A 115,343-nucleotide genomic window follows, 5' to 3' on the forward strand; every position below is an offset into this window, starting at 1 on the left:
ACTTAATAATAATCATCTCAAATTGCCAATATTTCCTCAATAAGTTATTCAAGAATCTGGCCCTTTTGTAGAAGAACTTCAGAATCCACTTACTCCGTTAAACTGCCCTTTAATTCAATAAGAAAGGCGACACTTTGTTAAGCGATCGCCCCCGATTGTAGAATAGCGTTTATTTTAATTGCTTTATAAAAAACAGTGAAAACAGGGTCCTATTTATCCCTGTTTTCACTGTTCTTTATAGCTTCCACTTTATCTTCAAGGCTCTTAATACGTGCCTTTGTTTTATTGTTGGTTCGGAAAAACCAAACAAGTATTAAGACTATAATTAAAAGATAAGCATAACTTAAAAATTGAAAAATTAAGTCACCAATATTCAAAATAATCACCTTCTCATTCATTTATTATGTATAACTTATATACGATTGTTTAGCATTTATGTTTCATTCTAAAGTAAAGTTCTACAGTTTTATTAATGCCATTAATGCCCCCTTTAATTGAATAAGGCCTGTATTTTATCAGCAACTTCTTTAGGTTTAACATTAATGTAAAAAAGTTCTTTAATGTCTATCCACATAGGTATATAGGAACCCTTAGCTCTTTCGTTATCTGTGAACTCTAGACCTTGTCCGGTGCCGAAAGTGCCACCAACAATTTCTCCTAAGAAGAAAAACTGCTTTCCATTAAACTCAATTTCTGCAATACATTCATTCACGCATATCTCGATTCCTAACTCTTCAAACGCTTCTCTTTTTGTTGCTTTCTCAGGCGTTTCGCCTATTTCTATTCCTCCACCTGGAAAGACATAATAAGTTATTCCATTTCTTATTCGTTTTATTAAAGCAACTTTGTTATTTTCTATAAGAACAGCAGAAGCTCTATCTCTCATAACAACCTCTCTTTCTTAGATAATTTCTGACAAAACCATTGATAAGTAAAGGGCGTTCAAAAAGCCCCTGTTTAGCTTAATAAAAGAGAGGAGTAAAATACTCTCCCCTCTTGCCAAAAATTATATGTTATTCTTTCTCAACTGTTGTCTAAACAAATCCTTACTCTTTAAAGCCATAATGCTAACTACCGCCAGTAAACCCCCAGAAAGAATAAAAATACTACGGACGCCGAAATAATCAGAAAGAATACCCATTATTAGCGAGGCAACTCCGAATGTACCTGTTCCAATTGTACCAAGGGAAGTATACACAGTTGCCAATTGTTCTTTTGGTACGGATGTCTGAACGACTGTTTGTTGAGGAATATTTTTTAATTGCCCAAAAAGACCAATTAAGGTGGACAAAATCAATGCGATTACAGGGAAACTCGTCAATCCAAATACAATCGTAAAAACGCACGACATAAAGGCTCCTGTAATTATAAAAACATTACGATTTTTATCTACAAATATGGAAAATTTAATACATAATAAACTTCCTACTACTAACCCTATAAAAAAAGAACCGTTGATAAAACCCCACCAATATTCTTGTGCCTTTAATGCCTGCTCGACATAAACCAATAATATTGCTGCTATCCAAACGGAGCCAGCGATAGTTTCAAAAAACTCCATACGAACCACTGTTTTTAACAGGGGTGTACTACTAATCGTTTGCCATCCTTGTGTTAATAGTGTCCACTTTTTTTCTTGCGTTTCATCTTTGTTTTCCACATTTTTCAATACACCTAATATGATGCTCGAAAAAACAAATAGCACAATAACTATCCAAATCAGCTGGTTTGGATTGAATACAATTAATAGCATACTTCCAAAAAACCAAGTCCCTATTTGAATAGACTGGGTAATTGTTTCTGCTATTCCGTTTGCTTTGACTAAGCTATCCTCTTCCACATAATATGGAATTAAAGTCTGTCTAATTGGATTTGCACAACCATCAAGGAGAGCAATCAAAGCAATCACTAAAAATATTAATGTAAAGTTACTTGAATCTACACCTACAGTCAAAAAAATGCCTAATCCAAATAAAAAAACCGTTTTTCCTATTTGCGAACCAGTTAATAAATGTTTCAAGTTAAACTTACCTATTAGCAGTGGTGTTAAAATGCTTGAAATAAACATAGAAAAAGTAATGGTAAACGGAACGAAAGCAGATGCGGTAGCTGATTCGGTTAAACTATAAATTATGCTAATAACACCGACAATGTATAGCACATCACCTATATTAGCTAGTGATTGACCGAGCATTAAAAAAAGAAAGTTTCGATTTGATTTCAAATTTATCCCCCATTTCTAAATTGTCTTTAAAAACAGGGAAGTTAAATTGGAATATTTCGCATAAACTTTTCTCCTTTTATATATGCAATATGATAAAAACCTCAGGGGGATAACAAGACTTATCACTTTTGCATCTGAATTTTATAATTTATATGATTACTTGAATTTTTAAAGTATTGTTAAACTCCCTCTGCTAGATGAGTATTTCTCTCGAATGCTCGCTTATTCGCAGGATTTCAATCCACTTGATAGAATATGAATGAATGAATAAAAGGGGTTATGACCGTTTTGACAATGTGAAGGCAGATGGAAACAGAGGATTCAATATAAATCCTATAATATTCCATATGCTGCACGCATACTCCACGATGCCCCTGGAGGCTTTCCCTCCCATGTCTCAACGGGTCATGTTGACATGCCCTTTCATTCCTTCGTCATGCCTATCCAAGGGGTGGAGGCTGGTTTTGCTAACCTAACGGGTCATTGCCCTTTTGTTTAACACATCCAGTACTCCATGCTTTCTTTGAAATCCTACGAATAAGCCAATACTCGCGAACATCTACTCAAATGGCTATTTTTATGCTGCTTCTTGAGTGATTGGGAATACTCTCTCTGGTACATATTCAGAACCACTTCTAGCCATTCCTACCAAAACTCTAGCGAGTTTACCGCATAACTTCATGACGGATTTTATTTTCTTCATTTTTTTCACCTTCACATTTTTAGAATGAATCGCTTGAAATTCAGGATTATTCATGATGAGGCTCATCGTCGCAATAAACAGGAACCGTCTCAGTCGGGACCTTCCTCGTTTGGACAAAATAATTTGTCCTTTCCATTTACCAGAGCTCGCTTCGGAGAGATGCAGCCCAACATGGCGAAGTAGAGCATTACCGTGAGCGAATCCACTTAAATCACCTGATTCACCGAGAATTCCAGCTAATGTGATGGTGTGAATCCCTTTAATGGCAAGCATCTTTTCAGCAAAAGGTACCTGCATAAGCACATTTGTTACCTCTTGTTCAACGGCTTCAAGTTGGACAGTCGCAAGATCGTATTCCTCTAGTAACTGCTTCAATGGAACTTATGGGCGTTAAGAGCTGATTGAGTGCCGACAGATCGGTTTGCAAGAGTGATCAATGAATGAGCCTTGGCAGTTCCGGCATGTCTCTTCATAACTGTTTTCCATCCTTTCACGATATCATCGGCCTGTAATGAACGAAGTTCAAGTGGAGTAGGAAACAAGCGAAGCGTTGCGATGGCGCCTTTACTAGTCACGTCTTTAAATACGTCTCGAAACTCAGGAAAGACAATGTCGACCCATCGGTTAATCTGGTTGATTGAACTCACACGTCGTTTGTTTACCACGTCCCGATTTGACATGAGGACACGAAGTTTTTCAAATGATTCTGGCGTGTAATAAACGATTGTATAGTAACCATTCTTCACCATATCAGCAATCACAAGTGCATCTTTTTTATCGCTTTTTGATTGAGTATTATCTCTGTTTTCTTTGTTTCTTTTTACGCGATAAGGGTTTACAGTGACAACCTCTATACGTTTTTCAGATAACCATTTTGATAGATTCATCCAGTAATGACCGGTAGGTTCCATCCCGACGGTGGTTTTTCCTAGTTTATATATACGTTTAAGGGAATCAATCCACTGAAGAAATTTTGTAAATCCGCCTTCACTGTTTTCGAATGTCAAAGGATCACCTATTATAATACCCCGGTAGTTTACAGCTCTGGCAACGTGGAAGTGTTGAGCAATATCTACACCCACAACAAGATGGTGATCTGTAATTTTTTCAATCAGTTGATTTTGTTTGTTTTGCATTTTAAAATTCATAGTAGAGCTTCCTCCTTAAGATGGTTTAGATTGGTGTCTATTTCATCTTACTGAGGGGGCCTCTTTTTTTCAAAGTTGAAATTAACTCACTACAGGAATGCTAAACTGTCTCGATTGCTTAAAATCAATTACAGATAAGCGCCCGATTATAAAAGTTTGTCCTGGAACATTCACGCTGCATAGATATCGTGAAAGACCAGCCTAATTACACCGTAATAAGAATTCTTAGAAACCTGTAAACCCCCTAAATACATAACTTGATAAGAAATTTGTTATTTTAGTCATCCAACCAAAATATAAAAACACGCCCATAAAAATCATTGCATACCCACCAAATTGGTTTATATTTCTATTGTATTTTTTAATCCATTTAGAATTTCCAATGAAAAATGACATTAAAAAAAATGGTATTGAAAAACCAAATGTATAAGCAATCATATAAATTAAACCCTGCCCGGTATATAAACCTAAAGTGATAACGGCACCTAATATTGGTCCAACACAAGGTGTCCAACCAGCAGCATATCCTATTCCAATTAAAACGGAACCTAAATACCCTGAAGGACGATTTTTAAATGTGATTTTTCTATCCATCATTAAGAACTTTGGTTTCAAAATGCCAACAACAACCAAACCAAAAAACACTATTAAAATTGCTCCTATCTTTTGAATTAGATCTTTGTATTGAGAAAAAAGACTACCGATAATTGATGTTGATAATCCTAGAACAACAAAAATAATAGAAAACCCAAGCAAGAAGAAAAAGGTATGAAGCATTGCACTACGATTTAGTATGGAATTATCTCTTAACTCCCCCACCGACATTCCTGTAATATAAGATAAAAATGCAGGATAAAGAGGTAAACAACACGGAGATATAAATGAGAAAAACCCTGCACCAAAAGCCAAAAAAATATTTAAGTCCACATATTCATCTCCTACCACCGTCTAATTTCTATCCATCACAAACTTACACAGTCACATATTCCATTAAACTGTACATTTCTGGAATAACATACCATTCAAGGTGAATCACTTAATTTCCTTCCTTACTCCACAATCCTGCCCTTTACTTTAATAAGAAGAAGCGACACTTTGTTAAGTAATCGCCCCCGTTTGCCGAAGATTAATTTGCGATGTTTTTACGTCTTATATAAAAGGTAATTGGGTTAACAAATCCAAGGATTAAAATTACCAAGAACATATAGGTAGTAACTACATCTCCTCCTAAACCAAGTTCATCTACAATTATTGCATCGTAGTATAGCAATTGTGCAGATGCAATTACCGACACTATTGATAATCCCACCACAGAAAGACCACTCACCATTTTTAGCCTTATTTTAGGAAAAATGATAATAAAAAACATAAGCAAAGCTGTAATAATAAACGTGACAAAAATAGGTCTTAATAATGTGAATGCTCCTAAGGTTTCGAATGAATCGTATGTATACATAAGCACCTCCAAAATCTTCTTATTCAACAATCCTCCCTCTATAAAGAAAGGAATAACTCTGGATTTCTAGCTTTTTCTTAAGATTTCATCATGGTTTATTTTAATTAGACATCAAAGCTATGGATGTAAGTTGAAAATAAGGATATTTTTGGAGTGTCAGAGAAAAAAAGTCCTTAACTGCCTAACCACTCCTATCCAAAAAGTGGTTACCTAGTAAAAGTATGGTTGCACTGGTGGATGTCCACATGTCTCATGGAGGTCAACCCTCCCATGTCTCACAGAGTCTATGCTCCAAAATTCCTTCGTCCAACCTTTCCATGAGGTGGATGTCAGTGATGCTGCCCGACAGGATCAAAGTCCGTAGTATTGTTGTTTTACTGACTAATCCGTGCTTCAAATGTCTAAAATAATAAACCTAATAAAACTAAATAAATAACCAACTAAATGAATTCTAAGCTGCTTTCTGTAATGGTGCCATATGGGGAATATCCTTCAACATTCTATCTTCACTAAATTCACATTGTTTTGTACCAATCGTAAAAAGAATTCGTATCAGCTTATTACATATCGCTATAAGAGACTGCATTTTCTTTAGAGGATTTGTTTTACGTGTTGTAAAATACTCATGTAAAGCTTTAAAAGCAGTGTTCTTAGCTACCAAAGGCATCGCTACTCGGAAGAGGAGAGCCCTCAGTGTCTTCCTTCCTCTCTTTGTAATCTTCGTTTGCCCTTTGTGCTTTCCAGAGGTATTCTCCTTTAAGCTTAATCCAGCTAACTTGATGATTTGTCGAGGGTGAGAATAGTAACTTAAATTCCCTACTTCTGAAAAGAAGCCAGCTACAGTGTCCTTGCCGATTCCTGTGATGGCCAACATTTGTTGAACACCTGGTATCCGTTCAAGGAGTCCATCAATATCAGATTCTAGTTCTTCGAACTTTTCATTTATTAATTCATACTTGTCTAGTAAAGTGCGAAGCTCTAATTTAGCCATCCTTGAACCTTCACGAATACCAATAGAGTCTTTGGCTACTCGTTTAAGTTCTTGAATTTTACTGAGTCCAACCGCACGTTTTACAGCTTTTCTGAGATGAATGAGGATCTCTTGTTCCGAGACTATCTCTAACTCATGTGGTAATACATTTAACTTTAATAATTGTAGTGCTGATTTTCCTTCCCAATCTTTAAACACTGTTAAGAATTCAGGGAAATATCGATCTAACCAGTTATGAATTTGCCCCTGCACAGCTTGTAAGTCAACAAATAAGAGATCGCGTATTTTCCTTGCCACACGAAGTTCTGCATAAACTCCTTGTGGAATATTAGGTTCGGCATATCTTCCATCTTTGACTAGCTGTGCAATGACTTTTGCGTCCTTCACATCATTTTTGGTTGGAGAATTATCATCTAATTCTTTAGACTTCTTCACATGCATAGGATTTACCACGACAAACTTAATCTCCTCTTCTTTCAGAAAATGAGCGAGGTTGAGCCAATAATGACCTGTCGGCTCCATTCCAATAATCACCTTATCCATGCCTTGTTGTTCCATCAAATGTTTTATCCAGCCTAAAAAAAGATCAAAATGTGATTTGGTATTTTCAAAGTGACATGGTGCACCAAACTCTAGGCCTCTAAAGTCTTGAGCACGAGCTACATGCTTGTACTTCGCAATATCTACACCTATAATCAGTGTTTCAGAAGTAATTTGAGCAATCTTTTCATTTTGGTTATAATTCATATTGATGGCCTCCTGGTATATATGTTTTGTCCTTTTCGCAGCCCGCTTCAGGACACTCATATCATACCAAGAGGTTATTTTTTTGTTCAAACCTCATTTTTCTTCATTACAGGAATGCTGCCCAATTGCTTAGTAACAATTATTTCAAAATTTGTAAATGTTAACAATTGTTTTATCGAGAATAAATAGAAAAAACACACTCTCTAAGAATGTGTTTTTTGATGCCTTTAAAATCTAAAAGTATTTACTATATAAATCCTGTCTTAGCTTTCCACTTAGCTGAGCATAAATTTTAGTTGTTTCACTCTTTTCGTGTCCAAGTAAACTTTGTATGACTTCAATAGGGGCTCCATTATTGATCATATGTGTTGCATAACTATGTCTTAATTGGTGGGGATGGATATTCTTCTTTATCGCAGCTCGACTAGAAATCCGTTTAATTATATATCTTATTTGATCTATGCTCATTCTTCTGTGAGGACGCCTTTCAGTAACAAACAAGCATTCATCTTGATCGTCTCTATCATCAAGGTATCTCTTTAACCATAGAGAGCATCTTGTATTAAAGTATACTTCTCTTTCTTTATCTCCTTTTCCGTGTACAATAACTGAGTTTGTAGAAAAATTGATGTCTTCTCGATTTAATTTTACTACTTCTCCAATCCTGCAGCCGGTAGAATAAATAAATTCAAATAAGGCATTTTCCATAGAATTGTGGCAAGCTTCACGGAGATATTCTATTTCGAGTTCTGATAGAAACTTTGGTATTCTCTTGCCCAATTTTGGTTCTTTTAACTTGGCAGCAGGATTCTTTTTAATATACCCTTCCTCATATGTCCACTTAAACAGAGAGCGTATACATCGAACTCTATGTCCTAAACTAGAAGGTTTTAAATGTTCTCCTGCATTAATTAGGTAACTTTTAAGCTTATTAGTTGTTATTTGATTCACATCAATGTTTCCAAAGTATCGCAATAAAAGTTTAAATTGAAAACAATACGTTTTTATTGTCTGTATTGAGTAACCTTCAATCTTTTTATCGAGATGATATTTCTCCCAAACATCAGATAATAGCATAAAATCACACTCCTACACTATAAACCAATTAATCTTATTTATATTTTGAACAAAAATAACAAGCTTCATACTTTTCTTATTCAACAATCTAAAAATATAAATCTAATTGCCATTACTGAATCTCCTGTGGGAATGAAAAAGGAGCGTATACCTTGTCCAAGTAATCATTTACAGAATATAACTTACCTCTTCAGATTTTGCTAGTTCTGCTATCCTTAGTAGTTTTGTTTCCATTCATTATTCCTACCTCTATGTGTAGTAAATGTGTCCCTAGTAAGGGTGATTACTGGTAGCAGCCTTTCCTCCATCGGCATTACCCAACTTCATTGGTACTACGCTGCTATCCGACTCCCTACATCGGCATTTGGTTTCCTTGCTTTTTATCGCTTGTGCACCATACTCTTCTAAAAAAAAGAAAAGACCGGTAGGGTCTCCCGAGTTGCCGTATCATATCAATGTATAACGTGCCAAGGTCTATGACTCCAGAGAGGTTTTACCCTTCTTGCCTTTAACGAAAGATAAAATGTAGCTTTCTGCAGCGCGTAAAGCATCAGCCCTCTCGATTTACAATCATTATGGAGCTCAATCCCTTCAACCAGTTGGCTTTCGGCCCGCCACCTCACTGTCTACGCTTAAAGACTAAAGTTACCTTTAGTCCTCCAAGACTCGCTACGAGCGAATGGCTAGTTCTTACTCGACGGGAATCCCACCCGTTATATGATACGACCTAGGCTCAGCCGCACAAGCGCCCTATTGTTGAAGATCATTGCTTAAACCTTATTCAAGATAAGCACCCGTTACTTTAAGTACATATCATTTTTCGTTGCTCTGAGTATCACTCGTTTTTCCGCTGGGTCCAGTGCTCTTCTCTCCGTTCTGAGTATCAGTCGTTTTCTCGCTGGGTCCAGTGCTCTTCTCTCCGTAAAGTGAGGAAAAGTTCTCGCGGTCCTTAGTGCCAGCCTCGTTTTTTGCTTCGTTTCCGCTTCCACCCTGCTCGGCTGGCCGTGTATCTCTGTCTCTCTCGCTGAGCTCTTTGTTGATTTCTTCCTTTTTCTCTGTCATTTTCCCATCTCCTTGTGCAAGGGTATTGTCCTTGTCATTTATTGGAACGTGAATCTAAACTGGCAGTGGTGGCGGATATGGGCTCCAGACCGGATAGTTCCATGGATAGTTGTACCAGGGGCGCTTTCTCAGTTCTAGCGCCTTCAATTCAAGTCTGTGAGGAGCGCCGTGATTCCAGTATCCTTGTGCGATAGTTCCTTTCCATTGAATTTGCACCGGAATCATGAGACCCGGTTGGAAATTGAGTTCCCAGCATCCCACGCGCAGATCACATTCACGCGGCCAGTGCGAGCTTGGCTGGTTATCTGTCAGCCTGCCTTCCATGATGCCTCCATCTTGAGGGCCGAAGGAATGGGCTACCGGTGCATCTTTGGTGAGTGCAAAAGCACCACGGAAGGTGTAGCGATGATTGTCTGTTGTGCCCACAACATTGAGCCAGTTGTCTGCGCCTTTCGAAAAGTTTAAGTTCAGTATGCCCCAAGCATACGCTACACCATCAACAGTAATTTGGTATTTGCCGTTAAATAACCTGCACCAATCCTCTGCGTCGGGAGGACAAACCTGCAGCATACTCACGCAATCATTGTTCTTGCGTCGGTTGATCAAAAAATCGTAGATGTCATTCCATTTTGTGAGGTCAGTTACGGTAAGGCAACCCGCAGAAACTGTTCCAGGATGAAGATAGCGTGCTCCTTCCAAACCGATTGGAAACCAGGAAAATTGATACGGACCGGCTTCAGGATAATTGTTTTTATGATCAGTATCCACGACCTGTATACAATGATTCCCTTCAGGAATAGGATTATATGGATCGGTTTCCGCTTCATACTCGACCTGGTGCGGGATGCGGAGCAAATTTTTCGCTGGGTGGAATTTCAAAACTTCTGAGGGTTTATAGCTAGTCACAGGGCCGAGCGCTTTAGCCTGAGAATCGACGCTGTATTTTTGATCCTTTGCCCGTCCTTCAAGCACAGTGAAATAATCTCTTCCGTTAGTTGTACCTGTGTGATCGACTTTCAGATATTGTGGCAGCTTTGTCTCTTTTCCGGCTGCATCGAGGACCTTTAGAAAGCCGTTCCCATCCCACTTTACGATCATCTTAACCGTCATAACTATTGCCCCCTTGCACGATAATTGGCGCTGGTTGGGGATAGTTTGCCTTATTCTAACGGCGCTTATGCATGCGCGGCAGAGGAGCCTAAAGCCGATCTCTCCAAGAAGCAGATCCTGGCCAACATATTAGAACTTCTTGATATGTATTTCCAATTTATTACAGACGTTTACCATGGTGTCACGGACGCTGGTATTACCCCATTGCCATCAAGTTAAAGTTTTGTAGTACCCCCAGAACGAAATTTTGGACTTTCTTTTAACTTATAAGCTCAATTTATCGTTTTGGGGGTGACCTATTTTCTTGGCTTGATGGGCATGTGGCGAGTTCAATAAAATTATCCTCGACGCAGAAAAATAGGTCTATAGAACAGGGATTTCAATTATGAATCTTTGTAAATGGTGACACACATAAGGAGTTTTTTTATAAAAAGTATTATCTTTCGTGCATATGCGAAATATATATAATCGCAATTGTAACAGTAACAGCAACAGCTACGACAATAACGGCAGCAGGACTCCTAAAATAAAGATTTGCTCCAAGTAGTGCGATAAGCTCTTCTATAATATTTTTACCTTCTTTTGAGTTGTATAGTTTTTGATTCATTTCACTAATTGTAGAACCAATATATGATAAATATTCAATATCACTTTCTAAAACAGGTAAGGTCCGACCTTCTAATTCCTCCATAACAAAAGTGGAAATTTTTACCTTTATTTGATCGGGAATTAGAGATAAGTACCAGTTTTATTCATCACTGTTTCTAGATATCCAAGGTCCCTTCGGAGGCCAAGGAAACCAAGGTTCAGGTTTACACCATGGTGGAATCCAAGGAACCATAGTCGAAGGACCTCCTAATTCCCTGATACTATCATACCGAGCTGGTGGTCTACACCATGGGGGATCCCCCCACGGAAAAGTGGCAAAAGTAGGCGGACATGACAAACGCATGCCTTCAGTGTTGTACGTATTGTACATTTTTCTCCTCCTTTTGTTACATATTATGGGTTATCGCGGACTGTCACTTTTGAGGAGAAGGGCACATGCTACTGCGATGACAGGGGTAGCGTTAGGAAAACAGCCTTAGCGTTGTAAATCCGCATTTTCCTGACGGTACCCCTAGCTGTACCGAATACAGCTGCCAGCCATGCATCTTGTTCAACCACTTGAGCAAGGCTTCCAGGAATCACCAAGATGGTAGTGCCAATAGTAAATAAAATAACTAGTATTGCAAATTGCCGCGCACTAATTTTATGATTTTTCTCCATAGTCCAACTTCCTATCAATGGTTATAATCTCTATTCTTGACCTTGTTTTGTTAGAATAAACTCCGGACAATATTAAAAGCGTTGAGTAAATCAGATGTTTATTATCCAATCATTCTATGTTATTTACATAAAATTCCCATTTCGCCAGAACCTATTTATGTTTAAATCATGGTAAATTGGTAAAAAATGATTATTAAATGGAGCGATAAAGAAGAGTCAGATACGTTTATTATTTGCTCAAATGAATGATGTTAAGGACCGATTCCCCAAAAATCAAGCAAACCATAAATGAGAGGGGATTATATGTGTGAGTTTTTTTAAGAAAAAAACAAAAAAAGTATAAACCAATCTTCATTAGATCATAAAGACGAACGTAATGTGATAAACGAAGACCTGTTAAGAACAGACCTGAATGTAAACATTCAACATGTCAAGCAACTGCTTGGGAACAGCATCGACCTCGTGATTCGTGAAATACAAATTGGCAAAGGGAGACTTATTAAAGCTTGTATTTTCTATACAGATGGATTGGTGGATACCAATTCCATTCAGAACTATATCATGAAATCGCTCATGTTAGACGATCAGGATCTATTGCTATCATCACAACAGAATATTGTACAAGTTTTGAAAGATAGAATTCTGGCAGTTGGAGATATACAAGATGTAACTGAATTCAGCTCTTTAATGACTTCCCTGTTATCAGGGGATGTTATCCTTTTATTGGATGGGTATTCACAAGGTTTCAAAATCTCTATGCGGGGCGGGAAGGACCGCGGTGTAATGGAATCCACTACGGAAACCGTAGTTCGGGGACCGAAGGAGGGTTTTACGGAGAATTTGCGTACTAATTCGGCTTTAATACGCCGGAAAATAAAAACTCCTCACCTTTGGCTGGAAACAAAAAAAATCGGGAGAGAGACAGTCACAGATGTAGGGATCATGTATATCGATGGAATTGCGAATGATAAGGTCATTAAAGAAGTTCATAGGCGTCTGGATCGGATCGAAATCGATGGAATCCTGGAAAGCGGCTATATTGAGGAATTGATTCAGGATGAAGCTTTGAGTCCTTTTCCGACTGTCTATTATTCGGAACGGCCTGATAAGATTGCTGCCGAGCTTTTGGAAGGAAAAGTTGCCATTTTAGTGGATGGAACACCAATTGTTCTGGTTGTTCCTGCTCTTTTCGTATCCTTTATACAGGCTGCCGAAGATTATTATCAGGGTGCTGATATCAGCACCCTGATTCGTTTGCTTCGTTTTTTTAGTCTTTTTATAGCTTTACTGGGGCCATCTCTATATATCGCCATCACCACCTTTCATCAGGAAATGCTGCCAACAGGTCATTCCTTATATGAGTCCATTTGGTCCATTTATTAAGGAAGACATTAACGATACAATTGTTCGCGTTCCAAGAGGACGAATGTTTTTTCGTCCCCGTTTAATCAGTCAGAAAAACATTAGACGTGAACAAACTTTGAAACGAAATCGGCAGGGGAACGATGATTAATTGTTAAGTTTTTAAAGCGGCATATTAAAAAACACTATGGGTATTTTTCATCCTTCTGCTAATCGGAACATCATTAAGCATAGCTCAGGCTTTACAAATCAAGATTCCCAATCCGGTAGATGGGATTACGCGGTTGCCTTTTAGGCACACTTATGATGAAAAAGTTCGATAGGAGATTAATCTATGAAATGGAGTTTTAAAATACTTATCATACTGATAATCGTTCTTTTATTCACAACAGGCTGCTGGAACCGTCGTGAGATGAACGAACTGGCCATTACTCTGGCCATTGGATTAGACAAGACTATGGATGGTCAATATCTTGTAACCGCTCAAGTAGTCAACCCAGAAGAAGTAGCCGCAAAAGGAGGCAGCGGTAGTTCAACAGTAGTCATCTATCAGGCGACAGGTGAAACCATATTTGAGGCTTTCCGAAAAACGACAAGGGAATCACCAAGAAGAATTTATCCTTCACACCTTCGAATTCTAGTGATTGGAGAGTCATTGGCAAAAGAAGGAATTGGTAAGTCGTTAGATTTTCTTTTCAGAAACTGGCAACTGCGTTCAGATTTTTATATTGCCGTAGCAAAGGGAATGAATGCAGAAGGTATCCTAAAGGTGCCAACTGTTTTAGAAAAGATACCTGCCAATAATTTGTTTAATTCTCTTAAAGTATCAGAAAAGGCATGGTCAGAGACAAGTTCTGTTACATTAGACGACCTGATTGCGGATATGGTAAGCGATGGTAAGCAACCTGTGTTAACAGGTATAGAGGCACGTATAAAAGGTAATGAAGAGGTCGCTTTAAGCAAAACAAATGTAGAATTGATCGATTCCCCGGGACGATTGCTTTTTGACCGTTTAGCGGTATTTGATAAGGATAAATTAATAGGCTGGCTTGATGATAAACAGAGCAGAACTTATAACGCCGTTACAAATAAAGTCAAAAGTACGGTTGTGAATATATCATGTCCTAAAGAGGGGAAAGCCGTTTTACAGCTCCTTCAGTCAAAAGCGAAAGTAAAAGGCAAAGTAAAAAATGGCAAACCTGAAATAGATATAGAATTACACACAGAATATAATGTCGGGGAAGTAGAATGTAATATTGATCTAACGAAACCGGAAATTATTAAAAAAATAGAGAAGATAGAGGAACAAAGAGCCACAAAAATGTTCGAACAGTCTATCAAACAAGTGCAGGAAGAGTTTGAAGTAGATATTTTTGGTTTTGGTGAAGCCGTTCATCGGGCAGAACCGAAAGCTTGGAAAAAACTAAAAAAAAATTGGGAAAAGGAATTTGAAGAATTACCTGTGAATATAAAGGTTGACGTGAAAATACGGCGTATAGGAACGGTTGGTAATTCATTTCTGAAAGACATAAAATAATGGCTAGGTTAAACCGAAGCGAAATATGGAATGGAAGATCACTCAGGTCCAATAGTAGAATAAATACATGATAATACCTGCCAACGGCTTAACCGTTATAGACTGCATCAGGTTTAAAAAAGTTCCAATAATTGATTATTATTGGAACTTTTTTGTTAATCAAAATTATTGCTTAATCGTTTGTGTGGTTGGTTTACTTAATTCATTTTTTTAACATTACAGAAGTCAGAACGATCTATTATTTTTATTCTTAAATTATTAATTTGTTCTAGACCACAATTGGATGAAGGACAAATTGAAGACCTAGAACGACTTCTATCTGAAAGCTTAAAAGAAAATATCTTATTAGAAATCATTACATGGAAGTTATATTTAGGTCATTTCCTACAAACCCTTAATAATAAACGGTGATTACATATTATATATGTCCAATATGTGATTGTCGTTTTATTGGTTGGTTAATATAAAGTTTGATCATTTTCTACCTATGTTGTTCCACAATCGCCCCCGATTGTTGAATAAGTATTTTAGTCATACGTAAAAATGCCATACACTTCTAAAATAACCAGCCAATAATCCTTTTCCTTGAAATCTATCTTTTAAGACAGCTTGAACCTGTTGAAATCCAGCTTTAGACCCCAAGTAGGAGTATTTATACACTGGATCATCTGATGATAAATCATAAGCTCGTTTTAACATAGACTTTCCTTTTCTTTCCCACTGTTCATAGTCTTCAATTTCTCCAAAGTATTCAGGGAACAGTGCGATCATATAGCCAAAAGCCCATAAAAAATCCTCGTTCTCAATAAAATGTTCCATTCCAAACTGTGAAACTTTATGTAAAGTTGTCTCTAAATCATCAAAATCCACATCATTAATGTTCAAAGGTCCAGATTCAGCCAGGATATACCAACAGAAAAAGCCAAGGCGAATTAGGGATTTTAGGTCTTTGGGATTTTGAGTCCAATTTTCTATAAGGAGTGACTTTGCTTCATTCCATCTGCATTGACTTTCTAATTCATCAACTTCAGGCCATCGCCAATCTATCATTGCGGTCAAACTCCCCGATCATTATTTTGGTTAAGTTGTATTCATTAAACATAATTGAAATGCAGTATTCATCATACATATTTAGATTTCAGCTAATAATAAGCTGAATACTTCAATTAAAAAATAGTGAAGGAAGTGATCACTTATCAGAATTGCAGTGCTAATATGTTTAATCTTTATTGGTCCTTTTATTAAAGCAGCAAATGCAAACATTACTATTGATGAGACCTCAAATATGTATTTACAAAGTGGATATGGGGATGTATATGAGGAACTACAAGAAAGCAAAGAGCATTTCCGAAAGAATATCGTATTACCTCATAGGCTTCCTCCAGTTGCATTTACTCATAGTTTTGGCAGGTTTAATGATTTAGATGGACATCTCAATGATGAGTTTGAAATTGAATATATAAATGAAGATAAACCGTACCATCATTATAAGATATTAGTTAGACCGGTTGAATGCGGGATAAAATTTGAGGACAAACACATAACCCAAACCGTTAAATTAAGGGATGGTAGCAAAGCTATTTATTCCACAGCTACAGATGGATTTAATTTTCTTGCCTTTGAAAAGTATGGCTTTCAATACATTCTGAGCATTAGTAAAGATGTGACAACAGTCTCAAAAGAAGTATTAGCTGAAATCGCGGACTCAATAAGAAACAACTGATATCATTAGGGGTGAGGATCTTCGGCAATCGCCCCCGATTGTTGAATATCATTTATGTTGTCTTATCGAAGAAAAGCGCCCGATTGCGGAATATTGAAAAATGTGAAAGTGCTGCAAAAATGGCTCCTCAAATACCGCGTAAGTTTAAAAATTAACATTCTGTTTAAGTTATTATTTATTAAAAATTCACTTCCCAACGAAGAAGTTTACAACTGCTCCATCTACTTGAGACCAGATTTCTGTAATACTCTTTTCTCTTAAATCGTAGAAGTTTACAGTTACTGTATTATCGTTCTTATCATTTATTTCTATCTGTTTATTTTTGTTAGCTAAAAAATAAAATCCACTTTTATCTTTGCTATACTCAGGTTCCCGCATACTTATTTTTGAATCTTGTAAGAGTAAGGTTTTGTTCTGACTCTCCATATCAATTGTTGCTACATTGTAAATTTGTTCTTCTAGATTATTAAAGTAACTAATTAAAACATCTTTCCCATCTGAAGATAACGAGGCACCTGTTAAGAAAGTTTCCAAAGAAGTTATATCTTTTACTTTTTGTCCATCTTTATTATAGATAGATAGAGTATAAACTGGTGGTTCAGGAGGAATCCCTTTCTTATTCGCTTGATCAATTTTTTCATACTCTTTTTTTACTGAATTCGTTACTACTAATAACTGTTCTTTATCAGGATTGTAATTAATCATCTTTACTGATGTGTCTTTATCTTGATTATCCCATTTATGAATTTCTTTGTTCTTTAAATCATAAATAGCGAATTGAAAGTTACGATCGCTCCCACTCATCAAAACCCTCATAATTAGAAGTTGATTTTTCTCATCTAATTCTAATAAATCAACATGATTAAATTCATTGGTAAGTTGTGCAGTTTGACTATTATTAAGATTCTTTTTAAAAAGTTGAGATGTTTTATTTTTTGTTTTATATGTAAAATATACTTCATTATTTGATTTAGAATATGTTGCAGTAGGATACTCTGTTATCTCTTTTTTTAAGAGTATTTTATTCGTTTTTGTGTACAAATCATACTGAAAAAATATTTGATTCAATTTCCTATCTACAAAATTCACATATAGATAATTCCCTTTAATACCTACAGTATTAGTTTGTTCAGCATAAACCAACATGTTTGTATTGTAGAAAACAGAGATCAACAAAAAGATAATTACTGGAAATTTATTCAATTGAATCATACTCCTTTGATATTGCATCAAAGGTTATGTTCCCCAAAATTCTCAATTAAATTTAATGTGTAAGATCTTTAAAGCAAATAGCCCCCGTTTGTTGAATAGGATCTTCAACAAAAAGTGCATTTACCCTTCTTGGATCAACGCACTGTAAGATAAGTCATTTTAACCAATTGCATTATTATGTACTCAAATTTTTTAATGCTTTTATTTGATATTTATCACGAATTTTAATAATAAGATTATAAATAAGGTATCCAAAATTGACACCCAATACATTACAAATTACATCATCGATATCTGTAACGCGTCCCCATCCGCCAGCAAAGTTTTCTAAAAGCTGTAATAGCTCAATGGTTATTGATACTGCCAAGCCTAATAAGGTAACTTCTTTCAAACCTCCAAATTTATTCCATAAAATTGGTACCAAAAAACCTAAAGGCATTAATAATAAAATATTGCCGCCTACATTTTTAAGAATAAGTGAAATCATAAATAGGACATCGCCATCATAAGAAGTTCCTATTTGACTAATATTTTCAATAATAGTTACAAGAGGTACAACATTTATAGAACGGAAAACATTCACGTATTGATAATCAAATCCTATTGGGAGAGGAAATAAAGTCACAGCAGCAACCATACATATGTATATTATAAAAAATAAATTAATTATTTCCTTGAACCAGTGTAAGTGTATTTGATTTCTTGTGTTTCCTTACGATTAAAATACCTCGAGCAATAAGATAACATATAAACCCTAATAAAATTATTGAACTTCCATTAATCAAAAACAATCCATCAACATCTCCCTTTTTCTTACTCCTAACTTATCCTGATTTTACCATAAATCTCTTAAACGGACCTGTCCCGTTTGGCAATAAAAAAGCCCTACTTCTTATTGAAGTAAAGCCCCCGTTTGTTGAAGATGCTCACCTTACGCCAACCGTTTGTAAAGTAAAACTTTTACGAAAGATCAACTTTTTGAAAGTGTTCAACTGTCGGGAATGGTTCATAAAAATGATGGAGTTGATTTTTCCATTCTTGATATTCGTCTGATTGTCTAAATCCAACTGTATGATCTTCTAAAGTTTCCCACCTTACTAATAACAAATATTTCCCCTCAGCTTCCATACAACGCTGTAGTTCGTGGGATATATAGCCCTTCATTGCTGAAATAATTTTAGATGCCTTACGAAAAGCTTCTTCATATTCCTGTTCCATACCTTTTTTAACTTGAAGCATAACAGCTTCTAATATCATCAAAGCTCCCCCTCTGTGTCCAATTATAGAATGAATATTTTCACTCTATATCTTCTTTTTATGATTAATAATCCCTTCAAAAAGAGCCCTTCTCTATTCAAGAAAGGCGCCCGATTGTTGAAGATCGTTCTGGAACATCCACGTTGCAAGGTTATTCAAGAAAAGCCCCCGATTGTTGAATAAGGTTATTTAGCTGTTCTGCTCTGCATCGTCATAGTTTTGTAATAAAAAAAGACGGATTCCCCGTCCTTTTTATGACACAGCTTCTAAGAATTTATTAAATGTCCAGAACATTACCTCTGGTTCCCATTCTCCTTCACCGTGCATAGCTGTCATTACAGGATATTTTTTATTACTTATATCAATGAAAATTGGGTCACCTACAAGCTCATCGTAACCAATGACATACCAACTTTCCTTCCAATCTCCTTCATCATTACCAGCTAAAGAATTTCCATCTTCATCAATACTGTAACCTAGCTGACCTTCTTCAATTTCTTCTCTTGTGAACAGGTGAATTGATATGGTCTCGCCTTCAATATCATCTATTTTCACATCGATACTCTCAAGTTCCTCAATTTTACTCAATATGAATTCCAAATCTTCGTTTAACACAATATATCCCTCCGATTAAAAGCAGATCTTATTTAAAATAGATTATACCATCAAACATAAAAAACCTTTTAAAAGTTATCAAACAACGATTACACTTTGCAGCAATCGCCCCCGATTGTTGAATAACTCCTTTGCCTCATCAATTAGTTTCTAATGGAATTTTACTAATATCAGAAACATCTTTATGGTCGTATTTTATTACCTGAAAACTTGGTATGCGTAATGTGATTGTGTCAAAACCATAAGGCGGCATTCCAGCTCTCTCATAGGTAACAATCTGGATTGTGATATCGTATTTATCATCAAATTCATCTCGATCAATATTTATAATTCTTTGTGAATGAAACAGCTTTGATTCCCCATAAATAGTTTTTGTTGCATCAAGAATTTCTTTCCCAATAGCCCTTAAAAATGCCTGCTCAAGCATTACTTCACTTCCAACCGTAGGTACCTTTTTCTTCTCAATCTTCACAGTTTTCCAAGTACTGTCCACATTATTTAGTGTATATAAAAGATTTAATCCATCTAGTTTGACTGCGTGAACGTATGCAATGTTTTCTTTCACATAAATCCTTGGTTCTCTAACCCAATTCCAAATATCCCTTTGAAGTACTAATAAGACTTCCTTACCTAAAGGTGAAATTTGCTCTTTTTCATTATAAAAGGGAAATTCCCTGAAGAAGTAAATATCTTTTATGCCTTTTAAATCAACATCAAAATAATACTTCTCAATAAATTCTTTATTTGGCGTTTCCTGTTTTGCTGCTAAAACAGCATTAGTATTTATAAAGAATAAAAAACAAAGAATCATACACATCTTTCTCTTCATTTGATCCCACCTATTTTTAAGTTGTATGTATCTTGCTCAGTACATTTTTAATCCATCCTATGGTACACAAAAAAGACGATTACATTGTTCTGTAATCGCGCCCGATTGTGGAAGATAGTCATGAAGTACAACCCCTTTGATAACGACATACGTAGAAAAAGTACCCTTTACTTTATAAATAAACATTCATCATCCCTAAGTGTTTCATCAGAATATTTAGTCATACTTTCTAAAGCTTTTAATCTGTCTTCAATAGACCAACATGATTTGTCTAGAAATAAATCCTCTCTCAACTCAAGCATCCTCTGAATTAAGAACCATATCTATGATTTTTCCTTTAAACAAATTATTTTAAGACCAACCGTTATTAACTTTACGATCTAATTATAATTAAACTCCATTCATCCTGATCATATTTATTTCTCCCACGTCTAAAGTGTATTAAGTTATTTCCATTACGAGCTATGACTCCCGGTTGCTCTAAGTTAGATTGGTTATAATTTTGATTATAACTATAAAGTTTCACGTCTTCGAATGTACCTAAGTTGGAGCCGATAATATCAGGGCGATCCCAATAATGTCCTGGAAACTCATTGGGTCTTCCAAAAGCATAAGCTATCCCCCCTGTAGATAAAGGAACAGCTACTCCGATTTCTCCATCTTCTTTAGCCATTATTGAAGGGTTTCCGGATACATTTGTAACTATGATTTTTTCGGGACTCCATTCATCCTGATCATATTTATTTCTCCCACGTATAAAGTGTATTAAGTTATTTCCATTACGAGCTATGACTCCCGGTTGCTCCAAGTTAGATTGGTTATAATTTTGATTATAACTATAAAGTTTCACGTCTTCGAATGTACCTAAGCTGGAGCCGATAATATCAGGACGATCCCAATAATGTCCTGGAAACTCATTGGGTCTTCCAAAAGCATAAGCTATCCCCCCTGTAGATAAAGGAACAGCTACTCCGATTTCTCCATCTTGTTTCGTGTATATTGAAGGATCTCCAGATATTTTTAAGCCAACAATTTTCTGCAAAATAAGAGATTTCTCAATCAAATAAGAAATTCGCACCCCAAAATTATAACCAGTGGAATCAGTTTTGCAACCGCCATTTGTATGTACACCAACTAATGTACCATTTGGTGAAAGAAGAATTCCTGAACCAGATGTTCCTCCATCTGTATCTATGTCATTATATTCGATGCGGTAACTACTTATAGCAGTCGCAGGTCCTGCTTCTATCATCTTACGATCCCCATTAGGATGCTGGATAATACAAAGCATATCTCCTACTGCAGCATCTACATTAGCAACTTGAGCAACCCCAAATATTTGTCCTGGATTTCCTTGAAGTCTGAGAATAGCATAGTCTAATCCACCTTCTCTATATTCAACTAATCCTATAACATTAAAAGATTGTTCTGGTTTTGGATTACCGATTGAGTCTAACTGATAGTCAAAGTTCACATGCATATTTGTTGCAATCTCTGTAGAAGGAATTGGATCATTAGTTCCATTTATTCTTGGAACAATCCATCCTCCAGGGGATTGATCAAAACAATGTCCAGCTGTTAAAAATAAATCATCAGAAATAAGCGTTCCGGAACACCATCTAACGCCAGATACATTTCCTGGGTTGGTGTATATACTTGCTAAGTTATTGTTCCATTGAACTTGTCCCACGGGAGCTTGGTGAGCACTCACAAAAGCACTTGTTACGCCTAAGTTTCCGTTATACTGTTCAACATGTTGTAAGTCATTTACAGGTCCACAAGGTGAAATTTCACCCGGTGGGTCTACATATACAATAGGTGGAAGATCTTCAGTTTCCTTAAGTTGTATTTTTGAATTTTTCATGGTTATCTCCTTTATATAACTAAAAGTATTAATATTAATTTTAACGAGATTCATTTAATTAATACTGATAAATTAAATATAAGATTACCGACATTAAACCAATATTATTTGTTCAACAATCTGGCCCGATTGTTGCAAAGAAACAAATACTCACTATTCCACAATCCTGCCCTTTAATGGAATAACTTACAAATTCAAGATGCACTATCTAATTTCCTTTCTTACTTCAGAATCTGGCCCGATTGCTGAACAAAATTAAAAAAGCACACATTTCATAAATAAGTTATTATTTGTTCCAAAACTCGTCCTTTTCTGAACACGTTTCTTTTTGATTTGATCATCCCCTCTAAAGTGATTTTGGTATGTCAACACTAAACTAGACAGTTTTTTTAAGGTGTAAATTTTTGTATTCTCTTGGACTTAAATAACCCAATGTACCATGTATTCTTGTTCCATTAAACCAGTTCACATAATCAAATAGTTTTCTATTTAAGTCGGATAATGATTCGAAGTGGCGTTTTTTCACAAACTCTGTCTTGATAATTTTAAATGTTGCCTCCGCCACCGCATTATCATATGGACAGCCTTTCATACTCAAAGAACGCTTGATTTTAAATGTTGCTAGGGCTTCGTCAATCAATTTATTCTTGAATTCACTTCCTCGATCCGTGTGAAATAGCTTGATCTTGCTTAGATCGATTTCAATTGAAGAAATGGCTCGGTACACAAGCTGTACGTCCTTCTGCGGACCAGCACTGTACCCGATAATTTCCCGATTGTAAAGATCAACAAATACACATATGTAATGCCATTTTTTCTCGACTCTCACATACGTTAAATCACTGACAACCACGTTGTAAGCTGCTTTTTGTCTGAACTCACGGTTAAGCTCATTCTTTTGTTTCGATTCGTTACACGTTGATGCATGGGGCTTGAACTGGGCAATGGTATAAGTGGACACTAGACCTTGCTCTTTCATCACTCTGCCAATCCGTCTTCTTGAAACCTGGTATCCACATTTCTGGAGTTCCACTTTAATTTTCCGCGTCCCATAGTTTTGGCGGCTGGCATGAAAGATTTCAATCACCTTGAGGGTTACCTCATCTGTTTGAGGGTGAATTTTTTCTTCGTAATAATACGTGCTTCTTGGAATCTCGAGGACGTTACACATTGCTGATACCGAGTATTTGTGGGTGTTGTTTCGAATCACATTTACTTTCGTCCCATGATCAGCGCGGCTTGCTTTAAAATATCATTCTCCATTTCTAGCTGTTTATTTCTCTTCATTACCTCAGCTAATTTCACTTGATCAGGCGTTAAATTATCTTTTTCTTTAAACGAACCTGAGTTGCGTTGTTGACTGATCCATTTATCCAGCGAGGAAGGCGTCAAATCGTACTCTCTTATAATTTCTTTACGTGGCTTTCCAGTTAGGTATAGTTGTACGATTTGTTCTTTAAATTCTTGTGTGAATGTTCGGCGCTCTCGTTTAGTCATAGTAGAATCTCCTTTTTTCATTGTTTCCGTTAGTCTACTTGACCTTAAAATAATTGTCTAACTTAGTGTAGCCGATTCATTTCAAATCAATATATGTTTTAGGCGGATATACAGTTCCTTACTTTAATTAAGGTAGGTTATATATCTAACACAGGGTGAGTTAAGGTGCATAAAAATAATATTATCCTGTATTTAGGAAAGGAATTGTATATATGGTTTTTTCAGATAAAAACAATATTTTTAATAGTAAAGCCGCAATATTACTTGCAGCAATGAGCTATCAGACATATCCATTCTTTTTAGAAGGGAAACTTATCTTACCAAAAGGCTTTAAACTTCGATATACCATTCGTGCTTTTGCTAACGTAGAGGATCCTACGGAATTAGTATTCGGTTTTATTGCCGAGTCACAAGATCAAATCATTATAGCGTTTAGAGGATATGCTGCATATCCTGCAGATCTTTTAGCATCCTATGACATATTTCAAGTTCCCTATCCTTTTGTTAGAAATGGGGGGAAAACCTCACGTGGATTTACATGTCTTTATCAATCAACAAGAAACAATTTAATCAGACAATTAAACAAACTTTCTACATCAAAAAAGCTGTTTGTTACCGGACACAACTACGGAGGAGCTTTGGCAACGTTAGCTGCTTTAGATATTGCAGTGAACACCGGGTTTAAAAATCCTTTCGTGTATACGTATGGCAGTCCGCGTATCGGAGACCCTGTCTTTGCTTCCCGATTCAACCAAGTGGTAAAAAATAGTATACGAATTGTAAATATTCATGACTCTTTTCCAACTTTCCCAGCAAAAAAGTATCCACCTCCTTTTACGGAGGAAGGATTATACTATCAACATGTAAAAACAAAGTATCCAATCTCTTTTCAGTTAAATAATACGCCGCGCAATGATGCGATTGCCTGTTATTTTAAATACCTCAGCAAAATGAATCCTGATTTTTCCAAAGCGTTATGCGATAAAAATCCGGGATTTTGTCCCGATACCGAAATGTGTATTCCGTTTCGAGGAACATGCTAGCGTCTAATGCCTTGAATATAAGAAAGGAGCTGCATAGATGAATAACTCAAGCATATACCATATTTTTAACCGTGAAGATGCGATATTGCTTTCGGCCATGATCTATCAGTCATACCAACTCTTTGAAAAGGAACCACTTGTCTTGCCAAAAGGATATAGCCTTCGATATACCATACGAGCTCTTGCTGGTGTTGAGGAGCCGGAAGCAGAAGTATTTGGTTTTATTGCAGAGTCACAAGATAAAATCATTGTAACTTTTAGAGGAACCCGAACATTTAAGGACAATGAGTCGGACCAAGATTTATATCAAGTACAATATCCTTTTGTTAGAAATGCAGGAAAAACCCATCGCGGATTTACATGTATTTATCAATCGACAAGAAATGAATTGATCAGAGAATTAACCAAGCTTTCTACAACAAAAAGACTATTTGTCGCAGGCCACAGTTTAGGAGGAGCTTTGGCCGTGTTAGCTGCTTTTGATATTGCGGTGAACACCCGATTTAAAAATCCTTTCGTGTATACGTATGGCAGTCCTCGTGTCGCAGACCCTGTCTTTGCTTCCCAGTTCAACCAAACGGTAAAGAATAGTATTCGTATTTTCAATGTCCATGACATTATTCCTACTTTGCCGGATCAAGCGTATCCGCCTCCGTTTACAAAGAACGGATTATTCTATCGGCATGTAGACAAGAAGGTTTCGCTCTCTTTCCAGCTGAACAGTTTACCTGTTCGCAATCATGAGATTGTCTGTTATTTTAAAAACCTCAGCCAACAGAATCCATCTTTTACCAAATCATTATGTGATGAAAACCCGGGATTTTGTCCCGATACGGAATTATGTGTTCCGTTTATAGGAATATGTGGTGAGAAGACATCCACAAACAATGACAAGAAGTAATGGGATTGAGTAATTCATTGAATATTATTTTATGAAATATTTTAATATCAAATATTTTAATAGGTTTAATTGTAGCTTTATCGACCTTCTTTATCTAATAGCTTGCATTAAAGTAGCAGCATAAAAGGATCTTCGTTTGGAGATCCTTTCTTTAATGCCTATAATCTTTCATTATGTTAACTAGTTTTGTATAGAGTATTCATGTGATACTTTGGAAATCTCGAGAGTTTAGTTTAAAAAAACACCTATATAGTGGTTTTATTTTGCCCTCCTGTGAAGTCTGGGAGTGCTTTATTTATTCATGTCTTGGAATAGTCTTTTGAATGTATTGAATGTTTCCATATCCCATTCACAAAGCCATTTAATATATCTGGCTTCCTCCTCTGACAATTCCCTTCCAGTTCCTGCCTTGATTATGTTTTCCAATTACTTATACTTCACTTCATCACTAAGCCTAATAATCATCTCTAACAGTCCTTTCTCCTTGAATACTTTCCTCAATTTTAACAATTAAAAAGGAGGCAGAGCAGGATTTATTAAAAAAGAATGGGTACCTATTAGATACCCATTCCTTTTTTGTTTGCCGATAATTGACTTTATGTCAACTAAAAATGTATAGAATATACATTTCAGGTCATCTGATTGTACACCTTATTTAAATAGAATAGATATCGATCAAATGAAATCGAACTTTCGTTATGGTGAACGACGATATGCTGGTATTTATAAATCGAATAATCTCGTTGCGACATCGAAAATTTCGCCAGGTGTTTAAAAGACGGTCTTGTAACTAAATTTGTCAGATAGGCTGATTGATTTGCTCCCGGCTTTCTCCTTTTATTCAAAGCATGAATCATTTGTTCAGCTGTCTTTATTGCTAATCCATGTCCAAAATACGTACCATCTCCTAAAACAACAGCATTTTCTCCTCTCCACTGAGGGGTTCGCGGATTAAAGTCCGGATTGTTGAAATATACAACATCTCCAGGCAAAAAACGGTGAGAATAAATTGATCTTAATCCGAGGTCAGGATCAGCATGCCAGCTGTATAAATAGATGTTTTGAAATAATTGATTAAACAAGTATTCGCCAATAAGACTTAGGACCGCATGGTAATAAATAATGACCTTTCCCGTTGCACATTCAAACGCATACTGTGAACTGTTAATGTAAATATCTTGAATTGCGTCAGAAGGTTTTACACCTTGCCACAGCTGGAATCCACCGGTACTCGTTAAATGCCAGTATTGAGGATTACAACGGGATCTTGCAAATACTTCAAACCCCACATTACTTTGATTCATGGCTCTTGCGCTTACTATGATGTTTTTTCTTAACTTGCGTTCAAACGATGATATATACATCCTCCTCCGTTACCACATTATTTTTAATAAAATAAATATATGGTTAACACTAGAGGTTCATGAGTAGATACTGTTGATCAATCCCTTTGCTTCTTATAACATCGCTTATGTTAATTAAAAACAAGGCTTTCATGCAGGACATTTAATAAACTAGCATGAATATATGAACGTAAAAGTAAAATGAAAGTAGGTGGCTTTTACGTATGCTAGTAAGTGAAATCATTCATAAAATTATGACGAAAGAAATGACCATTAAAGAACTAGCCGTATTGTAGGCTTGATGACAGGGTTCTTGCTGTAGACCGCAAAGTAAAGTAGCCAAGAGCACTTTTATCTGGAGAAAATCCAATTAATTATTCGTTTAAATTTGGATTCACTAGATTCATTCACTTGAACCCTTGCTAGCATCTTTTGTGCCTCTAGCAGAAACACTTCTACCTCCTGTAAGTTTTCAAACGTTTTAAATGGTTTACAATATGGATTATCGTCCAATTCATCTGCATAGTATGCCTTAGCAGATTCAGAATCTAACCCATAATTTTCTAAAATTATTCCCATTTCTTTTGCTTTTCTAAACAAATTAGTTCTTTTAGGATCAGGGGTATTGACTGTTACTAAAGCATAAACAAGTGGAATTCCAGCGACCTTTGCAAATAGTATACGATGGTTCCCGTCAAAAATATAAAATTTATCTTTATATTCACTGAGGGTAATTGTATTGCTTCCTAGACCATCTCCGTTCATCTCTCTACGTTGCTCTGGAGTACTTGTCATATATTTAAAAAAGTACTCAGGATTCTCTAGAAACGTCCTACAGCACTCAGGTTGATTAGACCTTTCAAAAGCTTATATAACTGAATACTCTGAGTATTTAGAGTGAAATGTACTAAAGATTTGTTGAGGGTTAACCAATTTTTCTACTTCAGTCTTTGTACAACAGAATGACTCAAATTTAGGCCAATCATTCATTTTTTTCAATAGATAATCTGGTGGATTACTCCTGTCAATTCCTAGCTTTTGATAAAACAGGGAGATTTCTTCGAGCTCGTCCTGTTCAAAAGTATCAAATATTCTATGAGTATCCATATTTGTTGTTCCTTCCTTTCATTTGATCGAACCTAAAAGGCTTGAAGTAGCCAAAAGCACTCTAAAGTTGTGGTAAAAGTATTTGGTAATACTTTTGGACATATCTTTTGGTAATTATAGAATCCAATAGCAATCATTCAACTGCTAAATGGACAAAGTAGTTACAAAAACAGTGGTTTTTAGTAACCATCATTAGTTAATCGATCTGCAAATTGCTTCTTTGGTATTTCTGTAACAAACTACTTTGCGGTCTATGACAGCAACCCTGTCACTAGGCCTACCTGATGGAAAACCAATAGCAATCGAACCTTTACCTTTGCCAAAAGATCAACCACCATTACCAGAACCAATGCCTTATTCACAAAAGGATAAACATAACGAAAAAGAAGAAAATCTTGACCAACATCAAGCACAGAAAGATAAATAAATTTTGTGAAAAAAGGATCTTCGATTTGAAAGTTCTTTTTTTATACCTATAACATCGCTTATGGTGACTCGATTTCAGGTTCAGCAAATTGAACTAATTCAGGGTGCTCCTTCATATCTTTTAAAACTTTTTCTCTTTGTTCTTTTGCAAGTTCTATATCTGTTTCTTCTAACCTTTCAATGTGATACGAATCTTGTCCAACAATAAGTTTCCATTCTTTTTCTTTTTGTTTTATCGGTAATGTATATGTAGCTAAATTCCCATTTTCAACAAGTTCGATAGTTGCTTCAAACTCAGTTTCACTTATTTTTTTAAGGTTTATTATTTTAGTATCAGTAATATGTTGTTTAGAAAAAAGGATTGAATATTGTTCCTTTTGATTTTCTTTATCCGGAAACCTTAAATCATCAGCATAATTTATAGCTGCTGCAATATTTTTTGTTTCTATGGCCTCCAAATAATTATCTACAATATTTTTAACCTGTTCATCCTTAGTTAAAGTCTCGTCAGCTGAACAACCAGCTAAAAGTACTAACACTAGAGTACTCAAAACTATAAACCTTCTCATTTTTACCATTCCCCTCTATGGAAATATTTACATCTTAAATTGTACCACAAGAATTTTTTCTATCTCCGCTTTAGTTCAACAAGAAGCAAAAAAGGATCTCCAAATTTGGAAGATCCTTTTTTATTGCCTATAAAGTTAATTATGTTAACTAGATCTGTATAAAGTATTCATGTGATACTTTGACGTTTTGTTGAACTAAAGGGTAAGAAAACAATAATTGCTTTTGAAATAATTGGAATAAGATGGAGGTATTAGAGGTAATTTGTGGAATTATATATCTAGTAATAATCCACCATAGGAAATATTCGGAAAGGAGGTTAAAATCATATATGTTTAAAAGAATAATAGTTCTTTATTTTTTTAGTATTAGTGTATTAGCAGGATGTTCGGACTTTTCAAATATTAAATCATCAGAGAAAAGTGCATCTATAAAGGAATCTGAAAAAAGTGAGTCTTTAAATGGTGAAGAGAAAATTAAGCTAAATGATTTTGAAAAAATTAATTATAGTCCAATAGATCTTAGTGAAGCTAGTGAATTTAAACTTCCAGATTTTGAATTAGAGAATGCTGAATGTATGATATTTGGACCTATCGATTTAAAAAAATCAGAGAAAATAACTCTTACATTTCAATTACAATCTAATGATTCTATAAACCATATGGGTGTAGGAATCATTAAAGACTTCATTCCAGATACTGAGTCAAATTATGAGATAGAAAAGATTAATTCAAAATCTATTGACAATGAATTAAAAGTTACATATACATCTCCAGTGGATTCTCAATTTTCAATTAGTATTTTAGGAACGATGGCAGATAATGTCGACGTTAAAAATGGAAAAATAATCAAGCATTAGGGGAGATTTATCATAAAGAATCTATTTTATTATTTAGTGAGTATTACAATATTATTTATTTCGTTGGCTTGTCCTACTATATCTGCTGAAGCTTCAAAGTCTACTAACACTTTAGATGATGATTTAATTTCCATAGATACTAGTATTGTGCCAGATTCATATGAGTTAGATGTACTTGTTAATAAAAATGACCCCAAAAAAGAAGACATTATCATTTTTGTAGACGATCATGTTTATAAAATTGTGAAGGGTAAATTAGTTGAGACTTCACCTATCTTTATGCCATATGCAACAGATAGCAAATCTGTAACACTTGATAATGGTTCTTACACTTCATGGAGTAAATATGCTTCTCAAGGTACAACAGTGCACACAGGATCAACCGGCCCTGCGGAACTAAGAGAACATAAAATAATGAATAGCAGTAATACAATTCTAAGTTCTATTAAAGGTAGCGCAGCTAGCATAGGGTGTCAAAAAACAGTAACATCGACTGGTACATATAAGTTCACTATCGTAAACCTTAGCGCAGCAACTCAAACTTGGAATTGGACCATTACTTTTTAACAGCAAAGTTGAATTATAAGGAATAATAAGGCTCTTACCTTAAGAAAGAGCGCAATAAGCAGTATAAAAGGATCTTCGACTGGTCTTACCCCCGTCAAGTAGACAATGAATAAAAGGGTACACTAATTAAGCAGCCGTAGCCCTAAATTCAGTAGGGCTGAGGTTGTTTAATTTCTTTTGAAAACGTTTATTATTATAAAACTTGATATATTTTCTTACTGCTGTTGTTACTTCTTTTGAAGTCTTGAATCGAGAACGGTAAAAACATTCTGTTTTAAAGTGGCTAAAAAAACTCTCTATACAAGCATTATCAAAACAATTTCCCTTTCGGGACATACTTACGTTTATATTGCTTCTTTTTAATAGTTGGTTATATCTTATTGAGGTGTACTGAAATCCTTGATCGCTATGCAATAGGAGTCCTTTGACATCTCTTTTTTTTATGGCTGATTTTAAAGTGTCAGTTACTAGTTTAAGATCATTTCTTTCACTTATCTTATACGAAACAACCTCATTATTGTAAAGGTCCAATATTGTAGATAAATAGATTTTCTTTCCATTAAATTTGAGACAGGTTATATCTGTCACCCATTTTTCATTTGGGCGTGTAGCTGAAAATTCTCTGTTTAAATAGTTATCAGAGACGACACATTTTTCTTTACGTCCAAAGTGCCTCCACTTCTTTTTTCGTATCTTTGCTTGAATTCCATATCTCTTCATTAAACGATAAATTCTTTTATGATTAACTCTTAGACTGTAGGTCTTTTTTAACCAAGTTTTGATTCTTGGATAACCATAACTCCAATTAATATCAGGATCTTGTTGGCATTTAATAATTTTTGTTACAATTGATTGATCTTCCAGCTCTTTTTTTGAAGGGTTATTTTGGCGTTTAAACCATTTATAATAACCACTCTTTGAAACACCTGCTATTTTACATAAGGTGATGATACTAAATTGTTTTTTAAGTTCATGGATTATTTTATATACTAACGATTTTTCTTTTCTTTTAACATCCCCCTTTTCGCAGCTAAGAGCTTTTTTAGAAAGGCATTTTCTGCTTCTAATCGATTTATTTTTTCTGCCTCACTTTCATAATATTTGTTAGGTCTACCTTTAAACTGGCTACGTGATGTTCCTCTTTTTTCCTCTAAGCCTTGGACTCCTTCACTTTTATAATCGATCGGGCAACGGATAACTCCTCTTTTAATTGACCTATATGGAAAAAAAGATACCCGATTAGAAGAATACAAACCGCATAGCCAATGATGATAGATCGTTTCATCTCTCTCTCCTTTCTTATAGTCCAAGAATTAATTTAGGATGTTCAACCATGTACTCTTCTTCTTGGGTCATTTCGTAATACACGGGCTCTAATTGAACGGTTTCGTTGGAGTAAAGAACTACTTCGTCATTGCAATACCGCTTTTTAGGGAATTTTATTGTAATCAAGTAAACTCCTAAATCCCACAAATAGTTATGAATCTTCTTTCCATCCTTCCTTAACTTATACAGAAGACCTGAGACCGCAAACGGAATGCCGATGTACAGGAAAACCGTTAAGCCTGGTATCAAGGAACCTATCCCATTGAAAAAGGTTCGGTATCTAAACATGATCGCTAAGATGAGAAGCGCAATGACTACTCTTGCAAGGGGTACACCAAACGGCAAGCTGAATTTTCCAAGTCGATACAAAGTAACAGGTTCTTCGAAAACTCCTTTGTAGTTATAGGTTTTCATTTTCTTCCTCCCTTGCTTCAGCAAAACTAATTGCCGATTAAAATATCTATTCCATTCTAGCTAACATTGTCAACGCTTTAAGTGACTAAATGAAATACATTTAGAGGCATATTGAAGAGCAGTGAGTTAAGTAAGTCAAAGTAAAAGTTTAGCGTTCCCACACCCACGTTATTCAGTTACATGTTCCTCCAATCCTTTTATAAGCAATTAAAAAACCACCTGTCTAACTTTTGACAGAAGTTAGTTCAGGTGGATTATCTCGTTATGACCACAATGGCTTCGACGGCATTATGTATATCTGTAATAAATCCCATAGGGGGTCTTATTTATAAGCTCAGAGATAACTGTTCTAAAAGTAAATTCTGATAAATATCTTGTAATTCTAAGTTTTTAAAGTCACTGATAAGCTGAGGTTTCAACCCAACTTCTTGCCTTTTTTTGATATCGTTTTTTATTGCCTCGATAATTGACTTCTTAATACTTTCTTCTAGTTCTTCAGGGGATTTTTTATTTTCATCACGATTATATAATTTAATTTTTAACTCTTTGGTTTTTAGTAAAAAATCCTCAAATTCCTCTTGGCTTCCTCTTTTTTCAAAATAAAGCTGTTGTTTTTTTTCAGTAGATCCATTCTCCATTATTTCTTTTTCAACTTGATCTATTTCCATCCAATCAGGAATTTTTTCAACACGTATTGGTTTCTTGGTTGTTCTTTGCTTTGATATCAGATTATTTTCAATGGCATTTCCATAATCCTTTTGTATTGCTTTTACAGTGTATGAACCTGTATGAGTGATTTGTGACGTTTTAAGACGCTCTTTGACATAGTTTACATTACGCTCTATTTGATCCTGCGAGAACTCATTTAAGATCCATTCTAATTTATCTTCTCCTACCCCAAGTACAATTAGTTGTTCTCTCAACCCACTGGTTTCTTGTAATATAGGATTTGCTTTGGGAAGACCTCTAATGGATTCATTTTCACTTTTACCTTTTAAATCCACTTGATCTCCAAGTTCCTTCAGCCTTTTTAACACTTTACCGTTAATCAGAAATTCAATACTAGTTACTTTTCTTCCCGTCTTTATCTCTGTAAAGATTATTTCAATATCGGTTTTTTCATTAATTTCTGATTGAGCTACCAAAAGTACGTGCCCTTAATATCTTAATAAATGCTATTAATGTTTGGAACACAGTATATTTAACAGAAGCAACTACAGTATTAAAGGAAAAAGGGTTATATAAGGAAGAGTTAATGCAGCACATATCCCCCTTAGGCTGGGAACATATCAATTTTCTTGGTGAATACTCCTTCGATTTTAGCAAGACGACAAATATAAAAGCATTAAAACCATTAACCATATAATAAAAAGGCCGAACTTCCTTAGAGTAGGAAAATCGGCTTTTTTCATGTCGAATTTTGCTTAGCGTATGTTTTCCGCGTTTTGCTACCGGGACCCCAGCATGTGGATTTCAAGTGGAAACAAAACGTGCAAAACCAATTATTACAAAAGAAGACTGTGAACGTGAATTAAAGACAATTTATAAAAAACATGGGCGAGTTTCATTTAATGAATTAAAAAATTTATCAACCATATCCCTTTCAACGTTTTTTAGAAAGTTCCATACTACAAAAATAAGTGAGATCTGGGATGAGGTATTAAGTGATAAAAAAGCTTAGTCTCTTAGATCATGGTTATGAAAGCATTAAATGAATAGCTATGTCCAAATCAATGAAAAGAAGGGATGTTTGGATTGAAAGAATTAGAATTAAGTCTTAGCACACTTAGAATGCAATATGAAATAGTTGCAGAAAAATGGAAATTAAGTAAGGATGAAGATGATTTCAAAGATTGTATAACCTTACTTGCAGCGACTAATTTTCTGGAACAAAGACTTTACGGAGAGTCCATCACAAGCATTACTTCCATCTTTTCAGAAAGTGCATAATCCCTATCAACATAGATATCTGTTATTAAGATTCGCAAGTTCCATTTCCTTTAAGAATACCATGTTGCTATAGGTATCATAAGGAGATGAAAAGGGTAGAATTAATATTAAGAAAATTTAATAGGGAGGTTTATAGAATTGAATAAAGCACTTGAAGAGTTTTTAGAAGAGTTAAAATATAACGCTACAATAGAGGATACGTATACTGTGGAACTTTCGTATGTCATTGACAGAATTGAAAATATACTTGCAAATAAATAAATCAATATAAAATGAAGTTATAATAAGACCTTTCGTGGGTCTTTTTTTGGCTGTGTTCATCTATATCTAACACAGTAAAGAAAGAAGTAGGGATATTATATATTATTGGATAGCTTTCTGACTTTTAAAAAAAGACTCCCGCGGTAACTATGTACCAGCAGAAGTCATAAGTATTAACTAAGCTTGTTGTTGTGATTCATGTTCTTCTTGATGACGTTATTTATGGTCATGAGTATCTCTCCCTAATTTAATATTTTTAGTTATCTTAATTTTCAGCATATGATACCAAGTTCAAATTATTATGAAAAATGTTTTCAGGATCATAATGTTTCTTTAATTCTATTAAATGACTAAGGTGTTCTTCTGAATAAACATCTTTCAATCTATCTTTATCACCAATACCAATAAAATTGACATCGGCTCCTACTGCATATGGTTCTAATTTTTTCCAAACACTCTCATTATAAGCGTGATTTTTATCTGCATCTTCACTTGAGTAAAACCTGTGTTGCATGTTTACCATGTAGGGTTTATTCCGGTGAGAAAATGCTGTATTATTTTCTGGTACGCGACTGATGGCCCCTCCAAGGACGCGTAATTCAATATTTAGATTAGAAGATGGATCCTGATTGATTTCATGTGCAAAAGCCTTTGCTTCTTGCTCGTCCAACGTTGTAATATACATATTTCGAGCATAGAATCCTAATTTAACATCTTCAGGCAGAACCATCAGTAAATCTTTGTATGGTTGCGGTTTAACTTGATCTGAAATGATGTTCCCAATTTCCCGAAAGGGAGCTATGACTGCTTTACCTTTCTCTATATTGCCAGTGTAACAAAATGATGCGGATATCACAGGCTTATGATGATATTGGGATGATAGAAACGGGACCGAAGATGCGGACATCAAATTAATAATCACAGTAAGTTCATCGGGTGCCTCGTAGGCAAGATTCACTATTTTCATCAAATCTTGCGTTTTTACCCCTTCATAATATATATTACCTCCGAGTACTTCTCCTACTTCAAAGAGATTGAATTCAAAATCAGTGATGATACCGAAATTACCAGCTCCTCCGCGTACACCCCAAAACAAGTCTGGATTCTCCTCTCTGCTTGCACGGCGAATCACCCCATCAGATGTGACCATCTCAACTGAGCGCAAAGCATCAATGGTAAGTCCATACTTGCGTGATAAAAATCCAATACCACTCCCTTGTGCAAGCCCTCCTACACCGACTGAAGCCGTGTCACCAGCGGGAATCGCCAGTTTGTGGGGATGAAGCACCTCGCTTACATCGCCCCAAGTATTACCTGGGCCTATATGAGCAATCCTTAATTGGTGATTTACATCAATATGGTTCATGTCAGACAAATCAATCAATATTGAACGATTTGCTGTGTGATATCCAACAAAACAATTATGCCAGCCACTTCGTATCGCTATAGAAAGCTGGTGTTTCTTGGAAAAATCAAGAACTTTTACAATGTCTTGAGCCTGTTTAACCTTTACAATGACAGATGGCGTGGTCTCTGCTGCCATATTCCAAACCTTTCTTGTCTTTTCAAAATCAGGGTCTGTTGGGAATACAATTGAACCTTTAATTTGTCGGTTCAGTTCCACCAACTTTGATTCAAAATTCATCGTGATTCATCTCCTTTATTGAATTGGCTTTGAATGGACGTTGAAGATCTTCCATTAAACGCTTTTTTATCATGCGTCTGCCTTTCTTTTCGACATTTAAAATGAACATAACAACACTTATTCAGATGAGAGTACCGCTTATTCTACTAAGTCCCCCCTATTGATGATTTACCCATACCTATTAATCGCAATGGGTAGTAGTGGAATACTTTAGCATCCCTACCATCAGTATAGTTTGAAAATCTAAAGTCCAGTAAGTGAACGTTCTTTGAAAACATTTTTTTCCTTTTATTCTTTTAATACGAAAACCGTAGACTGAGTCTGGAGGTTAAACTGAGTGATAATTTTGAACAGATCCCAATAGATGGTGTTTTCCGCCCTAGTTGGAGACACCTAGTCATTGGAACAGGACACTTCAAGTGAAGAGGGGATTAATCGTATTAATTATGAGATTAGCACTTTTCAAGTCTTACATAAAACTTGCGATGCAAAGAAATATGGGTATCCGGTTCGGAACGATACCGCAATCCAGAAGAAGATCTGCCACAGGATTTTGAACTGTATATGTTAAATACATTGTTTACTGAATTAAGATATTAAGTATTCAAAATAGCTTTTCACTCAATTTTTCTTCTTCGAATACTTTAAATAGGGGTCCAAGTATCTTTTCGCGGAAAATATACGCTAAGATTTTGCTCAGAAGACCTAAGATTCTTAACATCTTATTGATAAAGGATTTATAAAGGTTTATCTCTTGTGTAAATGTCCAATAATTTATCCCCTTATCTATGTTCAGTAAATAGTTCGAAGTTAAGTTTAGTTACATCAATGATGGTCTTAGAGTACAATAAACGTCACTTTTATATGTCGAAAATTGCTTAGCGTATGTTTTCCGCGTTTTACTACCGGGACCCCTAGAAGTGGATCTTTAAACTTTCCTATAATATGTATTAAAGATAAATTGCTCATCCTTTTTCGAATAACTTTATTACGTTGTTGCGTTACTGTGAAATATGTTATATTAAAGTAAGTCATTTTTCGGCAAATTTTTATTGCCATCCTCACCTATTATTGGTGGGGGTTTTTTACATCTAAAGAAATACATTTGTTCCAGATGCGGATTTTTATTTTTATAAAACTTTTATTCTGTTATTGCGTGTGTTTTAAGTGTTAATTTGCACACAGGATTATCCACATGTAAATGTGGAAATTGAAGAAATAAAAGTATGGTACGGATCAGAAAATAAAGTGAAAACAATGTGACAATCGCTTGGCGTCCGGCAAATATTGAGGACGAAGGTAGCGATGAAGAGTTTGAGAGAGAAAACGAATATACTGTCCTTTATCCAGAAGGAGCTGTATTTGAGTTTTTTAAATGCATTTCACTACTTGCTACAAAAAGAACCTAGGAAAAATCCCAGGTTCTTTCTATAATTTAACGATAGATGATTTTAAATTGAAAGTGTAATACTTTTAAACTCCCAAATATTCATCATTATTTTTTATAATTCTACTTTCCATTTGATTTTTTTAAACGTCCTATATGAATATCTAACGAAGTCTAAAAATTTATAAGGTATTTTCACCGGAATCTTATACAACGTTTTTTTATAGATCTTATAGTACGCCTTTACTAAATCATCCCATTTTTCATCTTGACCCTCTTTATAGAAGTCAGATATATCCACAACATACCCCCTGCCATCCTTCATCATTACGTTTTTACCGTGAACATCATATGGATTTAAACCTTGGCTTCGAGCAAAAGTAAGAGCTTGATCGATATCTACAATGACACTCTCTGGTATTTTAATTCCTTTTGCGATTGCATCATACAGTGTAATTCCGTCTAATCTTTTTAAAATCAGATAATTTTGTCCCTTATATAGTAAGTTTGAAAACGCTGGATGTATGCCTAATTGGGTATATACATTCACTTCTTTTTCTAAAGCTTCAAAACTTCTCCCATATACTTTGACAACTGCATTAGGATTAGATTTATGCGAAAATACAGCAGCATAATTCCCTGTCCCTAAGCATTTCCAATCCTTAGGGATATTTTTAGCAACAATTGGATCATATGGGCTTTTGCTTATTAGAATAACTTTATGAATAAGTTCTTTTTCTATCATATTTAAAAATGTGTTATTGATCATTAGACTTCCTCAAATTCGAGTTGGATTTTATATACTAATTTATTGAGAATTTAGCTTTGTTTAAACACGGCTCATAGCTAGCACCTTAATTTATAACATAGAATTAACTCTAAATGATTATATAAAATTCATCAACTTCTTCTGTATCTTCATCTATCCATTGCTGCCACGCAATATTCTTTACTGGACGGAGACGGCCTGTAATAAAACCTGTTTCGGTACGGTTGGCATTCCTGATTGTTAAACTTTCGTCTTTATCAGCAATAATCTCTTTCAATTCTCGTATTGTCATATCGTTATTTTTTTTACTTATTAATCTTTGGTTCTTTTTAACGATTTTGATGCTCGAATAATCATTTAATGTCCTCAGTACTTCTAGAATCGATTGAGGATGATCAAATTCAGAATGAATGATAAAGTCACCGGATAGTTTAACAAGCATAGCAGCATTCTTATTTGAATCCTTAACTACAAGATTTCTCTCACCATCTAATACAAGGATTACGTTGGCAAATCGAAATTTTATTTAAAACGTGGAAATCATTCTTTCAAATTCATCAGTGTAAAAAGATAAAACCAGAAAGATGGGAGTGCCATTTGTATGGACAATTGATTGCCATTCTACTCTGTTCTTCTATCATGTTTCAAATGCGGCAATTACTTCTTATGAAAAAGAAACGAGAACTGAGTGAGTATAAGGCCATATATATGATTAAAGATTATTTTCTTCTTCTTTTCCAAGCTATACAGAAAGACACCCAAGAGCTATCAAAGGTTCTACTTCGCCTGTTCAACCTCCTACAGCAAAACGGGCGAAAATCTCATCGATATGAGAAGAAAACAGTCTTTGATATATTAGGTGTCGTTTACAATTGTACCATGTCTGATAATCAAGCGGCTTAATTCAAAAAAGGAAACCCGTTAGGGTTTATTTCGTATGCAAATCTTTAAAGCATCTACATATAGACTTTCGAAAAAAAGAAACAATCTTGCTTATCATTGACGTTACATGAGCTTAGCTTGATAGCGATGCATTCACGATAATTCCATTTTCAATTAACTCTCTGGACATACCAATCGTCATTGTATTTACTGCTCCTTTAGTCGATGCATAGTGAATGCTTTCTCCAGCCCCTCCAATACGAGCAGCAGCCGAAGATACATTAATGATTTTACCGTTTTTCTTTGGAATCATATGTCTTAATCGGCTTGCGAGCATAAAAGAACACTATTAACATTTAATCTAAACGTATCTTCCCATAGCTCTTCACTCATATCCATAAATGTGCTTTGCCGGATACCACCGCCAGCATTATTAACCAACACATCAACCGTACCAAATGAAGAAAGAGCTGCTTCAACCATTGAGTTCACTTCTTCTTTTTTCATCACATCAGCTTGAATGGCAATAGCATTTTCGCCTTTTTCTTGAATACGTTTGACAGCCTCCATAGCACCTTTCTCGTTTGAATGATAATTGATAATTACCTTTGCTCCTTTAGATGTCACTAATTCAGCTGTGGCAAGTCCAATACCTGAACTTGCTCCTGTAATGAGAATAACTTTCCCTGATAAGTCCTTCATACCTTTCCTCCTAACAAAATGGTTGTTATATTAATTCTTCAATTTATTTCGTTCAACCTTTTAAGTATGAATCTTTTATATGAAAATGACCTTTTTATTAGCAGCTTATTCACTAGCTTAATTTATTATTTCTTGTTAAATTATCCCGTTAATTAAATAACTTAGAGCTTCAATTCACTTTCTAATAATTCCTTCTCTTATTCAAGAATATTGGCCCTTTAATTGAAGAATACTTCATAAGTAGAAGATGATTTATACAACATAAAAGTTATTATTATCTCTTTACGCAAATAAAAGACGCTTTCTTTATTTCAAGAAAGCGTCTTCTTTTCAGAAACAATCTTCCATAATCTCGCCCTATTGTTAAGATCTTAAAAACAATATGTTATTAAGCTAACGTGTCTGTTTGTTTAAGTACATTTATTCGCATTCTATACGTTTTTGTACCAAATGATCTGCAAAGGACTTGCGACACCTTACCCTGCCAAGGTGTAAATTTAAAAGATTATAACTGCAGGATATTGTTTTACAATAAATGATTTATACCGATGATATTGGCGACAGCATGTTTTATTCTGCCGCCATCCCACCACAGGTTTTTTTTCTTATACTATAGTCCAGAATGCATGGGAGACTGAGGGAAAGAACGTATCGATAAAAAATCTATTAAACTCTAAATTTCCCTGCTCCCCCTAATATGTCGTTACGGAAGTTGCCAAGCTACATTATAGTCATCGTATCCGCCATAGTACTGCCAGATTTCTGCCTGTTCGTCAGTACCTGGGAAATCCAGCCAATCTGAATTGCTCGTTGTCAAATCTGAAGGGATGTCAACTGGGTAATAAGCAACCCAATACGCACCCGGAGTGCTTGGTGAGAAGGTCCCCATTGTGATTTCCCAGCTCCATGGAGACGAATAGGTACCAGGTTGTACACCTTCTCCATGTTGATTTAGATATTCAACAAATGCGTTATAAATCGATTGATTATTTGCATAGTCATATTCATTCATCCCCGTTAATGCGGGTTCTACATCAATAAAGATAACCGGTCTGACTTTCGAACCATAGACACTTTTCATAACTTCGTAGGTTTCCAGTGCTAATTTCGCCTGTTGTTCCCCCCATATAGTTGGAGAAATTCCTTCTGGCGCCATTTGCATCCCGGATAAAAACCAATAACCGTAAAGGTAGCTGGCATCCTCTGCTCTTACACTACTAAAATAAATTCCACCGCCAGTGCTTGCGTCAAATTGCACCTTGCTGCCATAACCTAATTTCCCAATATAAAAATCTTCACCTTCAGGATTCGCTGATGTAGCGGAATCCGATCCGAATGCATACTCCGTCATAACATCCGGTTCATTCGAATCTTCCAGTGGGTCATTGGAAAAAATGGCTGATTTTTGGGCTGCATGCATGGTCGCTGTTTCACTGGCATGCTCACTTGCCTGCGATTTTCCCTTTTTATTTTCTACCTTATGTTGATTCTCTGCTTTTCCTTCTGCTTTAGAGTGTGCAGGGACCTCAGGTCTTGCAGAATCTACAGGAGCTGATTTTTCACTGGCATGCTCACTTGCCTGTGATTCTACCTTTTTATTTTCTACCTTATCTTGATTCTTCGTTTTCACTTCTGCTTTAGGCTGTGCAGGAACCTCAGGATTTGCAGGGTCTACTGAAGTTGCTTTTTTGCTGGCAGTTTCGGAACTGTTTGCTTGTACAGCTTTAACAGGTTCCCCTTTTGCTTTATCAGGTCCAGCCGCTGCAGTGAGATGGCCTCCTGACATCAATCCAAATGACATTACTGTAGTGACTATAAAAGATTTTACAAGTTTTTTTGTGTTAAGGTATTTTTTCATTCCAATTTTGCTCCTCTTCATTATCGTTACATGTAGCTAAATACGTAGTAAACGTTAAGAAAAAGGAGCTACTTTTGGCGGTGGTGAAGGTGGAGCATTCATCCATTGAGAACAGTACTGAACCTCGCGGGAATGATAGATATTGCCAAGGGTCAAACCTAAATCCCAGTCAAACCAATGTGCATCAAAGCTTATCGTGCTTGCACCCGGCCTGAACGGCTCATGTGACTCTCCTCCAGACGTTTGCATGCGTTGTGGAGGATTATTCATGATCTCAATATCCCCAGGGTGATTCCTATTTTCAGGTGGCGTCTTGTTTTCTCGGTCTTTTAACGGTTTCTGCGACCCTTTAAGAGAACCACTCGTCTTTATTGAGACGGTGGATCCAGTATCTTCTATAAAAGCTTCTGACTTAGCATTTAAACTTGGAGGCTGGATGTTGGTTTCTGATGCCTCAGACTTTGATTGGTTTGAGGAGAGTGACTCAGGTGACTTAGGGACCACCGGAAGCTTGTTCGTGACAGCCATTGGCATCGCTCTTCCTGTTTTTCCTGTATCTTTCACCTTTGCAGCCGTTTCTGCAGATTCACTAGCGTTTACATTCTTATCTAAAGACGGAGGCACTACCTTTTCAACACGCCTATTGGTCTTGTTTGGTGACTTTGAAACAGGCTTTACTGGTACGGTTTGATGGGTACCAGGATTCGTCACTGGTTTTTGAACCATTCCACCTTGACTTTTACTTTCGTTTTTTGGTGTAACGGAAACTGCTTTTTCCGAAGCCTTTGGTTTTTCGATATTATCTAAAACGTGAGTATGTACTGCAGAGTTTTGAGGTTCCGTTTGATCGGCTGCTCTGTTTTTCTCTGCAAATGCATTATTTGGCAGGAAAGCGGCTGCCCCTAAAAATAAACCCATCAGAATAAAATGTCGGATGTGCATGATTTCACCTCCTTTCAAAAAGCAGAGTGTGATCACTTCTATAGACATAATTCGACATTTTTAGTTAATTTTTGTCGGTTGTCTGTTCCTTCAACAAAGAAAGAGTTCTTTCGACCTAAGCTCGATCTATAATAGATGAGGCGAATTTCCCTGAACAAAAAAGGAGGATTTATTTATAAGTTATGACATTAGTTGTCTATCAAAATGAAAAAAGCCGATCTTCAAATTTGAAAATCGACTCTAAATAATTAACCTAAACACCCGATTGTTGAACAAGAAACTAATAACATTTACCCCATCAGGTTCCTTCACTTTATGTTTTATAACCACGTTTCAAATTCAAGCAGTTAACTCAATCATTAATTTCATAAAAAAGAAGCTTATCTTGTTCCTGATAAGCCCCCGGGATCTTAGTAAGGCAGGTGTGTACTTTCTTAAATAGGAAAATCTATTTCCTATTAGATCTAAATAATCAAAGTCCATAGGTCTTGCTAATTGTTTACGGTTACAGTAGTTACAGCTTTTTATGATTACCTGTACCGTAATGGAGAGTTAGAACAGGACGTTCGTGACAGGCTTATAAAAGAAGTATTTACTGGGGGACGGAGACGGTACAAGAGCTTCCTCCATCATGTAAATGCAGGTAAGCCTGTAAACAAAAGGGGAACTTGTTTTTTATTAGTCTGGTCTTCAGGTGGTATTGTGTTTGACACTTTGCGAACAGCTGCTGTACTTGGAATACCAGGCTTGCCACCTGTCGTAGATTGGCCAGGGTTCGCAACCAGAACGATTAGTCTCATAGCTGCCATACTGCTTGCTACAGCGACCATCTCTTTTCAACGTATATCCCGAGGGGCATGTATTGTATGTGGTCAAGGTCCTTCGGTGAAAATCCAACCTGACCATAAATGGTTCGGCTATGCTGCATTTATACTAACTTTTCCATATCCTTTATTAAAACTTTATTGGTCCTTCGGTGGAACCCTAGGAGGTGGCCAAAATTTCAATCAACATTCTGCTTATGGAGAAATAATAGTATTTGGCGTTTGTGCACTACTTTGTCTTGCTCTTGTACAAAAATGGGGGCGTATTTTTCCTAGCTGGGTACCATTTATTTCTGGGAAAAAAGTTCCTCGATTCATTCTAATCACCGGAGGTTGGGTTGCTGCATCCATGACAGTTTCAATGGGATTTTTGGCAATATTGGGATCTCTTATGGAGGTATTAGGTCTTGCCGATGGGCCAATGAATTTCGATGACACAGGTTTGCTAGTATCTATGGTATATGGAGGATGGTTGTTGCTGGGTATAGCGATTACTGGAGCTACTTTGAAATATCAAAAGCAAACCAGGGGTAAATGTTCAAAGTGTGGAAAAGTTTAAATAATCTTTATAGACACATTAAAAAAGGATCTTTAATCAAAGATCCTTTTTTAATGCCGATAAGTTCTATTATGTTAACTAGATTTGTATAGGGTATGCATTAGGATCTTTACATCCTGAATAAATACTCTTTCTTTTGTAGATACATCTAATTTAGCTTGTTTTACAATTTCTTTTTCATCTTCAACAGATTGTATAATCACAGACCCATGAACTGGTTTATTCTCTTTCCATACAGAATAGTTTACTTCGAACGTTTTCAATATTCTCTCCTCACTCTCGTATCCTATAGTCGCAGTTTGGTTGCCTGATGGCAACCTTTTAGCCTTAATGGCTAATAACGAAAAATACATAAAATTAGGATTGCAAAAACTAGGGCGAATTGCTATTTAATATAAGAGTGAGAGGAACAAGCTTTGTGATGTTCAAAAAAACCTTATATATCAATAGTTTGAAGATTTTTCATAGTTGGTAATTTTGCCAACTATGAAATCATAAAAAAAGAGCCACTTTTAAGGCTTGGTGACAGGGTTGCTGCTATGAACCGCAAAGTAACCCTGTCACCAAGCCTTTATGAGTAGTTATGCTGTTAAATTAAACTAGAGGTGATTCAGACGAGTTAACAAACAAGCAACCAACATTCTCGTCCTCAAGGTTGCTTGTTTGTTGAAGAAATGAAGATTGGAGGTAACCTTGTATGCATAGAGATAGGTAGCCTTCTATGCATCAGTTACATGGCTTGTTCTAATGTATTCGATGCAGTGTTAAGGGGTGTTAGTTTATTCGTCCATTTTGAATACCAACATTCAATCTGGCTTTCTTGGAAGGTGATGTAATGGAGAACAAATGCACTTATTGTTGGCAGAAATCAGATGATTTGAAGCCATTACCACTAGAACTCAAAGGTGATGACAGAGAAAGGTTTTGCCCGAAGTGCTACCCATCAGTATTGAAGGCTGTAAAAAACTTGCCCTGGAATAAGTAGGGTACCAATCGTGCTGCTAAATTATCCTTTAGCACGGTAAAGTTGTGAAGTGTCATTTTAGCAGCAGGTTTTGCTAATCTCAAATAGCCCTAAAAAATTTTTCCGCTAGTTTTTCGGGATCTTTTCAGGCACAAAAAAAAGAAGACAAGGAATAAGTTTGATTACTTAAACCCTGCCTTATTTAGATGGTTGGTAACTGTTTGTCGAGAAACACCAAATGAATTAGCAATCTTTGTCTTTCTAAAACCCTGTTCAAACAGTGAAATCATTTTCGTTATTTCAACGTCAGTAATTCTCTTTTTCTTAGGTTTAGCTAATAGGCTTGGTGACAGGGTTACTTTGCGGTTCATAGCAGCAACCCTGTCACCAGGCCTAATTAAAACAAAAGGCGGACATGGAATGAGGAGAAATACTAAAACTTGCTGGACTAGTATGTGGCGTTGTTTTCAAACACCCTCTATAACGTTCCGTTATTTCAAAAATTATGTGAAAAATCGCTCGACTTGGCATGAATAACGAATCGTATGTCTGTAAGCATCACCGACACCTAACATAAAACGGAGCATCACCCTTAGAAAGGCGATATTGTACAGGTAGTCGCTAGATTCTCCTTTTTTACATCGTTTTAACACATGCTCCGTAATGGACCCGACATCATCTCATCTGGACTTATGAAGATATCGCGATTGTATGATCTTCATTCGAAATGTAAATACTGTAACTGGTACGAGGCTTACTTTGTTAAAGATCTATTTCAATGAAAGAGGGTGACAATCTTGAATAGAATTCTTAATCTCCAAAAAATCAATTTTGCAGATGAAAGAGGCGATAATAAACCGGTCAGCTGTACTTCCTGTGACAGCTATAGCTGTAACAAAAAGCCTGAATGATTTAAAAGCACATACGTAATGAAGTAAGCAGAAAGGAGCCTAAGCCCTTTCTGCTTGTATCCTTTACTGGAATCCGTATTGACGTTACGGAGGAGTTCTAAGGAGGTTCAGACATATGAATGAAAACGCAATAAACGTATGGTTCAACGTTTTTATGACAAACAATAAGGTGCCTCTTCAAGGCTGGAAAATACATATTTCGTTTATTCCGCAGCATTGCCAAGACGTCCTTCGCAAGGTTGCTTCTATTTGTATTCAGCATCAGGTTGCGTTTAAATTTCTACTGGATACCCGATTAGTGACATTATCGGGAGGTAAGATGTGGTCGTCGTTTTTTTAATAAGGATCGAAAAAAACGCTTGGTTTATCAAGCGTTTTATATGCTTAAATCTGTTGTGATTTAACAAAGTTCTACTGATAGCATATTAATAGGTCTCGATGGTGCCAAAGAAGTGAGAAACTCTGGTTTTCAAAATATAGAGGTTTTAACAGAAGATACAGTTTTCGAGGGTATCCAACTAATCAAAACAAAAGGCGAACATGGAGAGGAGAAATATTAAAACTTGCTGAACTAGTATGTGACGTTGTTTTCAAACACCCTCTATAACGTTCCGCTATTTCACAAATTTATGTGTAAAATCGCTCGATTTGGCATGAATAACGAATCGTATGTATGTAAGCATCACCGACACCTAACATGAAACGGAGCATCACCCTTAGAAAGGCGATATTCCTTTTTGCGATACTGTACAGGCAGTCGCCCAATCCTCCCTTTATACATCGATTGACACATACTCCACAATGGACCCGACATCATCTCATCTGGACTTATGAAGATATCGCGATTGTATGATTTTCTTTTGAAATGTAAATACTGTAACTCGTACAAGGCGTGGTTAGTTAAAGGTCTTTTTTCAACGAAAGGGGGTGACGATCTTGAATAGAATTCTTAATCTCCAAAAAATCAATTTTGCAGATGAAAAAGGTAGAGGTGATGTGGCAGAACACCCCCACCCCCAAAGCTGTACTTCCTGCACCAGCCATAGCTGTAACAGGCCTGAATGATTTAAAAGCACATACGTAATGAAATAAGCAGAAAGGAGCCTAAGCCCTTTCTGCTTGTATCCTTTACTGGAATCCGTATTGACGTGACGTAAGGAAGAGTTTTAAGGAGGTTCAGACATATGAATGAAAACGCAATGCGTATCATCCCATCGGAGTGGTACGAATCATTCGATCGTTACTTGCCTGATGAAGATTTGCTCAAGATTGTGCGTCCGATTCTTCCCGCCAATTGGACAACACGACGTACAAACGTATGGTTCAACGTTTTTATGACTGACAATAAGATGCCTCTTCAAGGCTGGAAAATACATATTTCGTCTATTCCGCAGCATTGCCAAGACGTCCTTCGCAAGGTTGCTTCTATTTGTATTCAGCATCAGATTGAATTTAAATTTCTAATGGATACCCAATTAGTGACATTATCGGGAGGTAAGATGTGGTCGCGGGAGGCGGGAGGAAAATTTATTACCATTTACCCTGCCGACATGATGCAATTTAGAGAGGTGATTGAGCAGCTTTACTTGTCTCTAAAAGATTATCAAGGCCCCCATATTCTATCAGATAAAAGGTATAAAGATTCGCATACGGTTTATTACCGGTACGGAGGCATCCGTGGCTACAATCTATTAACACCTGAAGGTGACAAAAGATACTATCTCCTCTCGCCAGACGGAGAACATCATCCCGATCTAAGAATGCCTTACTTTACTCCTCCTTCGTGGGTAGATGATCCTTTTCCTCAGGATATAGAAGAAGGCGGAGAGGAGTTATTGCTCAATAATGGGAGATACCGAGTGGATAACTCCTTGAATTTTTCGATGATCGGAGGTGTGTATCTGGCAACGGATTTAACAAACGACACAAAAGTTGTCATTAAAGAAGCAAGACCGTTTACCCAAGTCAACGCAGATGGAACGGATGCAACAAGTCGACTGGCGAAGGAATTCGACATCTTAAAATTGCTTGCAAACAGTGGAGTTACGCCTAAACCTATCGATTTATTTCAAGACTGGGAGCATACTTTTCTCGTCGAGGAGTTTATCGAAGGTATGATGCTTAACAAATTTATAGTCACTCATATTCCTTGGAAATATCGTTCGCCTTCAGATGATGTGAGGAAAGCGTACCTAGAGAAGCTATTTAAAATCTGGGCCAATATTGCATGTTGTCTTGCTGCATGTCACGCCAAAAACCTAGTTTATTGTGATCTATCTTTAACAAATGTGATTGTACAGGCTAATAACGACTACGCAGTTAAATTAATTGATTTCGAAGCAGGTTATCGCAAAGGGATAGATACGCCATCTAAGCTGATTACCCCTGGCTTCAATAGTCCTACTTCAGGGCAAGACCCTGGGTTTGAAGACGATATCTACTCGCTTGGATCCATTATGCTGGCTACACTGCTTCCAATTAATAGGCTTTTAGAACTGGATCCATCGAAAACCGATTTATTTATCCAGTCGCTCGGAGCTGATGTCGGTTTACCGGAAGCGATGCTCCAACTGATTAAACAATGCCTGAGCCACGAAGCAACTAAAAGACCTACAGCCGAGCAGGTAGTTAATCGTATTAAAGCGATCCAAATTGAGATTGAACCAGTGCCTCCGACCGTTATTTATCCAAAAGAAGAATTGCTGAATAAGGTTGGAAAGGCAGCTCAGTATATTATACATAGTGCAGACTATTTCAGAAGTGATCGCTTATACCCTGCGGACCCTAGAGTATTTCGTTACCACCCGCTTAACATCGCTTATGGCGCTTCTGGTGTAGCCTATGCTCTACATAAACTGACAGGTTCTGTGCCGAAAACAACTATTCATTGGATGCTGTCATGCTCAGCAACAACCGATAATTGTCCCCCTGGATTGTACACAGGATTTTCCGGGATTTCTTGGGTCATGCAGGAGTTGGGTTTACATGAAGTTGCTTTGCATATGATACAGAAGGCTTATGAGCATCCGTTGCTATGGACTTCGGCTAGCCTCTACTCGGGTTGTTCCGGCTTTGGGTTATCCTGCCTTAACTTGTATCTCGCAACCAAAGATAAACGCTGGTTAAATGTTGCGATTGAAGTTGGAGATCATATTATCCAAACGAAGCAGGATAATTCTGACGGAAGCTATTGGCTGGATTATGACGGGGTTGCTTGGAACGGTCTAACCCGAGGCTCAAGCGGAGTTGCGCTTTACCTGCTTTATTTAAGTATGGTAACAGGAGAAGGTAAATACTTGGAGGTTGGAGAATCGGCACTGGCGTTCGACCTAGCACGTCTCAAAGAGAACGAGCCCGGACATGTTAGTGTTCCTAGAGGGCAAGCCTTTAACCCAGAAGGTGTTCTGTCCCATTATTGGTACGACGGATCGGCTGGCGTTGCGACTGTGCTTCTTCGTTATTGGGCATACACCAAAAAAACAGCATATATGGATGTGCTAGAAAAACTCGCTAAAGATACCTGCAAAAAATATACCAGCTTCCCTTCGTTATTCGTAGGACTATCTGGACTAGGCAACTTTCTGCTAGATTTCTATCAGTTTACAGATGATCCGCAATATCTGCAAGAGGCGTACCGTGCAGCTAACGGCGTGATGTTGTTTACGATAGAAAAACCAATGGGCATCGCGTTTCCAGGTGAGCAGCTCAGTCGAATTTCAACAGATTATGCGACTGGCTCGGCTGGAATCGCTCTCTTTTTACACCGTCTGGCTCACCACGATCAGAAGATGAACAATTTCAATTTTACGCTGGATAAGCTGTTTCAGAATTACAATCATTTCATTAACGCCAACTAGCATAAATCCCTCGACGCTCTCACCTAAGCGCCGAGGGATTTTCCTGGCGGTTACGATGGCCCGTCGTTGTCGATTGCTAAACACAGAGCAGGAACAATAATAAGTGCTATATTTACAAGTGAGCTATACTATCACAATACCGGTTAATGGAAGTTCTTTGCTTATTTAATAATAGGGCGCGATTGTAGAACAAAGAGCAGTCGCTTTTTTACTGGTAAGATCCGAAATGTTCTAAAAATGATTGATGTAGATAATCAAGAAACCCAGCATCTTCACATGAGAAGGATGTGCAAAATAACTCCTAAAGTGACAAGTACCTCTTGGACGTCCAAAAGGTACTCAACCTCGTTTTGTTACCATAACTAGGGATTATCGGTAGTTCATTGGTGTTGATCGTCCCAATACAATCAAGAACAATTTTAAAATAGATGAGGTTCCATTACTATTGATACCCGGTAGTTCAACAAAGACATTTCATAAAATGCTTAAAACGGAGACCAGGAAGGTTGAATGTCATTCGCTGAATTATTAGTGAGACGGGTCTGATTGGTCCCATCCGCATCCATCACGTAAAGCTGATAGTTTCCGTCACGATCAGATACAAAGGCAATTTTACTCATCAAAACCCATGTAATGGAACATATATTTTCACAACAAATATTCATGATTTGTGTGACGGAATCGTCGTCCGTTAATTAAGCTGAATCATCTCATTAGTTACCAATTTTAATGTGCCTGATTTGGTGCCACAAGTCGTTTCCACCGTTACAAAATCACCTATGTTTATACCAGATAATAGGTTACTACATGAACACATGAATCATCAAACTCCTTAATTTATTTTTGAAACTGCCATTGCAGTCATTTTTGGAATCATCGTTATGTATGATGCACAGGGAATTAGACGCCATACTGGTGAAATTGCTAAACTTATTAATGATATCGACGGTGAAATGGCTGTTATTTCGGAACATCTTCCGGGACTTGGCCATATTAAAAGGAAGGAAGAATTGAAAGAAGTTCTTGGTCATTAGCCATTAGAGGTAGCTGGAGGAGCCATTTTAGGAGTTTTAATTGGACTTGCCAGCGCAAAGCTTGAGGATAATGTTTAATTGTTAAGAATAGATAAGTCGAAAAGAGCCGCTCTTTTTTACTGTTTTATTTTATTGGACAGTAATCCCTTCAATATCTATTACATATGGTATAGAACTGGTTTCAACTCCAGTTTCGTCTGAATTTGGAATGATTTTTGATGTCTCTTCGTTTGTTAGACCAATGTATTCACCCAATTGTTTAAAATCCATTAATTCCGCTTCATTTGTATCTTCAATCTGTTTTATCACAATGGCTTGATTAACGGACTTCTTTAAGAAATCTGAAAAAAACCATGAAACAATCATGATCGATATGACTAAAAAGATAAGGAAAAGAAATGTAGTATTGCTTCATGATATCCCCTCATCTCTTTTTTATTATAAAAATTACGGTTATGGAAGACTAAAAGATCATAAACAAAAGAGAGCTGAAAATTATTTACAGCTCGCTTTTGTTTATCATTTTTCATTCAGCTTTCGTCCACACTTTTTATAATACCGCAAGCCTGCCTGTCTCCTGCATCACCTGTTTTTATCGTTTCTTCATCTGGACCCGGTTTTCCTTCTGATTGATACCGGTCAGGAATATTTGCAGCGTTATCCGGATTTGCATGAACAATAATGGCTTTTTCCTGTTCCATTAACTGATCCATAGTTACCCTGTCAAATGCTGCTGAAAATTCTGCTTTGCCATCTTCATTTACAAATAAAGAAGGCATATCCCCGGCATGTTCAGAGTGGCTGCTTTCATCAGGATTAAAGTGACCCTCAGCTGTTGTAAATGGACCTCCTTCTGCATCGGGCTCACACACACCCTTTTCGTGAATGTGGAAACCGTGATATCCAGGTTCGAGCCCTTCCATGTTTGCTTCAATCATCATATGATTGTCATGCTCAGTGAACGTAACGGTGCCGACATTTTTATTTTCCGTATCCTTTATTTCAGCAATTGCGCCAGATTTCAACTCTTCATTAGCTGTTTTTGCAGCTTCTTCCATGTTTGTTTTTTCAGTATCCTCCTTAGTCCCGCCTGAACAACCGATTGTCATCACCATTGCAAAAAACGGCAGCATCCATTTCCACATTATTTTTGACATTCTCTCACTCCTCCTTACTATCTTTGTTCCACTTAATTGGGAAGGTAAAACAATATCAGTTAAAGATGAGAAAAAAGTCTGAAAACCCCTTGATCCTTTAGTTCTTCTTTCTCTTACCAGAGATAGAACTCTTTACCCGAGCTCCCGCTTAGCTATTTTTTCTAAAAGCATGTTTTTAAACCGCTCAACGTCCATTGTTTCTGAGCTCTTCCCGCCATGTACTCTTACATTTACAGCATTTTTTTCAATCTCCTGATCTCCAATGACAAGCATATAGGGAACCCTGCTTTTTTGTGACTTGCGAATTTTATAATTCAGTTTTTCGCTGCTTCTGTCTATGCATACTCTTAGCCCGCATTTCTCCAGTTGATTTTTCAGCTTTTCGGCATAGTCAAGATGAACTTCAGCCAATGTGATTATCGCAGCTTGAACAGGTGCAAGCCATAATGGGAAGCTGCCGGCAAAATGCTCAATCAAGATGCCAAGAAATCTGTCGAGAGAGCCTGATATTGCCCTGTGAATGACGACAGGTCTTTGCTTTTCATTTTTTTCATCGATGTAGCTTAGATAAAATTTCTCAGGCATTTGAAAATCGAGCTGCACTGTTGCACACTGATGGCTTCTTTTCATTGCATCTTTTATATGAAAATCGATTTTAGGACCGTAAAAGGCTCCATCACCTTCATTTAATTGATAAGGAAGGTTTAAATCTTCAAGCACGTGTTTCAGTGATTGTTCGGCCTTCTCCCAAAGCAGATCAGAACCCATTGAGTTCAGGGGCCTAGTGGATAGTTCAACAGAATAATCAAAGCCGAAAGTACGATAAACCTTGTCTATCTGAAGAAGCACACTTTTAATCTCATCTTCAATCTGATCTGGCCGGACAAACAAGTGGGCATCATCCTGACAGAAAGTGCGGACTCGGAGCAGCCCATTCAGCGCTCCGCTGTATTCGTGCCGGTGAACCTGGCCGAATTCTGCGAGTCTGACGGGAAGGTCCCGGTATGAATATAGCTGGTTTTTATAAATCATCATGTGTCCTGGACAATTCATAGGCTTTAATGCAAACTTCACTTCATCCACATCCGAAAAATACATATTTTCATGATAATGATCCCAGTGCCCTGACTGCCTCCACAGCTTTTCATTTATCATTAATGGAGTCTGCACCTCATGATAGCCTGCTTCCCTTTGAACCTCTCGAAGAAAATTCTGCAGCTCATTTCTCATCAATTGACCGTTTGGCAAAAAAAATGGCATACCAGGAGCCTCTTCTGAAAACATGAACAGCTCCATTTCTTTTCCAATCTTGCGGTGATCCCGCTTTTTTAGTTCCTCAAGCTCTTTTAAATGGAGTGCTAATTCTTTTTTACTTGAAAAGGCAATACCTGTAACCCTCTGCATGACGAGATTTTCTTTATCTCCCTTCCAGTAGGAACCGGAAACAGCATTTAACTTAAATGCTTTAATAAATTTTAATGAAGGCAAATGAGGCCCGCTGCATAAATCAATAAATTCTCCAAGCTTACTGATGGAAATTAGGTTACGATCCCTTTGTTCATGAAGAAGCTCAAGTTTCAGTGCCTCTCCTTTTTCAGAAAGAACAGCTGCGGCTTTTTCATATGGCAGTTCCAGCTGTTCGAGTTCCTGCTTTTCATTCATTATTTTCTGCATTTCCTGTTCGATCATCGGCAGTTCTTCTTCACTGATGCTGTGAGGCAGCTGAAACTCATAGTAAAACCCGCTGTCCTGATAAGAGCTGCTTCCCAAAATCGCCCCTTTATACAATCTCTTTACTGCCTTGGCAAGAACATATGAGCAAGTATGATTCAAGAAAACCTGACGTTCATCAGATTCAATTGTAATAAGCTCAACTTCTGAGATGTCATCCACTATGTCATGTAAACTTAAGACCTTTCCATTTACCTTCCCTCCAATTACCTTATTATTTTCTTGATTGAGATGATTGGCCAAATCCTTCAACAAAATTTTATGCTCCATTTTAAACACTCCTCTTTAATCTAAAAAGATAAAAAAACGCACTCATCCCTATAATAGGGACGAGTGCGTTTACCCGTGGTTCCACCCAGCTTTCCATTCTAAAAAAGAATGGCTCCAGCGCTTTAACGCAGCGTCTGCTGCACGGCATTTCCTCCGTGCAGTTCCAAGGCGGTAAGTTCATTTTTCAGCATTAGGAAGTTCTCAGCTTTCCTTCCCTCTCTGTAAACCGGCAAAATGACTCATGTCCTTATCTGTACTTCTTTTATGAAATTAAAAAAACGCACTCATCCCTAAAATAGGGACGAGTGCGTTTACCCGTGGTTCCACCCAGCTTTCCATTCACTTTTTTTAAAAAAAGAATGGCTCCAGCGCTTTAACGCAGCTTCTGCGGCACGATATTTCCTTCGTGCAGTATCAAAGGCGGTAAGTTCATTTTCTGCGTTAGGAAGCTCTCAGCAATCCTTCCCTCTCTGAAAACCGTTTAAAATGACTCATGTCCTTTTCATCACTTTTCAAATAATTATTTTCGATTTTACAATACATTCCATTAGAATTCAACTATTATTTTACAATATTCATCGGATTTTTTTGTGTTCCAGCTTTGGTGATAAAATCTTAAAAAAAGCAGCGGAAGGTTCGTTTGTCAGAATTTTATCGGATGAATAAAGGGAATCAGATAGGTAAGAGGTATTTTCCGATAGTTTATCTTAAGTTTAAGATCATTAAAAAGTGTTTCAGATAGGTGGCACATGATTTCAGCTAGTTTGATAGCCGGGCAAATGCTTTTTAGCTAAAAAAATGGAACAAAAAAACACCAATCCCATGATTGATGCACTAAGAAGCAAAAAAAGTTTCGTTATTCTTATAAATCAAGTATCGCTGCAAGCCCCGTGTTTGTTCAAAAGCATTTTCCGCATGTTTTTTAGCTGAAGTTTTGTTTCCTTGTTTATGAGAAACTTCAGAAAGGACGCTTTCTTTCATCCAGCCTTTAGGCAGCTGCTCTGCCAGTCTTTTCGCCCCTTCATATTGTCTGGATTCAGCTGCGATTAAGGCCTCATAATAGGTTCTGTAAACAGGTGGTTTGATAGAAACGGCATGTTTTTTAGCTTCGGCTATATCGTTTCGGTAGAGTGCAAATGTTGTATTCATTAGTGCCTGCCGGTGAGAGTTTTTGTATTTGGCATTAAATTTAGCCAGTGCTGCTTCTGCCTCATCGTCCAAGTTATTGGCAATAGCATAATAAAAATGATACATCGGGTTTTTCTGATGCTTCAGGATGAATTTTTCAGATTTATGAACATCCTTTGAAAACAGAATCGGACTGATTTGGACATACATATACCAGCTCATTGAGATGATCAGCAGTAATGCAATCAAATAGAATGGAGCCTGTATAAATCCAAGCAGAAAACATAACAAAAAAACAAATGAATAGAATAGTACGTGCTGTTTCAAAAATGGTGCCCCCTCTTTATGTACTCTAACCTTATGATACTTACTAAAGAGGAAGGAATCAATGTGCAAAATGCAGTCTTATTCTAAAAACCTTACAAACTCTCGATTGAATTTCTCAAGCTCGTCATAAAACAGACCGTGTCCGCTGTACTTAAAGGGAATAATTTCTGAATCTTTTATCCCCTCATTCATAAGCTTTGCAAAAATAAACGGACATATCAGGTCTTTCATTCCGTGGAAAATAGCGGTGGTTACGTTAATTTTCCCTAAATCCAAACGGAGATCCTCATCCCGGAGCGATACAGCAGTCAGAGCTGTACCATGGCCAGAACCTTCAAGACCAAGATTCTGGAACCAGTTTTTAAAGCTGTCGGTAAGATATTTTGAAAAGAAAATTTGACCAAAACCAGATAGCATTTCCGGACGGTCCTTAAAGGTTTGGTCTATCAATTTGTTTACCTCTGATTTGGACATGCCGTAAGGATAATCAGGCCGCTTTGTGAATGACGGCGCTGCTGCCCCAAATAGGGCAAGCTTTGAAACTTGGTGTTCTCCATGTCTGGCCATATAGCGAATAGCAATCGCCCCGCCCATTGAAAAGCCGGCTAATGTGATTTCTTTAAGCTGAAGGGAATCTATCACGGCCCGGACATCATCTGCGAGTCTGTCATAGGAATAGCCGGTCCACGGCCTGTCTGATTTCCCAAAACCCCGAATGTCCATTGCAATGCACCTGAATCCAAGACGCGGCAGCTGGTTCACCTGATACTCAAACATTTTATGATTAACGGGCCAGCCATGAATAAAAAAGATGACACGGCCATCTTTTGGGCCAAGGTCCTCTACAAATAAATTGACATCTTCCTCTGCTTTTATATAATACCCCACGTTTCACTCCCCCTAAAAACCTTTTCTCACCTTATAAAATGAACTGCTTCCTATGAGAAAAAGCCTTTTTCCTTATTCTTTTTCAGGGCAATATGGCTTGGATAATTTTGCTCTGTCATCGATATCCATTCAGACACTTCCTTCAGCATACCCTGCACTTGCTCACGTGTTAAACCTTCCTCAGCAGCTCTGTACCAAATATCCTCCATAATCGAGCTTAAATTCCTGGGATAGGAAACATGATCATGACGGAGAACATAGCTTAATATTGGTTCAGCATCCCGCCCTCCCTGCTCACTTTGAGACATGTGCTTGATGAGCCAGCCTTCTTCGTTGCGGAGCAAAGTGTACCGGTCATGATTCCCCCATTTCCGTGTAAAAACATCCAGATAAAAGGTCTCTCCAAGGGTTTGGTCAACCGGCTCATCATTTGCATGTGTATCGTCCAAATAATTCAAGAGCTCTTCTACTGGGCGAATATGGTGATAGAATTCCGGGTGCTCAGGCTTCATTCCCCGCAGACGGAGGGTTTCACGCTGAAGCTTCGGTTTTGGATCGAGCGTCATATGCAATTTGTGAGCTGCTTTCCCCATTTCTGTATACACTTTTTCAATTTTTTCGTAAGACTGTTTTTGCCGTTCTTCTCTAGTTAAATTAAGAAAATGCACAATGACATCCAGTTTCTCTTCTATTAGCTTTCTTATTTTTTTCTGCACAGGACTTAGTTCAACTTTCATCGCCATACCTCCAATCAAATCAAGACCTTACCAGACATCCCTGCTGAATTTTATATCTATTTTTTCACTTTGATGCAAATAAGGTTCATATTTTGAATCTCTGATTTTTACTGATAGAAAAACAATTTTATTTTCCAGGCTGTACAACTTTATATCTGCCGGGTGAAGTGTATAGTTAAAAGAAGCCCCATTTTCATCTTCTACCTCTAATTTCAATACATCCAGCTGAATATCATGCTCCTCAGGGTTCTTCAGACGCAGCCTTATCTGAAGGCACAGACTGTCTTTAGGATCGATCCGGATTCCCTCTAAACTGCATGTGATCAATTTACTGTCTCTTTTTTCATCATCTGCAAGCTGATTAACGTTGCGAATCGCCTGCTCACATATTTTCACCAAAAATGTACCGGGGGGCTTCTCAAGCTTAAAAACTTCTCTCGCATTCTCAAGAAATTCATACAGCCGGTCCAAGTCATTCAGCTTGAACGAAATCTGATTTGGATTTATGGCTCCTTTCATTTCCTTATAATCAAAAGCCGGCGTTAATATGGCCGTGTATTTTTTATTCAAAATCCAGCAGGCGCCCATTTCGTTCAAGCATGCAGGACTTCTATAATAATGTTCAGACAGCACATAAATGACCCATGAATTACCGCTTAGTTTTTTGTGAAGATAATCATATATATCCTCATCATTCGGAATGTGATAACCTGGATACGAACTGCATACAATATTCGGGACCTTGAGCATCGTCAGTAAATTAACCAATTCCCGTACGTATACTTCATCACGGTGAGCATGGCTAATAAATATAGTATCGATCAAGAGCTGGGTCTCCTCCCCTCATTTAAATCCTTCTACGGCTTTGTGCAGTCACTTGAAATTATATTCGCTCTAGTAGAGAGATATGAACGATTGCAGTAGAATCCTCAGGTGAAAATAGCGTTCTTTAATGAGAAGAACGCTAGGGGAACTAATAGACTTCAACTAAAACCGACTATTGGTTTGTTTTTTTGATCATATATGACATCATTCTACAATTTAATTCTCAGGGAAATCTCTCAAAGAGCCTTCGTATTGACCTTCCGAGGTCGGAGTCAGTGCCTAGCCATTCCAGTATGCTTCTTTATCTTTCTCCTTTGCAGCCGGCTTTTCACCTGAATTAGTAATGACAGTAAACGCATTTCCCAAAAAAGCAATGACATTAACTGAGAGAAGCGGAAAGCCAGCAAGTATACCAATCGAAATCACTCCATAAACTTCGAACAGGTGTAGGGCCGCCATAATAAAAACAGACGCAGATGCGATAAATAATTCCATACATTTTTCCTCTATAATCCATTTTATATATTTAAAAAATCGAAACCTGGTACCACTTTAATATGTTTTCCTTTAGTAAAAGGTCCTGTTACTTAAAATTGAAAAATTTTACAAAATATGAAACTATCCTTTTCTTAAATCCGTTTCATGCATGTAAAACACAATAAAGGAAAGAAAAACATGAAAAAATGGAAAGTGGTTTCAGCAACCGTCTTTACGGCAGCAGCATAAATGATGACAGTGCCTCAGGCAGGCAGTGCCGAAGAAAATATTCCTTATATCTTCACGCTTCCTGAATCCGGGATTGTAAAAGAAGGCTCACGGGGTGTACATGTTGAAATTCTGCAGCGTTCCTTAAACAAAGCAGCAGAAGCTAAACTGTCGGTTGATGGTGTTTTTGGCCCTAAAACAACAAAAGCCGTGTACTATTATCAAACGGCTAAAAAGTTAAAAGCGGATGGAATTTACGGACCTAAAACAAGAAGCACGCTTGAGAAGGTATTAAACGACTAATTTGGTTTCTCCCGCAAAAAGAGCAGTGGAAAGCTGTTCTTTTTTAAATGGCTGCAGCATATTCACCTATTATCTTCTGACGGATAAAGAATTGAGGTTAATTGACAAACAAGTTTCAGCCTGGTTTTAGATTAGGCATAAGGAATAAAGGAACGCTGCTTATTAGTTGCGCCCCTTTTTTATTTTATTTTTATATTACCCTTCATCAATTCAGCTATTTGCATGGCATTTTCAGTATTCAATTTTTCAAGTTGATTGATAACGTCCTGCTGTCTTTTTGCGGGATGATTCTGGCTGAGTTTGCGTTTGCCTTCCAGCTTGTCTATTTTTATCTTAAAGCCGACAATTCCTCTGCTCAAGCCTTGAATATAAGAAGGCTCTGCACGATCCAATCGGTAAGAGCTATCTGGTTTTTCATATTTATTTACAAGTGCTTTTAATGTTTTCATCAATTCTATTTCGTTTTCTATAAGCTCGGCTCTGCCATAAACATGTGCAGCTGTATAGTTCCACGTGGGCACAGCATCTTGTGTCTCATACCATGAGGGTGATATGTAGGAATGAGGTCCTGAGAAAACAGCCAGCACCTTTTGATTCAGCAGGTCTTTCCATTGCGGATTCTGCTTGGCCACATGTCCGTAAAGGCAATTTTCTGTTCGATCTAATGAAAGTGGAAGGTGTGTTGCATACGGGAGGCCTTCATGCTGTGAAAAAAGCACAGCAAAGCTATTCTCCTCTATAATTCTGTATATTTCTTCTTTTTCATTCATTTTAAAGTGTTTTGGAATATACATATTCTACCCCTCTCTAATCACTTTTCTGATATTAAATTTCCATCTGGCTCCTGGTTTGATCTGTGCATTCTGCAATTTGCGGATTTTGCAGTCTCCATTTCTTTCAGCCGGAATTTTGCATGTAAAGTCTTTGTTCGTTTCTTTCATCTGAAATCCTTCTTTTTAAGCTGAAGTCTACTGCATTTTCTTGCTTAGCGGGACAGCGGAGAGATCTTAGGCAGCAATGGCCTGTCATTTAATTAATATCACTCTCTTCAGCTGCATTCGGTTTTGATCATTTAGCCAAATTTATGAATTTTATAGCCAAAATCAGAAATGTTCTAGCCAATTTCCCCTTTTATCCAGCCGAATTCGGCATTTATTTAGCCAACCGCTTTTTCCTAATAGCCAGAAATTAAATTTTTTAATCGATGTTTGTTTTTACTAGCTAAAATACCTATTTGTTAGCTGAAACCTTGGTTTATCAGCAGTATCTTCTTCTAAAAAAAATCAATGCATCTGCATTCCTGTTTTAAGACCTCTTTTTGGAAAGGCCTGGATCTTCTCATATAGCAAAAAAACTTCCTTTTTAGCCAAGCTTTCAATCTAAGCCGGTTCGATTCCAGTAAAAAGCACAAAAAAACAGCCCTGAAATAAGGGCTGCCCGGACGTTTATATGGATTATGCTTTGCGAACGTTAGTTGCTTGAAGTCCACGTTGACCTTGCTCAGTTTCAAATGTAACTGATTGGCCTTCTTCTAATGTTTTGTAGCCTTCGCCTTGAATAGCTGAGAAATGAACGAATACGTCTTCTCCACCTTCAACTTCGATGAATCCAAAACCTTTTTCTGAGTTAAACCATTTTACTTTACCTTGTTCCATGTTATGTTGCCTCCTAGTGTGTAAACACACAATGTATTACTATTCTTGTTCATGTTCAGTTCAATCAAGACGTATGCTTTTTGAAACTTGTACTGCGAACAAAAATAATTCTCCTTCATCATAACAGTTCGACAAGTGAATAGCAATTTTATTTCAAATTTTTCCTTTTAAAACACAAAATGAGGAATTAATTCCTATATTTATTCATTTCATTTCATAATTTCGCACTTCTATTATACCAATGCGGGATCAGCATTTCATTCTGCACTTTTTTTACACAAAGAAAAAAGCCTCATATGAGAGGCTTCAGATTGTAGACAAAAGGCATTCGGATGAACTCTATCCGAATGCTTTTTGTCATTTCTGGGGCTAATTTGATGTTTGTAGGCCTATTCGTTGACTATTTTTATACCGCTTTCGCTGGCTTCCATGTCCAGGATGCCAACTTTTTCAAGTTCATGGCAGCAAAAGTAAGCATCGCCTGCATGGACAATTTTTTGAGTCCTCTCAACGTTGTCCAACGCATACCATGCTTTTCTTTTGCATCTGCAAAGACACGCTCTATCGTTTCTTTGCGTTTTGCATAAATTGTTTTGTTCTCTTCTGTATGACGAAGGTGTTCAGCTTCATCTAAGTATTCTTGCCAGAGATGCCTTTCAATCAATTTCTGATGATTTTGGCTCTCCGTACATTGGCTTAGGAATGGGCAATTTTCACAAACCTTCGGATCGGAAGAGTATTGTCTGTATCCTTTTTTCGTAGTAGTTCTGTAAGGAAGCACTTGATCGTGCGGGCATATGTAACAATCAAAATGTTCGTCATACACATAATCACTTTTCTTGAAAAATCCATCTTTTGTTTTTGGCCGTGTATAAGGAAAAACCGGACGAATTTCTTTTTCGTTCAAATAGTGAGCAAGAGCAGGGTTCTTGTAAGCAGCATCGGCAGCAACAGCAACAGGTTTCTTGTGAAGCTCAGTTACTTGATCAGTAGAGGCTCGAATATTGCACTGTCGTGCACGTTACCAGGCGTAACGATTGTCCCCAGAACAAATCCTTTTTCGTCAGAGGCTGTGTGAAATGAGTAAGCGAACTGTTTTGTTCTTTCATCTTTTACGTAATAGCCACTTTCCGGATCCGTCGTACTTTCTTTAATCACTTTCTCTTCCGGTTCAAATTTATCTGGGGAAAAGGCTTTTTCCGTTTTCTTCGCGGTCTAGATTGAGTTCGTTTTGGAGCCTTTCCTCATATGATTTCGTTTCTTTTCGTACGATCTTTTTCTGATACTTTCGTTTATTAGCACTAGCCTTTACGTGAGTTGAATCAATAAATACCTGTTCTCCATTGACCAGTTTCTTATCAATCGCCTCTTTTAAGATGCGGTAAAATATCTGCTCAAACAGATCTGTATCCTTAAAGCGCCGTTCATAGTTTTTACCGAATGTTGAGAAGTGGGGCACCTTGTCATGAAAACCAAAACCCAAAAACCAACGGTAGGCTAAGTTGGTTTCAATCTCTTCAATGGTTCTTCTCATGGATCGAATACCGAAAAGGTATTGGATGAAGGTCATTTTAATCAATATGACCGGATCAATACTTGGACGACCTCGATCTGCGGAATAGACTTTCTCTACTAATGGATAGATGAAAGAAAAATCGAGAGCTTGTTCAATTTTACGGACTAAGTGATCTTCCGGCACCAACTGTTCAAGTGTAATCATTTCTAGTTGATCGCGATTCATTTGATTATTTTTAGACAACATCCAAATCACCTCTGTATTGTTCTATTTTCATTATATAAAAAAACTGCCGACAAATCCCCCAAAAAGGGGGGATTTGTCGACAGTCTGAAGCCTCATATGAGAGGCTTTTTTCTTTCAACTAGTACATAAAAGTAGAACCAACAATAATTAACAAAATAAACAAGACAACAATCAATACAAAACTGCTTCCACACCCGCCGCTGTGAACAGGGTAAGAAGGATAAGAACATCCGCAGTCATAACCGTACATAAACAAACACCTCTTCATTTTTGATTTTCTTTACATGTTACTTTATGAGATAGGTGGTTGTCCCGTATGTGCATTCGCCCATTTACGTAAAAAAGAAAAAATAATCATTAAAGCAAATTTTTAAAAATATTCTCCTGCTCTAGCACTTTTACGAATCCAAGCTTTTCATAAAAAGCTCTGGATGCTGCTTCATTGACCGTTATAAGGTAAGCACATGCTGCTCCGAGCCGCTTTGACTCATTTAAAAGACATTTCATTAAAGATGAGCCATATCCCCTCCGCTGATATTCATCCAATATCGCTACCTCTTCAATTTTTGCAATGTTTGTGACAGGGGAAATGTAAAGCTCCGCGCTGCCGATCGGCACTTCATTTTCATAACAAACGTAAAGACGTATTTCTTTTGATAGATAAAAAGGTTTTTTCCGCTTCATTTTATTTTTTGCGAATGACGCGCTAATATGTCTGGCATCATAAAGCTCCATGGCATGACATGCATCATGAAGGGCATCACCCTCACCGAGCTTTGTTATGACTTTGGTGCAGGTTTCCAGATGTTTTAAATCATGATAATAATACAAGTCAAGATCGCAAAAGTAGTCCTCAGATGTTAAATAGGACAGCATTTTTTTATCTACCCTTGCATTAAGAGGAAGCTTAACATGTATGAAACTGCGATTTAATGCCTGCCTGGTTGACGAGAGCACTTCTCTTAATAGGATGGGGTGATAAGGAGTCGTCATTTTAGCAAAATGATGACTGTACATCCCTTTTAGCGCATCATCCTTGAATGCTTTATAAAGCGCTGTTTCTTTCACGCGGCAAAATAAATGCAGATACTCTTCTTCCGCTGTATCCAGCTCTTTGGAAAAATTCATCATCCTAGCCATTCATTGGTTCGAAATACTCAATCCACTGACCATCTGGACCTTTAAGAAAGAGATATTTCGCTCCATTTGGCAATGGTGTGATTTTGTCATAAATAAATTCGGCACTAAGGCTGCGCAGCCTTTCCTCTTCGGATTCGATATTGCTTACCTTAAAAGCAACATGATGCACTTTTCCTTCTGCAGGGAGATTTGAATTGTACCCTTCTATCAATTCGACGATAATGGAATTATTTATTCCTAAAAAAGCAAGCTTCATATTCCCGTCAGTATGTAAAAATTGATCCATCAGTTCTAACCCTGCGACAGATTGATAAAACTCAATTGATTTCTCTATATCCGCTACTTGTATCCCAACATGTTCAAACCCTTTAATTGTCATAGAGATATCCTCTCCTCTTGCATTTGTTTATAAGATTATATCAAATTCCTATGATTCTATCAGAAAAGGTTGATTTTTCCGAAAAAAAAATCTACATCACATTCAGTGCATTAAATATGTATACATTTTTTCTTACAATGTGATTGCAGTGGGTCTAGCTGGCAGCGACCTGCATTAGAAGCTTTTGTCCCGTCGCCAAAGCGCAGAAATCGTCACCAGTCAGCCAAATAGGGTACAGCCTTCTAATAAAGGAATCATTCCAGCGAATCGTCGTCCCTTCATTTAATATTGATGCAAATGTCAGCCTGACTGATGACGGAACAATGGAGCTTCCTGCTGATGACAAGCTGACAGCCTTGCAGGAAAACGGAACCTTTCCCGCAACGTTCCAAATAATAGGATTTTGGCTGTTATTGTCTTTGCCATTTCTTTCATCATTTATGATTACCAAAAATGGCAGGAGAGTATTTTTAGTGATAACTGGAAATAGCTTTTTTTAATCAGTAACATTTTCCTGCATTCCGCCAAATTGCACTCCAATTAAAAAAGGGCAGCCCGCAGGCTGTCCTCTTACGTTTCTATTGAAAAAGCACCAAATATTTTCCGTATCCCTCTTTTTCAAGATCTTCTTTAGGAACAAATCGGAGTGATGCCGAGTTAATGCAGTATCTGAGGCCGTTTGGACCTGGTCCGTCGTTAAACACATGACCGAGATGAGAATCGGCAGATTTGCTTCTGACCTCTGTACGGATCATGAAATGAGAAAAATCTTTTTTCTCTACAACTTCATGTTCGGTAATTGGTTTGGTGAAGCTTGGCCAGCCGCAGCCTGCATCGTATTTATCTGTTGAGCTGAAAAGCGGTTTACCTGAAACGATATCCACGTAAATACCGTCTTGTTCATGATCGTAATACTCATTTTGAAATGGACGCTCCGTGCCATTATTTTGAGTGACTTCATACTGAATAGGCGTTAGTTTTTCTTTCAGATTGCTTTTGTCCCAATGGTCTTTTATATATGCATCGCGTCCTGAGCCTTTGCGGTACTGATTATATCTTACAGAACTTTTTTGATAGTATTGCTGGTGGTAGTCTTCTGCTTCGTAAAACGGTTTGGCCGGCAAAATCTCTGTAACAATCGGCTTTTTAAAGCGTCTGCTTTCTTCAAGCTGCATTTTTGATTTTTCCGCAAGCTGCTGCTGCTTTTCATTATGAAAGAAGATGGCTGTGCGGTAGGAATCTCCTCGGTCATAAAATTGACCGCCGGCATCCGTCGGATCAATTTGCTGCCAGTATAGTTCAAGCAATCTCTCGTACGGAAAAATATCAGGATTGAATGCAATTTGCACGGCCTCATAATGACCGGTTGTCTCACTGCAGACTTCTTCATACGTTGGATTTTCTTTATGTCCGCCAGTATAGCCTGAAGTTACGCTGCTAATGCCAGGCAGTTCATCAAACGGCTGAACCATGCACCAGAAGCAGCCTCCAGCAAATGTGGCAAGCTCTGTTTTTTTCTCAGTCATCTTAACTCCTCCTCTTCGAGTGAATCTATGTTCCAATTATATCATTTCCAGCTTTAAATCCCAGAATTCTGCTCTCTTCCTCCATTCTTCTTGACAATCTATGTTTGTTTCATTACATTTAATGAATATTTATGTAGATGAACGATGCCGTTCTCTATTGTTCTGCCCGGGAGGTTTGGAAGTGGAAAATCGTGAACAAATGATGTATGAAATGGAATCCCTAATGAGGAATATCGTTCGGCAGCTCAGAAATGAAATTAACCATGTGCTCAGCAACGTATTGTCGCGAAACGAATTTATAGTTATGAAGAGCTTAAAAGATAACGGCCCGTTAAATTCAAGCGTATTGGCTAAAGAGCTGGATGTTTCGGCAAGCCATATTACAACCGTAACGGATTCTCTGATTGCCAAAGAGCTGATTACAAGAAAAAGGTCTCCAAACGATCGCCGCATCACCGTCATTGAACTCTCTGAACAGGGACATCTTGTATTAGCAGAATTTGAAAATAAGAAAACCGAATTTTTTTCAAAGCGCTTTCAGTGCTTTACAGATGAAGAGCTTTATCAGCTGATTCAGCTTTTCGGAAAACTCGACCGCTCCAAATAGAGTTCAGTAATCTCAGGCAAATACATAATCTTCCCTTGTAATGGAAAAAATACCACTATAACAAGAGGAGGTTTCAATATGACTGCACCTTATCTGTGTCCGAACTGCAAAACGAATCGAACAAGGTTTAATTTAATTGAACAGACGGCAAAGTCCGTTAAGCTTGATCCTCAAACCGGAAGCGTTGTTCAGGAATTTTCTCAAGAAGCACTCGAACCTTTTCACCTAGCCTATAAAGGCCCGCATTATAAAGTTCAATGCGGCGTGTGCGGATTGATTGAGGATGAACTCACGTTTGTGAAGCTTGCCCAATTGAATCAAAATGGAAAAAACGCTTAGCTAAGCGTTTTTTTCATTTATTTTTTGCCGTTTTTTTCGAGAAATTCAACTATGAATTCTGTTGTGTGTTCAGGCTCCTCAAGCATTCCCATATGTCCGCTGTTTTCAAGCAGGCGTTCAGTTATATGATTTCCCTTATGTAAAAGCGTTTTTTCCTTAGGAATAATTTGATCTTCTCTGCCTGCTATAAGCAGAATGGGCAGTTCTTCTTTTTTCAGAACCTCCTGGAGGTCAGCCCGGTTTTTCATAGCCTCTAATGCACCTATTGCCCCGTACTGAGAGGTTTTAAAACCGATTTGTTTTGCTGACTCTACTTCACCCTTTAATCTTTCCAAATTTCCTGGAGCAAATAGCTTTGGAATTAAGTCTTCAACAAAACCTTCTATCCCCTCTTCCTCAATCCGTTTCATTCCCTTTTCACGATTAGCTTTTCCGCCTTCATCATCAGGAAGTGCTGTTGAATGCAGAAGCGAAAATGAGTGAAGCATATCTGAGAATCGGTTTGCAAATGCAAGCGTTACATACCCTCCCAGAGAGTGGCCGATCATGGTCACTTTGTCAATTTCGAGAACTTGAATCAATTTAGCAATATCATCTGCCATTCGTTCAATCCTGAAATCACCTTTAGCTGTGCTTGAATGGCCATGCCCTCTTAAGTCAACAGCAATAACACGATGCTTTTTTGACAGTTCTGGAATGATTTTTTTAAAGTATTCGCGGCTGCCGCAAAACCCGTGCAGCAGAATAATACAATGTCCGGCTCCATCATCTGAGTAAGAGAGTGTGACTTCTCCAACGTTTTGATCATAATGCTCCATTTTAAATACCTCCAGATTTAGACGTCTAGTGTAAGCTACCCTACTTGCTGCCAACTAAAACATGGTTTAGTGGAATAAATAAAATTAGTGACATTTACCTATCTCCCCTCATATGTTAATGACGAATGAATAGATGGGAGTGCGCTAAAATGAATGGGAAGAATAAATATGCCGAAAAAGCCATGATGTACGATTTGCTTGCCAAATTTTACAAGTACAGCGATCCTCAGAAGCATGTCATGTATTATCAAAAACATTTAAATGAGATGCAAAAATGGATGTATAGCATGCAATATCAGTCAGCACGTTTGCCGCAGGCTCAATTGGAGCCCGGAATGTCAAGAGTCAGAGTGATTCATGCATCGCCAGACGCTCCAGCTGTAGATATTTACATTAACGGGAAACTGACTCTGCAAAATGTAAAATACAAAGAAATCAGTGACTATCTCGAATTTCCAGCAGGACAGTACAGGGTAGATCTATATGCTGCCGGAACAACAAACCGCCCTGTTCTGACAGATATGTATATGCTTCTGCCGGGAATCACTTACACAATTGCGGCAGCAGGAAATCTATCTGCACTCAGGCTGATTCCATTTGTTGACAGAACGTTCGTGCCGGCAGGAGAAGCAAGTGTTAAGTTTGTCCACTTATCTCCCGATGCTCCTGCTGTTGACATTGCAGTTAAAAATGGAGACATCCTTTTTAAAAATGTTCCATTTCTCGAAGCTACAAAAAACATTAAAGTGACTCCAGGAAGAGTAGATTTGGAAGTTCGTATTGCCGGCACGGACAATGTCGTCCTGACTGTTCCTAAAGTTCAATTTAAAGCAGATACAGCCTATACGATTTTTGCAGTTGGATTTGCAAATGGCACACCACAGCTAGAAGTTATAGTCACTATTGGATAAAAAATCTATTTTTTAACAAATTGTAAAATTACTAAGCGAATGTAAAAAGCATGTTCAGTTTTCGTAAAAATGACATTTTTCCTCCAAAAATGGATTATGATGAGTTTGACCAGCAGACATGCAGGTTAAAAAATCTCATTCAGATAGGTTACAAGGGAGGAAAAAGAAAATGAAGAAAGATATGCTATTAAAAGTTGGGGCTTCTTTATTGGCAATCTCATTAATGACTGCTTGTAACGACACAGAAACGGACGCACCTGAAGAAGACAACATGGAAGAAACAGAAGGTACAGAAGAAGAAACTACTACTGAAGAGGGCACTGAAGAAGAAACTACTGAAGAAGCACCTGAAGAAGGAACTGAAGAAACTGAAGAAGGCAAATAATCGTTCGATAGACAAAAAGGAGGCATATCGCCTCCTCTTTGTAATGGATTAATTGTTTTTCCGTCTTTTCTTTTCATCTTTTAAATGAAGTGAATAAACGGCTGCACTCAGAAAAATTGCACAATATGAGACATTCATAAACACCTCATCCGTTTTTTCCTCTACATAGGCAAAATATGCTATTCCTCCAAAATACATGGAAATGAATAAGCCTGCCACACTAAATAACATATATACATCTTTCATTCACATCACCTCTTCATTTTTTCTTTTCTTCGATTATTCTGGCCTGTTCATTTTCATATGCCACTATATAAGAAGCTTTATATTTCTGCTCAACTTTATTGCCGTTTTGTTTGATCTCAGCGATTACGTCTGCATCAACTTGAATCTTTTCACCTTTTTTCTCTGTATTGAGATGTTGAATTTTGATAGACAACAAATCGTTAAACTGATTTCTAAAGGCTTCATATGACCTTTCAGACTTTAAACTGCTCCCTAATAATGAATAGGCCGTTACATAGTCGTGGAAGTCAATACTTTCTATGTAGTAGCTGATTAAATACTCTGCTGTTTCTAACTTTTTATTTTCACTTATTTCCTCTGAAACGTCAAGACCCAGATCTGTTGGAAGAGATTTCATCGGGTTTTGTGACCAGCTTTCTGCAAGTGGAAGTATATCTTCAATAGGTATGCTGAATCCGATTTCTCCTTCTTCCATTCTGGCGGAATTCATTCCGATGACTTGTCCATCATTCCGTTCCAAAAGGGGCCCCCCGCTGTTTCCGGGTCCAATAGGTGCAGAAATCTGATGAACTCCCGAATACTTGTAGGGAGGCAGATCAAAATCTCGATTTGTTCCGCTGATGATCCCTGTAGTAACAGTATTTTGCAAACCAAGCGGACTTCCAAGCGCTACTATTTCCTGTCCAAGCTCTGCATCATGATGCTTTGATATCCGCACCGGCTCCTGATTCTTTAATCCTTCTACTCTCACTAACGCAACATCCGTTTCAGTGCTGATTCCAATCACATGCCCGTTAAATCCTTTCGCATCGGTGGTTCTGACTTTAACATCTTTAACACCTGCTACGACATGCGCGTTTGTGATAATGTCTCCCATTTTATTATAAAGAAACCCTGAACCAACTGTTCCATCTGCAAGCTCCACCATGACAACCTTCTTTTGGGCTTCCCTGATAATTTCTTTTAATTCAAGTTCTGTCTCCTTCTGCTTTTCCTTGTTTTCAAGGAGGATTTCTGACTCGGCGAATACATTATCTGCTGCAGAATACTGAATGCGGAAATAGCCAAAAACCCCTGCTGAAATAATTAGAATAGACAATGTGATGCTTATTATCCAGTTTTTTTTCATATTCCTGCCTTTCTTATCCTTTAATAAATACTTCACAAAGCTGATTGCAAAAAAAAACGATTAGTCTTGGTACAACATGATATTTTCAATAGTGAAAACAACATCGTCATTTACGCCATATGTGATGTGTTCGAATGCTGCCTCTTTTCCCGGTTTCAATTCATTCGGATAGACGTTTGTTTTGCCTCTTTCAATCTCTTTTCCATCTTTGTCAGAAACCGTGAATTGGACGGTTATAGAGTGAATGGCAGATTTAGAAGTATTTTTAATTTTTCCTGAAGTTTTTGCATCTCCGAATTCATCTACTGTCACTTTTGTTTCTAAAACCTTAACAGCTTCATCTTTTAAGCGTTTTTCCTCTTTTGCAACTGTAACAGCTCTCTCTATCCTTTTTTGTTCAGCCTGTTCGAAAGCCGTTTTTTCAGAAAGGATTTTATCTTTTAAAGACAATAGCTTTTCATTGTCCCCATCATATTGCAATGCTTTATCAACTGTCACAATGGCTGAGTTGAATTGCTTTTGAGTTAAATCCTCCTCAGCATTCGCTGAACCAATCATTACCATTTTAGATTTGATTTGTTCTTTCACTATGTCTGCTTCAGCTGCGTCAAGAACAGTGACCTCTTTAAGTTTTTCAGCTAACTGATCAATGGAATTCAGTTCATTTATTTGTTCTTTGATTTCTCCGACCGTTACATTCATATCTGCCTTGCTGAGTTCAGACTGCAGGCGGCTGTAAAGGGGAGATGAATGTCCGCTGATGATTCTGGTTAATAAATCAATTTCTGTTGAGGCTTGATCATAGTTGCTTTTTTGAATATGTTCTTTAATTTGTTCTAAATCCTGATTATATTCCTGAATCAGCATAATCAGCTCTTTTTCCTGTTTAAGCACATCATATCCACTTCTTAATTGGATGCCCTTTTCAGCATATTGAAGTGCTTTACTGTATTCTCCTGCTAAAGCTGATTGCTCTGCTTTTTTTTGAAGCGTAACTACTTCTTCATTTTTTGCTGCTTCATGCTCGTATACAGCAAATAATAGACTTGAAACTAAAACAAAACTCACAGCAGGAAGTATGTATAAAGAACGTTTGGATAAACGATAGAGTTTCCGTTCCCTGTCATTCATAAATAATTTTTTTCCGCAATGCGGACAGTAGTTTGAGAATTTTTCAATCTCTTTTTCTCCGCAATAATGACATTGCATTGAAGCTGCCTCCTCTGCCGGCATGTCCTAACTGCCTAATTTCAACTAAATCTTTCATAAGTATACATGCTTCATTTTGATCCTACTACTATCATTTATTCTTATTAATCCACTGAAAATATGACTTAATTCCTATTCATCGGACTAAGGAATCTGTAAAAGGGTTTGCTTTTTATAATGAAGTTCCCATCATAAATAGCTTTCTTTTATTTTTACAGCCTTAAATTCACTTGCTGCGAATCATTCGGTGACTTTTGAATGATTTTCAAATAAATAAAACACCATATTCAAGTCAGAATATGGTGTTTTTAACGTAATCAGTATTGAATATCCATTGGAACATACAATTTAAATTTTATATCGTCATTTTTCAGATCAAATGATTCTGCTTTTGCACGCAGGTTATTTTTAAATTTAAGTTCTGTAATTTGAACATCAATGCTTTCATTTTTCGGATCAATGTATACATATTCCGGCAATGGATAGGTCTTTTTAATATAGCTCATCACGTACGGAACAGGTATAGGCAGACGGCCTATAGATAATTGCTTCACTTTAAGCAGCATGTTGCCGTCCTCTTTCACTTGAGGATCGAAGGAAAGAGTAAGATCAACGTCTTTATTGAATGCTTTTACGGTGCCGTATAAATTCACTTCTTTGTCAAGTTCTACGCGGTAATTCAGCTCTTTTGCTTTTGCTTCTTTAACCAGGTAATAATTAATCAGCAGATTTAGATCTTTTTTTGAAGAACTCACGGTAAAAGGAATCGTATCTGAGCTTGTCAGCTCTGCTGTCTCTGTCTGAGGCCGTTCAGCAGGCAGAAAAGGTGATACGATGATAAAAAGCAGAAAGATAAGGTTTAAGCTGAGTAAAACAATAAAGGCTGTTTTCCATTTTCTCATACAGTAATCATCCAATCTTTTTAAATCTAGTCTGAGAGGCTTGAGTATACTCTGTCTGCTATTAATGAATACCCTGTTTCACTCGGATGAAACTCATCAATATAGAGAAGTTTCCCAACCGATTTATTAGAAAAGAGGTCTTGGGTAGGGACAAAAATGGCATTTCCGTCTTCCATGATAATGCGGTTTGATGTCTGATTCCATTCTTCTACAATCGTGTCAATTTCACTGAGCTCAGGGAGCATAAATTTAAAAGGGTTATATAAACCTGTATATACAATGACTGCATCTGGGTTTGCTGTCCGGACCGTCTTCATTATTTTTTTGAACCGTTTTTCAAATAGAGGCTGTTCCTCGCGATATGGTTCAAGTTTAAGGTTTATAATATGATTGCGTGTAACCTTCATAATATCATTTCCGCCAATTGTCATCATAATGATATCGGCATCTCTCAATTTTTCAATGACTTTTTCATTTCCAAGAACTTTTATCAAATCGGTCGTTTTATGACCTCTGACTCCAAAATTGGACACATCTACAGACGAAATGTTTTCTTCGCGCTGCAGCAAATCACTGACATCGCCGACGTAGCCTCCATTATTATCGGCATCTCCTACACCGGCGGTTAATGAATCTCCTATAGCAACTATATTTAAATTACTGGGGACAAAGTTTTTGGGGATGGGTTCCTTCATCAGATGCTCTTTATTATTGACCGGTTTTGCAGCCATATCAGCAGGATTCCCTGATAATGCATTACAGCCGGAAAGCAGCATCAGTAATCCCATGAGCAAAATAAACAGATTTCGTATCGTAATCATCCCCTTGCACCGTTCTTTTAGCCTATGATTATATCATGTATTTGCGTACAGTTACAGCAAAAACGGATGAGCATCAGCACTATTCATTTATGCTTCCATACAATTAAGATTGATGCCTCATCATGGCAGGTTATACTGTATATTTCCGCAGTGATATTGAATCTTAAGCTGAACCATCAGGAAAGCTGTTTTTTCATCCTTTTCCCTGTTTTCGATTGATTCTCAATAAATGAAGGAACCATTCTTTGTAATAAAATAAAAAACGCTATTTTTCCTCTCAGAAAAATAGCGTTTTTTCTATCGCTTATATACTTAACATCTCATACAGTGATTTGCGCATATGTAAAAAAACAGATTAAAAAATTTGAGCAGTTGATGAAAGGAGCAGGTATTATGGAATCGCCGCTATCAAAGAGATCCATTCTTAAAAACAAAAGCGGCCTGTGGTTTAATAATCTGAAAGTGCTCAAATATTCTTAGCCGCATGACTTTTAATTACACTATTTGATGGCTGCAGAACCAGAATCATATTGCTCTATTAATACCCAGTATAGTACCCAGCAGGTGCATATGATTGCCAATAAGGCTGATGTGGATAATTTTGATGACAGGTGTGTTTTGTATTTCCTGCACGTTCTTGTCCGCAGTTTTTATAAGGACCAATATATGTAAGACGTTTATATAATTGCTGCTGTCCTTTTTAAATAAGGTGCTTTTATTTACGTCAAACGTGTATTGAACGGATGGAGAAGTATAATCCATATATGAAACCATATCCTTTCGCTTCACCTCTTTGATTGGATTGTCAATTTAGGTGTATTGTATTCTCGGTAAATCCAATAGGTGAATATCATGAAATATCGAAACTTTATCTGTAATGGAGCAAAAAAATCCGCAATCTGCGGATTTTTTTCATTACTGTATCTTTTTTACATCATCAATTATTTCATCATAATCTACATTTTCTACTCCGTCATAGTCTTTCATGACCTTGCCGTTCTGATCAATCAAATAAAACAATGTTCCGTGAATGACTTGATTCTGTCCTTCAGGCTTTTGAACGATCGTTTTAAAGCTGCTTTTTGCAAAGTTGTCGATTTCCTTTTGAGAATACCCGGTCAGGAAATCCCAATTTTCAAGTGAAAGAGGATATCTGCCTGCAAATTCCTTTAATTTCTCTGGGGTGTCCACTTCAGGGTCAACACTGAATGAGACGAGCCGCACATCTAATCCAGCTTCTTTCAACTGCTTCTGCAATTCTGTCATATGCGCCGTCATTGGCGGACAAACCGTATCACAGCTTGTAAAAATGAAATTTGCTACCCAGATTTCCCCTTTTAGATCATTCAAACCGACTGGCTTTCCATCCTGATTTATGTAGGAAAAATCAGCAATTTCATAATTAAGAGCTCCTTTTATACCGCTGGAACCGCATCCTGATAAGAGAGTAATAGTAAGTAAAAGTAATAGTATATAGTGTTTTTTCATTGCAGGGAGTCACCTTTCCTTTATAATCCAATATGAAAAGTTTAACAAAACATTAAGAGATTGGGAAGCACATGCTTGAAAGTGGTTACACAGTTCAAATGATTGACACAATTATCCTCCCTTCATGATGCTCTCAAAGTCAGCAATAAAAGCGTCATAGTTAAATTTAACCGCAATTCGGTGAACGGGGTAATCAGCAGATCTAATACTGATACTTTCAAATTTAATTCCGATACTTTCAAATTTAATTCCGATATTTCAGATTTAATTCCGATATTTTCAAATTTAATTCCGATACTTTCAAATTTAATTCCGATACTTTCAAATTTAATTCCGATACTTTCAAATTTAATTCCGATACTTTCAAATTTAATTCCGATACTTTCAAATTTAATTCCGATACTTTCAAATTTAATTCCGATACTTTCAAATTTAATTCCGATACTTTCAAATTTAATTCCGATACTTTCAAATTTAATTCCGATACTTTCAAATTTAATTCCGATACTTTCAAATTTAATTCAGATACTTTCAAATTTAATTCCGATACTTTCAAATTTAATTCCGATACTTTCAAATTTAATTCCGATACTTTCAAATTTAATTCTGATACTTTCAAATTTAATTCCGATACTTTCAAATTTAATTCCGTATAAATGTGAACAACCTCACGAAAGACCCCATAAAAAAACACATGGCATTGTCCATGTGTTTTTCAAACTATTCAGCAAAATACATAAATCCTATGGCACCTGGACCAGTATGTGTTGAAATAACAGGCGTTGTGTAGTATATCTCAATTGGATAGTCTGCATTCATTTCGAGGAGAGCATTTTTTAAGTTTGTTGCAAGCGCTAATGAATCTGCATGCACGATGCCAACAGCTTTTACTGTTTTGTTTTTCACATCTTCAGCGAACTGTTTGACGAGAAATTTCACAATTTGTGAGTGGCTCCGCACCTTTGTGACAGGGGTATAAACGCCATCTGCAAGCGAAGCAATCGGCTTGATATTAAGAAGTGAGCCAATCATCGCTTTGCCTCTGCCGATTCTGCCGCCTTTCACCAGGTTTTCAAGTGTATCTACCGTTACGAAAAGCTGGCTGTTTTTGCGAATGTGTTCAATCCGTTCGAGAATTTCCTGTTTGGAGGCACCTGCCTGGGCCATTTTTGCAGCTTCAATCACTTGAAAGGCCAGTGCCCTTGAAATAAACATGGAGTCGATTACGGTAACATCTGCATCTGTCATGCCCGCTGCACTTTCGGCTGAACGAACGGTGCCGCTCATGCCCCCGGTCATATGTATAGAAATGATACTGCTGCCGTCTGCACCGAGTTCATCGTAAACTTGTGCAAACTTTCCAACAGGCGGCTGAGAGCTTTTGGGAAGCTCGTCCGCTTCTTTCATTTTTTTTATAAATTCTTCCGGCCCTATGTCCACACGGTCAAGATAAGACTCATTGTCTATCACGATCGTCAGCGGAACTACTTTAATATCGTATTTTTCGATCATGTCATGACTTAGATCTCCTGTGGAATCAGTCACAATTTTAACCTTTGTCAACGGTATCACTTCCCTAATAATCTAACTATCTTGTATTATACCCTCAATTCTCATTTTAACAAAAGAAAAGACCGCAAGTTGTTTATGCGGTCTTACAGCGTGCTACGCGTTATGTTTTAAAATGTCAGGTTGATAAATGGCTTCATAATCTGGCCACTTTATTGATTTTTTCAAGTAATCCCTGAACGAATAAATATCGTTTGGATGGTTCTGTGCTGTGATCTTTGATAAAAACGTCTGCAGTCGGATTTGAACGAGAAATCGGTATTGATTATCTTCCTCCAATACTGGAATGTCTGTGATTTTTACCTTATGTCCATTTAACAGCTTGAACTCTAGGCTCTTGAATAACAAGTTATCAATCCTCTTTTTCACCCGTTTCTTATATTATAACCCAACTAAAAGCAGAAGTCTGTCTAATTGTGTCAGTAAAGGCTAAAATTTTCATTAAAAAAATCAGATGAAAAGATGAAATAAACTGCTGTCTTTTTTCACTTCAGTAAATGGAAAACCTTTTCGCTGCATTCTATTCAGCAAACCCGTGTAGTCCTCTTTGTTTTTCAGCTCAATTCCAACAAATGCAGGTCCGCTGTCGCGATTGTTCTTTTTCGTATATTCAAATCTGGAAATGTCATCGTTTGGACCGAGCACTTCATCGAGAAATTCTCTAAGTGCGCCGGCGCGCTGAGGAAAATTCACAATAAAATAGTGCTGCAGCCCTTCATACATCAGCGAGCGCTCTTTCATTTCCTGCATGCGGCCAATGTCATTATTCCCTCCGCTCACAATACAGACAATGTTTTTCCCCTTGATTTCGTCTCTGTAAAAATCAAGGGCAGCGATTGGAAGAGCACCTGCAGGCTCGGCAACAATTGCATTCTCATTGTACAGGCTTAAAATCGTGGTGCAAACTTTTCCCTCCGGCACAAGGATATGATCATCTACAGTCTGTCTGCAAATCGAAAAATTGTGATCTCCAATCCGCTTCACTGCTGCTCCGTCCACAAATTTATCAATATTTTCAAGCTCCACCACTTCTCCGGCTGTAATCGATTCCGCAAAAGAAGGTGCCCCCTCTGGTTCAACTCCAATGACCTTTGTACCCGGGGAAACTTGTTTAAAATAAGTCCCGATACCTGATATCAGTCCTCCTCCTCCAATACTTGCAAATACGTAATCAAGCTCTGCATCGCAGTCATTAAGAATTTCAATGGCAATCGTTCCCTGTCCGGCGATGACCTCTAAATCATCAAATGGATGAATAAAGGCCCTATTCTCTGACTCGCTGCATTCTCTTGCCTTTTTATATGAATCATCAAACGTGTCGCCAGTAAGTATAATCTCAATATGCCCTCGTCCGAAAAGCTCTACCTGGGATACTTTTTGTCTAGGGGTTGTGGATGGCATAAAGATTTTGCCGTGAATATTCAATTGCTTGCAAGAATAGGCTACCCCCTGCGCATGATTCCCGGCGCTGGCACAAACAATGCCATTAACGGTTTCTTCTTTTGTCAGCTGTTTAATTTTGTTATAGGCGCCTCTTAATTTGAAAGAACGTACTATCTGAAGATCTTCTCTTTTCAAATAGACGCTGCAATCATATTTTTCAGAAAGGCGTTCATCTTTTTGAAGAGGTGTATGAATGACAACATCTTTTAACAAATGGTGCGCCTTTAAGATGTCTGCCACATGAATGGCGGGTTCAAGATTCATCATTTGTTTCATAGGGTAAAATCCTTTCTGCATCAATGATTTAATTGGAACATTATATCATGAATATTCATAATTAAAAGTTATTATTAAAAAATTCTCATAATTTCTTAACATTGGTGGTTATTTTCTTGGAATTTGAACTTAAGAATGCCGGGGAGCCATTCATTGTTTTGTTGTAGCAGATGAAGACAATGGCCGTTTTATGATCAGAATGAGGATCCGGACGGCAAGGTTTTAACCCCGCACACGAATGAACACAATGGATCAGTGAAAACAGGTCAAGGGAACAGTTTGAAAACCAGCCACAGTTTAAGAAGTTATTGGAATAGTTATAAAGGGATTGATGCTGGATGCCTCAATCCTTTTTTCCACTAGCACCATTACATTTCATCCTCAGGTAAACCCAGTTCATTCAACTTGCCTGACGCTTTCATCTCAAAATTTTCTAAAAAAATAAATCTTATTGGTTCCAATTAGTTGTGTTTGGGTGTTATAATAAACCCAATTAATCATTTAAGGAGCTGAAAATCATCGAAAAACATGCACCCGCTTATTATTTTGATGATATTATTGGAGACCATCCACTTTTCATTGAAAAAAAATATATAGCTAAAAAGCTCGCAAAAGCAGATTTGCCGATAATTATCGAAGGTTCAACCGGAACCGGCAAGCAACTGTTTGCGAATGCCATCCATAATGGGTCAGAGCGGGCACAAAAGCCGTTTGCGGCAATAAACTGCAGTACATATTCAGAAGATGTCCTTGAATATGAACTTTTCGGCAATGAACACGAAAATAAACAAGGGCTTTTTGAAAAAGCTGATGGCGGAACTGTTTTTCTTAAAGAAATTTCAGACCTGAGTATGAAACTTCAGGCGCAATTGCTTCGTGTTCTGCAGGATAAACAAGTGCAGAGAATTGGATCCTCAAAGCCTGGTATGGTGGATGTACGAATTATTGCCTCATCAACCGTTCATTTAAAAGCGTTAATTGATGAAGGGAGCCTGCGCGAAGACTTCTACTATTATCTTAACGTATTGAAGCTGACGCTGCCGTCTTTAAACGAACGGAGCAGCGATATTCCTATCCTGTCCGCTTCATTTATAAAGCAGCGGGGCCAGGACGTCCGCATGGATAAAACGGTTTTGGACATTCTAACGAAATATCAATGGCCTGGAAATGTGCTGGAACTTAAGAATACTATTGATTATTTACTAACAGTCTGTGACGGCCGTTCCATTCAGCTGCACGATCTTCCTAAAGAACCATTTATGTCGCAGGAGTCTGCCAAACAGAAAAAAGAACCAAAAAATCAAAAGGATAAGCCGTTGACTCTAATGGACAAACAAGAATATCTTTTTATTCTGGAATGCATCCGTTCAAGCAATGAGGAAGGGGAGCCTGCAAGCCGAAGAATGATCTCTGACAGCAGCAAGAATTCGCGTCACCCTCTAACCCCTCAGCAGGTTAGGCATCGACTCGATTTCCTAGAGAAAAATGATTATGTGACAAAAGGACGGGGGCGTGCGGGAACGAAAATTACACTTGAAGGCCTGGATTTTCTTCAGTCCTTAACGGAAAATCTTCAAACGATAAATAAGGAGGCAGCGCAAAATGGAGTACTCGATTAAAGAAGAAATTGCAAACGCCATAACACATGGGATTGGTGTCCTGCTAAGTATACCCGCACTGGTCTATCTTATCATCTTTGCCTCAAAGTACGGTGACGCCTGGCATATAGTCAGCTTTTCAATCTTTGGCGCAACCATGATCCTTTTATATCTTTTTTCAACCTTGCTGCACGCAATTCCTCACCGCAAGGCAAAGGATGTTTTTGAAATTCTGGATCATTCCGCCATCTATTTGCTTATTGCAGGCACATATACGCCGTTTCTGCTCGTTCCTCTCCGGGGAACACTTGGCTTTACCCTGCTTGGTATTGTATGGGGACTTGCAATCGCAGGAATCGTGCTGAAAATTTTCTTCGTTAAGAAGTTTGTTATTTTATCAACACTTGCCTATATCCTGATGGGATGGCTGATTATTATCGCCATAAAACCTCTATATGCATTTTTAAGTCCTGAGGGATTTGCGCTGCTCCTTACTGGAGGACTGCTGTATACGATCGGAGCGATCTTCTATGTATGGAGAAAAATACCATATCACCACGCCATCTGGCACGGCTTTGTTCTAGCCGGCAGTGCAGCAATGTTTTTCTGTGTCCTGTTCTATATACCGGATGTACCATTTATATAGGTAATATAAAAAACTCTCATATGGCTTTGCCTTTGAGAGTTTTTGCGATTATAATCCTTCATTCTTTCAGCTGTTTTCTTTAAATCATTTCCTGAATAGTCTTCTGCCAAGAATAGCTTATATACTCTTACATTTACGTTTGAAGGTTTAAACCCTAGCCGCCATACTTTCCCATATTGACATAGGCCCCGTCAATAGCTACAGAACGATTGGAACGCCGGCTCCCGCTGCCATGCGCCATGCACCTGTTTTGAACTCGATTAAATCTTCTCCTGAGCTTCATGTTCCTCAGGAAAAATAATCAGGGAATGACCCGCCTAAAGCTTTTCCACGCCATCTTTTTAAAGTAAGAACAGCCTGTCATCTTTTTTTTGCGGTCAACAAACACAAAATCATGAAGGTAAATAACATTCTCAGCATCTTGTTTCTTCCTCCAGATGTGCGTAAGAAAAGCCTCTCATAAAGTGAGAGGCTTTGGATTGCATCTTCTATTTTTCAAAAACAATAAATTCAAAATCATACGGATTTTTTTCATCTTTTGGACCTTTTTCCCGATGAATGATTTTGTAAAGATCTTCTTTAAACTCAGGAAAATAAGTATCTCCCTCAAACGTTTCGTAAATTTTAGTCACATACAGTCTGTCTGCTGACTGAAGACACTCTTTAAAAATTTCAGCTCCGCCGATGATAAAGACATTTTGATCTGCATAAGCTTCATTTACGAGCACTTCATCTAAAGAATGAATGACTTTAACTCCCTCATGTGAATACTGCTCATTTCTAGTAAGAACGATATTCTCTCTGCCAGGCAGAGGTTTTCCGATCGAATCAAACGTTTTTCTTCCCATTAAAATGGGATGTCCCATCGTAACCTTTTTAAAATAAGCCAAATCTGCCGGTATCCGCCAAGGAAGATCATTGTTGCGTCCTATTAACTGATTTTCATCCATCGCCACAATCATTGAAATCATACGCTGACTGCTCCCTTAATATGAGGATGCGGGTCATAGCCTTCTAATGTAAAATCTTCATATGTGAAATCAAAAATTGACTTTACATCAGGATTCAGTCTCATTTTTGGAAGCTCCCGTACATCACGGGTTAACTGAAGGTCTATCTGTTCTAGATGATTTTTATAAATATGCACATCTCCAAATGTATGAACAAACTCTCCTGGTTCTAAATCTGTCACATGAGCCACCATCATTGTTAATAATGCATATGATGCAATGTTAAATGGCACACCAAGAAAAACGTCTGCAGAACGCTGGTAAAGCTGGCAGGACAGCTTGCCGTCAGCTACGTAAAATTGAAAAAAACAATGACATGGAGGCAGTGCCATTTCATCGACATCTGCAGGATTCCATGCACTCACAATGAGCCTGCGTGAATCAGGATTGTTTTTAATTTGGTTAATCAGCTTTGAGATCTGGTCAACCGTCTGACCGTCCGCCCCTGTCCATGAGCGCCACTGATGTCCGTATACAGGACCAAGCTCGCCATTTTCATCTGCCCATTCATTCCAGATGCGCACTCCATTTTCCTGCAGGTATTTTACGTTCGTATCTCCCCGCAAAAACCAGATTAGTTCATGTATGATTGACTTCAAGTGAAGCTTTTTCGTTGTCAAAAGAGGAAATCCTTCTTTTAAATCAAATCTCATTTGATATCCGAATGTGCTGATTGTTCCAGTTCCTGTCCGGTCTTCTTTTACGATTCCAGATTGCAGCACGTGTTTGCATAAGTCCAAATATTGCTTCATTTAAAGACACTTCCTTCGTTTAGATACTAGAGATAATTGTATAGGAAGTTTCTCTAGTTTTCTACCGTTTTGTGAAGTTTCGAAATAAATCTATAAGACAGCGGAGCCTTATGAAGCAGCTCATCTTTTGTTTTTTCATTCAAATAATACATGGCAAAAATCTCTGCAAAATATTCTTCAGGAAAACGTTCAAAGTATGTTTTACCTGAAAAGAGCAGGCCGGCCTCCTGCTTCCATATACTCAAATAAAAAGGATTGCTTCTTATGTTTGAAAACACATTCCGATCTGCAGCATGTGCAAACTCATGAAGCTCAAGCGAGACAGATCCATGTCCCTGGCCATATTGACTGTGGCCAATTTTGACAAAGACTCTATTATCTTCCGTCATTCCAGGCACGGTGTCCCAGTCTGATTCCGTTCCATAGCCCCGGGGAGTTCGTCCTGATAAATGCTCAAGACCCTCCTCATCAGTCAACTTCCCTGTAAACAATTTAATTGTCACGTTTTGCTGAAGAGCTTTTGTCAAAATGATAGGGTGAACATGATTTAAATGGTTCAGCATAACTTCTGCATCTTTTTCTGAAAAGGAATGATCTGGTACATAAACCATTTTGTAAAGCGCTGAGCTTGATGATAGCGAGACCTTAGAAGAAAGCGAATGATCTTCAAGAAGACTGCCTGACGGAGCATCTGCAAAAACAAATTGGTAGATTGAAAACATCGCTATGAGCGAGATGATAAGAACAAGCAGGTTGATTTTCATAATATATGTAACTCCTTGAAGGATTTTCTGACTTTTACGAACAATATATATGAAAATAGTAACATATTGATTTTATGCCGAACAGACATTAGACTCTGTAACTTTTATGCAAACTTCACCATATGATGGAAATTATCATGGAAATTGGGTGAAAAAACATGAGGATGCTAATAAACAAGAATATTCCTTATCAACAGAAGCAGCAGCTGACACAAGAAATGATTGAAGTTATGACGCTTAAAAGCTACATGGTTCTCGACGGACTCACATCAATCGGACTGATATCCATTTTTTATTTATATTTCAGAGGAATCCTTTAGAAAAGCGAGGGCAAATAAAAAAAGCCGCAATTGCGGCTTTTTTAATGACGGATCATACGCCAGTGCTGTTGCTTTGGCTTGATTTTTTGCGGAAATAGTTAAGAGCAAATGTACCTGCGAACATCACTAGAATGATGATGAAGAATACGGAGTGCTCAATATGAACGCCTGCAACGCTTAATCCCATTTTGATTGCAATAAAAGCAATAAGAATATAAGCAGTTGTTTCAAGTTCAGGAACTCTGTCGATTAATTTCAAGAAAACACCTGCTACTCCGCGCATCATCAGTACTCCGAACACTCCTCCTAAAAGAAGAACCCAGACTTGTTCGCTGACTCCAAATGCAGCAAGAACGCTGTCTACAGAGAATGCAACATCCATCAATTCAACTGCAACAACTGTTCCCCAGAATGTTCCGAAGAGGCGGATAAGAAGGCCCTTTTTATTAATGCCGCCCTGCTCTTCTTCACCTTCAGCATTTTCTTTTGATTTATCCATGAAGTATTTGACAGCAAGCCAAGCGAGATAAGCGGCACCAAATATTTTGACCCACCATAGTTTAATTAAGAATACACCGACACCGATAGCAATGAAACGGAAGATGTATGCTCCAAGCAAACCGTAGAATAACGCTTTTTTTCTTTGCTTTTCAGGTAAATGTTTTACCATTACAGCCAGTACAAGAGCGTTATCTGCGGATAATAACCCTTCGAGAATAACTAATGTACCAATAAGTCCCCATGAAACCGGATCTGTAAGGACTTGTCCCCACATTTCCCAATCGAAAAATTGTGCGTACGTGTCAAGCATTCCTTGCAAAATTGACATCTACCATTTCCTCCTAAACATTACGTTAACTTTTTCATTATACTTAATAAAAGATTGCTTGTTAAGTATTTTGATCGTTAGTCATAATATATACATATTTATTTATTCAGCCTTCCGAAGTTTAATACGTTTGGGCGCTAGAAAAGTTTCAACTAAAATAAAAAAAGCCCATGATATAAAATCAGGGGATTTAATCTTTATATAGTAGCCTGAGTCTGTCTGCCATCTGCAATATCCCGGGCCCGGTGTGCCATTCTGCTTGCTGCTGCAGCGGCAAGTGCTGCAACCAGATCATCAAGAAATGTATTCACGCGATTTCCGCTGTGTTCATCCAGAGCTTTGATGATTCCGAATTTTTCTTTATCCAAATAACCGAAATTGGTCAATCCGATAGAGCCATATACATTTACGATGGAAAGCGGAATAATTTCATCTATGCCATAAAGAGGTTCATCTGTTTCAACAAGATGCTGCAGCGGCTGCGGAAGCAAGTTTTGTTCAGCAAGCTGGTCAAGGGCAAGACCAGTCAGCACAGCATGCACAATTTCACGTTTATTAAGGACCTTCTCTACATTTTCAACACAATCTTCAAGTGTAATATTCGGGATGTATTTTCGCTGAAGGGTCATCACAATATCAGCGATATCCTCTAATGTAACACCCCTGTCATTCAGCATTTCTTTCGTCGTTTTCACCATTTCATCGATTGTGTATTTGCTCAATGGCCATTGCACCCCTTTAATGTGTCATCCAATTTGGCGGCATGTTCTGATTCCAGTAGATGCTGCCAAGTTCATGATGCTTTTGAAAAGAATCGTGGTGCGTATGATAATGAAAATTAAACCAATACCCCTGCTTTGGCGGATGATCGCGGCGGACATGAAATCTAAGTACATCCTGTCCTGTCTGTTTGTTATACAGGTGAAAGATTTTCTCGCCTTTGCCGTCTGCAGGTTTTTTTGAAATGGCCAAATCCTGAATATCTTCATCAGAGTACTCATCAACATATTGTTTTATGGCTTCTTCTATTTTCGGAAGAATGATCTGCCTGAATTCATCCTCAATGACGGTTCCGATTCTGTCTCCGAATTTTTGAAAGGACTGAACCTCGGCTGCTTCAACAAAAGTTGAAATGCAGGACTCTTTAGGCTGTTGCCAGTAAGCGGTTTCATCTGTAAAAAAGTGTTTGTCTGAGTTGGTTAATTTAGCGGTTGAATCTTCAGAGGAATGTTCCTCGACTGTGAGGGCAGCTGGAGGAGCGACCAATCCGAAGGTTGCAATAGTAAATAAGATGACCAGCGTTTTCCGCATCCATTTGTTCAACATGTTCTCTATTCCTCCCAGTCTTCCTATTATACTATTATTCTATCATAGATAAATTCTAAATTTATAGAAATTTTTCGCAAAAAAAGAAAATCTAGTGCCTTAAAGGGTATTAAAAAGATATGAAAAAGTTTACACTAAAGAAGACGGTGGAAATAAAATACTTTCACACTATTGGAGTGAATCAGAATGGGTTTTGAATCAGTGTTTATTATTGCATCATTCGTGACTCTGGCATATTTTATTTTCGCAGAAATAACAGATTAAAAAAACTCATGGCGCTCGCCATGAGTTTTTTTAATCTGTTACTGTTTCTGCTTTTTATTTGCTGAAGATTGCTTGCGGCCTGTTTCACTTACTGTCGTCCCCTGACCTTCAACTTCAGGCGAACCAAGCTGTGATTTTGATGGATCACTTTTGCGTTTTGACATTAGATAAGCACCTCCTCATCCTATTTTTCACGAATCTTTTATTTCTATCACACCAAAATGGAATTTCGCTGATTTTCGTTTATAAACATGAAAGCCAAGTTTTTCAAAAGCGGAACTTTTGTAATGGTTTTTTAAAACAACTCTTTTTTTAGCCACCCGTTTTGCTTCTTTGATAATGTCTTCTGTAATCTCCTGATGCACACTCAGGGACCTTAAGTGTTCGATCCCGTGTGATTCATCTATTTGCTCCTCAAACATTGGGTCAAAATAGACAACATCATATGAATTTGTGTCTAAGGATTGTAAATATTCTGCATGATTCATTCCTACAACTTGGATTCTGCGCATACTTTTATCAAATTCTTCCATTCCTGTTTCCCATTTGCTGAGACCTTTTTCAACGAGGTAAGCAACGAGATGATTCGCTTCAGCTGCTGTGACCATTCCTGTTTCACCAGCCGCGTAGCTTGCTATTATACTGTCGGATCCAAGTCCCAATGTGCAATCTAAAAAACGATCTCCTTCTTTTAAATCTGATGCAAAAATTAAAGGATCGCTCTCCCTTTTTTGCAATCGTTTCAGACGGAACATGGCTGAATTAGGATGGAAGAAGAAAGGATCTGTATTCCCTTTCTCATGGAGTTCCAGCCGGTTCTGCCCTACGACGAGTACATCCGAATTATATTCTTCCTTCATTTTGGCTATGGATCGTTTTTTTCGGGCTTTATATTCAGCTTTTAAATCAGAAGAAATCTCTTCCGCTAGTTTGATCATCTCAAGATTTGTCCTGCCTGCTGTTGTTACAATCAAAGTCTTTCACTCCGTATCACGCTTCATTCATAAAAAAGGATGCCTAATAGGCATCCTTTCCATTATTTATTAGCTTCAAATGCATTTAATAAATTTTCCATGATATGTTCAATTGAGCTGCCTTCAATTTCGTGACGAGGAATAAAGTGAACCACATCTTTTCCATTAAGAAGTGCCATAGAAGGAGATGAAGGTTCATAGCCTTCAAAGTACTCTCTCATCGCAGCTGTAGCATCTTTATCCTGTCCAGCGAAAACTGTCACCAGATTATCTGGTGCATGCTCTGCCTGCATAACAGCCTGAGTGGCAGCCGGTCTTGCAAGTCCTGCTGCACAACCGCAGACAGAATTCACAACAACCAATGTCGTACCTTCAGCACGTTCCATAAATGCTTTTACATCTTCATCCGTTGTTAATTCGTTAAACCCTGCGTTCGAAAGCTCAGCGCGCATTGGCTTCACCATTTGACGCATATATTCTTCATATGCCATTGACATAATCATTCCTCCTAAACCTTCGCGTGTAGTAAAAGAATACTACAGGAGGAATGACAATTCAACAAACGAGCCTCAGTGTGTTTTCTGCGGTTCCTTAACATCTTCAAATGCATCTGTAACTGCACCCTGCGAAGCACATGAAACAGTTCTTGCATATTTTCCTAATACTCCGCGCTTTCTAAGCGGCGGAGCAGACCAAGTAAGTCTTCTTTCTGCTAATTCTTCATCAGAAACATGGAGACGAAGCTCACGCTTATCACTATCAACCGTAATTAAGTCGCCTGACTTCACAAGAGCGATCGGTCCGCCTACTTGAGCTTCAGGAGTGATGTGGCCTACAACAAGGCCATGAGTGCCTCCAGAGAAGCGGCCATCTGTTAGAAGAGCAACACTCTCTCCTAACCCTTTCCCTACAATGATAGAGGAAAGAGACAGCATCTCAGGCATTCCAGGACCGCCCTTTGGCCCTTCGTAGCGAATAATCAGAACGTCGCCTGCAACTACTTCATTTGTTAATACTGCTTCTGTTGCTTCCTCTTCTGTATCAAATACTTTTGCTGGACCTGTCATTTTCGTTACTTTTAGGCCAGAAACCTTGGCAACTGCTCCGCTTGGAGATAAATTCCCCTTTAAAATAACAAGCGGGCCATCTTTCCTCAATGCCTGCTCAAGGGGATAAATGACTTTTTGACCCTCTCTCAGGCCTTCCTGCTCACTAAGATTTTCTGCAATTGTTTTTCCTGTTACCGTTAAACAATCTCCATGAATCAAGCCATGCTCAAGCAAAAGCTTCATAACAGCAGGCACACCGCCCGCTTCGTGCAGATCCTGCATCACGTATTTTCCGCTTGGTTTTAGATCGGCGATGTGAGGAACGGTTCTTTGGATGCGCTCAAAATCCTCAAGAGATAGATCTACATCAATGGAATGGGCAATCGCCATTAGATGAAGAATGGCATTTGTAGATCCTCCGAGAGCCATAACAACTGTGATGGCATTTTCAAATGCTTTTTTAGTCATAATATCTTTTGGATAAATGTCTTGTTCAAGCATGCGATAAACAGCCTGGCCTGCTTCATAGCAATCATTTTCTTTAAATTCTGATTCAGCAGGATTAGATGAGCTGCCAGGGAGGCTCATTCCCATTGCTTCAATAGCTGATGCCATCGTATTTGCTGTATACATTCCTCCGCAGGAACCCGCACCAGGACAGGCATGGCATTCAATCTGATGCAATCCGTCGCTGTCAATATCACCGTTATTAAATTTCCCTACCCCTTCAAATGCAGAAACGATATCAATGTCTTTGTCGTTTAATCTTCCAGGTTTAATCGTTCCGCCGTATACAAAAACAGCCGGAACCTCGGCACGCGCAATTGCGATCATACAGCCCGGCATGTTTTTATCACAGCCCCCGATTGCAACAAAGGCATCTAAATTCTCAGCTCCGACAACTGTTTCAATCGAGTCTGCAATGACTTCGCGGCTTGGAAGAGAGTAGCGCATGCCCTCTGTTCCCATTGAGATACCGTCAGAAACAGTAATTGTGCCGAAAATAAGTGCTGCACCGCCAGCTGAACTGGCACCTTTTTTAGACAGCTCTGCAAGCTTATCAATATGTATATTGCAAGGAGTGACTTCGCTCCACGTAGAGGCAATGCCGATCATCGGCTTTTGAAAGTCCTCATCCTTAAGTCCTACCGCACGAAGCATGGCACGGTTTGGCATTCGTTTCATATCATCGCTGATTACTTTACTTTTAATTCTAAGATCTTTTTTGCTCACTTTCTTCACCCCGTTAAATTTGTATTGTTATATACTATAGTCCGAATTCTTTAGTATTTCAACAATATTCGCATAATTTACAAAAATAATATGTTAAGAAAGCAAAATTCAGCATGAATTGTAAATCTGCTCCTTCATCAAGCCTCCTTGACAGAAAAAAAAGCGACCTCTGTTTAAGGTTTACAGAGGTACGCTTCATTCCTAGACCTTATTGTTCTGTTAAAATAAACGGGCCGTTTTTTGTAATCGCAACAGTGTGTTCATACTGAGCAGACAATTTCCCATCGACTGTCCGTGCCGTCCAGCCGTTATCATCCATTTTAGAATACCATGTGCCTGCGTTTAACATTGGCTCTATTGTAATGACCATCCCTTCTCTCAGCCTTAGCCACTTGCCTGGTTTGCCATAATGAAGCACGGTCGGCTCCTCATGCATCGTTTTCCCGATGCCATGACCTGTAAAGTCTCGTACGACAGAAAAAGATTCACCTTCTGCGTAAGACTGAATCGCATGGCCGATGTCACCGAGGCGATTGCCGATGACAGCCTGCTCAATCCCTTTATACATGGCTGTTTTAGTAACATCCATTAACTTTTGCGCTTCTTCTGATATAATGCCTGCAGAATGTGTCCAGCCAGAATCAGCCAATGCTCCATTTAAATTAACGACGAAATCGATTGTGACAATATCACCGTTTTTCAATGGTTTTTTACTGGGAAATCCATGACAGATTTCATCATTTACAGAAGCACAAGTTGCATATTCATACCCTTTATAGCCTTTTTGTTCTGCTGTTGCTCCATGTTTTTTTAGATAGTCATCTACGAAAGCGTCAATTTCAAGTGTCGTGACACCTGGCTTAATTAACTTAGCCACTTCTTTATGACATGAAGCGAGCAGTTTGCCTGCCTCATGCATTTTGTTAATTTCTCTTTCGCTTTTTAATATAATCATTAATTTTATCTCCTCTTTTGCCCCTAATCTTCCAGTTTTCTTGATGTTGCTTTTATGATAAGAAAATGAGGGTTCGTCATGACATATTCATAGTTCGCTGGATGATTTTTCTTAAAGCTCTCTGTACCCCTTGGTTCAAACAGTTCATCTATAACAAAAAAACGGCTTGTTTCGGTTACAATTTTCTCCATCGGTTTTCGGTAAAAGCTGACCTCAAAAGTTGAACCCGCTTTCTCCCAAGTGTCATGAAGCAGCACTTCTTCAAAGTAGTTTTCACAATTAAAAAGTTTAAAATCCATAAATGGATGATGCGTGGAAAAAACAAGCCGGCCTTTTGGCTTCAGCACTCTGCTGAACTCTTTAAAAATAGGAAACCAGTCTTTACAGTAATGCAAAGTGAGTGAACTGAAAATCATATCAAAAGAATGATTTTCAAATGGAAGAGGCTGATTTAAATCATGACAAATAATACGGGCCGCGCCTCCTGTTCTCCGTCTTGCAGCCTTCGCCATTTCCGGGCTGATATCTATAGCTGTTACGTCAGCGCCTTTTTCAAGAAACGTTTTTGTATACCAGCCTGCTGAACAGCCGGCATCGAGGATAGCCAAGCCTTCCAGTTGTTCTGGAATCATGCTCAGCATCGCAGGTCGTTCGTAATCCGTATTGTATGGGCTGTCTTGATCTACTTGCCGTTCATAAATACCGGCTAATTTATCAAATGCATCCTTAGGGGAATGTGTCATCCGCTCATCCATCCTTTTTCCAAAATTAGTGCCTGCGTACATAATGCATGGTATTCATTCAGGTATTAAGTTTCATATCATGCTCTTTTCAAAGAAAAAAAGCTGCTTCTTTACATAACAGCAACAAGAATATTACCCGATTTATAGTTTTGGCACCATACGGCTCTATGATTACCCGATTTCTGGATTTGAGCTGGTTTAGGGCCTCATACAGGCCCCTAGAACCCATGTATTTCCGCTACCCCGAAGCATCATGCGACCTTTTAGGTTGCTTAAAGAGCCTTTTTCACTCACAAAAAGACTAAATCATTTTAGCTGATTTAGTCTTTTTTTCTAATTACTTTCTGCTTTCCGTCATTTGCTTCCAGACAGAGCCTTTCGCTTCTTCTCCGCCTTCAATTCGTTCTATCGCCATTTTGATTTGAAGGCTGACTTCAAATTCAGGGTCATTTTCAGCTTGTTTTAAGGCTTCCAGAGCACTTTTATCGCCTACCTCATATAAAAACATGGCCGCTCTCCATCTGACAAGCTTGTTTTTATCCTTTAAGGCAAGCATCATTTCCTGCATGGCACTTGGGTCACCAATGTCTGAGAGACAATCTCCCGCTGTTCTGCGGACCGTTACGGATTTATCTTTCAATGCTTTGTAAAGGTAAGGAAGAACAGCTGGTTCTTCAATCATTCCTAAATAGACAGCAGCAAGTCTGCGTATGGACGCTTTCTCGTCATTCAGCGCTTTGTCTAAAACGGGCAAATCACTTTCTTTCGGGTTCATCTGCTCCAGATGCGCATACCGGACAGTCCAATCGGGTTCATCAAGCATATTCATGGTAACTTCATACGATTTGCGGGCAGGAACCTGTTCTGCTTTATCTTTTTGCAGTAGTGCTTCTGTCATTTTTGTTAACCGTTCATCGCTGTGCGCAGCCTGAAGCTCTTCAACAACATCCTTGCCGATTTCATCAAAATCTCCGTATCTGACGCCTTGTTCTTTCCACTTTCTTTCAAGAACGACGTTATCTGCATTTTGCTGTGCCTGTAAAACGGCTTTTTGAAAGCGTTCCGGCAATCCGAATCTTTTTTCAGTCTCCCCGTCCGAAAGCTTCACCTGCATTGGGATTCCGCTGAACATTTGAATGTGCACATTCACTTCTCCAAAATGTTCGTTGATTTGAGGTTTGTTTTCTGCTCCCGCTTCAACACTTTCACCAAAGGCAGCGCGGACTTTGGGGAGAATTTCCTTCCAGTCAAATTTCGCATTGCGCTCTACAGCGAGGAAATCTGCAACATGATAAACACCTTTTACACCTTCAACTTTCAGGATTTCCTGTATGACTTGAGGCGCTCCTTCTGCAGTTTCTTTTTTATAATTATTGCTTTTTCCGCCTGGCAGCTCTTCGTCTAAAATAACTTTCATCGTATTTGGACTTGGAGTCGGTTCAATCGATTTGATATTCAAAGCCATGTCACTCCCTGTTTAATCTCTGCAATCATTCTAACATAGCAAAAAGAGTTCATGCCATTTACAGAACCCGGCTTATAACCCTCTGTTCGGTCCTTCCCATTCAAGAAAAAATTGAGACAAGTAGTCGACCATAAACTGGTGACGCTGCAGCGCGAGCATTTTGCCTTCTTCCGTATTCATTAAATCCTTTAGCTTCAGCAGTTTTTCATAGAAATGATTGATTGATGTTGATTTAATTGTACGGTATTCTTCGTAGGTCATGCTGTTACGTGCTGGAATTGCAGGATCATAGATTAGATTTCCTTTTGAACCTCCGTAAGAGAAGACTCTGGCTATGCCAATTGCGCCCATCGCATCCAGCCTGTCTGCATCCTGGACAATCTGTGCTTCTATTGAAGAAACCGCTCTCCTTTTTCCGCCTTTAAAAGAAATGGTTGAAATAATGGTCAGAACTTCCTGAATCGAATCAGGATCGAGTCCTTCTTCTCTCAAGAGATTTGCAACCTCATCCGTTTTCATCCGGATGTCATCACTCAGTTTGTCGTCGATTAAATCATGCAATAAAGCGGATAGTTCGATAATCCTTAAATCACACGAGTATTTTTTTGCAAGGTTTAGAGCCGTTCTGCGGACTCTGTCAATATGGAGCCAATCGTGCCCCGTCCCCTCTGTTTCAAGGCGGGCTTTAACAAACTTTTCTACATTTTCTGCTATTTGTTTCACATTGACACTTCCTATTCTTCAAACCATGTCACGCCCACGACATCCTCTCCTGTATGAACTCCAATTGTTGTACAGAGCGGAACAAGTTTGATATGGATGTCAGGAAACTCTTTTTGAAGGACTTCATACAGTTTAGAAGACTTGCCGAGTTTGGAGCTGAATAAAACTGCTATTTCATGAATGGCGTGATTTTGATTTCCTTCTTTAATTAGATTGATAATATACTGAAACCCTTTTTTCTCTGATCTTACTTTTTCTGCTGTGGAGAGCTTGCCTGATTCCACGCGGATGATTGGCTGTATGTTTAATAGACTTCCCAGATAATATTGTGTCCCTGACATTCTGCCGCTCTTATGGAGCCTTGTTAAATCGCCGATCAGGACATATGTGCGGTGATTTTCACGGAGTGTTTTAAGCTTTGATGCAATATCATCCGGTTCAAGCCCGGATTCATGCATTTTTACCGCTGCCTTAATCAGCCTTGTCAAAGGCTCTGATAATGTCAGAGAATCGACAACAGTTACAGGAATGTCTACTTCAGCAGCAGCCTGTACAGCAGAAGTATATGTACCGCTAAGCAAACTGGATAAGTGGATAGAAACTATTTCATCATAGTCCTCTGCAAGCTTAGTATACAGCTCGACAAATGCACCTGGAGGCGGCTGTGAGGTAGTAATGGCATTAGATGAATCTTTTAATAGGACATATAGATCATCAGCCTGAAGATTCACTCCGTCAAGATATTCTTCATCATTTATGCAGATCACCATCGGCACCCAGAAGACGTCTGGATGATCTTTCAGCTCTGCATCTATGCTTGCGGTGCTGTCAGTTACCCATGCAATTTTTCTCCTCATATATGACTACCCCTTTGTTTAGTATTCAAACTATCCCTATCCTTTTATTAAGCATCCGCAATTAAGAATCCTCTTTTAAAACTGTATTTAATTTTGGAAATAATGTCAGCGCGTTCTTATAAAAAAAGTTTTCGTGATGCTCCTCAGGAATTATTTCCTTATACAAATCTATAAACGGCTTGACGCCAATTAATGGCCAGTCCGTACCGAATATAAGCTTTTCATAGTGTTCACAATATGATAAGGCATGCATCAGATGATCAAAAAACCTTGTTTTCTTTTTATCTGAAATGTCCTTTTCTGTGCCGACAATCAGTCCGGACAAATCTGCAAACATATTATCATTTTTATTGACAACTTCTGCTCCGTCCAGCACCCACGGATCTCCCAAATGCGCCATCATAAACTGGATATCGCGGTTTTCGACTGCCACTTCATCAAGTGTAAGCGGATGACTGTATTTTAAAAGTCCGCGTTCTGAGTATGTATCTCCCGTGTGAAAGACAACTGGAAGCCGGTACGCTTTTGCAAGCTCATATACAGGTCCATAAACTTTGTCATAGGCGTAATAGGGATAATATCCTAAATAGATTTTAATTCCCGCAGTCTGCGGATCCTGAAGCGATTTTTCAAGCAATACCAGGTTCTGATCATTCAATTTATTTGGATTTATACCCGGACAATAAAAAAACTCTTTTGGAACCGGCCCATCGAGATCAATTCCCATTGGCGTTTTTGCATCGGGATCAGGAAAACCCCCAGGTTTTGTTTCTGTTACACCCATGGCTACTGCAGCGACAACACCCTCTTCTTCATATTCTTTTTGCAGGCCGGCAATCGAGTAGTCGACAAATGATAATGTCTCAGCCGTTTGCTTAAAACTTTGGATATTTGAGATATGCATATGAGCATCAATGATTTTCATGAAAAATCCTCCTGAGCAAAAGATATAAGAAAAGAAGCCGATTGCTCAGGCTTCTTCTTTTAACAATTGTTGAATTTTCTCTTCCATTTCCTTAGGATCCGTATTAGGCGAAAACCTTTCGACTGCTTTTCCATGTCGATCTAAGAGAAATTTCGTAAAGTTCCACTTCACAGCTTTTGAACCTAAAAGTCCAGGCGCTTCTTTTGTTAAATGTGTAAAAAGAGGATGTGCATCAGAGCCATTTACATCAACTTTTGCAAACATTGGAAAGGTTACACCGTAATTCAATTGGCAAAAGCTTTTGATTTCTTCTTCGTCTCCCGGCTCCTGGCTCATAAACTGATTGCACGGAAAGCCAAGGATTTCAAGCCCCTTGGATTGATAGCGTTCATAAAGCTCCTGCAGCGCCTTATATTGCGGAGTGAAGCCGCATTTGCTGGCTGTGTTTACAATTACAAGAACCTTGCCTTTATAAATACTCATAGATTGTTCTTCACCGTTAATGGTTTTAATTTTTATTTCAAATATACTCATCACTTTGCTCCTTCTTTTACTTTTTCGAGAGTATCGATGGCATGATCAGTCATAGTAATTAAGTCATCTACTTGTTCTTCTCCTATAAGCCGGTTGAAATGCACTTTAAATGAATGGTGATAGTGCTCAAAAGGAACTTTGTATGAAATCTGATGGGTAATTGAATAAACACCCCAAAGCTCTTCAACTATAGATTTGATAGGAGTTTCAGCAGATGATGAACATGCTTGGAAGGTTAAGATAACTTCACACTCCGGAACAGCACTTGTTTTTAATAGTTCTCCGGATAATTGAGATAGGCTCATTGATAACTGAAATTCAGCGGAAACCGTTTTATTTCCTTCTTTTAACTGAAACGTATTTTGATAGCATCTTGACATGGCTGCAAGATCCACTAGGTCTTTACGGCCGATTACGGTTATGACACCGCCAAGATCTGCGTCGTAAATAGCCCCTTCTAGTACAACCTTCAAATTATCAAAAGCAGTCGGATCAAACATTAAAACAGCCCTCTTGCCTTCCCTTTTTCATCTACATTCATCGAAAGCGCAGCGGGTTTTTTCGGCAGCCCCGGCATTGTCATAATGTCTCCTGTTAAACAAACCAGGAACCCCGCGCCGATTGATGGCTTAAGCTCACGAATTGTCAGTGTAAAATCCTTCGGCCGGCCAAGAAGCTCAGGCTGGTCAGAAAGGGAGTATTGTGTTTTCGCCATGCAAATCGGCAAATTTGACCATCCGTACTGTTCAAAATCCTTTATTTGTTTCAATGCCTTTGAAGAAAAATCAACGGTTTTAGCTCCATAAACGGCTTTGGCAACTTTTTCAATCTTTTCCTTAATGCTGTCATTTAAGTCATACAAGTAATCAAAGTGATTTTTTGTGTGCTCGATTGTTTCAAGCACTTTTTCTGCAAGCTCAATTCCTCCGGCACCGCCTTTTTCCCAGACCTCAGTGAGAGCAGCAGGATGAGAATGAAACTCGCACCACTTCATAAGAGCATCGGTTTCTTCCTGTGTGTCTGTCACAAAACGATTAACGGCTACTACATAAGGAAGTCCGAATTTTTCAATCGATTCTATATGCTTCGCGAGATTCTCTGCACCTGCAAGCATTGCCTCTTTGTCTGAGATGGCAAGCTGGTCTTTTGGGACGCCGCCATGCATTTTTAAAGCCCTTACAGTTGCTACAATGACAACCGCAGCAGGTGAAAATTCTCCTGCACGGGTTTTAATATGCAGAAATTTCTCTGCGCCGAGATCCGCTCCAAATCCTGCTTCCGTCACAACATAATCACCAAGCTTTGCAGCCATTTTTGTTCCCAGAAGGCTATTGCAGCCGTGAGCGATATTAGCAAATGGCCCGCCGTGGATAATAGCCGGTGTATGTTCAAGCGTTTGAACAATATTCGGTTTCAAGGCGTCTTTTAATAAAAGTGTAAGAGCTCCTTCAAATCCCAAATCGCCGACTGTTACAGGCTCCCGCAGATAGGAAAAGCCAATCACAATTTTAGAAAGCCTGCTACTTAAATCATTGAGATCAGATGCCAAACACAGGATCGCCATAATTTCAGATGCAACCGTGATGTCAAAGTGATCTTCGCGCGGTGTTCCGTTTGCAGGTCCTCCAAGTCCGATTACTATATTTCTAAGTGCTCGGTCATTTAAATCCATTACCCTTTTCCAAGTGATTCTTCTCGGGTCGATCCGGCATTCATTGCCTTGATGTATATGATTGTCAATCAGTGCTGCCAATGCATTATTAGCTGTTGTGATTGCGTGAATGTCACCTGTGAAATGCAGGTTGATTTCTTCCATGGGTATGACTTGCGAGTACCCGCCTCCGGCAGCTCCGCCCTTGATGCCCATTGTAGGTCCAAGTGAAGGCTCCCTCATGGCAATGACTGCTTTTTTCTTAAGCTGATTAAGCGCCTGGCCAAGTCCGACAGTTACAGTTGATTTTCCTTCTCCTGCAGGAGTGGGATTAATGGCCGTCACCAGTATCACTTTTCCGTCAGGTTTCATTTTAACCCGATCTAAAAATTCCAAAGATATTTTCGCTTTGAATTTTCCGTAATATTCCATTTCATCTTCTAAAATATCAAGACCGCCAATAATCTCCTGAATCGGCTTAATTGGTGCTTCCTGAGCGATTTCGATGTCTGATTTATGTTTAATTTTTAACACACAGCACCCTACTTTCTGCTTATAAATATAGATTCCACGCACAATTGTAACACAAAAGCAAATTGAATTATTATTCTAAACTTTCTATAATAGAGAAAACTCAGAATGAAAAAGAAAGTTGAGGTTCTTCCATGCCTATTAATATTCCAGCTGACCTTCCCGCCAAAGAAATTCTTGAAAATGAAAACATCTTCATTATGGATGATGCCAGAGCCTATCAGCAGGACATCAGGCCTTTAAATATTGTGATTTTAAATATTATGCCCGAAAAACAAAAAACAGAGGTGCGATTATTGCGCCTTCTCGGAAACTCGCCGCTTCAGCTTAACATTACCTTTTTGCGTCCTGAAACACATGTTTCAAAAACAGAAAAGCAGCAGCATCTTCAGCAGTTTTATACGACGTTTAATAAAATCCGCCATAAAAAATTTGACGGAATGATTATAACAGGGGCTCCGATTGAGCATCTGGAATTTGAAGAGGTGTCCTACTGGGAAGAGCTTAAAGATATTTTTGAATGGACAAACCAGAATGTCACTTCAACTCTGCATATATGCTGGGGTGCACAAGCAGGACTTTACTATCATTACGGCGTAAATAAATATAGTCTGAAGGAAAAATGCTTCGGTGTTTTTAAACATGATATTTGTAATACTTCTGTAAAAATTGTCAGAGGCTTCGATGATCAATACTATGTGCCGCATTCCCGGCATACGGATATAAAGAGACAAGATATTGAGGCGGTTGAAGCACTTGACATTATTAGTGAATCTCCTAAAGCCGGTGTTTGTCTGGTCTCTTCAAGGGATGCAAAGAAAGTATTTCTGACAGGTCATCCAGAATACGATTTGTTTACCCTGAAAGAGGAGTATGAACGAGATCTCGCAAAAGGCATGAACACCGCCATTCCGCTGTCCTATTTTCCGGATAATGATCCGGGTAGAAAGCCGGTACAGAAATGGAAATCCCATGCACATCTTTTATTTGCAAACTGGCTAAATTATTGCGTCTACCAGGAAACACCCTACGAATGGGAATGATTTTGAAATAATGCTTACAATAATTGGATTATTTTGTTAAAATTAAGCAGAATTTAATTTAAATTTTATGTAAACTTTATATTTCTTAAATATTCATATGATACGCTTGTCATAGTTAATCATGTAATCTTTGTTCTTCAGATTAAATTTGAGGTGAATGCATTGTTAAAAAAACCAAAAGTTCTGATCTTAACTGCAAAATACGGGAATGGACACGTTCAAGTCTCAAAAACACTTGTAAAGCAATGCAGGGAACTAGGCATCGAGGAAGTGGTAGTGTCAGATTTATATGCGGAATCGAATCCTGTATTTACAGAGATTACTCAGTACCTCTATTTAAAAAGCTTTACAATCGGAAAGCAATTTTACCGCATGTTTTACTATGGTGTAGATAAAATTTACAACAAGAAGCTGCTTACTCTTTATTTTAAGCTGGGCAACAAAAGACTGCACGAGCTTATTGAAAAAGAGCAGCCTGACATCATTATTAATACGTTTCCGATCATTGTCGTACCTGAATACCGCAGGCGCACGGGAAATATCATCCCGACTTTTAATGTTCTTACAGATTTCTGCCTTCATAAAATATGGGTTCATAAAAACATAGACAAATATTATGTCGCAAGCAAAAGAGTAAAAGAAAAAGTCATGAGTCTTGGAATTCATCCCGCTGCCGTAAAGGTAACAGGCATTCCAATCCGCTCTCAGTTTGAAGAAAATTTAAATGAAGAGGCCATTTATAAAAGATATAACTTAGATCCAGATAAGAAAACGCTGCTCGTCATGGCGGGAGCGCACGGAGTTCTAAAAAATGTTAAAGAGCTGTGCGAATCGTTTTTAGAAGAAAAAAACCTGCAGACTGTTGTTGTCTGCGGTAACAACACTTCATTAAAAGAGAGCCTGGAGAGCATTACCGGAAAGAACAAAGAGAACCTAAAGCTCCTCGGCTATGTTGAGCGTGTTGATGAATTGTTCCGAATCGCTTCCTGCATGGTGACTAAACCAGGCGGCATCACCCTGAGCGAAGCAGCTGCAGTAGGTGTGCCAGTTATTCTTTATAAACCTGTGCCAGGCCAGGAAAAAGAAAATGCTCTCTTCTTCCAGGAAAATGAGGCGGCTCTTGTCGTAAACCGTTCAGAAGAAGTATATGACGCTGTCAGCAGCCTGCTTCAGGATGACAAAAAGCTGAGAAGAATGAAGAGGAATATTAAACGGCTTCATCATCCAAACTCTTCGCTTACGATTATGGAAGATATCGTAAAAGAAGCTGCAATCTTTAAAGAGAAAAAATATATAAAAGCGCAGTGACAATTTGACCGCTTTCAGGATGAAGGGGAATTGAATCCTGGAGGTCACTATATGGATACAAGCACACATATTACGATGGGATTTGGTCTTGCCGGTCTTGCTTTTATTGACCCTGCAGTAGCTTCTGGCACAGAACTGGCATCAGCTGTTCTAATCGGTACTGTACTTGGGTCGAATGCACCTGATTTTGATTACGGAATCAAGATGGTAAAAGGAAATGGAATGTATACAGAGCATCACCGCGGTCTGTCACATTCTATCCCTGCATGGTTTATATGGACTGGTTTGTTAACTTGCATTATCTATCTTTTTCATTCGAATCTTTCAACACTTGAGCTGATGCATTTATCCGGGTGGATCTTTCTTGCCGTACTGCTTCATGTCATGTTTGATATATGTAACGCATACGGCACACAGGCAGCGAGACCCTTTACGAAAAAATGGCTTTCACTGAATTTTATTCCGCTGTTTGACCCGCTTATTGTATTTTTGCATTTATTAGGATTTGCTTTGTGGGGTTTGCTCGATACACCGGGGATCATTTTCCTGTCGATCTATTCAACAATTGGACTTTATCTTTTAGAACGATTTTTCAGTTCCAGAAGAGCATTGACTATGGTGAAGAAGAAAAAATTAGGCGAAATTGGATCAATCACAATCATTCCAACCATTCTCTGGTCTGTCTGGCATATCGTCTCTGAAACAGACTCCTGTTTAAGATCTTTCGAACTCCGGTCAAAGAATCTTAAATTGATTCATACTTTCGAAAAATCAGATCCAGAGTCTTCTATCATAGCCAATGCAAAAAAGGATCAGAATGTAGGCCACTTTTTAAATAATTCAAAGCATGTTCATACTGTAGTACTCCCAATCCCCACTGGCTATGAAATCCGATTTTTCGATTTGCGATTTCGCACGAAAAACCATTATCCTTATATGGCCGTCTGTCAAATGACTAAAGACGGAATGATCCTCTCCTCTTGTACAGGATGGTTTCATCAGGCAGATGAATTTAAAAGCAAGCTGATATCACACGAGAACTCTGGGAAAAACCAATTAGAAGCCTAGACAAAAAACAAAGGATGACCTAATGAACGCTGAGTGCGTTAATAGTCATCCTTTTTTTATTGATTTTTGTTTAATTCTTCTTCAAAATAAAAGGTTGATGGGTATTCCTTCAGAATGTAAGAGTAACGGTTCATATTTTTTATATATTTTGATTGCATGACAGTGACACTTTCCCCTGTTTTCACAATTTGGACAGATTCACCATTTTGAAACTTGCTGGCATTGCTCTTCATTCAGCACTTCCTTTCATCTTATCCCTATTATACCATAGCTTCCATGATTTTTAAGGAGAGGAGAGGAGAAAAGAATGAACAAAGCATTTTTCCCGTCAGCTTGTCGTTTCTCTAAAATACACCTCTTCAAAAGGCTGGACAATTACAAAGCCTTCTCCTTCAAATTTCATTTGTATGGACTCTCCGCTTCCGCGGCCTATTATGGTTTTCAAAGAAATATCTGTTACAAATTCTGGAGTTAAACTGCCGGACCATGCGACAGTTGCATTTGGATCCGTATAAACCGGATCACCCGGATTCACAATCAGTGTTAATGGCTCATAATGAGAGGTAATAGCAATTAGCCCTCTTCCTTCAAGATTCACATTAAATAAACCGCCTGAGAGCATGCCTGCAATTTTTCTCATCATTTTAATATCCCACGAAATAGAAGGTTCAAATGCAAGCAAATCATTACCATTTACATATAATTTTTCCCCATTAAGGTTCAAAATCGAAATCTTTTTCCCTTGATCCGCTAAATACAGCTTTCCATTTCCAGTCGCCTTCATTAAAGAGATGCCCTCTCCAGTAAACGCTTTTTTGAACATCTTGCCGATCCCATGCTCAAGTATGCCTTCCCGTTCATATTTAATTTGCCCCCGGTAAGAAACCATTGCTCCAGATTTCGCCCAAATCTGTCCATTTAAATTGATTTCCAGCAGTCTCTCTGTCTCAAGTTCAAATAAGCCCTGCCCTTTATCCTGCTGCTCAGTCTTTTCAACAAACTCTTCAATAGAATATCGATTCATTTGATTTCTCCTTCTTTCTTTTGAAGCATAAACAGCCATAAAAATGAAAGGGACTGTTTTAATTCTGATGATAGGACGCGGGTCATCTCTTCCGTTACTCCTCGTTTGTAAACTCCCTGACTTCCCGCCAGTTCCCATCCGTTATCAATGGCCAATTTTTCGAATTCCCAAGGCATCATGGTGTTGCAGATGACAGGCTTCCCATAAAGTCTGTCAAAACTGTTCGTACGCGGATGGGCTGTGGGTCCAAGAATAGCAATGCACAAATAGCCATCCGTTTTGACGACACGCTTCAATTCGTTTAATGCAGCTAATGGATTCTCCGTCCACTCTATACAATTAATCGTAAGCAGGGCATCTGCTTTGTCATCCTCAAAAGGCAGCTCCATCATATTCGCTTGAATAAATGTAAGCTTTCCCTCTTCTTCATGCTTTTTAGCGAGCTTAATCATTTCAGGAGAAAGATCTACTCCTGTAACCTTCAGCCCCTCTTTCATCAAAAGAAAAGACCCATACCCGTCTCCGCAGCCAATATCAATCACTTCAGCTTCCGGTTTCACATACTTCGTAAAAAAAGACACAATGGAGCTTCTGCTTCCCGAGTCCCACATCTCCTTGCTTCCTTTATTCCAGAATGCAGCACGCTCATCCCACTTCTTTTCAGCTTCTTTTTCCCAATTATATGTATTCTTCATTTTTCAATCAGCTCCATATTTTATCATCTTCTACTATTTCTAGAAAATCAGCGGAAATCCTTTTCTGAGGAATAATTGATATAAATGGTTGAACACTATGAAAGAAAGGAGTGCTGAAGATGGAAAAAGAATCTTTTGTTGCTGCACAGAAAAATGGAGACGGAGATCTCGTCTCATTCAAAACATCAGCAGGAAGAACACTCTCCTATCAAGAAGCACTGATGGAAATCGACAAAGGTGCGATTGAGGGTGTAAATACCTTTAAAGGAAAAGACGGAGAGATGTATATACGGAGCAACCCGGATCACAATAAAGCAAATAACCTTGATTCATTACCACCATTTTAGGAGGTCATCATTATGACAAAGAAATTTAATAAAGGCAGCGAAAATGGCAACTCCCCTAGAAAGGGACACTTTCAGGAAGAATTCGGCCAAGAAATCATATCTGGTGATAACAGCAAAGGAAACAAACGGAATAAAGATCAAAAATCAAAGACTTCAGAGAAGTAAATTTCCTAGCCGGCTGCATGAGCAGCTGGTTTTTTTGAAAAAGGCAGAATGTTGCTGTTGATCCCTGCCTCTTGTAATTTGACCACTCAATTTGGTTTTGATCGTTCAACTCAATTTCTGATCGTTAACTATGTTTTGTGACATCTCATAAACTGTTTCTTCCCGTTCGAATCGTTTTGTGACCATTCATCCAATTCTAACTGCCCAAATAGGATGGTCCATTTTTTTCTACAGTGAGGCGCTTCTACTCCAAACAAAAAAACTGCAGATACAGCCTGCAATTTTTTAGTCTTCCTTATCAAATTCGGCTTTTTCATCATTTCTGCCTCTGTCAATTGTAATAGCGGCTGTTTCATTATTCATATACAGCGGTATTTGCATCTTGTCGCCGTTGTCATAAAAGGCTTCATTGATTTTTTCGTTCGCCCTCGACGTTTCTTCACTGCCTAGATAAGATGATTTATCCTTTTTCCAGTTCATTAGCTCGCCTCCATTCATATTTATCATCCCCCATGAAATAAAAAAATCTCCCTGTTCAAGGAGATTTTCGGCAAGTCTTAAGCGCCTAATTGTTCTGCTATGATCACACGCTCTACAGCCTCAATGGCGTCTTTTTCATCGCTGCCTTCTGCTGATACCACAATTGTTGTGCCTTTTGATATGCCAAGAGACATAACGCCCATGATTGATTTTAAGTTTACTTTACGGCCGTTTGCTTCTAAATTCACATCAGCTATGAATGAGTTGACTGCATTTACTAATGAAGTTGCCGGACGTGCATGGATTCCAGATTCACTTGTAATTTCAAATGTTTTTTGTACCATTTCTTACTTCCCCTCTCAAATTGTTAACATACAATATTATAATCGTTTTACGATAAAAGAAAACTGTTTTTTGGAATTACGCAAGCTTTATGATTTCATCGTGCAGAATGTAGCTGTGAAGATAAATAGTGCATGTTTCTGTGCTCTTTTTTTCAATAATAATTATATTTTGGAGCGGATCTTTAATCAGAATGAGCTGTTCGCGCTCAAAATCCAGCAAGGACTCAAGTGCCTCAAGCTGACGGCATGCTAGCAGAAAACGCTCGTCACTCATTTTACGGTCCTTTTTAAAAATAACCTGCTTATTCCCAATGCTTGTTTTGTACACGTTTTCCACATCCCTTTACAAGTTATTCCACCTCATATTTAAAATATCTGAAATTTCAATAAAAAGCTATAGGTAACTTGACGACAAATTTTCAATAGTGTATATTAAAATCATCATTTAGCTAATAGTTAGTGAATTATTGTTTTAACAAACAATGGTTGCGCATACATATTCGCTGCATGATAAATATTTCCAGGTAGCAACACCTTGTGCTACAGTATTAGGAGGATAAAGTACTATGCAAAACGGTAAAGTAAAATGGTTCAACAACGAAAAAGGTTTCGGTTTTATCGAAGTTGAAGGCGGAGACGATGTATTTGTACATTTCTCAGCTATCGAGGGAGACGGCTACAAGTCTTTAGAAGAAGGCCAGGAAGTTTCTTTTGAAATCGTTGAAGGAAACCGTGGACCACAAGCTGCTAACGTTGTGAAATTATAATTACAAACGTACATTATATTTGATCATATACGATGCAAGAAAGAGGCTGAGTTATCTCAGCCTCTTTCTTTCGTGAAATCCTGGCTGATCATTAAGTATTCCACTGCCTTTATATTCTGTTTAAGCTTTTTTTCGATTCTGTTTACTTCAAACTGATTAAAAACATCTCCGTTCTTCGCCATAAACAGCAGCATGTCCAAATCTCCATATATCTCATAAAATGCATTTTTAACATCTTCATTTATGCTGACCCTGCTTCTCATGAAATGCTCTCTCCCTCCTTCCCCAACCGTCCATCTAGTCTAAAAGATTCAATTTTAATTTATATTCTACACAATTCTGTTATAAGGAACGAAAATCCTTCTTTTTAACGAATAATTTTTTATTCTGAAAATTCATTTTGTTCCTTTAGACTCATTTTTCTGATGTATATTTTAAGAAAGATGTCGAACGATAAGTAAGTGGAGGTGACTAACATGGACCAGATTAATCATACAGGCCTTATCAGCGGCTTCAATAATCTAAAACAATTAGAAATGGCTGTAGCAGCAGCACAAAAAATGACAGGATCTGCAACGATGAGCATGGATCCTGAGGCGATTCAAAACGCAGAAAAAGCACTTCAGGATGCAAAAGCTATCTATCAGACTGCAGGGGATACAGGAGTTGACCAGGACTTTCTCAGCAATCAGAATGAACTTCTTCTGCAATGCGAGCACCAGCTAAACGAGGCAAAACAATAGTAAGCATATAAAAAATCCGCTGAATTTAGATGTCAGCGGATTTTTATGTCAGCTTCTTGCCGTATTCTTTTATTTTTTGACCGACCGTGCATTCTTCAATACAGAAAGAATGAGCAACCTTTTTCCCATATTCCTTGCGAAAAAGCTTCTTCAATAAGCAATCCGTACAATAGGCATCGAGCAGCTGGTCGATTTCGCAAACAACTTGTTTTTTCTCCAATTCATTCATCTCCATCAATCGCTGTCAAGCTTCCATTCACTTGCAATAGTCATTCCTTTTAATCCTTGTCCTGCAAGCTTATCCGCTTCTTCATTTTCTTTTCGAGCAATTGGCATGCATATTGGACGCACTTTCATTTTTTTCAGGGCTGCTTCAATTTTATCAAGCCAGCGGGTGTAAGCTTCTTCATAGACGGGCCACTCTCCGGACAGCTGGTTGAGCACAACTTGCGAATCTCCTTTAAAAGTTACGTCCTGATAACGTACGCCGAGCTCATCAAGTTTTTGCACCATAAAGTAAACAGCCATGTATTCTGCTTCGTTATTGGATTCTGCACCATCTGCTTTTGCACTGAATCTCATTCTTGCTCTTTTTTCGTTTATTGAATAGTAGATCACAGCGCCAAGACCTGCTTCTTTTGTTTGTTTATTGTAGTTGCCGTCAAAATAAGCTTCAACGTCGACAGGCTCATGCGCGACTTCCAATTTTAATTTCTTTAATTCTTTAAGTGACCATGCCGTGCCGCGTGTATCAATAAATTCTATTGATTTCACCCTGCCGGTTTTTTCGAGATCATCACCAATCAAAATGGCTGAATCAAGGTCTGTTTCGTTATCAGATGTAAAAAGCAAGTTCTTTTTTTTCGGGCTGATGTACATCCAGTGTATTAGATATTTCACCTGTTCCACTCCTAATTCGGCTGAGCTATATATTCAATAGTTTTGCTCATACCATCAAATGTATTCACTGTGCTATAATCATATTCGATAATTAACCAAGGCGCTTGCTGTGTTATCAAAAAAAAGCCTAAACGAAAGGAGCTTGACTAAATATATAAACAAGGAAACAGACTGTCTTATGGCTGGTTTTGCGTTAATCAATTTTATCATTGTTCTTTTGTTTTATAAACTATCCGGCACAAGCGGATTGTTTGTCTGTATGTTATCAATGGTTGTTTTAAATGTGCAGGTGGTTATAACATTGAGATTTTTGGAAAGACCGCAACGATGGGGAGTATCATGATATGGGATTAGCTGAAAAAGTGAAGCCCAATGAATAAGGAGTTGAAGACATAGATGATCGAAGTTTATGTAGATGGTGCAAGTGCAGGAGATCCTGGGCCTTCAGGAGCAGGCATTTTCATTAAAGGTCACGGCAAAGGGGAACAAATCTCAGTCCCGCTTGGCATCATGACGAATCATGAAGCAGAATACCATGCTCTTATAAAAAGCCTGGAAATTTGTCTTGAGAAAGGATTTACGATTATTTCAGTCAGAACGGATTCACAGCTTGTAGAACGTGCTGTTGAAAAAGAATATGTAAAAAATCCAGCTTTCATCCCGCTGCTCGAAAAGGTTCTTTGCTTAAAAAATAGATTTGAGCTGTTTTTTATTAAATGGATTCCGAGTAAACAAAACAGTGTAGCGGATCAGCTATCACGAACTGCCATTCGGCTGAATGGAGATACATAATGATGAAGCTGAAAAAATCTTCAGTTGCCGATCTCAGCCTCCTGTTCGTTGCTTTTATATGGGGATCTACTTTTGTGATTGTCCAAAAAGCCATTCACTTTATGCCGCCCCACTTTTTTAATGGCGTTCGTTTTTTTGCTGCAGCCATTATACTGACTATGATTAGTTTAAGAGTAACCCGCTTTCGACTTTCAAAAGACACATTGCTTGCCGGAATATCGCTTGGCGTCTTGTTATTTTTAGGTTACGCCTTTCAGACTGTCGGATTGTTATATACAACCTCTTCAAAAACTGGATTTATTACTGGTTTAAGTGTGATGATCGTTCCCCTCTTGTCCATCTGGCTCCTTAAGGAACGCGCCAGAAAAACAGTTTATTTTGCAGCAGGCCTTGGAACAGCAGGCTTGTACCTTTTAACCCTGAGTGATTTCTCTTCACTAAATATAGGAGATTTGCTTGTTCTCTTCTGCGCCGTTGCGTTTGCTTTGCATATTATCTTTACAGGGAGGTTTTCCAGCAGTCATGATGCTTGGATGCTGACGATCGTTCAGCTTGCAACGGTTTCTATCCTGAGTTTTCTAGCATCCGTGGTATTTGAAGCTGCAAATATGAAAGAGAATTTCGGCAGCATGTTTACATTTGAAGTTCTGTTTGCCCTTATCATTACCGCGCTATTTGCAACTGCATTCGCCTTTTTCGTTCAAACAAAGCTTCAGCAGTACACAACAGCATCAAGAGTTGCTCTCATTTATGCCACAGAGCCAGTGTTCGCTGCATTAACCGCTTTTATTTTCATAGGAGAGCGGCTGACAGTATACGGCATAATCGGCTCTCTGCTTATTTTGGCAGCCATGCTTACAGCTGAATGGAAGCAAAATAGCACAGAAGAATCTCTTACCATATAAAAATCCCGGGATCCCCGAGATTTTTTTACAATTATAAAATTTTGTGTTTTGATGGCAAGCGAAAGCGCCTAACTCCTTCGTCAGAACGGCTCTCCAAAAAAGCCAAACCCGGACTTTTCCGTCGGAGCCTTATCTGACATGCCCGCGCTGACAAAGGCGCTTCCGCTTTTCTAATTAGATCAAATTCAGTTTTTGTGCCACAAGAACTGCCTGTGTGCGGTTTTTTGCCTTTTCTTTTGTCAGCCTTTCAAGAAGGGAGACAAAAAATGAGCCGTCAAATTCCTTCTGTGCTTTTAATGTCAGCTCAATCGCAGCAATGACCAGCTCGTCCTCGGCACCTGTGTAATGTTTGCCGAACTCGATAAAGCCAAGAGCATCTTCCTTAAGCTGAAATCCTTTATCTTTTAAATGCAGCAAATAATCTGTAACCGACTGTTTCGTATGTAGCAAGCAGACCCCGCCTTAGGTGTAAAGTTTCATCCATCCTAATTTTAGCTGATGGATAAAAAAATTTCTATACCATTTCGCCCTAGTAATAACCTATTTCATGAATTTCATCTGATTGAAAAGTGATAACGAGCGGATCTTTATTTTGCGCTTCTTTGACCATTGCTTTTGCAACTGTTTTTGCATGGATCGGTTTCATTAATTTTAATTTTCCAACAAAAAGAAATCCAAGACTTTTAGCCATCCATACACCTATCTTTTCTCCGAAACGAAATTCTTCCCTGTCACCAATCAGCAAAGACGGCCTGAACAAGATAACCGAGGGCAGCCCTAGGTTCCTTAAGGCATCCTCCATCTGTCCTTTTACTCGATTATAGTAAAACAGTGAATCGCAATCGGCTCCGACAGCTGAGACGGCAAGGACTTTATAAACACCTTGCTGTTTGGCCAGACGGGCTGCTTCTACTGCATATTCAAAATCAACTTTATAAAACGCTTCCTTGGATTTTGCTTGCTTCATCGTGGTACCTAAACAAATAAACAATTCATCTGCGGCAAATTCACTGCCATACTCAGATAAATAATCAAAATCAGTTATAATTGTATTTTTATGTTTGGCATTTTCATGGGTTAAAGGCTTTCTTGTAATCGTCTTCACTTCTGAGTACTGCTTAGATGCAAGCAGGAGACTGAGCAATTCAGTTCCAATCAAACCGGTTGCTCCGATAATCAATGCTTTCTTCATGATCGCCACTCCAATCTTATACTCTGAATCATAAAGGAATTAGAGCAATTAATCAAAAAAGAGAGGTCACATTGCCTCTCTTACTGCCAGGGCATCTGATAAAAACGTGTGCAGCCCTCTTAGTTCCATTTCCTCAATCATCTGAACAGCGCGGTTATGCTCAACGTTCAGAAGGGCTTCATCAAGCGGGCACTCTACTGGAACATCACATGTAATTTCAGCAAGTTTCCTTGATAAATGAAGCATTTCAAGATCCTGTTCAATCTTAGATCGCTGAGCTTTGGTCAGCTCTTCTAAGCTGCTGAGCAGGCCTTCAATGGACTTGTATTTCGCAATCAGTTTATATGCGGTTTTTTCTCCAATCCCGCGAACGCCAGGATAGTTATCGCTGCTGTCTCCCATTAATCCTTTTACATCGATAAGATGAGCGGGAAGAATGCCTGTTTCTTCTGTGAAAAAGTCGTGAGTATAAACCTTATACTGCCCGATTCCTTTTTGCATAAGGACAACCTGTACATCCTCCGTTAATAACTGCAGCAGATCACGGTCACCTGTCAAAATGGAGACATTCATCTCCCCTCCGTAAAGTTTCGCAAGTGTTCCGATGCAATCATCTGCCTCATAGCCTGCAAGTCCAACATTCGGTATGTTTAATGCTTCAACAACTTCTTTAGCCAAATCAAACTGAGGACGCATTTCAACAGGAGCTTCCGGACGGTTTGCTTTATAATGGTCAAACAATTCTGAACGGTACGTTTTGCTTCCCATATCCCAGCAGCAAATCACATGACTCGGGTTAAAATGTTTAATTGATGCCAGTAAATGCTTTAAAAATCCGTTCACAGCATTCGTAGGCACCCCTTTGCTGTTGATCATAAAATTGCCGTATACAGATGTTGCATAAAAAGCTCTAAAAAGGAGCGCCATGCCATCTACTATCAATAATTGGTGTTTATTTTTCATCTATTATCAAGTCTCCTATCTAAAAAAATCAAGTACCTCTATCATATCATAATATGTGGGCCAGACTGAAAGGGAAAAACATGAAAAAGACCCTCACCATTTGTGAAGGCCTTCTGTCTTTTGATAACTACTTAGACTCCTGGTTCTTTTTGCTGTTCATTTTTTTCACTTCTGTTTCTGCATAAGAAGCGAATTCTTCGTTAAAGCCATTTTTCTTTTTAGCATTGTTGTTGCGCTGTGCATTTGCATTTCCGCTTTTTGTTCTGCCCATTTGTAACACCTCTTTTCAGTTGTGCTAATCTTAGGATTTCCGTTAAGCGGGTCTGATTACACGCAGAAGTTATTGGTTATCTGCAGCGTATTTTCGCTGTACAAACTCACGGACCATTTCTTCCGAGACCAGTTTTCTTGTCGGAATAATGCCTTGTTTAGCGAGTTCATTAATCTCAGCTGTAACTGAATTAATGCCGCCAACAGAGAAAGGCTGTGAGTGTCTGCATTGCTGAACGGCCTGTTCAATAAGCGCTTCTCTTTTTTCTTCTAACGCTAAAAATGCGGAAACAATCGCGTGCTGTTTTTTACTGTGAGCTGAAATTTCTTCATGTACGTTTGTCATTGGGCAAGTCTCCTCTTTTTTTCATCAGGTTCAGGACTTTTTCAGTCGGTGTCCAGCAATCGAAAGAATAATCCGGTTTTGTTTCAAAACCGAGCCGGCCGCAGCGGTACATCATTTTTCCGCCGCTGCGGAAGCTTTGAAAATGAGTACACGCGGCACAAACCTGATATTGTTTACTGTTCATCGCTTTTAAGCTCCATCATAATTTGCTTTAGAGTCTGATTTCCTTTTTGATGCAGGGTTAAATCATTGTTTGTATAAGCAGATAAAAGAGCCTCGTAATAATTCTCTGCCTGATTGGCAAGGTTCTCAAGCAGCAGGCTGCATTCATTCATGAACTGCTCAAGATAATACTCGCCAAACTGATCCTCGTGAGCTGATAAGATATCCGTTATCGGCGTGTCGAGTTTTCCCTGCAGCTCGTCACTCATGTTTTTCTTTTCATTTTTTTCAAAAAAGGATTTCGTGTTTTTAAATTTTTTCAATGGCTGACGGATTTCCGCTGATTTTATGTCTTTTAATGCAGCTTGCAGCTTAGGTGTTTGAAACTTGGTGAATTCCGGCAGAGATGTCCGGAGCTCGTTATTAGTCAATGCCATCTCCTTGGAATGACGCTTAAACACATTCTCAAGCAGCTTGCGGCTGTACTTTTCAAGCCTTAGTGTCGTTGCCTGCAGTTCTTGGAGAACATGAAATTGCAGCGATACAAGCAAGTCCTGCAGGCAGTTCTCAAGGATTTCTTTTGTTTGCTTCGAGGATCCTGCAAAAGCTCCCGGATGAAAGGCTTCTTTAAATAAGTCCGGAAACCTCAGCATCGTTCGCTGTTTGACATAAAAGAGCTGCTCTTTAATTTCCTGCAGAACCTGACTTTGCTCAAGCTGATGTTCATCTGTACGAAGCTTGGATATAATCTCGGCACGTTCGGATGAAAGTCTCTGAAGTTCATGCTTTCTCTTCTCCTGATCAGCATCTGCAGCGTTCAAGATCGATTGCAATTGCTGCTTTGCTATAGACAGCTCTACTTTGGCGGACATAATCATCGAAGCGGATAAATCGTTATTGATAAAGTGCATAAAATCATCTTGGAACTGAGTGAATTCAGATAAAGCTGGATCTGACGTTTTTTCAAGCTCCATCAAACTAGATATGCCGTAAAGACGCGGATGGCGGATCTCATGGGAAAGCAGCTGCCCGGTAATATACTCTTTTACCATCTCAATTTCTTCCTTGCTCTCTGCAAGATCAATGGCGTTGATGACAAAGAACATCTTATCCATTGTAAATGTATCTTTCACGCGTCCCAGCTGTTTCAGAAATTCACGGTCTCCTTTGGAAAAAGGATGATTATAATACGTAACAAATAAAATGGCATCCGCATTTTTAATGTAATCAAAGGCTACTTCTGTATGCCTTGAGTTAAAGGAGTCTGCACCTGGTGTATCAACAATCGTAATGCCATTTCGGGTAAGGGGGCTGTCAAAATAGATGATAACCTCCTCAACCGTGCAAGCTTTTTCTTCATTAGCGACAAACTCTTTGTATTCCTCTCTCTCAACTGCTCTTACCGTTCCGCTGATTGAAGGGAAATGTTTTAGAGCATGAGTGTAGAGCGGAAGAAGTGATTTCAGCCTCTCATTCCCGCCTTCTAGTTTCTCGAGTTTTGAAAGAGCTGAATGAACAGATTCTGCTTCTATCGAAAATAAATCGGCGATTTCCTTCAGAAATGCTTCTTCTGATTTAAACTTCACTTCAATTAAACCGTGCGGCTTATCCGCTGTCACAGGCACAATTTTGTTGATTGTCGCCGTTGTAGGCGTTGGAGAAGAAGGCAAAAGCTTTTCGCCGAGAAGCGCATTGGCAAATGACGACTTTCCTGCACTGAAAGCACCGAATAAAGCAACGGTAAATGTTTTATTCTGAAGCGATTGTGCCTTCTCTAAAAGAGAAGCCGACAGCATGTGAAAACCGGGAATATCCCGCATGGCATCTGAAGCCCTGGCAATCTGCTTTGAAAAGAAACCCTGATCGAGATGGTGATCATGTTTTGGCTGTTCTTCTGTGAGCTCATCGCTCAAGGCAGAAACGGGTTTATGAGTCTCAAGCATCCCTTCAACAGGCTCCTTCATAGGGTGATTCTGCATCCACTCCGTAATATTGATGTCTGGAAAGTTTTGCTGATCCATCAGTTCAATTAAATCATTTTTCACTTGTTCAAATGAAATCAGGCTGTGATAGGTCTCATTCAATTCTTCAAGCTGTTTGTTCGCTTCGTCAACTTCTTGTTCAAGGGCTTTTATCTGATCTGCACTCTGATTCTTCAGATGGCGTTCAATCTCTTCGATAAGAGGCAGGGCCTGCTGTTTGCACTCTTTTTTGACAGCCTCGCTTAAATCGTTAGAATAGGTCAGCGTATATTGCGAATTGACTGTTGCACCTTTATGGATTGAATCCTGCAGCAGCTGTGGCTGTATCTTTACATCAAACGATTGAATGTCATTTAAGATAACTGGATCATGGATGTCATATTCAGCACTTTTTTTCTTTAAAAGTTCAGACAAATGCCACGTAATTTGAGACTGCAAGTGACGTGTCATTTCTTCAAAAAGGTCAGACTCGCGCTTTTGCCGCTCTTCAAGAGTTTTCACTTTAGAGAAGAGCAGGCCGACCTTAAATCCAGGCTGTGCAGCTGTAATAAATCGCTCCGCTTTGGATCTTGTTTCAAATGGAATCAAATTCGCATTTTTAAGGATATACTGAAGCTGTTCCTTCATATCAAAGACTGCGCTGTTCACTTTATCCAACAGGCTTTGAAGTGCTGAAGCAGATGCCTCATTGTTTACTTGCACTGATTCTAATTGCTGAATTAATTCATCTGCCTTGATGTCTTTTATCTCCAGATCGTCCTCTTTCCACTTCAAAAATTCATTTACTAATGATATCAAAGTGGACTGGGCATTCTTGATAACAAGATGATCTTCGGCGATTGTCTCGCGAATGAGCTTTTTTACTGTCTGAAGCTGATTATGTGTATTTTCATGATCTACCAAAGATGTATAAAAGATATGGTTTTTAGAAAGACCGGCTCCTCCAAATGTCATTTCGATCTGTGATCTAAAATAAGAAAAAGAAACTTCTTCCTCTCTATGTTTATCAATTTGATTCACAATCAGGTATACATTTTTGCCTTTATGTATCATTTCACTAATAAAAGTCACATTCTCTTCAGATTGCACATGATTATAGTCTGTAACATAGAAAATCAGATCTGCAAGATGCAGGGTTGATTCTGTTGCCATCCGGTGAGCGGCATCTGTTGAATCAATGCCGGGCGTATCCATTATCACCACGTTTTCAGGCAGAGCCTGATAAGAATCGCTGATCTCGACTTTCAAAATTTCTTCGCCCTGCTTACAGTAATCTTTCACTTGCTGAATGGAATATTCTCCGCTCAATTTCAGCAGATTCCCGCTGCTGTCATGCAAAATGACCGACTTGTCCCCTTTTTGGAGCAGCACCACATTAGCACTGGTCGGGATCGGACTTGTAGGCAGAATGGATTCTTCAAGGATCGTATTGATCATTGTTGATTTACCGGCAGAAAAGTGACCGGTAAACGCAATGTGCTTTGTCTCTTTATGTACTTTATAAATAAGCTCTTTTACCTTATCTGCAGCGGCTTTATCCTCTTTCATTTTTTCGAAAACAGCAGCCGAACGCGGCAGCAGATGGTGTTTTAACGTTTTCGTGCTCATTGCCTAAACCCCTTTGTCTAGCGTATATTGCTATTTTACTTGATTTTTTGCCTTTTTCCCATCATATTATAGAATGTATGAATAGTTCTCTAGAAACCTGAAACTTTTTTTCGCCATGACTCGTATAACCAGTAATTGCAAATAGATTTTTTCACAAGCTGAAAGGTGGGCATTTTCTTGTTGTTTGGAAAGGTATTGTGTAAATTTGGAGTTGGCTCTGCAAAAATTGATCTTGTTCTAAAGGGTGATACATACTCCATCGGCGATATGATCAAAGGCGAATATATTATTAATGGCGGTGTTGTTGAACAGCGATTAAAACGAGTTGAATCAGATCTTGTGCAGACAACTTCAGATGATGACCGCGAAATCGTGATTCATACGAACACGATTTTCTCTTCAGCTGTGATTTTGGCGCAGGAAAAAAAAGTGATGGGCTTCTCTTTTAAGCTTCCCTCTTCCCTTCAGCCATCTGATCACCGTGTATCTTATAAATTTATTACACGGCTTGTTTTTACAGATGGCATCAGCAGTGTAGATCATGACGAAATTATTATTCAGCCTGATTTATCAATTGCCAAAAGGTGACCGGGGTTATACTCATGTCACCTTTTTTGCATTTTCTAATAGTGCATCCATCTATATATTGAATAACGTCTTCTTCCACTTGATACAATCCAGTCTTTTTTCAGGATTCTGCTTCACTGACTTGTTAACCGGATAGCAGTACTGCTGACTGCTTTTGCTTCATAGGTAGAATAAAAGAAGCCCGGACTGAAAGAGTCTGGTTTTTTATAATCCTTTTTTCCCTATATACAGCAAATGAGAGGAAATGCCAAGCAAAGAGGGTTCCTTTGCGGTTTCAATAAGAAGTTCAATAAGGTTATTAAATTCCTGGTTTCCTTTTTCTTTCCATAGGGTTCAGGTGTTTTCGTTCAGGGCTGCACCAACCGCCGTTGATACAGCGTGACCTTATACCCCTCTGCAGCAAGCGCCATTTAATACTTGCCATTGCCTGCTCCCTTATCAAGAATATGTGCTTTTTCAGGAAGTATTGTTTTATGTATCGGTAATTGATTATATATTCCAGCGGTTCACGGTCTAGCCTTGCCCATTCTCTTTCAGCAAAACCGGTATAGTAGTCAATCACTGAATCCATCTTTCTTTCCCCTTTAATTTAAATGAATATTCATAAATTATACCATTTATTGTTTTTGCAATATAAAAAAAACGCTCTATAAGTTAGAACGTTTTCAGGGTTCACTTAATTTTCCGGCTGTTTCATTTTAGGCTCAGCTTTTTTCGTAACTTTCCATTTGAAGATTTTATTCAGGAAATGATAGATGGCTTTTGACTCTTTCGTTAACAATGGGCCAAGGATCGCTAAAATCAGCACATAGAGAGCTGAGAATGGTTTTAGAATCGGCATTAGACCCCCTGCTATTCCTAAGTTAGCCATAATGATCGAAAACTCTCCCCGTGAGACGATGGTCAGTCCGATGTTTAGTGAACCTTTATGAGATAACCCGGCTCTTCTGCCTGCGATCATACCCGCTGTGATATTGCCGATAATCGTCAGTACAACAGCGCCCAGAGCAAGCCATACAGCTCCTCCAAGTAAAAATGGATCAAT

126 protein-coding genes and 9 pseudogenes (1 of these 135 cut by a window edge) are annotated in these 115,343 nt (G+C 38.2%); 37 read left to right on the plus strand and 98 right to left on the minus strand.

Annotated elements, in window-relative coordinates; genetic code table 11:
• Positions 1-490: 490 nt before the first annotated feature.
• From LIT25_16090 to LIT25_16140, 11 genes and pseudogenes are all read right to left on the minus strand, one after another.
• Positions 491-886 (minus strand): NUDIX domain-containing protein, encoded by a 396-nt coding sequence (locus LIT25_16090; GenBank protein ID USK32129.1) that lies wholly within the window; start codon positions 884-886, stop codon positions 491-493.
• Positions 887-1,006: 120 nt separating this feature from the next.
• Positions 1,007-2,224: an MFS transporter gene (locus LIT25_16095; protein ID USK32130.1), complete on the minus strand. Its 1,218-nt coding sequence runs from the start codon at positions 2,222-2,224 to the stop codon at positions 1,007-1,009.
• Between the two features lie 577 nt (positions 2,225-2,801).
• A pseudogene (locus LIT25_16100) lies at positions 2,802-4,075 on the minus strand (IS110 family transposase).
• A 225-nt stretch (positions 4,076-4,300) separates the two neighbouring features.
• Positions 4,301-5,002, minus strand: a complete 702-nt coding sequence (locus LIT25_16105) for a cytochrome c biogenesis protein CcdA (protein USK32131.1) — start codon at positions 5,000-5,002, stop codon at positions 4,301-4,303.
• Between the two features lie 199 nt (positions 5,003-5,201).
• The gene (locus LIT25_16110) at positions 5,202-5,531 is read right to left on the minus strand and encodes a hypothetical protein (protein ID USK32132.1); all 330 of its coding nucleotides are present in this window, start codon (positions 5,529-5,531) and stop codon (positions 5,202-5,204) included.
• 451 nt (positions 5,532-5,982) lie between these two features.
• Positions 5,983-7,269, minus strand: coding sequence for an IS110 family transposase (locus LIT25_16115; GenBank protein ID USK32133.1), 1,287 nt, complete (start codon positions 7,267-7,269; stop codon positions 5,983-5,985).
• 234 nt (positions 7,270-7,503) lie between these two features.
• Positions 7,504-8,346, minus strand: a complete 843-nt coding sequence (locus tag LIT25_16120; GenBank protein USK32134.1) for a tyrosine-type recombinase/integrase — start codon at positions 8,344-8,346, stop codon at positions 7,504-7,506.
• 813 nt (positions 8,347-9,159) lie between these two features.
• Entirely contained in the window at positions 9,160-9,408 is a 249-nt protein-coding gene (locus LIT25_16125; GenBank protein USK32135.1) for a hypothetical protein, read from the minus strand.
• A 54-nt stretch (positions 9,409-9,462) separates the two neighbouring features.
• Positions 9,463-10,518, minus strand: coding sequence for a hypothetical protein (locus LIT25_16130; protein ID USK32136.1), 1,056 nt, complete (start codon positions 10,516-10,518; stop codon positions 9,463-9,465).
• Positions 10,519-10,954: 436 nt separating this feature from the next.
• Positions 10,955-11,209 (minus strand): hypothetical protein, encoded by a 255-nt coding sequence (locus tag LIT25_16135; protein USK32137.1) that lies wholly within the window; start codon positions 11,207-11,209, stop codon positions 10,955-10,957.
• Between the two features lie 356 nt (positions 11,210-11,565).
• The gene (locus LIT25_16140; protein ID USK32138.1) at positions 11,566-11,787 is read right to left on the minus strand and encodes a spore germination protein; all 222 of its coding nucleotides are present in this window, start codon (positions 11,785-11,787) and stop codon (positions 11,566-11,568) included.
• A 378-nt stretch (positions 11,788-12,165) separates the two neighbouring features.
• Between LIT25_16140 and LIT25_16145 the strand changes: the two genes are divergently transcribed.
• Entirely contained in the window at positions 12,166-13,170 is a 1,005-nt protein-coding gene (locus tag LIT25_16145) for a spore germination protein (protein ID USK32139.1), read from the plus strand.
• 313 nt (positions 13,171-13,483) lie between these two features.
• Positions 13,484-14,686 carry a Ger(x)C family spore germination protein gene (locus LIT25_16150; GenBank protein ID USK32140.1) on the plus strand — a complete coding sequence of 401 codons (1,203 nt, stop codon included), beginning with the start codon at positions 13,484-13,486 and terminating at the stop codon, positions 14,684-14,686.
• Positions 14,687-15,217: 531 nt separating this feature from the next.
• Here the strand turns inward: LIT25_16150 and LIT25_16155 are convergent.
• Complete coding sequence (locus tag LIT25_16155) at positions 15,218-15,736, minus strand: hypothetical protein (protein ID USK32141.1); 519 nt, start codon at positions 15,734-15,736, stop codon at positions 15,218-15,220.
• A 235-nt stretch (positions 15,737-15,971) separates the two neighbouring features.
• Between LIT25_16155 and LIT25_16160 the strand changes: the two genes are divergently transcribed.
• The gene (locus tag LIT25_16160) at positions 15,972-16,409 is read left to right on the plus strand and encodes a hypothetical protein (protein ID USK32142.1); all 438 of its coding nucleotides are present in this window, start codon (positions 15,972-15,974) and stop codon (positions 16,407-16,409) included.
• Between the two features lie 186 nt (positions 16,410-16,595).
• Here the strand turns inward: LIT25_16160 and LIT25_16165 are convergent, their stop codons facing one another.
• The 7 genes and pseudogenes from LIT25_16165 to LIT25_16195 all read right to left on the minus strand — a co-directional run bounded on the left by LIT25_16165 (position 16,596) and on the right by LIT25_16195 (position 23,683).
• The gene (locus LIT25_16165) at positions 16,596-17,612 is read right to left on the minus strand and encodes a hypothetical protein (GenBank protein ID USK32143.1); all 1,017 of its coding nucleotides are present in this window, start codon (positions 17,610-17,612) and stop codon (positions 16,596-16,598) included.
• Positions 17,613-17,796: 184 nt separating this feature from the next.
• Positions 17,797-18,412, minus strand: a pseudogene (locus LIT25_16170) (VanZ family protein).
• Between the two features lie 169 nt (positions 18,413-18,581).
• Entirely contained in the window at positions 18,582-18,878 is a 297-nt protein-coding gene (locus LIT25_16175) for an antibiotic biosynthesis monooxygenase (GenBank protein USK32144.1), read from the minus strand.
• Between the two features lie 252 nt (positions 18,879-19,130).
• On the minus strand, positions 19,131-19,496 hold the full coding sequence (locus LIT25_16180; protein ID USK36308.1) for a hypothetical protein: 366 nt from the start codon (positions 19,494-19,496) through the stop codon (positions 19,131-19,133).
• Positions 19,497-19,632: 136 nt separating this feature from the next.
• The gene (locus LIT25_16185) at positions 19,633-20,322 is read right to left on the minus strand and encodes a DUF3888 domain-containing protein (GenBank protein ID USK32145.1); all 690 of its coding nucleotides are present in this window, start codon (positions 20,320-20,322) and stop codon (positions 19,633-19,635) included.
• Positions 20,323-20,695: 373 nt separating this feature from the next.
• Positions 20,696-22,186 carry a trypsin-like peptidase domain-containing protein gene (locus tag LIT25_16190; GenBank protein USK32146.1) on the minus strand — a complete coding sequence of 497 codons (1,491 nt, stop codon included), beginning with the start codon at positions 22,184-22,186 and terminating at the stop codon, positions 20,696-20,698.
• 376 nt (positions 22,187-22,562) lie between these two features.
• Positions 22,563-23,683 (minus strand): IS3 family transposase gene (locus tag LIT25_16195; GenBank protein USK32147.1). Its coding sequence is split into 2 segments (ribosomal slippage): positions 22,563-23,434 and positions 23,434-23,683, totalling 1,122 coding nucleotides; the frame shifts between segments, so codons are not numbered across the junction.
• Between the two features lie 212 nt (positions 23,684-23,895).
• Between LIT25_16195 and LIT25_16200 the strand changes: the two genes are divergently transcribed.
• Together LIT25_16200 and LIT25_16205 are read left to right on the plus strand one after the other, a co-directional pair.
• The gene (locus LIT25_16200; protein USK32148.1) at positions 23,896-24,726 is read left to right on the plus strand and encodes a lipase family protein; all 831 of its coding nucleotides are present in this window, start codon (positions 23,896-23,898) and stop codon (positions 24,724-24,726) included.
• 37 nt (positions 24,727-24,763) lie between these two features.
• Complete coding sequence (locus LIT25_16205) at positions 24,764-25,627, plus strand: lipase family protein (protein ID USK32149.1); 864 nt, start codon at positions 24,764-24,766, stop codon at positions 25,625-25,627.
• A gap of 629 nt (positions 25,628-26,256) precedes the next feature.
• Here LIT25_16205 and LIT25_16210 read toward each other — a convergent pair.
• Positions 26,257-26,991, minus strand: a complete 735-nt coding sequence (locus LIT25_16210) for a protein-glutamine gamma-glutamyltransferase (GenBank protein USK32150.1) — start codon at positions 26,989-26,991, stop codon at positions 26,257-26,259.
• Positions 26,992-27,321: 330 nt separating this feature from the next.
• Positions 27,322-27,735, minus strand: coding sequence for a hypothetical protein (locus LIT25_16215; protein ID USK32151.1), 414 nt, complete (start codon positions 27,733-27,735; stop codon positions 27,322-27,324).
• A gap of 595 nt (positions 27,736-28,330) precedes the next feature.
• On the opposite strand from LIT25_16215, the gene LIT25_16220 reads away from it, so the two are divergent.
• Positions 28,331-28,504, plus strand: a complete 174-nt coding sequence (locus tag LIT25_16220) for a hypothetical protein (GenBank protein USK32152.1) — start codon at positions 28,331-28,333, stop codon at positions 28,502-28,504.
• 58 nt (positions 28,505-28,562) lie between these two features.
• Here the strand turns inward: LIT25_16220 and LIT25_16225 are convergent, their stop codons facing one another.
• Positions 28,563-29,072: a hypothetical protein gene (locus tag LIT25_16225; GenBank protein ID USK32153.1), complete on the minus strand. Its 510-nt coding sequence runs from the start codon at positions 29,070-29,072 to the stop codon at positions 28,563-28,565.
• A 329-nt stretch (positions 29,073-29,401) separates the two neighbouring features.
• Here LIT25_16225 and LIT25_16230 point away from each other — a divergent pair, with 329 nt between their 5' ends.
• Positions 29,402-29,929, plus strand: a complete 528-nt coding sequence (locus LIT25_16230; GenBank protein USK32154.1) for a hypothetical protein — start codon at positions 29,402-29,404, stop codon at positions 29,927-29,929.
• A 36-nt stretch (positions 29,930-29,965) separates the two neighbouring features.
• Positions 29,966-30,496 (plus strand): hypothetical protein, encoded by a 531-nt coding sequence (locus tag LIT25_16235; protein ID USK32155.1) that lies wholly within the window; start codon positions 29,966-29,968, stop codon positions 30,494-30,496.
• A gap of 126 nt (positions 30,497-30,622) precedes the next feature.
• On the opposite strand, the gene LIT25_16240 is transcribed toward LIT25_16235, so the two are convergent.
• The 3 genes from LIT25_16240 to LIT25_16250 all read right to left on the minus strand — a co-directional run bounded on the left by LIT25_16240 (position 30,623) and on the right by LIT25_16250 (position 33,381).
• Positions 30,623-31,564 carry an IS3 family transposase gene (locus LIT25_16240; GenBank protein ID USK36309.1) on the minus strand — a complete coding sequence of 314 codons (942 nt, stop codon included), beginning with the start codon at positions 31,562-31,564 and terminating at the stop codon, positions 30,623-30,625.
• A 231-nt stretch (positions 31,565-31,795) separates the two neighbouring features.
• Complete coding sequence (locus LIT25_16245) at positions 31,796-32,236, minus strand: conjugal transfer protein (protein USK32156.1); 441 nt, start codon at positions 32,234-32,236, stop codon at positions 31,796-31,798.
• A 326-nt stretch (positions 32,237-32,562) separates the two neighbouring features.
• Entirely contained in the window at positions 32,563-33,381 is an 819-nt protein-coding gene (locus LIT25_16250) for a replication initiation protein (protein USK32157.1), read from the minus strand.
• 17 nt (positions 33,382-33,398) lie between these two features.
• On the opposite strand from LIT25_16250, the gene LIT25_16255 reads away from it, so the two are divergent.
• The 3 genes from LIT25_16255 (at position 33,399) to LIT25_16265 (ending at position 34,186) form a co-directional block, all read left to right on the plus strand.
• Positions 33,399-33,602 (plus strand): Tn3 family transposase, encoded by a 204-nt coding sequence (locus LIT25_16255; GenBank protein USK36310.1) that lies wholly within the window; start codon positions 33,399-33,401, stop codon positions 33,600-33,602.
• Positions 33,603-33,713: 111 nt separating this feature from the next.
• Positions 33,714-33,917, plus strand: coding sequence for a hypothetical protein (locus tag LIT25_16260; GenBank protein ID USK32158.1), 204 nt, complete (start codon positions 33,714-33,716; stop codon positions 33,915-33,917).
• A 74-nt stretch (positions 33,918-33,991) separates the two neighbouring features.
• Positions 33,992-34,186, plus strand: coding sequence for a hypothetical protein (locus LIT25_16265; GenBank protein USK32159.1), 195 nt, complete (start codon positions 33,992-33,994; stop codon positions 34,184-34,186).
• A 526-nt stretch (positions 34,187-34,712) separates the two neighbouring features.
• Here LIT25_16265 and LIT25_16270 read toward each other — a convergent pair.
• The 3 genes from LIT25_16270 to LIT25_16280 form a co-directional block, all read right to left on the minus strand.
• Positions 34,713-36,092, minus strand: coding sequence for an FAD-binding oxidoreductase (locus tag LIT25_16270; GenBank protein USK32160.1), 1,380 nt, complete (start codon positions 36,090-36,092; stop codon positions 34,713-34,715).
• A gap of 1,502 nt (positions 36,093-37,594) precedes the next feature.
• A complete protein-coding gene (locus LIT25_16275) occupies positions 37,595-38,248 on the minus strand; it encodes a serine/threonine protein kinase (protein USK32161.1) in 654 nt (217 codons plus the stop codon).
• Between the two features lie 109 nt (positions 38,249-38,357).
• A complete protein-coding gene (locus LIT25_16280; GenBank protein USK32162.1) occupies positions 38,358-38,690 on the minus strand; it encodes a hypothetical protein in 333 nt (110 codons plus the stop codon).
• A gap of 59 nt (positions 38,691-38,749) precedes the next feature.
• Here LIT25_16280 and LIT25_16285 point away from each other — a divergent pair.
• Positions 38,750-39,151: pseudogene (locus LIT25_16285) on the plus strand (transposase).
• Between the two features lie 112 nt (positions 39,152-39,263).
• On the opposite strand, the pseudogene LIT25_16290 reads toward LIT25_16285, so the two are convergent.
• The 4 genes and pseudogenes from LIT25_16290 to LIT25_16305 all read right to left on the minus strand — a co-directional run bounded on the left by LIT25_16290 (position 39,264) and on the right by LIT25_16305 (position 43,432).
• Positions 39,264-39,832, minus strand: a pseudogene (locus LIT25_16290) (SDR family NAD(P)-dependent oxidoreductase).
• Between the two features lie 703 nt (positions 39,833-40,535).
• The gene (locus LIT25_16295) at positions 40,536-41,690 is read right to left on the minus strand and encodes a hypothetical protein (protein ID USK32163.1); all 1,155 of its coding nucleotides are present in this window, start codon (positions 41,688-41,690) and stop codon (positions 40,536-40,538) included.
• A 54-nt stretch (positions 41,691-41,744) separates the two neighbouring features.
• Positions 41,745-42,632, minus strand: coding sequence for a hypothetical protein (locus LIT25_16300; protein USK32164.1), 888 nt, complete (start codon positions 42,630-42,632; stop codon positions 41,745-41,747).
• A 629-nt stretch (positions 42,633-43,261) separates the two neighbouring features.
• Positions 43,262-43,432, minus strand: a complete 171-nt coding sequence (locus tag LIT25_16305) for a hypothetical protein (GenBank protein USK32165.1) — start codon at positions 43,430-43,432, stop codon at positions 43,262-43,264.
• 85 nt (positions 43,433-43,517) lie between these two features.
• Here LIT25_16305 and LIT25_16310 point away from each other — a divergent pair, with 85 nt between their 5' ends.
• Positions 43,518-44,015, plus strand: a complete 498-nt coding sequence (locus tag LIT25_16310) for a hypothetical protein (GenBank protein ID USK32166.1) — start codon at positions 43,518-43,520, stop codon at positions 44,013-44,015.
• A gap of 74 nt (positions 44,016-44,089) precedes the next feature.
• On the opposite strand, the gene LIT25_16315 is transcribed toward LIT25_16310, so the two are convergent.
• Positions 44,090-44,278 (minus strand): hypothetical protein, encoded by a 189-nt coding sequence (locus tag LIT25_16315; protein ID USK32167.1) that lies wholly within the window; start codon positions 44,276-44,278, stop codon positions 44,090-44,092.
• 883 nt (positions 44,279-45,161) lie between these two features.
• Entirely contained in the window at positions 45,162-45,350 is a 189-nt protein-coding gene (locus LIT25_16320; protein USK32168.1) for a helix-turn-helix domain-containing protein, read from the minus strand.
• 22 nt (positions 45,351-45,372) lie between these two features.
• On the opposite strand from LIT25_16320, the pseudogene LIT25_16325 reads away from it, so the two are divergent.
• The 5 genes and pseudogenes from LIT25_16325 (at position 45,373) to LIT25_16345 (ending at position 50,781) form a co-directional block, all read left to right on the plus strand.
• Positions 45,373-45,460 (plus strand): annotated as a pseudogene (locus LIT25_16325) (MBL fold metallo-hydrolase).
• Between the two features lie 545 nt (positions 45,461-46,005).
• Positions 46,006-46,230, plus strand: a complete 225-nt coding sequence (locus LIT25_16330) for a hypothetical protein (protein ID USK32169.1) — start codon at positions 46,006-46,008, stop codon at positions 46,228-46,230.
• Between the two features lie 103 nt (positions 46,231-46,333).
• Positions 46,334-46,488, plus strand: a pseudogene (locus LIT25_16335) (MBL fold metallo-hydrolase).
• Between the two features lie 586 nt (positions 46,489-47,074).
• Positions 47,075-49,747 (plus strand): class III lanthionine synthetase LanKC, encoded by a 2,673-nt coding sequence (gene lanKC / locus LIT25_16340; protein USK32170.1) that lies wholly within the window; start codon positions 47,075-47,077, stop codon positions 49,745-49,747.
• Positions 49,748-50,610: 863 nt separating this feature from the next.
• The gene (locus LIT25_16345) at positions 50,611-50,781 is read left to right on the plus strand and encodes a divergent PAP2 family protein (GenBank protein USK36311.1); all 171 of its coding nucleotides are present in this window, start codon (positions 50,611-50,613) and stop codon (positions 50,779-50,781) included.
• Positions 50,782-50,910: 129 nt separating this feature from the next.
• On the opposite strand, the gene LIT25_16350 is transcribed toward LIT25_16345, so the two are convergent.
• The 8 genes from LIT25_16350 to LIT25_16385 form a co-directional block, all read right to left on the minus strand.
• Positions 50,911-51,147, minus strand: coding sequence for a hypothetical protein (locus LIT25_16350; protein USK32171.1), 237 nt, complete (start codon positions 51,145-51,147; stop codon positions 50,911-50,913).
• A 164-nt stretch (positions 51,148-51,311) separates the two neighbouring features.
• A complete protein-coding gene (locus LIT25_16355; GenBank protein USK32172.1) occupies positions 51,312-51,938 on the minus strand; it encodes a superoxide dismutase family protein in 627 nt (208 codons plus the stop codon).
• Positions 51,939-52,070: 132 nt separating this feature from the next.
• On the minus strand, positions 52,071-53,939 hold the full coding sequence (gene thrS, locus LIT25_16360; GenBank protein USK32173.1) for a threonine--tRNA ligase: 1,869 nt from the start codon (positions 53,937-53,939) through the stop codon (positions 52,071-52,073).
• A gap of 834 nt (positions 53,940-54,773) precedes the next feature.
• Positions 54,774-55,394, minus strand: a complete 621-nt coding sequence (locus LIT25_16365; protein ID USK32174.1) for a hypothetical protein — start codon at positions 55,392-55,394, stop codon at positions 54,774-54,776.
• A 78-nt stretch (positions 55,395-55,472) separates the two neighbouring features.
• Positions 55,473-56,282, minus strand: coding sequence for an alpha/beta hydrolase (locus LIT25_16370; protein ID USK32175.1), 810 nt, complete (start codon positions 56,280-56,282; stop codon positions 55,473-55,475).
• Positions 56,283-56,332: 50 nt separating this feature from the next.
• Positions 56,333-57,019, minus strand: a complete 687-nt coding sequence (locus LIT25_16375) for a hypothetical protein (GenBank protein USK32176.1) — start codon at positions 57,017-57,019, stop codon at positions 56,333-56,335.
• A gap of 27 nt (positions 57,020-57,046) precedes the next feature.
• Positions 57,047-57,844 (minus strand): toll/interleukin-1 receptor domain-containing protein, encoded by a 798-nt coding sequence (locus LIT25_16380; protein USK32177.1) that lies wholly within the window; start codon positions 57,842-57,844, stop codon positions 57,047-57,049.
• A gap of 279 nt (positions 57,845-58,123) precedes the next feature.
• On the minus strand, positions 58,124-58,339 hold the full coding sequence (locus tag LIT25_16385) for a hypothetical protein (GenBank protein ID USK32178.1): 216 nt from the start codon (positions 58,337-58,339) through the stop codon (positions 58,124-58,126).
• 231 nt (positions 58,340-58,570) lie between these two features.
• Here LIT25_16385 and LIT25_16390 point away from each other — a divergent pair, with 231 nt between their 5' ends.
• Entirely contained in the window at positions 58,571-58,852 is a 282-nt protein-coding gene (locus LIT25_16390; GenBank protein USK32179.1) for a peptidoglycan-binding protein, read from the plus strand.
• Between the two features lie 179 nt (positions 58,853-59,031).
• Here LIT25_16390 and LIT25_16395 read toward each other — a convergent pair whose 3' ends face one another.
• The 8 genes and pseudogenes from LIT25_16395 to msrB form a co-directional block, all read right to left on the minus strand.
• Positions 59,032-59,646, minus strand: a complete 615-nt coding sequence (locus LIT25_16395) for an FMN-binding negative transcriptional regulator (GenBank protein ID USK32180.1) — start codon at positions 59,644-59,646, stop codon at positions 59,032-59,034.
• 3 nt (positions 59,647-59,649) lie between these two features.
• Positions 59,650-59,793, minus strand: a complete 144-nt coding sequence (locus tag LIT25_16400; GenBank protein ID USK32181.1) for a hypothetical protein — start codon at positions 59,791-59,793, stop codon at positions 59,650-59,652.
• Positions 59,794-60,306: 513 nt separating this feature from the next.
• Positions 60,307-60,507: a cold-shock protein gene (locus tag LIT25_16405; protein ID USK32182.1), complete on the minus strand. Its 201-nt coding sequence runs from the start codon at positions 60,505-60,507 to the stop codon at positions 60,307-60,309.
• Positions 60,508-60,913: 406 nt separating this feature from the next.
• Positions 60,914-62,269 (minus strand): annotated as a pseudogene (locus tag LIT25_16410) (IS1182 family transposase).
• A 118-nt stretch (positions 62,270-62,387) separates the two neighbouring features.
• The gene (locus tag LIT25_16415; protein USK32183.1) at positions 62,388-62,519 is read right to left on the minus strand and encodes a YjcZ family sporulation protein; all 132 of its coding nucleotides are present in this window, start codon (positions 62,517-62,519) and stop codon (positions 62,388-62,390) included.
• Between the two features lie 107 nt (positions 62,520-62,626).
• Positions 62,627-63,397: a GNAT family N-acetyltransferase gene (locus LIT25_16420; GenBank protein USK32184.1), complete on the minus strand. Its 771-nt coding sequence runs from the start codon at positions 63,395-63,397 to the stop codon at positions 62,627-62,629.
• A gap of 4 nt (positions 63,398-63,401) precedes the next feature.
• Positions 63,402-63,788 carry a VOC family protein gene (locus tag LIT25_16425; GenBank protein USK32185.1) on the minus strand — a complete coding sequence of 129 codons (387 nt, stop codon included), beginning with the start codon at positions 63,786-63,788 and terminating at the stop codon, positions 63,402-63,404.
• A 578-nt stretch (positions 63,789-64,366) separates the two neighbouring features.
• Positions 64,367-65,314, minus strand: coding sequence for a peptide-methionine (R)-S-oxide reductase MsrB (msrB, locus tag LIT25_16430; GenBank protein USK32186.1), 948 nt, complete (start codon positions 65,312-65,314; stop codon positions 64,367-64,369).
• A 181-nt stretch (positions 65,315-65,495) separates the two neighbouring features.
• Here msrB and LIT25_16435 point away from each other — a divergent pair, with 181 nt between their 5' ends.
• Complete coding sequence (locus tag LIT25_16435; protein ID USK32187.1) at positions 65,496-65,921, plus strand: MarR family transcriptional regulator; 426 nt, start codon at positions 65,496-65,498, stop codon at positions 65,919-65,921.
• 78 nt (positions 65,922-65,999) lie between these two features.
• Positions 66,000-66,260 carry a DNA alkylation repair protein gene (locus LIT25_16440; GenBank protein USK32188.1) on the plus strand — a complete coding sequence of 87 codons (261 nt, stop codon included), beginning with the start codon at positions 66,000-66,002 and terminating at the stop codon, positions 66,258-66,260.
• Between the two features lie 17 nt (positions 66,261-66,277).
• On the opposite strand, the gene LIT25_16445 is transcribed toward LIT25_16440, so the two are convergent.
• On the minus strand, positions 66,278-67,078 hold the full coding sequence (locus LIT25_16445; protein ID USK32189.1) for an alpha/beta hydrolase: 801 nt from the start codon (positions 67,076-67,078) through the stop codon (positions 66,278-66,280).
• Between the two features lie 149 nt (positions 67,079-67,227).
• On the opposite strand from LIT25_16445, the gene LIT25_16450 reads away from it, so the two are divergent.
• Both LIT25_16450 and LIT25_16455 read left to right on the plus strand, forming a co-directional pair.
• Positions 67,228-67,989: a DUF4397 domain-containing protein gene (locus LIT25_16450; protein USK32190.1), complete on the plus strand. Its 762-nt coding sequence runs from the start codon at positions 67,228-67,230 to the stop codon at positions 67,987-67,989.
• A 169-nt stretch (positions 67,990-68,158) separates the two neighbouring features.
• A complete protein-coding gene (locus LIT25_16455) occupies positions 68,159-68,374 on the plus strand; it encodes a hypothetical protein (GenBank protein ID USK32191.1) in 216 nt (71 codons plus the stop codon).
• 48 nt (positions 68,375-68,422) lie between these two features.
• Here LIT25_16455 and ypmT read toward each other — a convergent pair whose 3' ends face one another.
• From ypmT to LIT25_16490, 7 genes and pseudogenes are all read right to left on the minus strand, one after another.
• On the minus strand, positions 68,423-68,620 hold the full coding sequence (ypmT, locus tag LIT25_16460) for a protein YpmT (GenBank protein ID USK32192.1): 198 nt from the start codon (positions 68,618-68,620) through the stop codon (positions 68,423-68,425).
• 13 nt (positions 68,621-68,633) lie between these two features.
• Entirely contained in the window at positions 68,634-69,749 is a 1,116-nt protein-coding gene (locus tag LIT25_16465) for a S1C family serine protease (GenBank protein USK32193.1), read from the minus strand.
• 60 nt (positions 69,750-69,809) lie between these two features.
• Positions 69,810-70,958, minus strand: coding sequence for a zinc ribbon domain-containing protein (locus tag LIT25_16470; protein USK32194.1), 1,149 nt, complete (start codon positions 70,956-70,958; stop codon positions 69,810-69,812).
• Positions 70,959-71,275: 317 nt separating this feature from the next.
• Positions 71,276-71,860, minus strand: coding sequence for a YpmS family protein (locus LIT25_16475; GenBank protein USK32195.1), 585 nt, complete (start codon positions 71,858-71,860; stop codon positions 71,276-71,278).
• Between the two features lie 26 nt (positions 71,861-71,886).
• Positions 71,887-72,681 carry an SGNH/GDSL hydrolase family protein gene (locus tag LIT25_16480; GenBank protein USK32196.1) on the minus strand — a complete coding sequence of 265 codons (795 nt, stop codon included), beginning with the start codon at positions 72,679-72,681 and terminating at the stop codon, positions 71,887-71,889.
• A gap of 663 nt (positions 72,682-73,344) precedes the next feature.
• Positions 73,345-73,455: pseudogene (locus LIT25_16485) on the minus strand (cupin domain-containing protein).
• Between the two features lie 141 nt (positions 73,456-73,596).
• On the minus strand, positions 73,597-74,169 hold the full coding sequence (locus tag LIT25_16490; protein USK32197.1) for an SCO family protein: 573 nt from the start codon (positions 74,167-74,169) through the stop codon (positions 73,597-73,599).
• A 180-nt stretch (positions 74,170-74,349) separates the two neighbouring features.
• Between LIT25_16490 and LIT25_16495 the strand changes: the two genes are divergently transcribed.
• Positions 74,350-74,940, plus strand: coding sequence for a hypothetical protein (locus tag LIT25_16495; protein ID USK32198.1), 591 nt, complete (start codon positions 74,350-74,352; stop codon positions 74,938-74,940).
• Here the strand turns inward: LIT25_16495 and LIT25_16500 are convergent.
• The 3 genes from LIT25_16500 to ilvA all read right to left on the minus strand — a co-directional run bounded on the left by LIT25_16500 (position 74,890) and on the right by ilvA (position 77,457).
• Positions 74,890-75,732, minus strand: coding sequence for a DegV family protein (locus tag LIT25_16500; protein ID USK32199.1), 843 nt, complete (start codon positions 75,730-75,732; stop codon positions 74,890-74,892). The two genes, LIT25_16495 and LIT25_16500, sit on opposite strands and share 51 nt — an antisense overlap.
• Before the next feature lie 102 nt (positions 75,733-75,834).
• Positions 75,835-76,086, minus strand: a complete 252-nt coding sequence (locus tag LIT25_16505; protein USK32200.1) for a YpmP family protein — start codon at positions 76,084-76,086, stop codon at positions 75,835-75,837.
• 102 nt (positions 76,087-76,188) lie between these two features.
• Positions 76,189-77,457 carry a threonine ammonia-lyase IlvA gene (gene ilvA / locus LIT25_16510; GenBank protein ID USK32201.1) on the minus strand — a complete coding sequence of 423 codons (1,269 nt, stop codon included), beginning with the start codon at positions 77,455-77,457 and terminating at the stop codon, positions 76,189-76,191.
• Between the two features lie 557 nt (positions 77,458-78,014).
• Between ilvA and LIT25_16515 the strand changes: the two genes are divergently transcribed.
• Together LIT25_16515 and LIT25_16520 are read left to right on the plus strand one after the other, a co-directional pair.
• Positions 78,015-79,076: a sigma 54-interacting transcriptional regulator gene (locus tag LIT25_16515; GenBank protein USK36312.1), complete on the plus strand. Its 1,062-nt coding sequence runs from the start codon at positions 78,015-78,017 to the stop codon at positions 79,074-79,076.
• A complete protein-coding gene (locus LIT25_16520) occupies positions 79,060-79,701 on the plus strand; it encodes a hemolysin III family protein (GenBank protein USK32202.1) in 642 nt (213 codons plus the stop codon). The genes LIT25_16515 and LIT25_16520 overlap by 17 nt, the downstream gene beginning before the upstream one ends.
• 488 nt (positions 79,702-80,189) lie before the next feature.
• On the opposite strand, the gene LIT25_16525 is transcribed toward LIT25_16520, so the two are convergent.
• From LIT25_16525 to LIT25_16535, 3 genes are read right to left on the minus strand one after another with little or no spacing between them, the layout of a single operon-like run.
• Positions 80,190-80,672 carry a dihydrofolate reductase gene (locus LIT25_16525; protein USK32203.1) on the minus strand — a complete coding sequence of 161 codons (483 nt, stop codon included), beginning with the start codon at positions 80,670-80,672 and terminating at the stop codon, positions 80,190-80,192.
• The gene (locus LIT25_16530) at positions 80,669-81,463 is read right to left on the minus strand and encodes a thymidylate synthase (protein USK32204.1); all 795 of its coding nucleotides are present in this window, start codon (positions 81,461-81,463) and stop codon (positions 80,669-80,671) included. The genes LIT25_16525 and LIT25_16530 overlap by 4 nt, the downstream gene beginning before the upstream one ends.
• Before the next feature lie 53 nt (positions 81,464-81,516).
• A complete protein-coding gene (locus LIT25_16535; GenBank protein ID USK32205.1) occupies positions 81,517-82,227 on the minus strand; it encodes a toxin in 711 nt (236 codons plus the stop codon).
• Between the two features lie 158 nt (positions 82,228-82,385).
• Here LIT25_16535 and LIT25_16540 point away from each other — a divergent pair, with 158 nt between their 5' ends.
• Complete coding sequence (locus tag LIT25_16540) at positions 82,386-82,547, plus strand: hypothetical protein (protein ID USK32206.1); 162 nt, start codon at positions 82,386-82,388, stop codon at positions 82,545-82,547.
• Between the two features lie 52 nt (positions 82,548-82,599).
• Here the strand turns inward: LIT25_16540 and LIT25_16545 are convergent, their stop codons facing one another.
• The 16 genes from LIT25_16545 to LIT25_16620 all read right to left on the minus strand — a co-directional run bounded on the left by LIT25_16545 (position 82,600) and on the right by LIT25_16620 (position 96,609).
• The gene (locus LIT25_16545) at positions 82,600-83,376 is read right to left on the minus strand and encodes a TerC family protein (GenBank protein ID USK32207.1); all 777 of its coding nucleotides are present in this window, start codon (positions 83,374-83,376) and stop codon (positions 82,600-82,602) included.
• A gap of 197 nt (positions 83,377-83,573) precedes the next feature.
• Positions 83,574-84,098 carry a phosphatidylglycerophosphatase A gene (locus LIT25_16550; protein USK32208.1) on the minus strand — a complete coding sequence of 175 codons (525 nt, stop codon included), beginning with the start codon at positions 84,096-84,098 and terminating at the stop codon, positions 83,574-83,576.
• A 16-nt stretch (positions 84,099-84,114) separates the two neighbouring features.
• On the minus strand, positions 84,115-84,699 hold the full coding sequence (locus LIT25_16555) for a YpjP family protein (protein USK36313.1): 585 nt from the start codon (positions 84,697-84,699) through the stop codon (positions 84,115-84,117).
• A 305-nt stretch (positions 84,700-85,004) separates the two neighbouring features.
• Complete coding sequence (locus tag LIT25_16560) at positions 85,005-85,130, minus strand: YuzL family protein (protein USK32209.1); 126 nt, start codon at positions 85,128-85,130, stop codon at positions 85,005-85,007.
• A 27-nt stretch (positions 85,131-85,157) separates the two neighbouring features.
• The gene (locus LIT25_16565) at positions 85,158-85,940 is read right to left on the minus strand and encodes a class I SAM-dependent methyltransferase (GenBank protein USK32210.1); all 783 of its coding nucleotides are present in this window, start codon (positions 85,938-85,940) and stop codon (positions 85,158-85,160) included.
• Between the two features lie 62 nt (positions 85,941-86,002).
• The gene (locus LIT25_16570; GenBank protein USK32211.1) at positions 86,003-86,437 is read right to left on the minus strand and encodes a BrxA/BrxB family bacilliredoxin; all 435 of its coding nucleotides are present in this window, start codon (positions 86,435-86,437) and stop codon (positions 86,003-86,005) included.
• A gap of 72 nt (positions 86,438-86,509) precedes the next feature.
• The gene (gene ilvD / locus LIT25_16575; GenBank protein USK32212.1) at positions 86,510-88,222 is read right to left on the minus strand and encodes a dihydroxy-acid dehydratase; all 1,713 of its coding nucleotides are present in this window, start codon (positions 88,220-88,222) and stop codon (positions 86,510-86,512) included.
• 208 nt (positions 88,223-88,430) lie between these two features.
• Positions 88,431-89,177, minus strand: a complete 747-nt coding sequence (gene map / locus LIT25_16580; protein ID USK32213.1) for a type I methionyl aminopeptidase — start codon at positions 89,175-89,177, stop codon at positions 88,431-88,433.
• A gap of 23 nt (positions 89,178-89,200) precedes the next feature.
• Positions 89,201-89,920: a class I SAM-dependent methyltransferase gene (locus tag LIT25_16585; protein ID USK32214.1), complete on the minus strand. Its 720-nt coding sequence runs from the start codon at positions 89,918-89,920 to the stop codon at positions 89,201-89,203.
• A 337-nt stretch (positions 89,921-90,257) separates the two neighbouring features.
• A complete protein-coding gene (locus tag LIT25_16590; GenBank protein ID USK32215.1) occupies positions 90,258-91,379 on the minus strand; it encodes a conserved virulence factor C family protein in 1,122 nt (373 codons plus the stop codon).
• Positions 91,380-91,457: 78 nt separating this feature from the next.
• The gene (locus LIT25_16595; GenBank protein USK32216.1) at positions 91,458-92,108 is read right to left on the minus strand and encodes an HD domain-containing protein; all 651 of its coding nucleotides are present in this window, start codon (positions 92,106-92,108) and stop codon (positions 91,458-91,460) included.
• Between the two features lie 11 nt (positions 92,109-92,119).
• Positions 92,120-92,965 (minus strand): DegV family protein, encoded by an 846-nt coding sequence (locus tag LIT25_16600; GenBank protein USK32217.1) that lies wholly within the window; start codon positions 92,963-92,965, stop codon positions 92,120-92,122.
• 61 nt (positions 92,966-93,026) lie between these two features.
• Positions 93,027-93,890, minus strand: coding sequence for an amidohydrolase (locus LIT25_16605; GenBank protein ID USK32218.1), 864 nt, complete (start codon positions 93,888-93,890; stop codon positions 93,027-93,029).
• A gap of 45 nt (positions 93,891-93,935) precedes the next feature.
• A complete protein-coding gene (locus LIT25_16610) occupies positions 93,936-94,424 on the minus strand; it encodes a glutathione peroxidase (protein ID USK32219.1) in 489 nt (162 codons plus the stop codon).
• Entirely contained in the window at positions 94,424-94,924 is a 501-nt protein-coding gene (locus LIT25_16615) for a hypothetical protein (protein USK32220.1), read from the minus strand. Before LIT25_16615 ends, LIT25_16610 begins: the two co-directional genes overlap by 1 nt.
• Positions 94,924-96,609: a formate--tetrahydrofolate ligase gene (locus LIT25_16620; GenBank protein USK32221.1), complete on the minus strand. Its 1,686-nt coding sequence runs from the start codon at positions 96,607-96,609 to the stop codon at positions 94,924-94,926. Before LIT25_16620 ends, LIT25_16615 begins: the two co-directional genes overlap by 1 nt.
• Positions 96,610-96,740: 131 nt before the next feature.
• Here LIT25_16620 and metA point away from each other — a divergent pair, with 131 nt between their 5' ends.
• The 3 genes from metA (at position 96,741) to LIT25_16635 (ending at position 100,025) form a co-directional block, all read left to right on the plus strand.
• Positions 96,741-97,649: a homoserine O-succinyltransferase gene (metA, locus tag LIT25_16625; protein USK32222.1), complete on the plus strand. Its 909-nt coding sequence runs from the start codon at positions 96,741-96,743 to the stop codon at positions 97,647-97,649.
• 162 nt (positions 97,650-97,811) lie between these two features.
• Positions 97,812-98,957 (plus strand): diglucosyl diacylglycerol synthase, encoded by a 1,146-nt coding sequence (locus tag LIT25_16630; protein ID USK32223.1) that lies wholly within the window; start codon positions 97,812-97,814, stop codon positions 98,955-98,957.
• A gap of 51 nt (positions 98,958-99,008) precedes the next feature.
• Positions 99,009-100,025 carry a metal-dependent hydrolase gene (locus LIT25_16635; GenBank protein ID USK32224.1) on the plus strand — a complete coding sequence of 339 codons (1,017 nt, stop codon included), beginning with the start codon at positions 99,009-99,011 and terminating at the stop codon, positions 100,023-100,025.
• A gap of 56 nt (positions 100,026-100,081) precedes the next feature.
• Here the strand turns inward: LIT25_16635 and LIT25_16640 are convergent, their stop codons facing one another.
• From LIT25_16640 to LIT25_16650, 3 genes are all read right to left on the minus strand, one after another.
• Positions 100,082-100,258 carry a hypothetical protein gene (locus tag LIT25_16640; GenBank protein USK32225.1) on the minus strand — a complete coding sequence of 59 codons (177 nt, stop codon included), beginning with the start codon at positions 100,256-100,258 and terminating at the stop codon, positions 100,082-100,084.
• 95 nt (positions 100,259-100,353) lie between these two features.
• A complete protein-coding gene (locus LIT25_16645) occupies positions 100,354-101,049 on the minus strand; it encodes an AIM24 family protein (GenBank protein ID USK32226.1) in 696 nt (231 codons plus the stop codon).
• Entirely contained in the window at positions 101,046-101,744 is a 699-nt protein-coding gene (locus LIT25_16650) for a class I SAM-dependent methyltransferase (GenBank protein ID USK32227.1), read from the minus strand. Before LIT25_16650 ends, LIT25_16645 begins: the two co-directional genes overlap by 4 nt.
• Before the next feature lie 119 nt (positions 101,745-101,863).
• On the opposite strand from LIT25_16650, the gene LIT25_16655 reads away from it, so the two are divergent.
• Together LIT25_16655 and LIT25_16660 are read left to right on the plus strand one after the other, a co-directional pair.
• Positions 101,864-102,091: a DUF3892 domain-containing protein gene (locus LIT25_16655; GenBank protein ID USK32228.1), complete on the plus strand. Its 228-nt coding sequence runs from the start codon at positions 101,864-101,866 to the stop codon at positions 102,089-102,091.
• Positions 102,092-102,103: 12 nt separating this feature from the next.
• On the plus strand, positions 102,104-102,256 hold the full coding sequence (locus LIT25_16660) for a hypothetical protein (GenBank protein ID USK32229.1): 153 nt from the start codon (positions 102,104-102,106) through the stop codon (positions 102,254-102,256).
• Between the two features lie 285 nt (positions 102,257-102,541).
• Here the strand turns inward: LIT25_16660 and LIT25_16665 are convergent, their stop codons facing one another.
• The 3 genes from LIT25_16665 to LIT25_16675 form a co-directional block, all read right to left on the minus strand.
• Positions 102,542-102,736 (minus strand): hypothetical protein, encoded by a 195-nt coding sequence (locus LIT25_16665; protein USK32230.1) that lies wholly within the window; start codon positions 102,734-102,736, stop codon positions 102,542-102,544.
• Positions 102,737-102,813: 77 nt separating this feature from the next.
• On the minus strand, positions 102,814-103,080 hold the full coding sequence (locus LIT25_16670; protein USK32231.1) for a phosphocarrier protein HPr: 267 nt from the start codon (positions 103,078-103,080) through the stop codon (positions 102,814-102,816).
• 76 nt (positions 103,081-103,156) lie between these two features.
• Complete coding sequence (locus LIT25_16675; protein USK32232.1) at positions 103,157-103,408, minus strand: hypothetical protein; 252 nt, start codon at positions 103,406-103,408, stop codon at positions 103,157-103,159.
• A gap of 238 nt (positions 103,409-103,646) precedes the next feature.
• Between LIT25_16675 and cspD the strand changes: the two genes are divergently transcribed.
• The gene (gene cspD, locus LIT25_16680) at positions 103,647-103,847 is read left to right on the plus strand and encodes a cold-shock protein CspD (protein ID USK32233.1); all 201 of its coding nucleotides are present in this window, start codon (positions 103,647-103,649) and stop codon (positions 103,845-103,847) included.
• A 56-nt stretch (positions 103,848-103,903) separates the two neighbouring features.
• Here cspD and LIT25_16685 read toward each other — a convergent pair whose 3' ends face one another.
• On the minus strand, positions 103,904-104,110 hold the full coding sequence (locus LIT25_16685) for a hypothetical protein (protein ID USK32234.1): 207 nt from the start codon (positions 104,108-104,110) through the stop codon (positions 103,904-103,906).
• 213 nt (positions 104,111-104,323) lie between these two features.
• Between LIT25_16685 and LIT25_16690 the strand changes: the two genes are divergently transcribed.
• The gene (locus LIT25_16690) at positions 104,324-104,590 is read left to right on the plus strand and encodes a DUF2564 family protein (GenBank protein USK32235.1); all 267 of its coding nucleotides are present in this window, start codon (positions 104,324-104,326) and stop codon (positions 104,588-104,590) included.
• Between the two features lie 43 nt (positions 104,591-104,633).
• Here the strand turns inward: LIT25_16690 and LIT25_16695 are convergent, their stop codons facing one another.
• Together LIT25_16695 and LIT25_16700 are read right to left on the minus strand one after the other, a co-directional pair.
• Entirely contained in the window at positions 104,634-104,810 is a 177-nt protein-coding gene (locus LIT25_16695) for a zinc-finger domain-containing protein (GenBank protein USK32236.1), read from the minus strand.
• A gap of 14 nt (positions 104,811-104,824) precedes the next feature.
• Positions 104,825-105,490, minus strand: coding sequence for a reverse transcriptase-like protein (locus LIT25_16700; GenBank protein ID USK32237.1), 666 nt, complete (start codon positions 105,488-105,490; stop codon positions 104,825-104,827).
• 396 nt (positions 105,491-105,886) lie between these two features.
• Here LIT25_16700 and LIT25_16705 point away from each other — a divergent pair, with 396 nt between their 5' ends.
• Positions 105,887-106,282, plus strand: a complete 396-nt coding sequence (locus LIT25_16705) for a reverse transcriptase-like protein (GenBank protein USK32238.1) — start codon at positions 105,887-105,889, stop codon at positions 106,280-106,282.
• A gap of 2 nt (positions 106,283-106,284) precedes the next feature.
• Positions 106,285-107,187 carry a DMT family transporter gene (locus tag LIT25_16710; protein ID USK36314.1) on the plus strand — a complete coding sequence of 301 codons (903 nt, stop codon included), beginning with the start codon at positions 106,285-106,287 and terminating at the stop codon, positions 107,185-107,187.
• Positions 107,188-107,361: 174 nt separating this feature from the next.
• Here LIT25_16710 and LIT25_16715 read toward each other — a convergent pair whose 3' ends face one another.
• From LIT25_16715 to LIT25_16745, 7 genes are all read right to left on the minus strand, one after another.
• Positions 107,362-107,637: a DUF6123 family protein gene (locus tag LIT25_16715; protein USK32239.1), complete on the minus strand. Its 276-nt coding sequence runs from the start codon at positions 107,635-107,637 to the stop codon at positions 107,362-107,364.
• A 79-nt stretch (positions 107,638-107,716) separates the two neighbouring features.
• Positions 107,717-108,379, minus strand: coding sequence for an NAD-dependent epimerase/dehydratase family protein (locus tag LIT25_16720; GenBank protein ID USK32240.1), 663 nt, complete (start codon positions 108,377-108,379; stop codon positions 107,717-107,719).
• A 66-nt stretch (positions 108,380-108,445) separates the two neighbouring features.
• The gene (locus tag LIT25_16725) at positions 108,446-109,342 is read right to left on the minus strand and encodes a 5'-3' exonuclease (GenBank protein USK32241.1); all 897 of its coding nucleotides are present in this window, start codon (positions 109,340-109,342) and stop codon (positions 108,446-108,448) included.
• Between the two features lie 127 nt (positions 109,343-109,469).
• Entirely contained in the window at positions 109,470-109,613 is a 144-nt protein-coding gene (locus LIT25_16730) for a hypothetical protein (protein ID USK32242.1), read from the minus strand.
• A 69-nt stretch (positions 109,614-109,682) separates the two neighbouring features.
• Positions 109,683-109,958, minus strand: coding sequence for a YpbS family protein (locus LIT25_16735; GenBank protein USK32243.1), 276 nt, complete (start codon positions 109,956-109,958; stop codon positions 109,683-109,685).
• Complete coding sequence (locus tag LIT25_16740; GenBank protein ID USK32244.1) at positions 109,942-110,142, minus strand: hypothetical protein; 201 nt, start codon at positions 110,140-110,142, stop codon at positions 109,942-109,944. The genes LIT25_16735 and LIT25_16740 overlap by 17 nt, the downstream gene beginning before the upstream one ends.
• Positions 110,132-113,710, minus strand: coding sequence for a dynamin family protein (locus tag LIT25_16745; protein USK32245.1), 3,579 nt, complete (start codon positions 113,708-113,710; stop codon positions 110,132-110,134). Before LIT25_16745 ends, LIT25_16740 begins: the two co-directional genes overlap by 11 nt.
• Before the next feature lie 177 nt (positions 113,711-113,887).
• Between LIT25_16745 and LIT25_16750 the strand changes: the two genes are divergently transcribed.
• Positions 113,888-114,298: a sporulation protein gene (locus LIT25_16750; protein ID USK32246.1), complete on the plus strand. Its 411-nt coding sequence runs from the start codon at positions 113,888-113,890 to the stop codon at positions 114,296-114,298.
• A gap of 298 nt (positions 114,299-114,596) precedes the next feature.
• Here the strand turns inward: LIT25_16750 and LIT25_16755 are convergent, their stop codons facing one another.
• Positions 114,597-114,869 (minus strand): hypothetical protein, encoded by a 273-nt coding sequence (locus LIT25_16755; GenBank protein USK32247.1) that lies wholly within the window; start codon positions 114,867-114,869, stop codon positions 114,597-114,599.
• A 105-nt stretch (positions 114,870-114,974) separates the two neighbouring features.
• Positions 114,975-115,343: pseudogene (locus tag LIT25_16760) on the minus strand (cation:proton antiporter); it runs 860 nt beyond the window's last position.

The sequence above is a fragment of the Bacillus sp. F19 genome (assembly GCA_023823795.1).
Classification (GTDB): domain Bacteria; phylum Bacillota; class Bacilli; order Bacillales; family Bacillaceae; genus Bacillus_P.

Coding starts and splice junctions, on each gene's coding strand:
- LIT25_16110 (USK32132.1), bottom strand. CDS start 5,531: ATGTATACATACGATTCATTCGAAACCTTAGGAGCATTCACATTATTA.
- LIT25_16690 (USK32235.1), top strand. CDS start 104,324: ATGGACCAGATTAATCATACAGGCCTTATCAGCGGCTTCAATAATCTA.
- LIT25_16525 (USK32203.1), bottom strand. CDS start 80,672: ATGATTTCAATGATTGTGGCGATGGATGAAAATCAGTTAATAGGACGC.
- LIT25_16740 (USK32244.1), bottom strand. CDS start 110,142: ATGAACAGTAAACAATATCAGGTTTGTGCCGCGTGTACTCATTTTCAA.
- LIT25_16720 (USK32240.1), bottom strand. CDS start 108,379: ATGAAGAAAGCATTGATTATCGGAGCAACCGGTTTGATTGGAACTGAA.
- LIT25_16150 (USK32140.1), top strand. CDS start 13,484: ATGAAATGGAGTTTTAAAATACTTATCATACTGATAATCGTTCTTTTA.
- LIT25_16390 (USK32179.1), top strand. CDS start 58,571: ATGATGACAGTGCCTCAGGCAGGCAGTGCCGAAGAAAATATTCCTTAT.
- LIT25_16545 (USK32207.1), bottom strand. CDS start 83,376: ATGTCAATTTTGCAAGGAATGCTTGACACGTACGCACAATTTTTCGAT.
- LIT25_16280 (USK32162.1), bottom strand. CDS start 38,690: ATGCTTGTTAAACTATCCGGTGACTTTATCATTCATTCTGAATTTGAT.
- LIT25_16660 (USK32229.1), top strand. CDS start 102,104: ATGACAAAGAAATTTAATAAAGGCAGCGAAAATGGCAACTCCCCTAGA.
- LIT25_16200 (USK32148.1), top strand. CDS start 23,896: ATGGTTTTTTCAGATAAAAACAATATTTTTAATAGTAAAGCCGCAATA.
- LIT25_16670 (USK32231.1), bottom strand. CDS start 103,080: ATGGTACAAAAAACATTTGAAATTACAAGTGAATCTGGAATCCATGCA.
- LIT25_16755 (USK32247.1), bottom strand. CDS start 114,869: ATGGATTCAGTGATTGACTACTATACCGGTTTTGCTGAAAGAGAATGG.
- LIT25_16425 (USK32185.1), bottom strand. CDS start 63,788: ATGACAATTAAAGGGTTTGAACATGTTGGGATACAAGTAGCGGATATA.
- LIT25_16175 (USK32144.1), bottom strand. CDS start 18,878: ATGATATTAGAAGCTGTTATGCTTCAAGTTAAAAAAGGTATGGAACAG.
- LIT25_16440 (USK32188.1), top strand. CDS start 66,000: ATGACTGCACCTTATCTGTGTCCGAACTGCAAAACGAATCGAACAAGG.
- cspD (USK32233.1), top strand. CDS start 103,647: ATGCAAAACGGTAAAGTAAAATGGTTCAACAACGAAAAAGGTTTCGGT.
- LIT25_16225 (USK32153.1), bottom strand. CDS start 29,072: ATGAGAAGGTTTATAGTTTTGAGTACTCTAGTGTTAGTACTTTTAGCT.
- lanKC (USK32170.1), top strand. CDS start 47,075: ATGAATGAAAACGCAATGCGTATCATCCCATCGGAGTGGTACGAATCA.
- LIT25_16220 (USK32152.1), top strand. CDS start 28,331: ATGACAGCAACCCTGTCACTAGGCCTACCTGATGGAAAACCAATAGCA.
- metA (USK32222.1), top strand. CDS start 96,741: ATGCCTATTAATATTCCAGCTGACCTTCCCGCCAAAGAAATTCTTGAA.
- LIT25_16300 (USK32164.1), bottom strand. CDS start 42,632: ATGCACATCCGACATTTTATTCTGATGGGTTTATTTTTAGGGGCAGCC.
- LIT25_16160 (USK32142.1), top strand. CDS start 15,972: ATGTATTTACAAAGTGGATATGGGGATGTATATGAGGAACTACAAGAA.
- ypmT (USK32192.1), bottom strand. CDS start 68,620: ATGAAAGATGTATATATGTTATTTAGTGTGGCAGGCTTATTCATTTCC.
- LIT25_16735 (USK32243.1), bottom strand. CDS start 109,958: ATGACAAACGTACATGAAGAAATTTCAGCTCACAGTAAAAAACAGCAC.
- LIT25_16610 (USK32219.1), bottom strand. CDS start 94,424: ATGAGTATATTTGAAATAAAAATTAAAACCATTAACGGTGAAGAACAA.
- LIT25_16400 (USK32181.1), bottom strand. CDS start 59,793: ATGAAAGAAACGAACAAAGACTTTACATGCAAAATTCCGGCTGAAAGA.
- LIT25_16230 (USK32154.1), top strand. CDS start 29,402: ATGTTTAAAAGAATAATAGTTCTTTATTTTTTTAGTATTAGTGTATTA.
- LIT25_16530 (USK32204.1), bottom strand. CDS start 81,463: ATGAAGCAATATTTGGACTTATGCAAACACGTGCTGCAATCTGGAATC.
- LIT25_16730 (USK32242.1), bottom strand. CDS start 109,613: ATGGGCAGAACAAAAAGCGGAAATGCAAATGCACAGCGCAACAACAAT.
- map (USK32213.1), bottom strand. CDS start 89,177: ATGATTATATTAAAAAGCGAAAGAGAAATTAACAAAATGCATGAGGCA.
- LIT25_16330 (USK32169.1), top strand. CDS start 46,006: ATGAATGAAAACGCAATAAACGTATGGTTCAACGTTTTTATGACAAAC.
- LIT25_16415 (USK32183.1), bottom strand. CDS start 62,519: ATGTACGGTTATGACTGCGGATGTTCTTATCCTTCTTACCCTGTTCAC.
- LIT25_16585 (USK32214.1), bottom strand. CDS start 89,920: ATGACACATTCCCCTAAGGATGCATTTGATAAATTAGCCGGTATTTAT.
- LIT25_16540 (USK32206.1), top strand. CDS start 82,386: ATGAGGATGCTAATAAACAAGAATATTCCTTATCAACAGAAGCAGCAG.
- LIT25_16705 (USK32238.1), top strand. CDS start 105,887: ATGATCGAAGTTTATGTAGATGGTGCAAGTGCAGGAGATCCTGGGCCT.
- LIT25_16275 (USK32161.1), bottom strand. CDS start 38,248: ATGATCAATAACACATTTTTAAATATGATAGAAAAAGAACTTATTCAT.
- LIT25_16445 (USK32189.1), bottom strand. CDS start 67,078: ATGGAGCATTATGATCAAAACGTTGGAGAAGTCACACTCTCTTACTCA.
- LIT25_16215 (USK32151.1), bottom strand. CDS start 27,735: ATGAACGGAGATGGTCTAGGAAGCAATACAATTACCCTCAGTGAATAT.
- LIT25_16450 (USK32190.1), top strand. CDS start 67,228: ATGAATGGGAAGAATAAATATGCCGAAAAAGCCATGATGTACGATTTG.
- LIT25_16570 (USK32211.1), bottom strand. CDS start 86,437: ATGTCAATGGCATATGAAGAATATATGCGTCAAATGGTGAAGCCAATG.
- LIT25_16480 (USK32196.1), bottom strand. CDS start 72,681: ATGATTACGATACGAAATCTGTTTATTTTGCTCATGGGATTACTGATG.
- LIT25_16155 (USK32141.1), bottom strand. CDS start 15,736: ATGATAGATTGGCGATGGCCTGAAGTTGATGAATTAGAAAGTCAATGC.
- LIT25_16600 (USK32217.1), bottom strand. CDS start 92,965: ATGAGGAGAAAAATTGCATGGGTAACTGACAGCACCGCAAGCATAGAT.
- LIT25_16115 (USK32133.1), bottom strand. CDS start 7,269: ATGAATTATAACCAAAATGAAAAGATTGCTCAAATTACTTCTGAAACA.
- thrS (USK32173.1), bottom strand. CDS start 53,939: ATGGAGCATAAAATTTTGTTGAAGGATTTGGCCAATCATCTCAATCAA.
- LIT25_16245 (USK32156.1), bottom strand. CDS start 32,236: ATGAAAACCTATAACTACAAAGGAGTTTTCGAAGAACCTGTTACTTTG.
- LIT25_16130 (USK32136.1), bottom strand. CDS start 10,518: ATGACGGTTAAGATGATCGTAAAGTGGGATGGGAACGGCTTTCTAAAG.
- LIT25_16655 (USK32228.1), top strand. CDS start 101,864: ATGGAAAAAGAATCTTTTGTTGCTGCACAGAAAAATGGAGACGGAGAT.
- LIT25_16455 (USK32191.1), top strand. CDS start 68,159: ATGAAGAAAGATATGCTATTAAAAGTTGGGGCTTCTTTATTGGCAATC.
- LIT25_16745 (USK32245.1), bottom strand. CDS start 113,710: ATGAGCACGAAAACGTTAAAACACCATCTGCTGCCGCGTTCGGCTGCT.
- LIT25_16465 (USK32193.1), bottom strand. CDS start 69,749: ATGAAAAAAAACTGGATAATAAGCATCACATTGTCTATTCTAATTATT.
- LIT25_16650 (USK32227.1), bottom strand. CDS start 101,744: ATGAAGAATACATATAATTGGGAAAAAGAAGCTGAAAAGAAGTGGGAT.
- LIT25_16665 (USK32230.1), bottom strand. CDS start 102,736: ATGAACTGGAAAAAGGATAAATCATCTTATCTAGGCAGTGAAGAAACG.
- LIT25_16535 (USK32205.1), bottom strand. CDS start 82,227: ATGAAAATCAACCTGCTTGTTCTTATCATCTCGCTCATAGCGATGTTT.
- LIT25_16635 (USK32224.1), top strand. CDS start 99,009: ATGGATACAAGCACACATATTACGATGGGATTTGGTCTTGCCGGTCTT.
- LIT25_16615 (USK32220.1), bottom strand. CDS start 94,924: ATGTTTGATCCGACTGCTTTTGATAATTTGAAGGTTGTACTAGAAGGG.
- ilvA (USK32201.1), bottom strand. CDS start 77,457: ATGAAACAAATGATGAATCTTGAACCCGCCATTCATGTGGCAGACATC.
- LIT25_16355 (USK32172.1), bottom strand. CDS start 51,938: ATGTCAAAAATAATGTGGAAATGGATGCTGCCGTTTTTTGCAATGGTG.
- LIT25_16320 (USK32168.1), bottom strand. CDS start 45,350: ATGAACCGCAAAGTAACCCTGTCACCAAGCCTATTAGCTAAACCTAAG.
- LIT25_16645 (USK32226.1), bottom strand. CDS start 101,049: ATGAATCGATATTCTATTGAAGAGTTTGTTGAAAAGACTGAGCAGCAG.
- LIT25_16560 (USK32209.1), bottom strand. CDS start 85,130: ATGTCAAAACGCAAAAGTGATCCATCAAAATCACAGCTTGGTTCGCCT.
- LIT25_16350 (USK32171.1), bottom strand. CDS start 51,147: ATGATTGTTTCATGGTTTTTTTCAGATTTCTTAAAGAAGTCCGTTAAT.
- LIT25_16185 (USK32145.1), bottom strand. CDS start 20,322: ATGAAGAGAAAGATGTGTATGATTCTTTGTTTTTTATTCTTTATAAAT.
- msrB (USK32186.1), bottom strand. CDS start 65,314: ATGACTGAGAAAAAAACAGAGCTTGCCACATTTGCTGGAGGCTGCTTC.
- LIT25_16685 (USK32234.1), bottom strand. CDS start 104,110: ATGAGAAGCAGGGTCAGCATAAATGAAGATGTTAAAAATGCATTTTAT.
- LIT25_16125 (USK32135.1), bottom strand. CDS start 9,408: ATGACAGAGAAAAAGGAAGAAATCAACAAAGAGCTCAGCGAGAGAGAC.
- LIT25_16090 (USK32129.1), bottom strand. CDS start 886: ATGAGAGATAGAGCTTCTGCTGTTCTTATAGAAAATAACAAAGTTGCT.
- LIT25_16210 (USK32150.1), bottom strand. CDS start 26,991: ATGTATATATCATCGTTTGAACGCAAGTTAAGAAAAAACATCATAGTA.
- LIT25_16135 (USK32137.1), bottom strand. CDS start 11,209: ATGGAGGAATTAGAAGGTCGGACCTTACCTGTTTTAGAAAGTGATATT.
- LIT25_16385 (USK32178.1), bottom strand. CDS start 58,339: ATGGAATTATTTATCGCATCTGCGTCTGTTTTTATTATGGCGGCCCTA.
- LIT25_16710 (USK36314.1), top strand. CDS start 106,285: ATGAAGCTGAAAAAATCTTCAGTTGCCGATCTCAGCCTCCTGTTCGTT.
- LIT25_16520 (USK32202.1), top strand. CDS start 79,060: ATGGAGTACTCGATTAAAGAAGAAATTGCAAACGCCATAACACATGGG.
- LIT25_16375 (USK32176.1), bottom strand. CDS start 57,019: ATGAAAGTTGAACTAAGTCCTGTGCAGAAAAAAATAAGAAAGCTAATA.
- LIT25_16190 (USK32146.1), bottom strand. CDS start 22,186: ATGAAAAATTCAAAAATACAACTTAAGGAAACTGAAGATCTTCCACCT.
- LIT25_16490 (USK32197.1), bottom strand. CDS start 74,169: ATGAAAAAACACTATATACTATTACTTTTACTTACTATTACTCTCTTA.
- LIT25_16140 (USK32138.1), bottom strand. CDS start 11,787: ATGGAGAAAAATCATAAAATTAGTGCGCGGCAATTTGCAATACTAGTT.
- LIT25_16470 (USK32194.1), bottom strand. CDS start 70,958: ATGCAATGTCATTATTGCGGAGAAAAAGAGATTGAAAAATTCTCAAAC.
- LIT25_16725 (USK32241.1), bottom strand. CDS start 109,342: ATGAAAAATAAACACCAATTATTGATAGTAGATGGCATGGCGCTCCTT.
- LIT25_16405 (USK32182.1), bottom strand. CDS start 60,507: ATGGAACAAGGTAAAGTAAAATGGTTTAACTCAGAAAAAGGTTTTGGA.
- LIT25_16605 (USK32218.1), bottom strand. CDS start 93,890: ATGAAAATCATTGATGCTCATATGCATATCTCAAATATCCAAAGTTTT.
- LIT25_16295 (USK32163.1), bottom strand. CDS start 41,690: ATGAAAAAATACCTTAACACAAAAAAACTTGTAAAATCTTTTATAGTC.
- LIT25_16120 (USK32134.1), bottom strand. CDS start 8,346: ATGCTATTATCTGATGTTTGGGAGAAATATCATCTCGATAAAAAGATT.
- LIT25_16640 (USK32225.1), bottom strand. CDS start 100,258: ATGAAGAGCAATGCCAGCAAGTTTCAAAATGGTGAATCTGTCCAAATT.
- LIT25_16205 (USK32149.1), top strand. CDS start 24,764: ATGAATAACTCAAGCATATACCATATTTTTAACCGTGAAGATGCGATA.
- LIT25_16420 (USK32184.1), bottom strand. CDS start 63,397: ATGAATTTTTCCAAAGAGCTGGATACAGCGGAAGAAGAGTATCTGCAT.
- LIT25_16475 (USK32195.1), bottom strand. CDS start 71,860: ATGAGAAAATGGAAAACAGCCTTTATTGTTTTACTCAGCTTAAACCTT.
- LIT25_16270 (USK32160.1), bottom strand. CDS start 36,092: ATGAATTTTGAATCAAAGTTGGTGGAACTGAACCGACAAATTAAAGGT.
- LIT25_16395 (USK32180.1), bottom strand. CDS start 59,646: ATGTATATTCCAAAACACTTTAAAATGAATGAAAAAGAAGAAATATAC.
- LIT25_16305 (USK32165.1), bottom strand. CDS start 43,432: ATGAGACTAATCGTTCTGGTTGCGAACCCTGGCCAATCTACGACAGGT.